The 102,416-nt window shown below is 31.3% G+C and carries 107 protein-coding genes, 3 tRNA genes, 2 pseudogenes and 4 other annotated features; of the genes and pseudogenes, 85 read left to right on the top strand and 27 right to left on the bottom strand.

The genetic code is table 11. The features are described 5' to 3' along the window. Window positions 1–232: 232 nt before the first annotated feature. Genes HNR33_RS16385 through HNR33_RS16370 form a run of 4 tightly spaced genes read left to right on the top strand, consistent with a single transcriptional unit; the run spans window position 233 to window position 3,507 of the window. Window positions 233–946 carry a GntR family transcriptional regulator gene (locus HNR33_RS16385; RefSeq protein ID WP_429085275.1) on the top strand — a complete coding sequence of 238 codons (714 nt, stop codon included), beginning with the start codon at window positions 233–235 and terminating at the stop codon, window positions 944–946. Window positions 947–956: 10 nt separating this feature from the next. Further along, window positions 957–1,736, top strand: a complete 780-nt coding sequence (gene frlD / locus HNR33_RS16380; RefSeq protein ID WP_429085273.1) for a fructoselysine 6-kinase — start codon at window positions 957–959, stop codon at window positions 1,734–1,736. Between the two features lie 12 nt (window positions 1,737–1,748). Beyond that, the gene (locus HNR33_RS16375) at window positions 1,749–2,459 is read left to right on the top strand and encodes a GntR family transcriptional regulator (RefSeq protein WP_429085271.1); all 711 of its coding nucleotides are present in this window, start codon (window positions 1,749–1,751) and stop codon (window positions 2,457–2,459) included. Between the two features lie 25 nt (window positions 2,460–2,484). Further along, window positions 2,485–3,507 (top strand): SIS domain-containing protein, encoded by a 1,023-nt coding sequence (locus HNR33_RS16370; protein WP_429085269.1) that lies wholly within the window; start codon window positions 2,485–2,487, stop codon window positions 3,505–3,507. Between the two features lie 66 nt (window positions 3,508–3,573). On the opposite strand, the gene HNR33_RS16365 is transcribed toward HNR33_RS16370, so the two are convergent. Continuing rightward, a complete protein-coding gene (locus tag HNR33_RS16365; RefSeq protein ID WP_429085267.1) occupies window positions 3,574–4,506 on the bottom strand; it encodes a hypothetical protein in 933 nt (310 codons plus the stop codon). Between the two features lie 467 nt (window positions 4,507–4,973). Between HNR33_RS16365 and HNR33_RS16360 the strand changes: the two genes are divergently transcribed. Further along, the gene (locus tag HNR33_RS16360; RefSeq protein ID WP_429085265.1) at window positions 4,974–6,353 is read left to right on the top strand and encodes a TldD/PmbA family protein; all 1,380 of its coding nucleotides are present in this window, start codon (window positions 4,974–4,976) and stop codon (window positions 6,351–6,353) included. A 1-nt stretch (window position 6,354) separates the two neighbouring features. Then, complete coding sequence (locus HNR33_RS16355; RefSeq protein ID WP_429085263.1) at window positions 6,355–7,650, top strand: TldD/PmbA family protein; 1,296 nt, start codon at window positions 6,355–6,357, stop codon at window positions 7,648–7,650. Between the two features lie 104 nt (window positions 7,651–7,754). Here the strand turns inward: HNR33_RS16355 and HNR33_RS16350 are convergent, their stop codons facing one another. Beyond that, window positions 7,755–8,636, bottom strand: a complete 882-nt coding sequence (locus HNR33_RS16350) for a M23 family metallopeptidase (RefSeq protein WP_429085261.1) — start codon at window positions 8,634–8,636, stop codon at window positions 7,755–7,757. Between the two features lie 324 nt (window positions 8,637–8,960). On the opposite strand from HNR33_RS16350, the gene HNR33_RS16345 reads away from it, so the two are divergent. Further along, on the top strand, window positions 8,961–9,440 hold the full coding sequence (locus HNR33_RS16345) for a hypothetical protein (RefSeq protein ID WP_429085258.1): 480 nt from the start codon (window positions 8,961–8,963) through the stop codon (window positions 9,438–9,440). A gap of 539 nt (window positions 9,441–9,979) precedes the next feature. Here HNR33_RS16345 and HNR33_RS16340 read toward each other — a convergent pair. After that, window positions 9,980–10,471, bottom strand: coding sequence for a GNAT family N-acetyltransferase (locus HNR33_RS16340; protein ID WP_429085256.1), 492 nt, complete (start codon window positions 10,469–10,471; stop codon window positions 9,980–9,982). A 417-nt stretch (window positions 10,472–10,888) separates the two neighbouring features. Further along, complete coding sequence (locus HNR33_RS16335) at window positions 10,889–11,980, bottom strand: hypothetical protein (RefSeq protein ID WP_429085254.1); 1,092 nt, start codon at window positions 11,978–11,980, stop codon at window positions 10,889–10,891. 112 nt (window positions 11,981–12,092) lie between these two features. Here HNR33_RS16335 and HNR33_RS16330 point away from each other — a divergent pair, with 112 nt between their 5' ends. The 10 genes from HNR33_RS16330 to HNR33_RS16285 all read left to right on the top strand — a co-directional run bounded on the left by HNR33_RS16330 (window position 12,093) and on the right by HNR33_RS16285 (window position 17,921). Continuing rightward, window positions 12,093–12,521, top strand: coding sequence for a helix-turn-helix transcriptional regulator (locus HNR33_RS16330; protein ID WP_429085252.1), 429 nt, complete (start codon window positions 12,093–12,095; stop codon window positions 12,519–12,521). A 119-nt stretch (window positions 12,522–12,640) separates the two neighbouring features. Then, on the top strand, window positions 12,641–12,775 hold the full coding sequence (locus HNR33_RS16325) for a DUF255 domain-containing protein (protein WP_429085250.1): 135 nt from the start codon (window positions 12,641–12,643) through the stop codon (window positions 12,773–12,775). A 203-nt stretch (window positions 12,776–12,978) separates the two neighbouring features. After that, window positions 12,979–13,614 carry a TetR/AcrR family transcriptional regulator gene (locus tag HNR33_RS16320; RefSeq protein WP_429085248.1) on the top strand — a complete coding sequence of 212 codons (636 nt, stop codon included), beginning with the start codon at window positions 12,979–12,981 and terminating at the stop codon, window positions 13,612–13,614. Window positions 13,615–13,629: 15 nt separating this feature from the next. Next, window positions 13,630–14,016 (top strand): FMN-binding protein, encoded by a 387-nt coding sequence (locus HNR33_RS16315; RefSeq protein ID WP_429085247.1) that lies wholly within the window; start codon window positions 13,630–13,632, stop codon window positions 14,014–14,016. Between the two features lie 21 nt (window positions 14,017–14,037). Then, window positions 14,038–14,517: a flavodoxin domain-containing protein gene (locus HNR33_RS16310; protein WP_429085245.1), complete on the top strand. Its 480-nt coding sequence runs from the start codon at window positions 14,038–14,040 to the stop codon at window positions 14,515–14,517. A 95-nt stretch (window positions 14,518–14,612) separates the two neighbouring features. Next, on the top strand, window positions 14,613–14,756 hold the full coding sequence (locus tag HNR33_RS16305; RefSeq protein ID WP_429085243.1) for a DUF255 domain-containing protein: 144 nt from the start codon (window positions 14,613–14,615) through the stop codon (window positions 14,754–14,756). Between the two features lie 341 nt (window positions 14,757–15,097). After that, window positions 15,098–15,859, top strand: coding sequence for a hypothetical protein (locus tag HNR33_RS16300; RefSeq protein ID WP_429085242.1), 762 nt, complete (start codon window positions 15,098–15,100; stop codon window positions 15,857–15,859). Window positions 15,860–15,923: 64 nt separating this feature from the next. After that, window positions 15,924–16,523, top strand: coding sequence for a TetR/AcrR family transcriptional regulator (locus tag HNR33_RS16295; protein ID WP_429085241.1), 600 nt, complete (start codon window positions 15,924–15,926; stop codon window positions 16,521–16,523). A gap of 34 nt (window positions 16,524–16,557) precedes the next feature. Continuing rightward, entirely contained in the window at window positions 16,558–17,592 is a 1,035-nt protein-coding gene (locus HNR33_RS16290; RefSeq protein ID WP_429085240.1) for an amidohydrolase family protein, read from the top strand. A 161-nt stretch (window positions 17,593–17,753) separates the two neighbouring features. After that, on the top strand, window positions 17,754–17,921 hold the full coding sequence (locus tag HNR33_RS16285) for a DUF255 domain-containing protein (protein WP_429085237.1): 168 nt from the start codon (window positions 17,754–17,756) through the stop codon (window positions 17,919–17,921). 88 nt (window positions 17,922–18,009) lie between these two features. On the opposite strand, the gene HNR33_RS16280 is transcribed toward HNR33_RS16285, so the two are convergent. The 5 genes from HNR33_RS16280 to HNR33_RS16260 all read right to left on the bottom strand — a co-directional run bounded on the left by HNR33_RS16280 (window position 18,010) and on the right by HNR33_RS16260 (window position 22,857). Continuing rightward, window positions 18,010–18,225 carry a hypothetical protein gene (locus HNR33_RS16280; protein ID WP_429085235.1) on the bottom strand — a complete coding sequence of 72 codons (216 nt, stop codon included), beginning with the start codon at window positions 18,223–18,225 and terminating at the stop codon, window positions 18,010–18,012. A 208-nt stretch (window positions 18,226–18,433) separates the two neighbouring features. Continuing rightward, a complete protein-coding gene (gene murD, locus HNR33_RS16275) occupies window positions 18,434–19,771 on the bottom strand; it encodes a UDP-N-acetylmuramoyl-L-alanine--D-glutamate ligase (RefSeq protein WP_429085233.1) in 1,338 nt (445 codons plus the stop codon). Window positions 19,772–20,066: 295 nt separating this feature from the next. Then, window positions 20,067–21,137, bottom strand: coding sequence for a hypothetical protein (locus tag HNR33_RS16270; RefSeq protein WP_429085232.1), 1,071 nt, complete (start codon window positions 21,135–21,137; stop codon window positions 20,067–20,069). Between the two features lie 606 nt (window positions 21,138–21,743). Next, entirely contained in the window at window positions 21,744–21,866 is a 123-nt protein-coding gene (locus HNR33_RS16265) for a hypothetical protein (protein ID WP_429085230.1), read from the bottom strand. A 79-nt stretch (window positions 21,867–21,945) separates the two neighbouring features. Next, window positions 21,946–22,857 (bottom strand): site-specific integrase, encoded by a 912-nt coding sequence (locus HNR33_RS16260; RefSeq protein ID WP_429085228.1) that lies wholly within the window; start codon window positions 22,855–22,857, stop codon window positions 21,946–21,948. Between the two features lie 481 nt (window positions 22,858–23,338). Between HNR33_RS16260 and HNR33_RS16255 the strand changes: the two genes are divergently transcribed. From HNR33_RS16255 to HNR33_RS16210, 10 genes are all read left to right on the top strand, one after another. Next, window positions 23,339–23,494, top strand: a complete 156-nt coding sequence (locus HNR33_RS16255) for a hypothetical protein (protein ID WP_429085226.1) — start codon at window positions 23,339–23,341, stop codon at window positions 23,492–23,494. A 12-nt stretch (window positions 23,495–23,506) separates the two neighbouring features. Beyond that, on the top strand, window positions 23,507–24,643 hold the full coding sequence (locus HNR33_RS16250) for a recombinase family protein (RefSeq protein WP_429085224.1): 1,137 nt from the start codon (window positions 23,507–23,509) through the stop codon (window positions 24,641–24,643). 5 nt (window positions 24,644–24,648) lie between these two features. Next, window positions 24,649–25,008, top strand: coding sequence for a hypothetical protein (locus HNR33_RS16245; RefSeq protein WP_429085222.1), 360 nt, complete (start codon window positions 24,649–24,651; stop codon window positions 25,006–25,008). Between the two features lie 81 nt (window positions 25,009–25,089). Next, window positions 25,090–25,254, top strand: a complete 165-nt coding sequence (locus tag HNR33_RS16240; RefSeq protein ID WP_429085220.1) for a DUF255 domain-containing protein — start codon at window positions 25,090–25,092, stop codon at window positions 25,252–25,254. Between the two features lie 38 nt (window positions 25,255–25,292). Next, the gene (locus tag HNR33_RS16235; RefSeq protein ID WP_429085218.1) at window positions 25,293–27,158 is read left to right on the top strand and encodes a thioredoxin domain-containing protein; all 1,866 of its coding nucleotides are present in this window, start codon (window positions 25,293–25,295) and stop codon (window positions 27,156–27,158) included. Window positions 27,159–27,279: 121 nt separating this feature from the next. Further along, on the top strand, window positions 27,280–27,834 hold the full coding sequence (locus HNR33_RS16230; protein WP_429085216.1) for a TetR/AcrR family transcriptional regulator: 555 nt from the start codon (window positions 27,280–27,282) through the stop codon (window positions 27,832–27,834). A gap of 65 nt (window positions 27,835–27,899) precedes the next feature. Beyond that, the gene (locus HNR33_RS16225; protein ID WP_429085214.1) at window positions 27,900–28,415 is read left to right on the top strand and encodes an SCP2 sterol-binding domain-containing protein; all 516 of its coding nucleotides are present in this window, start codon (window positions 27,900–27,902) and stop codon (window positions 28,413–28,415) included. 21 nt (window positions 28,416–28,436) lie between these two features. Next, window positions 28,437–29,618, top strand: coding sequence for an iron-containing alcohol dehydrogenase (locus HNR33_RS16220; protein WP_429085212.1), 1,182 nt, complete (start codon window positions 28,437–28,439; stop codon window positions 29,616–29,618). A gap of 40 nt (window positions 29,619–29,658) precedes the next feature. Next, the gene (locus tag HNR33_RS16215) at window positions 29,659–31,569 is read left to right on the top strand and encodes an aldehyde ferredoxin oxidoreductase family protein (RefSeq protein WP_429085210.1); all 1,911 of its coding nucleotides are present in this window, start codon (window positions 29,659–29,661) and stop codon (window positions 31,567–31,569) included. Then, complete coding sequence (locus HNR33_RS16210; RefSeq protein ID WP_429085208.1) at window positions 31,570–31,818, top strand: MoaD/ThiS family protein; 249 nt, start codon at window positions 31,570–31,572, stop codon at window positions 31,816–31,818. 61 nt (window positions 31,819–31,879) lie between these two features. On the opposite strand, the gene HNR33_RS16205 is transcribed toward HNR33_RS16210, so the two are convergent. The 6 genes from HNR33_RS16205 to HNR33_RS16180 all read right to left on the bottom strand — a co-directional run bounded on the left by HNR33_RS16205 (window position 31,880) and on the right by HNR33_RS16180 (window position 39,504). Beyond that, window positions 31,880–33,625 (bottom strand): FAD-binding oxidoreductase, encoded by a 1,746-nt coding sequence (locus tag HNR33_RS16205; RefSeq protein WP_429085206.1) that lies wholly within the window; start codon window positions 33,623–33,625, stop codon window positions 31,880–31,882. Between the two features lie 18 nt (window positions 33,626–33,643). Next, window positions 33,644–35,197: an FGGY-family carbohydrate kinase gene (locus HNR33_RS16200; RefSeq protein ID WP_429085204.1), complete on the bottom strand. Its 1,554-nt coding sequence runs from the start codon at window positions 35,195–35,197 to the stop codon at window positions 33,644–33,646. Then, window positions 35,190–35,567, bottom strand: coding sequence for a DUF1667 domain-containing protein (locus tag HNR33_RS16195; protein WP_429085202.1), 378 nt, complete (start codon window positions 35,565–35,567; stop codon window positions 35,190–35,192). The genes HNR33_RS16200 and HNR33_RS16195 overlap by 8 nt, the downstream gene beginning before the upstream one ends. Then, entirely contained in the window at window positions 35,564–36,832 is a 1,269-nt protein-coding gene (locus HNR33_RS16190; RefSeq protein WP_429085201.1) for an NAD(P)/FAD-dependent oxidoreductase, read from the bottom strand. Before HNR33_RS16190 ends, HNR33_RS16195 begins: the two co-directional genes overlap by 4 nt. Beyond that, the gene (locus HNR33_RS16185; RefSeq protein WP_429085199.1) at window positions 36,819–38,564 is read right to left on the bottom strand and encodes an NAD(P)/FAD-dependent oxidoreductase; all 1,746 of its coding nucleotides are present in this window, start codon (window positions 38,562–38,564) and stop codon (window positions 36,819–36,821) included. The genes HNR33_RS16190 and HNR33_RS16185 overlap by 14 nt, the downstream gene beginning before the upstream one ends. Before the next feature lie 205 nt (window positions 38,565–38,769). Further along, window positions 38,770–39,504 carry a GntR family transcriptional regulator gene (locus tag HNR33_RS16180; RefSeq protein ID WP_429085198.1) on the bottom strand — a complete coding sequence of 245 codons (735 nt, stop codon included), beginning with the start codon at window positions 39,502–39,504 and terminating at the stop codon, window positions 38,770–38,772. 470 nt (window positions 39,505–39,974) lie between these two features. Between HNR33_RS16180 and HNR33_RS16175 the strand changes: the two genes are divergently transcribed. The 7 genes from HNR33_RS16175 (at window position 39,975) to HNR33_RS16145 (ending at window position 45,740) form a co-directional block, all read left to right on the top strand. After that, window positions 39,975–41,099 (top strand): ABC transporter substrate-binding protein, encoded by a 1,125-nt coding sequence (locus HNR33_RS16175; RefSeq protein WP_429085196.1) that lies wholly within the window; start codon window positions 39,975–39,977, stop codon window positions 41,097–41,099. After that, on the top strand, window positions 41,081–41,596 hold the full coding sequence (locus HNR33_RS16170; RefSeq protein ID WP_429085194.1) for an ABC transporter substrate-binding protein: 516 nt from the start codon (window positions 41,081–41,083) through the stop codon (window positions 41,594–41,596). Before HNR33_RS16175 ends, HNR33_RS16170 begins: the two co-directional genes overlap by 19 nt. A gap of 148 nt (window positions 41,597–41,744) precedes the next feature. Continuing rightward, complete coding sequence (locus tag HNR33_RS16165) at window positions 41,745–42,704, top strand: ABC transporter permease (protein ID WP_429085193.1); 960 nt, start codon at window positions 41,745–41,747, stop codon at window positions 42,702–42,704. Window positions 42,705–42,716: 12 nt separating this feature from the next. Beyond that, window positions 42,717–43,616, top strand: coding sequence for an oligopeptide ABC transporter permease (opp4C, locus tag HNR33_RS16160; protein ID WP_429085191.1), 900 nt, complete (start codon window positions 42,717–42,719; stop codon window positions 43,614–43,616). Window positions 43,617–43,631: 15 nt separating this feature from the next. Then, window positions 43,632–44,624 (top strand): ABC transporter ATP-binding protein, encoded by a 993-nt coding sequence (locus HNR33_RS16155; protein ID WP_429085189.1) that lies wholly within the window; start codon window positions 43,632–43,634, stop codon window positions 44,622–44,624. Beyond that, window positions 44,617–45,591, top strand: a complete 975-nt coding sequence (locus tag HNR33_RS16150) for an ABC transporter ATP-binding protein (RefSeq protein WP_429085188.1) — start codon at window positions 44,617–44,619, stop codon at window positions 45,589–45,591. Before HNR33_RS16155 ends, HNR33_RS16150 begins: the two co-directional genes overlap by 8 nt. 14 nt (window positions 45,592–45,605) lie before the next feature. Beyond that, the gene (locus tag HNR33_RS16145; RefSeq protein ID WP_429085186.1) at window positions 45,606–45,740 is read left to right on the top strand and encodes a hypothetical protein; all 135 of its coding nucleotides are present in this window, start codon (window positions 45,606–45,608) and stop codon (window positions 45,738–45,740) included. Window positions 45,741–45,788: 48 nt separating this feature from the next. On the opposite strand, the gene HNR33_RS16140 is transcribed toward HNR33_RS16145, so the two are convergent. Further along, a complete protein-coding gene (locus HNR33_RS16140; protein ID WP_429085185.1) occupies window positions 45,789–45,995 on the bottom strand; it encodes a hypothetical protein in 207 nt (68 codons plus the stop codon). Between the two features lie 233 nt (window positions 45,996–46,228). Between HNR33_RS16140 and HNR33_RS16135 the strand changes: the two genes are divergently transcribed. The 12 genes and pseudogenes from HNR33_RS16135 to HNR33_RS16080 form a co-directional block, all read left to right on the top strand. Then, the gene (locus HNR33_RS16135) at window positions 46,229–46,990 is read left to right on the top strand and encodes a TIGR00266 family protein (RefSeq protein ID WP_429085184.1); all 762 of its coding nucleotides are present in this window, start codon (window positions 46,229–46,231) and stop codon (window positions 46,988–46,990) included. Window positions 46,991–47,074: 84 nt separating this feature from the next. Further along, window positions 47,075–47,282: a binding site (T-box leader), on the top strand. Between the two features lie 58 nt (window positions 47,283–47,340). Continuing rightward, entirely contained in the window at window positions 47,341–48,345 is a 1,005-nt protein-coding gene (gene trpS, locus HNR33_RS16130; protein ID WP_429085183.1) for a tryptophan--tRNA ligase, read from the top strand. Window positions 48,346–48,586: 241 nt separating this feature from the next. After that, complete coding sequence (locus HNR33_RS16125; protein ID WP_429085181.1) at window positions 48,587–49,354, top strand: CAP domain-containing protein; 768 nt, start codon at window positions 48,587–48,589, stop codon at window positions 49,352–49,354. Between the two features lie 484 nt (window positions 49,355–49,838). Continuing rightward, on the top strand, window positions 49,839–50,135 hold the full coding sequence (locus HNR33_RS16120) for a hypothetical protein (protein WP_429085180.1): 297 nt from the start codon (window positions 49,839–49,841) through the stop codon (window positions 50,133–50,135). Between the two features lie 278 nt (window positions 50,136–50,413). Then, the gene (locus tag HNR33_RS16115) at window positions 50,414–50,914 is read left to right on the top strand and encodes a flavin reductase family protein (protein WP_429085178.1); all 501 of its coding nucleotides are present in this window, start codon (window positions 50,414–50,416) and stop codon (window positions 50,912–50,914) included. 283 nt (window positions 50,915–51,197) lie between these two features. Then, window positions 51,198–51,344 (top strand): annotated as a pseudogene (locus HNR33_RS16110) (IS3 family transposase); the annotation flags it as partial. 235 nt (window positions 51,345–51,579) lie between these two features. Further along, window positions 51,580–52,248 (top strand): response regulator transcription factor, encoded by a 669-nt coding sequence (locus tag HNR33_RS16105; RefSeq protein ID WP_429085177.1) that lies wholly within the window; start codon window positions 51,580–51,582, stop codon window positions 52,246–52,248. Beyond that, window positions 52,245–53,258 carry a sensor histidine kinase gene (locus HNR33_RS16100; RefSeq protein WP_429085175.1) on the top strand — a complete coding sequence of 338 codons (1,014 nt, stop codon included), beginning with the start codon at window positions 52,245–52,247 and terminating at the stop codon, window positions 53,256–53,258. Before HNR33_RS16105 ends, HNR33_RS16100 begins: the two co-directional genes overlap by 4 nt. Window positions 53,259–53,486: 228 nt before the next feature. Next, entirely contained in the window at window positions 53,487–54,254 is a 768-nt protein-coding gene (locus HNR33_RS16095; protein ID WP_429085174.1) for an ABC transporter ATP-binding protein, read from the top strand. Further along, complete coding sequence (locus tag HNR33_RS16090; protein WP_429085172.1) at window positions 54,244–56,247, top strand: FtsX-like permease family protein; 2,004 nt, start codon at window positions 54,244–54,246, stop codon at window positions 56,245–56,247. The genes HNR33_RS16095 and HNR33_RS16090 overlap by 11 nt, the downstream gene beginning before the upstream one ends. Window positions 56,248–56,342: 95 nt before the next feature. Then, the gene (locus HNR33_RS16085; protein WP_429085171.1) at window positions 56,343–56,546 is read left to right on the top strand and encodes a DUF3955 domain-containing protein; all 204 of its coding nucleotides are present in this window, start codon (window positions 56,343–56,345) and stop codon (window positions 56,544–56,546) included. A gap of 700 nt (window positions 56,547–57,246) precedes the next feature. After that, window positions 57,247–57,503, top strand: a pseudogene (locus HNR33_RS16080) (transposase); the annotation flags it as partial. Window positions 57,504–57,747: 244 nt separating this feature from the next. Here HNR33_RS16080 and HNR33_RS16075 read toward each other — a convergent pair. Beyond that, on the bottom strand, window positions 57,748–58,752 hold the full coding sequence (locus HNR33_RS16075) for an ABC transporter substrate-binding protein (protein ID WP_429085170.1): 1,005 nt from the start codon (window positions 58,750–58,752) through the stop codon (window positions 57,748–57,750). A 266-nt stretch (window positions 58,753–59,018) separates the two neighbouring features. Here HNR33_RS16075 and pgsA point away from each other — a divergent pair, with 266 nt between their 5' ends. The 9 genes from pgsA (at window position 59,019) to HNR33_RS16030 (ending at window position 71,375) form a co-directional block, all read left to right on the top strand. Then, entirely contained in the window at window positions 59,019–59,570 is a 552-nt protein-coding gene (gene pgsA / locus HNR33_RS16070; protein ID WP_429085169.1) for a CDP-diacylglycerol--glycerol-3-phosphate 3-phosphatidyltransferase, read from the top strand. 37 nt (window positions 59,571–59,607) lie between these two features. Further along, window positions 59,608–59,833 (top strand) — a binding site (T-box leader). A gap of 47 nt (window positions 59,834–59,880) precedes the next feature. Then, window positions 59,881–60,051, top strand: coding sequence for a hypothetical protein (locus HNR33_RS16065; protein WP_429085167.1), 171 nt, complete (start codon window positions 59,881–59,883; stop codon window positions 60,049–60,051). A 46-nt stretch (window positions 60,052–60,097) separates the two neighbouring features. After that, window positions 60,098–62,743 carry a valine--tRNA ligase gene (locus HNR33_RS16060; RefSeq protein ID WP_429085165.1) on the top strand — a complete coding sequence of 882 codons (2,646 nt, stop codon included), beginning with the start codon at window positions 60,098–60,100 and terminating at the stop codon, window positions 62,741–62,743. 127 nt (window positions 62,744–62,870) lie between these two features. Then, complete coding sequence (locus HNR33_RS16055) at window positions 62,871–64,520, top strand: hypothetical protein (protein ID WP_429085163.1); 1,650 nt, start codon at window positions 62,871–62,873, stop codon at window positions 64,518–64,520. 94 nt (window positions 64,521–64,614) lie between these two features. Continuing rightward, a complete protein-coding gene (locus HNR33_RS16050; protein WP_429085162.1) occupies window positions 64,615–65,910 on the top strand; it encodes a bifunctional folylpolyglutamate synthase/dihydrofolate synthase in 1,296 nt (431 codons plus the stop codon). Between the two features lie 55 nt (window positions 65,911–65,965). After that, complete coding sequence (locus HNR33_RS16045; protein ID WP_429085160.1) at window positions 65,966–66,187, top strand: hypothetical protein; 222 nt, start codon at window positions 65,966–65,968, stop codon at window positions 66,185–66,187. A gap of 135 nt (window positions 66,188–66,322) precedes the next feature. Then, window positions 66,323–67,645 carry an alanine/glycine:cation symporter family protein gene (locus HNR33_RS16040; RefSeq protein ID WP_429085158.1) on the top strand — a complete coding sequence of 441 codons (1,323 nt, stop codon included), beginning with the start codon at window positions 66,323–66,325 and terminating at the stop codon, window positions 67,643–67,645. Window positions 67,646–67,797: 152 nt separating this feature from the next. Then, window positions 67,798–68,730, top strand: coding sequence for a YncE family protein (locus HNR33_RS16035; RefSeq protein ID WP_429085156.1), 933 nt, complete (start codon window positions 67,798–67,800; stop codon window positions 68,728–68,730). Window positions 68,731–68,747: 17 nt separating this feature from the next. Continuing rightward, on the top strand, window positions 68,748–71,375 hold the full coding sequence (locus tag HNR33_RS16030) for a calcium-translocating P-type ATPase, PMCA-type (RefSeq protein ID WP_429085154.1): 2,628 nt from the start codon (window positions 68,748–68,750) through the stop codon (window positions 71,373–71,375). A 24-nt stretch (window positions 71,376–71,399) separates the two neighbouring features. On the opposite strand, the gene HNR33_RS16025 is transcribed toward HNR33_RS16030, so the two are convergent. Both HNR33_RS16025 and HNR33_RS16020 read right to left on the bottom strand, forming a co-directional pair. After that, a complete protein-coding gene (locus HNR33_RS16025; RefSeq protein WP_429085152.1) occupies window positions 71,400–71,930 on the bottom strand; it encodes a DUF4364 family protein in 531 nt (176 codons plus the stop codon). Between the two features lie 89 nt (window positions 71,931–72,019). Beyond that, window positions 72,020–72,223, bottom strand: coding sequence for an alpha/beta-type small acid-soluble spore protein (locus HNR33_RS16020; RefSeq protein WP_429085150.1), 204 nt, complete (start codon window positions 72,221–72,223; stop codon window positions 72,020–72,022). A gap of 216 nt (window positions 72,224–72,439) precedes the next feature. On the opposite strand from HNR33_RS16020, the gene HNR33_RS16015 reads away from it, so the two are divergent. Continuing rightward, the gene (locus HNR33_RS16015) at window positions 72,440–73,129 is read left to right on the top strand and encodes a 4Fe-4S double cluster binding domain-containing protein (RefSeq protein WP_429085148.1); all 690 of its coding nucleotides are present in this window, start codon (window positions 72,440–72,442) and stop codon (window positions 73,127–73,129) included. Window positions 73,130–73,152: 23 nt separating this feature from the next. Here HNR33_RS16015 and HNR33_RS16010 read toward each other — a convergent pair whose 3' ends face one another. Next, on the bottom strand, window positions 73,153–73,341 hold the full coding sequence (locus tag HNR33_RS16010; protein WP_429085146.1) for a hypothetical protein: 189 nt from the start codon (window positions 73,339–73,341) through the stop codon (window positions 73,153–73,155). 168 nt (window positions 73,342–73,509) lie between these two features. Here HNR33_RS16010 and HNR33_RS16005 point away from each other — a divergent pair, with 168 nt between their 5' ends. Further along, window positions 73,510–74,646, top strand: a complete 1,137-nt coding sequence (locus tag HNR33_RS16005; RefSeq protein ID WP_429085144.1) for a polysaccharide deacetylase family protein — start codon at window positions 73,510–73,512, stop codon at window positions 74,644–74,646. A 6-nt stretch (window positions 74,647–74,652) separates the two neighbouring features. On the opposite strand, the gene HNR33_RS16000 is transcribed toward HNR33_RS16005, so the two are convergent. Both HNR33_RS16000 and HNR33_RS15995 read right to left on the bottom strand, forming a co-directional pair. Further along, on the bottom strand, window positions 74,653–75,576 hold the full coding sequence (locus HNR33_RS16000) for a Na/Pi cotransporter family protein (RefSeq protein ID WP_429085142.1): 924 nt from the start codon (window positions 75,574–75,576) through the stop codon (window positions 74,653–74,655). A gap of 90 nt (window positions 75,577–75,666) precedes the next feature. Then, window positions 75,667–76,557, bottom strand: a complete 891-nt coding sequence (locus tag HNR33_RS15995; protein WP_429085141.1) for a phosphatidylserine decarboxylase — start codon at window positions 76,555–76,557, stop codon at window positions 75,667–75,669. A 155-nt stretch (window positions 76,558–76,712) separates the two neighbouring features. On the opposite strand from HNR33_RS15995, the gene HNR33_RS15990 reads away from it, so the two are divergent. Next, a complete protein-coding gene (locus HNR33_RS15990) occupies window positions 76,713–77,204 on the top strand; it encodes a pyridoxamine 5'-phosphate oxidase family protein (protein ID WP_429085139.1) in 492 nt (163 codons plus the stop codon). 139 nt (window positions 77,205–77,343) lie between these two features. Next, complete coding sequence (pdaB, locus tag HNR33_RS15985; protein ID WP_429085137.1) at window positions 77,344–78,111, top strand: polysaccharide deacetylase family sporulation protein PdaB; 768 nt, start codon at window positions 77,344–77,346, stop codon at window positions 78,109–78,111. 38 nt (window positions 78,112–78,149) lie between these two features. Here the strand turns inward: pdaB and HNR33_RS15980 are convergent, their stop codons facing one another. Next, a complete protein-coding gene (locus HNR33_RS15980; RefSeq protein WP_429085135.1) occupies window positions 78,150–78,323 on the bottom strand; it encodes a small, acid-soluble spore protein, alpha/beta type in 174 nt (57 codons plus the stop codon). 189 nt (window positions 78,324–78,512) lie between these two features. On the opposite strand from HNR33_RS15980, the gene HNR33_RS15975 reads away from it, so the two are divergent. The 4 genes from HNR33_RS15975 to HNR33_RS15960 all read left to right on the top strand — a co-directional run bounded on the left by HNR33_RS15975 (window position 78,513) and on the right by HNR33_RS15960 (window position 83,135). Further along, on the top strand, window positions 78,513–79,946 hold the full coding sequence (locus tag HNR33_RS15975) for a Mur ligase family protein (protein ID WP_429085133.1): 1,434 nt from the start codon (window positions 78,513–78,515) through the stop codon (window positions 79,944–79,946). A gap of 244 nt (window positions 79,947–80,190) precedes the next feature. Next, window positions 80,191–80,862 carry a single-stranded DNA-binding protein gene (locus HNR33_RS15970; protein ID WP_429085131.1) on the top strand — a complete coding sequence of 224 codons (672 nt, stop codon included), beginning with the start codon at window positions 80,191–80,193 and terminating at the stop codon, window positions 80,860–80,862. A 57-nt stretch (window positions 80,863–80,919) separates the two neighbouring features. Then, complete coding sequence (locus HNR33_RS15965; RefSeq protein WP_429085129.1) at window positions 80,920–81,054, top strand: hypothetical protein; 135 nt, start codon at window positions 80,920–80,922, stop codon at window positions 81,052–81,054. Between the two features lie 17 nt (window positions 81,055–81,071). After that, window positions 81,072–83,135 carry an N-6 DNA methylase family protein gene (locus HNR33_RS15960; protein WP_429085127.1) on the top strand — a complete coding sequence of 688 codons (2,064 nt, stop codon included), beginning with the start codon at window positions 81,072–81,074 and terminating at the stop codon, window positions 83,133–83,135. On the opposite strand, the gene HNR33_RS15955 is transcribed toward HNR33_RS15960, so the two are convergent. Then, entirely contained in the window at window positions 83,129–83,302 is a 174-nt protein-coding gene (locus HNR33_RS15955; RefSeq protein ID WP_429085125.1) for a hypothetical protein, read from the bottom strand. The two genes, HNR33_RS15960 and HNR33_RS15955, sit on opposite strands and share 7 nt — an antisense overlap. Window positions 83,303–83,646: 344 nt before the next feature. Between HNR33_RS15955 and hpt the strand changes: the two genes are divergently transcribed. Continuing rightward, a complete protein-coding gene (hpt, locus tag HNR33_RS15950; RefSeq protein WP_429085124.1) occupies window positions 83,647–84,168 on the top strand; it encodes a hypoxanthine phosphoribosyltransferase in 522 nt (173 codons plus the stop codon). A 30-nt stretch (window positions 84,169–84,198) separates the two neighbouring features. Here the strand turns inward: hpt and dapB are convergent, their stop codons facing one another. Beyond that, a complete protein-coding gene (gene dapB, locus HNR33_RS15945; RefSeq protein ID WP_429085122.1) occupies window positions 84,199–84,969 on the bottom strand; it encodes a 4-hydroxy-tetrahydrodipicolinate reductase in 771 nt (256 codons plus the stop codon). A 222-nt stretch (window positions 84,970–85,191) separates the two neighbouring features. Between dapB and HNR33_RS15940 the strand changes: the two genes are divergently transcribed. Further along, window positions 85,192–86,127: a CPBP family glutamic-type intramembrane protease gene (locus tag HNR33_RS15940; RefSeq protein ID WP_429085120.1), complete on the top strand. Its 936-nt coding sequence runs from the start codon at window positions 85,192–85,194 to the stop codon at window positions 86,125–86,127. 13 nt (window positions 86,128–86,140) lie between these two features. On the opposite strand, the gene HNR33_RS15935 is transcribed toward HNR33_RS15940, so the two are convergent. Next, on the bottom strand, window positions 86,141–86,296 hold the full coding sequence (locus tag HNR33_RS15935) for a hypothetical protein (RefSeq protein WP_429085118.1): 156 nt from the start codon (window positions 86,294–86,296) through the stop codon (window positions 86,141–86,143). Window positions 86,297–86,678: 382 nt separating this feature from the next. Between HNR33_RS15935 and HNR33_RS15930 the strand changes: the two genes are divergently transcribed. The 12 genes from HNR33_RS15930 to HNR33_RS15875 all read left to right on the top strand — a co-directional run bounded on the left by HNR33_RS15930 (window position 86,679) and on the right by HNR33_RS15875 (window position 94,134). Continuing rightward, window positions 86,679–87,167 carry an RNA polymerase sigma factor gene (locus HNR33_RS15930; RefSeq protein WP_429085117.1) on the top strand — a complete coding sequence of 163 codons (489 nt, stop codon included), beginning with the start codon at window positions 86,679–86,681 and terminating at the stop codon, window positions 87,165–87,167. Further along, window positions 87,160–88,221 carry a hypothetical protein gene (locus tag HNR33_RS15925; protein WP_429085116.1) on the top strand — a complete coding sequence of 354 codons (1,062 nt, stop codon included), beginning with the start codon at window positions 87,160–87,162 and terminating at the stop codon, window positions 88,219–88,221. Before HNR33_RS15930 ends, HNR33_RS15925 begins: the two co-directional genes overlap by 8 nt. Window positions 88,222–88,561: 340 nt before the next feature. Next, on the top strand, window positions 88,562–88,768 hold the full coding sequence (locus HNR33_RS15920) for an alpha/beta-type small acid-soluble spore protein (RefSeq protein WP_429085114.1): 207 nt from the start codon (window positions 88,562–88,564) through the stop codon (window positions 88,766–88,768). Window positions 88,769–88,881: 113 nt separating this feature from the next. Further along, window positions 88,882–89,619, top strand: coding sequence for a class I SAM-dependent DNA methyltransferase (locus tag HNR33_RS15915; RefSeq protein ID WP_429085112.1), 738 nt, complete (start codon window positions 88,882–88,884; stop codon window positions 89,617–89,619). Between the two features lie 142 nt (window positions 89,620–89,761). Next, window positions 89,762–89,962, top strand: a complete 201-nt coding sequence (locus HNR33_RS15910) for a cold-shock protein (protein WP_429085110.1) — start codon at window positions 89,762–89,764, stop codon at window positions 89,960–89,962. 134 nt (window positions 89,963–90,096) lie between these two features. Beyond that, window positions 90,097–90,978: an Hsp33 family molecular chaperone HslO gene (gene hslO, locus HNR33_RS15905; protein WP_429085108.1), complete on the top strand. Its 882-nt coding sequence runs from the start codon at window positions 90,097–90,099 to the stop codon at window positions 90,976–90,978. A gap of 131 nt (window positions 90,979–91,109) precedes the next feature. After that, window positions 91,110–91,185 (top strand) — tRNA-Phe (locus tag HNR33_RS15900). Between the two features lie 147 nt (window positions 91,186–91,332). Then, window positions 91,333–91,407 (top strand) — tRNA-Gly (locus HNR33_RS15895). A gap of 112 nt (window positions 91,408–91,519) precedes the next feature. Then, window positions 91,520–91,594 (top strand) — tRNA-Cys (locus HNR33_RS15890). Between the two features lie 76 nt (window positions 91,595–91,670). Next, on the top strand, window positions 91,671–92,420 hold the full coding sequence (locus tag HNR33_RS15885; RefSeq protein WP_429085106.1) for a DUF6873 family GME fold protein: 750 nt from the start codon (window positions 91,671–91,673) through the stop codon (window positions 92,418–92,420). Between the two features lie 72 nt (window positions 92,421–92,492). Continuing rightward, window positions 92,493–93,410, top strand: a complete 918-nt coding sequence (gene ytxC / locus HNR33_RS15880; RefSeq protein WP_429085104.1) for a sporulation protein YtxC — start codon at window positions 92,493–92,495, stop codon at window positions 93,408–93,410. A 121-nt stretch (window positions 93,411–93,531) separates the two neighbouring features. Beyond that, window positions 93,532–94,134 (top strand): DUF445 domain-containing protein, encoded by a 603-nt coding sequence (locus HNR33_RS15875; RefSeq protein ID WP_429085103.1) that lies wholly within the window; start codon window positions 93,532–93,534, stop codon window positions 94,132–94,134. 34 nt (window positions 94,135–94,168) lie between these two features. Here the strand turns inward: HNR33_RS15875 and HNR33_RS15870 are convergent, their stop codons facing one another. Next, complete coding sequence (locus HNR33_RS15870) at window positions 94,169–95,740, bottom strand: ATP-dependent metallopeptidase FtsH/Yme1/Tma family protein (protein ID WP_429085101.1); 1,572 nt, start codon at window positions 95,738–95,740, stop codon at window positions 94,169–94,171. Between the two features lie 210 nt (window positions 95,741–95,950). Here HNR33_RS15870 and pepV point away from each other — a divergent pair, with 210 nt between their 5' ends. The 8 genes from pepV to HNR33_RS15830 all read left to right on the top strand — a co-directional run bounded on the left by pepV (window position 95,951) and on the right by HNR33_RS15830 (window position 101,913). Then, window positions 95,951–97,351, top strand: coding sequence for a dipeptidase PepV (gene pepV / locus HNR33_RS15865; RefSeq protein ID WP_429085099.1), 1,401 nt, complete (start codon window positions 95,951–95,953; stop codon window positions 97,349–97,351). 92 nt (window positions 97,352–97,443) lie between these two features. Continuing rightward, window positions 97,444–97,583 (top strand) — a sequence feature (ribosomal protein L20 leader region). After that, the gene (gene infC / locus HNR33_RS15860) at window positions 97,577–98,116 is read left to right on the top strand and encodes a translation initiation factor IF-3 (protein WP_429085276.1); all 540 of its coding nucleotides are present in this window, start codon (window positions 97,577–97,579) and stop codon (window positions 98,114–98,116) included. Its footprint overlaps the feature before it by 7 nt. Before the next feature lie 22 nt (window positions 98,117–98,138). Next, window positions 98,139–98,333: a 50S ribosomal protein L35 gene (gene rpmI / locus HNR33_RS15855; RefSeq protein WP_429085097.1), complete on the top strand. Its 195-nt coding sequence runs from the start codon at window positions 98,139–98,141 to the stop codon at window positions 98,331–98,333. Window positions 98,334–98,360: 27 nt separating this feature from the next. After that, the gene (gene rplT, locus HNR33_RS15850) at window positions 98,361–98,711 is read left to right on the top strand and encodes a 50S ribosomal protein L20 (RefSeq protein WP_429085095.1); all 351 of its coding nucleotides are present in this window, start codon (window positions 98,361–98,363) and stop codon (window positions 98,709–98,711) included. A gap of 184 nt (window positions 98,712–98,895) precedes the next feature. Continuing rightward, window positions 98,896–100,251, top strand: a complete 1,356-nt coding sequence (locus HNR33_RS15845; protein ID WP_429085093.1) for a TrkH family potassium uptake protein — start codon at window positions 98,896–98,898, stop codon at window positions 100,249–100,251. Between the two features lie 12 nt (window positions 100,252–100,263). Beyond that, window positions 100,264–100,917, top strand: coding sequence for a potassium channel family protein (locus HNR33_RS15840; protein ID WP_429085091.1), 654 nt, complete (start codon window positions 100,264–100,266; stop codon window positions 100,915–100,917). A gap of 9 nt (window positions 100,918–100,926) precedes the next feature. Further along, entirely contained in the window at window positions 100,927–101,733 is an 807-nt protein-coding gene (rlmB, locus tag HNR33_RS15835; RefSeq protein WP_429085089.1) for a 23S rRNA (guanosine(2251)-2'-O)-methyltransferase RlmB, read from the top strand. 87 nt (window positions 101,734–101,820) lie between these two features. Beyond that, complete coding sequence (locus HNR33_RS15830) at window positions 101,821–101,913, top strand: YqzL family protein (RefSeq protein ID WP_429085087.1); 93 nt, start codon at window positions 101,821–101,823, stop codon at window positions 101,911–101,913. Between the two features lie 11 nt (window positions 101,914–101,924). Continuing rightward, window positions 101,925–102,142: a binding site (T-box leader), on the top strand. Window positions 102,143–102,416: the final 274 nt, after the last annotated feature.

Here is a 102,416-nt window from a genome sequence, read left to right as displayed (position 1 = left end):
ATCATTAATTTTGCGGTTAATAATAGGTTACAATATTATGCTGGAGTTTTTCATTCGCAATTTTTACCTGCAACAAAACTAGCACAACGAGTTAAATTATGACATCCTTATGTTTTATTCAAATCAAATATAATTTTTTATAAAAACATGAAATGAATATTGCATTATAGAATGAAAATTGGTATAGTAAAATTGTAAACTGGTATATGTAATAAACCACTAGGAGGTGAATATGAGAAGCATTACTTTAGATATTCAGATTTATTTTGAAATTAAGAAGTATATCAATAAAAATGAGTTAAAAACAGGGGATAGGCTTCCTTCAGAAAGAGAATTATCTGAGATTTTTAATGTTCAAAGATTGACCGTAAGGGAAGCTTTAAAAAGACTAAAAAATGAAGGGATCGTATATTCGATCAGAGGTAGTGGAAATTACATAGCTGAAGAAAAAATACAGAGAAACCTATCAAAATTCGAATCCTTAACAAATACTATAAAAAAAATAGGATTCAATATAAAGACAAAAGTTATTTATATTAAAGAAATAGAAAGTAATAAAAAGCTATCTAATATTATGGATGTAACTCTTGGCACAAAGGTGTATGAAGTTAAGAGATTAAGATTTGTTAAGGATATTCCTCTAGCTCTTGAAACCTCATACATTCCAGTTAGATATGCGCAAGGACTTAATAATTGTGATTTAGAAAACAAATCATTATATGAAACTTTAGAAAATCAATATAATATAAAACTTTCAAGCGCGAATCAAGAAATATTTATGGTTTTTGCTGATAAGGAGGAAAGCAAGCTTTTAGGTATTGGTGAAGGAGATGCATTATTGATGCTTAAAGGTACAGTATTAGATAGTGAAGGAAAGAAAATTGAATACTCTAAATCACTTACTAGAGGAGATAGATGCGTATTTACAAGTGAATTAACGAGGTGATGAGATTAGTATGAGATTTATTGCTATTGGCGATAATTGTATAGATATTTATGAGCATACTGGAAAGGCTTTTCCTGGAGGAAACTCAGTTAATTTTTCTGTTTATGTTAAACAGCTTGGAGAAGATTCTTCTTACTTAGGGATAGTTGGTAATGATTATTACGGAGACATAATGATAAAAGAAATTAATTCTAAAGGAGTAGATGTAAGCTATTTACATAGAGTTTATGGCAGAACTGCAATTACTAAGGTGAAGCTTACTGATGGAGATAGAATACTAGGTGCTTATTATGAAGGTGTTTTCAAAAACTTTAAATTATCAGAGGATGATTTAAAGTATATAAAAAAACATGATTTTCTTCATACAGCTATATGGGGGAAATGTGAAGAATATCTAAATGAATTAAAAGAAAGACTAGTTATTTCCTTTGACTTTGCAGATAAAATAAATTGGACTAAGTTCGAAGATATCTGTCCAAATATTCATTATGCTTTTTTATCTTATAATAAAGATGATGAGTTTATAAGAGACATCTTAAAGAAAATAAAAAGACTTGGTCCGAAATGTGTAGTAGCAACTTTGGGACATAATGGCAGCATCGCATATGATGGGATGGAATTTTATAAGGAAGGGATTAAGCAGGTTGAAGTAGTGGACTCTTTAGGGGCTGGAGATTCATTTATTGCAGGTTTTATGGTAGGCATAGCTAGAGGGCGAGATATAAAAACATGCTTAAGTATGGGAACAAATAAGGCATCAAAAACAATTACTTATTTTGGAGCATGGTAGAGAGGTGATGAGTTGGACTATAGACCGCCAATATATATACAATTGAGAGAAGTAATAAGAGAAAAAATTGAAGATGGAGAATATAAATTTGGTGACTTAATTCCATCTGAGAGAGAGATGGCTAATACATATGGAATTAATAGAATGACTGTTAAAAATGCCGTTGATGGGCTGGTAAAAGAAGGATTACTTAAAAAAGTACAGGGAAAAGGAACCTTTGTATTAAGTAATAAAGTTAAAAGAGACTTAGAAAGTTTAACTGGACTAAGTGCTGCAATGAGAGCAAAAGGACTCAGTCCATCCTCGAAAGTTATATTGAAAGAGGCACTAGATGATATTTCTGCATTGAATGATATTTTAAACATACCTTCAGATCAAAAAGTATTTAGGATTTTAAGACTAAGGTTAGCAAACAGTGAACCTTCAGCTTTAGAAGATACATATGTGCCATATGAGATATTTAAAGATATTGATGAGGTAAATTTTGAGGTTATATCCTTATACGATTACATGGAATTAAAAGGAATAAAAGTGAAACTATCTTATCAGACTCTTACATTAGTTAAAGCAAATAATAGAGAAGCAAAGCTCTTATGTGTTCCAAAAGATACACCAATTTTTTTATTTGAATACTTGAGCAAAGATGAAAAAGGAAGGATTGTGGAATATACCAAATCCTATACTAGAGGAGATAAAATCTCTTATGAAGTTTTATTAAAATAAAGATAACAGAAAAGGGGGCTAAATTATGCTAGATTTAGATAAAAGTACTGTGGAATTTCTAGTTACATCTAGTATGGTAGAGGAAGTTGAAAATGTTTTAACAAACTGCACAAGAAAAGTCCAGAATGTTGTAGATACAATGATTCACAACAATATAAAGAAGCTATTCTTTGTAGGATGTGGAAGTTCAAAAGCTGTAGGAGATGCTGGGAAATATATTACTGAAAAGTATAGCACATTGTGCTCAAGTTCTTACACTGGGTGGGAATTTGTTGATAACACACCTAAAGCAGTTGATGAAAATTCGATGGTTATACTTACTTCTCAGTCAGGAAAGACAGAGGAAGTAGTAGAAGCGCTAAGAAAAGCTAATAGCTTAGGTGCAGTGACAGTTGGAATATGTAACAAAGCTGAGGGAAATCCACTAGGAGAAGAGTCCAAGATTACAGTAGATTACAATGCAGAAGCTATGTGGGAGTGTCAACTTGTAATTGTATATTCTATCATAGGAAGGTATATTCAAAAAATAGAACCTAGTAAGGAAATAGATAAACTTCTTGAAGATATCATAAATCTACCTAAGGTTTTGAAGTATCATGTTGAAAACTTTGAAGATAAGGCTTTTGAGATAGCGAAAAAAATAAGTGAATGGAAAGGGTTTTATACCGTAGCTGCAGGTCCATTAACTTCACTAGCCTATAAGGAAGGAGTTATTACCAACATGGAGTTTATGTGGGGTCATGGAGCTGTGATTCATAGTGGAGAGTTTAGACATGGGCCACTTGAAATAGTCGAAGAAAAGGTACCTTTCGTTTTTCTTTTAGGAACAGATGCTTCAAGACATATTACTGAAAGAGCCTTGAACTTTGTAAAAAAATATAAGGGAGACTATATTGTATTTGATTACAAAGATTTTAACATGGGATTGCATGAGGATTTATCACCGCTAGTTATGTTTGTGCCACTTGAATGGTTTAGCTACTATTTTGCTTTAGTAAGAGATCATAATCCAGATGATAGAAGATACTATGGAATAGTAGAATATTAGTATATTATGGGAATTATTGTAGCAGCAAGTGCTAGATTAGCACTTGCTGCATTTTTATCTAAAGTTTTAGTCCAGTATGCCGGTAATAAATTGTAAATCAATTCCTGTTCCACTTATTAATAAGCGCTCTTTTTTGTTGCTAAGTAAGTTCTGCGTCCAGTCAACAAAACCACCATCTACAATTTCAATACCATTAAGATTAATTTTATAATTGATACCTTGGTAATAATTATTGTCTGTTTCTTCTTTGTTTACTATGAAATCAATGCTTGGATAAAGTTTATAAAGGTGGTTATATATTCTATCAACAAATCCAGTATTATCAGTATAGCCATTCCTTGTATTAAGAGATACTTTAAGTTTATGACCTAATTTATAACCAAAATAGCTTACATAAAATTCTAAATGCTTGGAAATTGCATCTTTTTCGAAACCATAAGAACCTACGTCTTTGCCAGAGCTTACAAGAGTAAATAAACCAAAATGTGGAACAAACGCATTGTCTTTAAACATTTGACCACGAGTAACTCTACATGTAGTGGATAAATGAACAGTACTATTTGTATTATCAATAGTTTTGTTTTTAATTCCATTAGCTATGTGTATAGCAAGCATATTAGTACTATCTGAGATAAGTTCTAATCCTCTTGTTGCAGAGATAACATTGTTTTGGTCAACCTTTGCTATGACAGAACAACTCCCTAATGGACTTGCAGGAGAAAGCAAGACTGATGAAAATCCTAAAGCCTCAGCCATCTCAAGCATTAGTATTTCGACTTTTTTGACTTTAACCAGGTTAAGGTTAGCAGGCTTTACAAATCGGTTAGTATCATATTTACTTAAAATATCACTGGGAGTATTTTTATTTGCTATTTCTTTTGAAAGAAACATGAGAAGTGTAGAAACTTCAGATTGAGATAATTTAGTAGTAAGCTCATTTATTAAGTTTTTACTTCCTAATTTATGAAGTATATTATTAATAATTTTTGACTGCTCCATTATAAACCCACCTTAATCTAATGAAATATTTTTGTGATCTAAAATTAATGTTGGAAAAATAATCTATATCAATCTATTATACATTATTAAAAAATATTTCAAAAGAATACAATGGAGAATTTAGAAAAATTGGATAGCAAATATGCTAGAAATAAGAATTAAAAACCATCTATTTCTACGAAAGAAATAAGTAACTTGAAGCTAATATTTGTTATACCATTCTTCTCACATTAGCTTTATGCACTTTGGTTATTCATCTGTCAACCTCCTTTTTTTCTAATCTTAAATATATGAAATGAAATCATTCTTTTAATAATAGGGAAATATTACGTATATAGTTGATTATTAATAAAAATTATAATATTGTAGAAATAGATATAATAATTTAAATAAAAATATTGATAATATTAATAAAAATATTTAAATTATTAATATACTTAAGTCTATTAAAATGAAGGGGGTTCTATATGATTATAAAAAACTTAAATCATTATGGGGAATTATTAACTGAATATTCAGAGTTAAGAGTTCAGGAAAACAGAGATTTAACGATCGTATACAACAAAGGGAATTTAGTTAGAAATTCTAAGGAAACTAATGGAGGCGTTAGTGCAAGGTTTTGTAAAAAAGGTTCATGGGGCTTTGCTTCTACCCCTATGGTAAATTCACAAATGATAAGGACAGTTATAAAAGAAGCAAATGAAAATGCATTATTTTTAAATAAAAGAAAAAATAAAAACAAATTAGCTTTTTACAAAAGCATCCATTCATTTGAAAAAGATTTTAGTACAAAGAAAGCAAGATTAAGTCAAAAACAAATCATGAAGTTTGTAAAAGAAGTTGATACACATATTAACAAAAAATATCCAAAATTAAGTAATAGACAAGTTATATTGAATTGTCTTGACATGGAAAAGTCATTGTTAACTTCTGATGGAGCTAAACTATATTCTATGCTTCCAAGGACAATATTGATAGTGAGCTTGACTATGGAAAAAGAGGGTAAACCTATAGAAGCATATGATTTTTTCGGAGGGTTAGGACAATTTGAGGATGTTTTTAACGATCCTGAAGATATATTTGAAGATATAGATGAACTATATGAGCATTTAGTGAATAAAAGTGAAGGGATTTATGCAGAAGCAGGAATTAAAGAATGTATTCTTGATGCTAGATTAGCAGGTATACTTGCTCACGAGGCAATAGGTCATACAACAGAAGCAGATGGTGTTTTAGGAGGCTCTGTTGCAGGAGATAATTTAAATAAACAAGTGGCAAGTCCTCTTATAACACTAGTAGATTTTGCTAATACATATAATGGAGAAACATGCCCAGTTCCAATATATATAGATGATGAGGGAACTAAGGCAGATGATGCTGTAATCATTGAAAATGGTATATTAAAAGGATTTATGCATAATAAAGAAAGTGCACAACTCTTTAATGTTCAACCTAAGGGCAATGCAAGGGCATTTAAATATTCAGATGAGCCCCTAATAAGAATGAGAAACACTGCTATTTTACCAGGAAAAAGTAAATTACAGGATATGATATCTACAATAGAAGATGGATATTATCTTATTCAGCCTAATAATGGGCAAGCAGATACCACAAGTGAGTTTATGTTCGGGGTAACACTAGGCTATGAAATAAAAAATGGCAAATTAGGCAGAGCTATAAAAGATACCACTATATCTGGCATTGCCTTTGATGTTCTTAAAAGTGTTACCATGGTTTCAGAGGATATGAAGTGGATTGCAGGTGGCATGTGTGGGAAGAAACAGATGATAACCGTGGGCATGGGTGGTCCTGCGATTAAGTGCAAAATAAATATAGGGGGAAGATAATATGGATTATCATAACATTATAAAATATTGCTTGGATACCCTTTCAGAAAAGGGCGTGGATAAGTCTCAGTGTTTATTAACTACAATTAAAAAGCACGAGTTAAATGTAGGTGCTGGTGAAATATCCTTACTAAGAACGACTTTTGATACTACTCTAGATATAACAGCTATAAAGGATCATAAAAAAGGAAGATTATCTATCAACAAGATGGATGAAAATTCTATAAATGAAGGGATTAGGACAGTTATGGAATTATCTGAAACATCCAATGAAGATGACAGCTTTGACATAGCTTCTAGTCAAGAACCAGAAGTTTTTTATACAGGAGATAGAGAGCCTAATTTAGATAGGATGTATGAAGTTTTAGAAAGATTTGTTAATGATATCAAAACAACCCATTCACAAACAATGATTGAAGAAATGATATTAACCTTTGAAAAAAAAGATGAGTTCCTAATGAATTCAAATGGTGTAGATTTTAAGTCATATAAAGGTATATATGAAATTACTGTGGTATTTTCTTCAAAGGAGGGAGAAAAAAGATCTTCATTTAACTACACAAATTATTCGATGGAAAAAATAGAGAAGGATATAATTGAGTATGGGGCTATCAAAACTTTATTAGACCAATCGGTTGAACATATTCATGCAAAGCCCATAAAAGGTAAGTTTGTAGGTGACATTGTTGTCACCCCTGATTGTTTATCAACTATGATTTCGAGTTATATAAACACATTTTTAGGAGATGACGCATTAATTGGTGGCAGTAGTGTCCTTAAGGATCAGTTAAATGAGAAAGTTGCAAGCTCTGATTTTACACTACATCTTAGACCTGTTTCTGAAGAAGTGAGCAACAAATACTTTATAACGGATGATGGCTTTAAGTCAGAAAATCAAACTATCATTGAAAAGGGTATGCTCAAAGCCTTTGTATTAAGTTTGTATGGAGCAAATAAAACAGGATTTGAGAGGGCAAAGAACATCAGCAATAACTATGTGGTTGAAGCAGGAAATCGATCACTTGAGGATATGATCAAAAACGTTGATAAAGGTATATTACTTTGCAGATACTCAGGAGGGAGACCAAGCTCTAGCGGTGATTTCTCTGGTGTAGCAAAGAACAGCTTTTATATTGAAAATGGAGAGATTAAGCATCCTATATCTGAGACAATGGTTTCAGGCAATTTATTGGATTTATTTACGAACATCAAAGATATTTCTCAAGAGCGTGTTAATTTTGGCGATGCAATATTACCATGGATATGTTCCTTAGGTATTACTATTTCTGGTAAATAGAAACAATGTTAAGGGCTGCACTAGATATTCAATGTGAATGCATTTAACTTAAAGCAAAGCTGACACCGCTTGAAAAACGATGTCAGCTTGCCTAAATTGAATCATTAATTTTTAGTCGTTATAATTGAACCTTTGACTGGCATAGGGTTATCATCAATATCTTTAAAATAAAGTGGTAAACCTTCTGCAAAGATTGGGTAAATAATTTTTGTTGGATTTTGACGTTGATGATGAATATGCAAATGAGGTTCAGATGTTGAGCCTGAATTTCCGACCTTTCCAATAATATCTCCCTCATTTACATGATCTCCAACTTTAACAAGTATGCTATTTTTTTTCAAGTGATTTAATAATAAAAAGGTTTCTGTTTCATCTATTTTTATGTAAATATAATTACCTTCCATAGATAGAAATTCTTCAGTATTAGGCATTATATCATTTTCTTCATCATAAACTGCAACAATTGTTCCTGATACTGGTGCAACAACTTCTTTATCGTAAATTCCATAGTCCTTAAGTTTTTTACTGCCTGTATTTGCTGGCTCAACAACCAAATCATATGCCCACCTTTCAGATGCCCATACAGCATGCGGTGTATTAGCTTCTACGGTATTTCCACCCCATCCGACAACTGTTTTTTCATTTAATGGCCATCTTACTGTAATTGAAGGTGCCATTTTATCAACATTAGCAGGATAGGGAATTTGTAAAACGTTGATAAGCATAAGTACAGGAAATGCAAGAATGATGGATAATAGTAAAGTAATTGTTTTATGAAAAACTTTTTTTTTCTTGACTAAGAAGATAATGAGTAATGTGAGATTAATAAGCACTAATATAACACCAATTGGCGCAAAGACTAATTTTGCTAATGACCATGCTACAGATCCTGCTATACCATGTACAAGAAAAACACTTCCATATAAAGCTAATATAATTATACCGATTATATAATTTTGTATTCTATCAAATTTTTTATTATTCAATTTTATTCCCCCAGTATTTTAGAATTATTGCTTATACTTATATAGACGCATTTAAAGCAAAATTACTTCATTTGAAGCGAGCGACACAAAGGAATTCATTTTTCATACATCACAGTATGCAATGCCCTACGGATTCTATTAAAGCGAATTCTACAACAAAACTTAGGAAATAAATCTAGGAAATTTTTTACAAAAACCTAGTCAAGCTTTTTCAGAATCAATTTACAAGTTAATGAGGGTTATATTTTGCAAGCTAATGACAAGAATATTCTTAAAACTGTGATACAATGAAGGGTATGTAATTAAGGTCTGGAGGGTAGCTAGATGAAAAAATTAATTATAGTATATGGTATAATTATCACACTATTATTTGCTGGATGTGGTATGAATTACATGAGTTCACAATACTCGAACGATAGTAAGATTTCAAGTGATGCAAATTCATTTAACTTGAACAGTGAAGAACAATTAATAGATGGGCAAGAATACATAGGTAAATTAGAGTTTGAAGGAATGGATACTATATGGAGATATAATGCTGAAAGTGATATGGATATTAAGCTATCATGCCTATTATCAGTAAACAAAGGTAAAGCAAAATTAGTTTTTATTAATTCTGCAGGAGAGCTAGAAACACTTGCTGAAAGTAAGGATAATATTGTTCAAAATGATATGGAAACAATTACAGTATCCTTAAAAAAAGGTGAAAACAGGATTAAAATAGTAGCATCAAATAAAGCACAAATTGAGCTTAAGCTGAATGTTGATGTAGGTGAGCTTAATAAAATTGGGTTTGATAAATAAAAAAATCATCTGCACTTTTCAAGACATTATGAGATTGCAGTGATACTCAAAAATTCAAATAATTTCTGTTTTCAGAATAGATCCGACAAGACAAGTAAATAAAATAGAAATAACAGAAGCTATAAGAGCTATCAAGTAATATGCTTGATAGCTTTATTGAATTATACAAAGGAGAGAAATAAATGAAAAATCTTAGGTCAGTATGCCCGTAATTAACTGTAAATCAATTCCTGTTTCACTTATTAATAAGCGCTCTTTTTGTTGTTCAGTAAATTTTGAGTTCAATCAGCAAAACCACTATCTACAATTTCAGCATCATTAACGCTGATTTTAAAGTTAACAACTTGATAAAAAATATTGTGTGTTTCTTCTTTGTTTACTATAAAATCAATATTGTAATAAAGTTCACGTGGATATCTATGTATCCTATTAATAAGTCCTAGCTAAATAATAATTCAAGAGAATAAAACTTGCAGATTTCAAAAAATAAAAAAGAAAAGCCGCCTATTTCTATAAAAGAAATAAGCGACTTGAAGTTACTATTTACTATACCATTCTTCTCTCATTAACTTCATGCACTTTTGTTCTTCATCTGTATTTCGGCAAGGTTCGCATTCATTAAAGCCAAACTTTCTTACACTTGCCATAGATGCTTTATTTTGTGGATGTGTAAGGATATAAATACAATCAACATCAAGATGTTCAAAGCAGATATTGATAAGTACTGGTAATGCTTCAGATATATATCCTTGTTTCCAATAATCTTTCCAAATATCATAACCAATTTCAACTTGTTTAATTTCATTATCTAAATAATGATAACCGCATGTTCCAATAAATGCATCGGTTTCTTTATCAAAAATACCGTAGCGAAGGTAACCTTTCCCCTCTGGGTTTTGGTAATGTTCAATAATACCTTTGGCCTCTTCTAGATCACATGGTGGTTCGTTAAAATATTTACACATATCTGGGTCAGAAAATTGTCTGTAAACTGCTTCAATGTCATTTATATTTAATAAACGGAATTTCATTCGTTTTGTTTCAAAATCTAATGGCAAAGCCATGATTAGTCACCTCATATCTGAGGATAAAAAGTAAGAGATAATTAACCTTAGGCTAATTAGTAAAAATATCCTTTAAGCTTTTTTCACCTCATTAGTTTTTGTGAACATAAATATCATCTCCTTTCTTCAAAATTTAGCCATTTATATTTTATAATAAGAAATTTTGAACGTCAATAATGCAATGATAATAGAATAAATAGATAATTAATGAAAAATTATGTAAGAGATTATACTTATATAATGAAAAAAATTGACATCATTAAGGAGAAGAAACCTTAAAAAAGCATGACATAAAACTAGCAAATAAAGTGGGGAAAATTATGCTTGCCAGATATTTATAGTGTATATAGCTAAATTGCATATTTATTATGCATCATAGTAATTTCACGAAATGTTTATAGATTTTATTTTTTCTATACCTCTTTTGATATAATCCACTGCTTCTATTTCTTTTTCACGAGCTTTCATGATCAGCTTTGCTATTTGTCTTCGTGTTTCAAAGTCAGCAAATTCCCCTTTTACATCAAATAAAGCAATATCATGCTCCTCTTTATAAGCACTAGCTGCACGATTAAATTCTTCACCTGCTTCAGGGAAAATTTCTGCTGCATTTTTCAGAAATAATGCAGCCTGTGCTCGTGAGGAATACAAACAACCATGGCTATCGTCATGAACCATTTTCTTAAAAAACAAATTCTCTTCATCGATGCCTGCAAACTCACTATCATCCAATAGAGCATCTGCCCATGCTTTGTAAGCGGCCAAACCCCCATGTCTTTCTCTTACCTTGAATGTATTTGCCATAGTTACAGCTAACTTAAGTGAAGAAACATATGAGTTTCTAAAGGAAGGAACTTCTGTATCTTCCCCAATTAAAAAATAGAATGGAGTTTGCTCATACCATCCATGTTTTCTAAAATACCCTGTAGTGTCATGTTTTTCTGTGTGTAACGGGGGAGCATCTTGAAAAAAATTCCATCCTAAAAGTACATCTCCACCATCATCATAACCAGTTATCAAGCAACATTCAGGTGGTCCGATTACTCCAAAAGCAAGTACAGGTATTCCCTTGTTAATACTTTCAATTATCTTTGCCTTAAAGGTAGCAGAGTCTTCCTTATTGCTCACAGCCTTATCAAAATACCTGTCTTGATATATTGGGGAAGAATCATATTTGTTTTTTCCTATAACTTTATAATTCTTACCAACTGCATTAAAAGCTCGAATAAAAGGCTGCAATGGGTCTGGGGTAGCGAAATTTAGCGAGCTGTTTCCTGCATCCCATTCGTTAGAGTTCCATACAAGACGGAAAGCTGCACCTGTAACTCCCATAATAAAATTGTAATCTGTCTTTCCACCAATTGCATTTATTGCTGATGTGAAATATGAAGGGAACATGCAATCTAAGAAATCATAACCTCCTCTTGGAACATTTTCTATATATACTTTTTTATTTTCTTTACTTATCTTTGTCATATACTACCTCCCTTTGTATAATTTACAAATGAATCTGTATTGTTTATAATTATAATATATTATGATATTCCATGTGAACAAAAATTGCTAAATTTATGGTGAGGTACCAATTATGAAAAGAAAATACTATTCGAATTCATTATGCAAGGCTATAGATTATATTGAAGAAAACATAAAATCTAAACTAACAATACAAAGTGTTGCAGAGCATTCTGGCTTTTCAAAATTTCATCTTATTAGACTTTTTGAAACTTACATTGGCATGTCTTTAATGGAGTATATTAGAGCACGTAAGCTTTCATTGAGTCTGTATGAGATAAAAAATACAGATATGCGGATTATCGATATTGCTATGGAATATAGTTTTCAACACCCGCAAACATATATCCGTTCTTTTAAAATTCTTTTTGGGACTACCCCTTCATCCATAAGAGAGTCTGGCTTTACTCCAATTAATATTGTAGAAAAAGCTAATGTATCAAAGATTGATTACTTCTGTAAGCAGTTTTATGAATTTGAGAAAAACATTAACAAAAAATAAAGTCCAATTGAATTTAGACATTATAGTGTTACGAATTGTTTAATGATTTCCTCTATATTTGAGTAATAATAAACTGAAATCTTTACCAGAAGTTGAAGATAATGAATGTCTATAAACATATGAATAGATTAATGAATGAAAAATTATCTTATCTTCTGCAACATGCCCATAATCCTGCAGATTGGTATCCATGGAGCAATGAAGCTTTTGAAAAAGCAAAAATAGAAGGCAAACCTATATTCCTCAGCATCTAATATAGTTACTGTCACTGGAGGTATCTTGGTTACTGTAACCAAGGAAAATCTTAATATTTCAGTATATACAATATCTTATATTATGTAAGATATTTTTTTCTGAAAATTTCTTTATATCTTGACAACACTTATGCCAAATGCTACAATTTTATCGAACAGCGTTCTATCATTAAACAATGTTCAATAAGATGAGGAGCGATATAATGACTATAGAGAAAAGAAGAGAACGAGAAATAGAAGAAATGAAGGAACGTATCCTTTTAGCAGCTATTGATATCGCCGCTTCAGAGGGATTTGATAAGCTGTCAATTAGAAAAATTGCTAAAAAAATTGAATACTCTCCGTCTATTATCTATCATTATTTTAAAGATAAGGAAGAAATATTAAACAATGTAATGCAAAGAGGCTATAAAAAAATAGAATTAGCAGTATCTTCTGTAAAGATGGAAAACAATTCTCCTGAAGAAAGATTAATTCAGATGACTAAAAATTATATAAAAGCAGCACTAAATATGCCAGATGAATTTATGGCAGCTCAATTAAATCAATCAAAATCAGCATTAAAACATACTTCCTCATTATTTAAAGGTGCTTCAAAAGAAAAAGTAGCTTTGTCTGTGCTATACGAATGCCTACAAGAAATATATAAGGATAAAGATATAGATATAGATGAAAATACAATAGAAGTAACTGCTCAAATGATTGTAGTATCAACTTTGGGACTTATTTTTAAGCTCATTATTGAAAAAAACATTGATGATGAACAAAGAGAAAGATTGATTAACTTTTATTCAAAGGAAATAGTATTAAGAATAGCTAATAGTAATACATTCAATTAGTAAGGAGGAGAGAAATTGAAATCCATATTAAAAATAATAATACCAATAATATTTATATTTACATTGGTTTGTGCAAGTGGAATATTTTATCTATCCCGCGGACTTAATGAAGGAAGTGAAATTAAAGTAAACGGAATAAGAATATCAGATTTAAATGATGGGATATATAATGGAAAATATAATGCTGGAAGATGGTCAAACCAACTCAGTGTTACAGTAAAGGGCCATAAAATTACAGAAATTAATATAGTAGATGATGTTACTTTTGTAAAGCCTGGTGTAAGTGATGAGCTATTCAGTAAAGTTATTGAAGCACAGAATACTAAAGTAGATGCAATATCACAAGCTACAGTGACATCTAAAGCATATCTTAAGTCAATAGAAAATGCGTTAAGTGATTAAAATAGAATGTGAGGTAACTAAATGAATACTTTAATAGTTTATGCAAGCAAATATGGATGTACAGAAAAATGTGCAGAATTGTTGTCTAAAGAGCTTATAGGTAAAGTAGACATAATTAATTTAAAGAAAGTAGGCTATATTGATATTTCAAAATATGAAAAGATTATCATTGGCGGATCAATATATATTGGTAAAATACAAAAGGAAGTAACAGAATTCTGTACTAGGAATTTAGATAATTTAAAAGAAAAACGAATAGGATTATTTATTTGTGGAATGCAAGAAGGAGAAACAATCGATACTGAATTTAGTCAAAACTTTAATCCTGAGCTTATTAAGATTACAGATGCAAAGGAGCACTTTGGTGGAGAATTTATCTTTGATAAAATGAACTTTATGGAAAAAATCATAGTAAAGAAGGTATCAAAGGTAATGTCAAATAAATCCAATATATTGGAGAATAATATACATAAATTTGCTCAAGTGATGAATACTATTTAGTTGATTTGCAGGGATTTTAAATGAATTATATACAAGAGTAGATAATGAAGTAAAAATTGAAATAATACTCAAGAAAAATAAAGGATACTACTGAAATGAAAAGTAGTATCCTTGAGAAATCTCCATATTTACTCCAACATGCCTATGATCCTGTAGATTGGTACTCATGGAGTAGTGAAGCTTTTGATAAAGCCAAACAGGAAGATAAATCTATCTTCTTATCTACTGATTATTACTGACATTGGTTATATTAATCTACATGTCACTGGTGACAGTTTGGGAAGGTAATCAGTTTTAAAAGGAGTCAATGACGGATTTAAGGTGAAGTTTGATCTGAAGGCACTTTTGAAATAGAAGGGGAAAATGAATAACTAGAATCGAATTAACAACAATGGGTTTCTTAATCAAGTTTATTTATAATATTTTGTACATAAGGTATGTATTATAATTTATACGTATCTTTATTTTTTTGCAATAAAATAGACAGTTGACAATATAAGTTCAGTGTGATAACATGACTACAAGTCATATGACTGATGGTCACATAACGTAATAATTGATTATTGAGGAGGCGGATAAAATGAAAAAAAGTAGAATTTTACATTGGAGAGACCTTTTATTAGCATTAGTTATTTCGGTTGTTGGCTATATGGTTTTATTATCAACAACTAGAACAGGACTAGTTGATATGAGTATTGAAGCAATTTTATTTCTTAGTGGAAGCATTATAGCTTTTAAAGGATTTTCAAAATCTAAGAAAAACATGGACAAAAACTTTAGAAGATTTGAATTATTTTATGGACTAACATATTTGATTGTTGTTATTTCATTTATCATGGGAATCTTCTATTTCATTAAAAATCCAAATGTTATTGAAATTAGAGTTTCAGATGTGATGGACAATAATTTGCTTATTATTATGAGTTCAATTAAGTCATTTACCATGATATTTTTAATTTTTACGTGGATCTATTTTTACAAATATTTAAATATAAAAGAATCACGTAAGAAAAAAATAACTATGTTTTTAATAGGATTCTCGTTTTATTTAGGTGCTTCAATTATTATATGGAAATTAACATATGATATTAATGTATTGAGTTTAGGTGTTATTGTTGGAAGTGTAATTGGTATATTTACACTGATTGCTCTAGATAAAAGAACTAGATATTTGACAATTATCTTTACAGTTTATAGTAGTATTCATTTAATTGAGTTTTATATAATGGGTACTGGAAAACATCTAACAACAGGAATCAATAATCCTGTTTACTGGGGAGTTACAGTTCTATATGTTTTTGAAGTTAAAAGATGGATTGATAGTGAATTAAATAAGGATTAATTTGTTAATATTTTCAGTGTACTATAATTTAATTTTAATATTAAGAAAATGAAAGGGTGATAGTATGCCAAAGGATACATTTTTTAATCTACCAGAAGAAAAAAGAAGTAGAATTGTTAATTCAGCAATTTTAGAATTTTCTAAAGTACATTACAAAAAGGTAACCATAGACAGTATTGTCAATGGTGCAGAAATTCCTAAAGGTAGTTTTTATCAATATTTCAAAAACAAAGATGACTTGTACACATATGTATTTAGTCAAATTGGAAATAAAAAAAAGCATGTCTTGGAAGAAATGAAAAAATATAAAGAACAGCTAGATTTTAGAGGATATGTTCTTAAAATGTTGGAAGAAGCAAAAAAATTTGAAAGTGTAGATACTAATTTAATAGAGTTAAAAAATAAATTTATTAATGAGTGCCCGCAGGAAGTAAGAAAAGCTGTTTTAAAGAATGAGATTCCTAAAAGTTACAGACTATTAGAAGAAGTAATATCGTTATATGTAATAAAAGGTGAATTGAGAAAAGATTTAAATATTAAGATTGCAGCATATATGATCACATCCTGTGTAGTAAGTTTAGAAAATTATGAGTTTGATAAAGAAGAAAACATTAGTGAAGTAATTATTCAAATGATAGATGTTCTAATTAATGGGTTTAAATAGATTGGCATGACTTTGAGAGGATGGAGGGTTTTATATGATGACAAAACAGGAATTTATAAAGAATGAAAAGTATTTAAAGTTAAATGATGACGGTGATTTTGTTATAGATTACAATAGAAAGCTAGATATTATTGATTTTCATACGCACATGTCAAATGTACTACCTCTTAAGATTGTAAACCCCAATATTAAAGGAAATCAATTAAAGTATGAGACACTACCAGATATAAAAAATATGGACCTATCAGTTCCTTATTGGAGGAAAATCAATACTGATGAAAAAAAGAAAGGATTACTATCTGTAATAAAGTTTTCTCTTGAAGGATATAAGATTTTTAGAGACATGGCTAATGGAGGAACCTATGAAAACTGTTTTAAATCTCAAGAAGAAAATATGATTAAGACAAACGTGGTTCTTCCATTAAGTACAAAGAAATGTGATCGCTCAATGGAAGCACTACGTTTGGTTAAAGATTATCCTAATAGATTTATAGCGTTTTGCTCAGTATATCCTCAAGATACTGAAATGAAGGAAAAGATATATAAATACAAAACCCTTGGTTTTAAAGGACTCAAATTAAAAATAACTGATATGGAACTGAAAGATGACTTCAAGCCTCTTATTGAACTTTTTAGGGTTTGCTATGAAGTTGGATTTCCAATACTTCTTCATACAGGTTCTTTAACTCATATAAAACGTGAAAATACATCAAACTTGATGTGGAAACTTTTAAAGTCAACAAGGGTAGAAATCTTCGGAAAACTATTGAAGGAATTACCTAGTGATTTTAAGTTTATCTTTGGACATAGTGGAATTGCAGAATATAAGCTTGTTACAGAATATCTTAAAGAATTTCCAGCAAGTTATGCTGAGTTGTCATGTCAGTCTGAAGATAGCATTAAATATTTAATCAATGAAGTGGGATATGAAAGATTGTTATATGGGTCTGACTGGCCGGCACTACCACAGGCAATTACTCTTTCTAGGGTATTACTTGCAACAGAAAAAAATGAAGATGCAAGAAACCACATTTTATATAAAAATGCTATGAAGCTATTAAAAATTTAAAAAATATATGTGACTTAATGAACAGTAAAATATAATAGATTATGTGCAAAGGAACAATACTGTAATGTGATGATCTTTTTTGTTGTATTTGAATAATCAGAGAATAGTCTAACTTCATCGGTGACAAACTATACTAAAACAACAAGAAAGAAGGTGATAACATGTTTGAAAATATGCAGAGAAAAGCAAATAGATTGGTACATGAAAAATCTCCATACCTATTGCAGCATGCATATAATCCAATAGATTGGTTTCCATGGTCAGAGGAATCATTTTCCAAAGCAAAAGAATTAGACAGACCAGTATTTCTTTCTATTGGATATTCCTGACATTGGTTATATTAATCCACATGTCACTGGTGTCATGTTGGCAAAAGCAACTGCTAAAAATATAAAAATCAGAGAAACTAATCTCTGATTAATCAAATAGTATGTACGGATTACATTCGGCTGGAGTTTTCCAATCAATTCCATACCCTTTTAGCATCTGTTTTTTCCGAGACCAATAAATATGACAGCTACCTAATCCATAACCTTGCTTATCTAGGCTTTCGTTCAGTCTATCAAGTTCTGGTTGTATTTTTTTTATTACTTTCTGGAATACTTCTGTGCTTTCAATCGGGTCTCGCTTCATAAAATTATCTCCTCTCTTCATAATTTTTCGGCAATTCGGCTTTTGATAATTGCGTAAATGCTCATAAAAATACCCCTTTCGACTAAATAATCTTAATAGATTATACAATCAAGAGGAGTATAGTATAACGTATAGAAAACATTTGAGAGTTCTTTATCCAAGTCCCTATAATAAATGCATTTTCGGTTATATCGGATTTAAAATGCAACTACAATTGGTTAATGTACTCTTTGAACATATTTCCGCGAGCCTCAAAATCCTTAAATTGGTCCCAAGACGCACATGCAGGACTTAAAAGGATAATATCTCCGTCTCTTGATGAATCATAAGCTATCGCTGTAGCATTCTCTAATGTGTCAACTACTCTACAAGGAATACCGCTCTCCATTGCGAAGTCATTTATCCTTGTCTTTGCTTCGCCATATGCTACAATCAATTTAACATTTTTTAAATAATCCTTCAATCCTTCAAAACTATGTCCTCTATCAAAACCACCCAGCAATAATATAGTTGGATTTACAAATGAAGATAATGCAATTTGAGTTGACTTTACATTAGTTGACTTAGAATCATTATAAAAATCAATATTATTTATAGTCTTAACATATTCTAAGCGGTGTTCTACACCACCAAAAGTTTTTAATACATCAACGATAATACTATCATCTATACATAGTTCTTTAACAACTGCTATAGCTGCCATAGCATTTTCATAACTATGCTTTCCTTTTATCTTTACTTCATCTAAAGCGATTATTTTATTATTGTTATAACAAATATATCCATCTATTATTGAACAGCCCAAATCGTTAAACAAACTAGATGAAAAATATTTTTTAGTTGATTCTATATTGTTTGTTAAGTCTAGTACTTCCTCGTCATCTAAGTTAAGAATTGCAATGTCACTCTTACTATGATGATTAAAAATTCGCTTTTTGACGTTTTTATAATTCTCGTATGAACCATGAAAATCAAGGTGTGCTTCCGATAAATTGGTTAAAACAGATATATTCGTTTTAAAATCTGCAACGTTACATAACTGATGGTCTGACACTTCCATAACAGCAATATCTTTATCTTTTAGTTGAGGCACAAAAGAACATACTGGGTATCCAATATTGCCCATTAAAAATACACTCTTTGAAGCCTTTTTTAAAATTTCATAGATTATTGTAGTTGTAGTTGTTTTACCGTTTGTTCCTGTAATGCCAACGATTGTTACGCCTGTCGGAAAATAACGAAATGCTAACTCCATTTCATTTATAACAGGTATATTAAATTCATGGGCTTTCTTTATATATGCATGATTATTTGGAATACCTGGATTTTTAACTACTATTTCAAATGTATTATCTAACAAATCTGATGGATGATTTCCAAGTACAATTTTAATTCCTAGTGATTGTAATTCATTTATTTCTTCTACACTTTGCTCGGAATTCAAATCATTAACAATAACATTATAACCTTTGTTAGCCAACAGCTTTGCAGCTTCATAACCACTTCTAGCCATACCTAAAACAAAGGCTTTCTTATTATAACTCATTTTATTAACTCCTTTTATAGTTCATATATAACATATATATCTAATAATTGTGCATTTTACTCATATAAATAAAATTTTTGAAATAGAAACATACAAAAATTAAAGCTATATCAAATTGCACAGTGTTCCCAAGATATAACAAAACAAAATATGAGTATTCATCAAATTGATTATACACCATATATTTACAATAATCAACCAAACCTTATTGAGATTACAGAAGTCAATAAGATTTGGTTGACGCAATTTTACTATAACTTTAAGAACATACTATTAATAGTTAATTTAGTGTTTATTAGAACGGAGGGGCTTCAGTGCCATCAATGTTCCAATAGGTATCGTCTGTTTCATCATAATAGACTTGTCTTTTGTCAATCCAAACCATTTTTGAAATATCTCTAATTTCTTCACCAACTATAGGAGTAAGTATGTATTCAGCAGGTATTTGCTTTTCCATTTCAGGTTCAAGAATATCATTTTCTTTTTTAATATTGTTGAACCTTTGAATTTTTTCCTGATTTTCAAAATTAAATTGAATTTCAACATCTGTATTAAATAATTCTAGCGTGTTGGTGTAAGTTTCTATTAAGTAATTGTCCGTATGCAGACTACAATACAAAGTATTATCCTGGGGGTAATTCTCTTTAAGGTATTGCAGTAGCCTGATAGTGGTATCGAAGAATATTACTCTCTGAATATCTGTTTTAAAATTAATGTGATTTTTTCTTTCAACCCAGTAACTCCAACAAATAGGTCTAATCCCTTCAAGTCTTTGAAGATGCTTGATTCCAATGCCTAGTTTTTCAACACCCAAAATGCCTGTATCCGCTTTGTTAATGAATATCAGATTATGGAACTTACAGTCAAAGGCAAGCAATTCACGGCTGATAAGCTCAGCAATTAAGTTTGTATCAATTTCTTTTGCACGGAAAAAGGGAAACATCTGCTTATTTGCTGAAGTTCTATCATAATTAAGGTAAGATATAAAATCAACTTCAATGTTTACTGTGCTTAGTCTTGCAGCAATAGCAGGATGGTCTGCTATGTATTCCTCACATTTACCATCATTGACTTTTTTGTCAGATTGCATGAACTTATGAAAAAGCATACAAGCTAAGCGGAAATTTTTGATATGTTTCTCTGTGCTAATATGTTTTTTTTCAATTAATTCTAAGATACAAGAGAGAATACCTGTATTCAGATTTGCAACATCTACCAGTTGAAAATCGTACCATATGCAAAATTCAAAGGCAGTACGTTTTTGGGCTAATACTTCCTTTTTAAGTGTTTGATAGTGTTTTGTGTAGGTAGAACGATTTAGGGGTAAGTAATCTTTTGCTTTGTTATAATAGGATTTTGGTATCATAGGTAATGACCTCCTTTAGTATTTTAGGTTTATTTATTTAAAGCTTTTAGTTTCCATCAGCAAAGCTGATGGTTAATATAAACACTTTGCTTTGCAAAGTGAAGCTTCGAAGAAGCTCTTTGAGTACCGTGCAGTAGAGGTTCACTCTACTGCCCATAACTAACGCCCGTAGGGTATCTTTTTTTACCAGAACTTCGTTCTGGAGCATGTGTTTGTTTTATTGTACGCTTGGAATATATCAATTTATAAAATGAAAGTGTTCGAGCAAAAAAATCCCCTCGCAACAATGATGTTACGAGGGTTATCTATTCCGCCCATTTGAATTGCCGACCCTGTAAACGGGTCTTAATTCATTTTATTATTATTGCCATTTTAATATTTTGTACCAGCTTGTTTTCGACCTGATATTATTCCGACCTCTTTTATTTTCGCATAATAGTCGATTTTAAGAGGAGAGCAATTACCATAGTGAGCGTATCAAACTCACTACATTATATTGTATAAGGTGATTTACAAATATATAAATAAAAGCTGCTCGAATATAAAAGACTTGCAAAACTGCAAAGTCTTTTGGAAAGTATGGGAGGAAAGATATATAAAACAGGATTAACGCACCTGTGTTTGCGATAAGTGTCGCTCCATTGACTCAATCCAATTATTAAATTCAATAATAAAGAGTTCTTCTGACACTTGATTTAAGAACAAAATTTGTTTATCTGTAAATTTCATGGTTTAGCCCCCTCAATATACTCGACTATAATTTTGTTAATACTGTATTATACTGATGAAGCAGGGCAGTTATAAGAAATTATTGCAGATAGTGATATAAAACAACATCTATGCGGTTATGTCCCAAGTTTTGGCTCACCTCTGCAAGAACATCACGCTCATATCCTTTAATAGTTTCATTTGAATATCGGCTTATTGCTTTTTCAAAATTGGCTTGGTTTATAAATGTTTCACGCATACCAGAATAGTAATCTCGCTCCTGTTTCATAGCTTGTCTTAGGTCTGTATATAGTTGTTGTGCGTATTCACGTCGAAAATAGTGAGGATTGGCGTTGCTATCAACATCATTAAACATAGGAATGTTTTTACCAGTTTTCTGCTCTCTCTGGTTAACCAGTTCGGTAATCCTTTCCCGCTCCTGTTCAATCACTATGGCATTACGCTCACGACCGCCTTTTTCTGTAACATTAAATCCAATAACCTGACCTTGAGAATTTTTTATTGCCTGTTTAGGTGTTATTGTTGCAATGCTTTCTCTACTGATACCAGTGGCACGGACAAAATCCAGTTGTTCCCTGTTGCGGAGAGCATCACTCGTATCCCTGACTGCAAGCCCTCGATTGTTCCCTACACACATATAACTTCGCTGTGGTAATCCAAATTCTTTGACCGTGTATCTGGTATCAAGGATTTTATTAATTGCAGATAAATCCTTGCTATGAGTGTATGCTGAATTATCTGCTCGGGATAGCATAAAACTTTGTACATGGTCTCTAGTAATATCCTCGATATTTCGTATTCCTTGGGTCTTCAGGTAATCTGCAAATAGATTTACTGTTTGCCTGTATGTATGAGCAGTTTTAATGGAATGTATGCCTTCCGTACGGTTCGCATTTGTCGGGTTATTCTTGACTTTTTTCTGACCAATACGGAGCAAGTCATTTACCCTGTTATTTAGCTGTATCTTAATGTTTTTGTTTTTTCTTCCCATAGTATCACCACCGTTATTTTTGGATATTGTGTTAAGACTGAAAACTACTTTTTCAAGCATTTGCTTCGGGAAAGGGCATAACCTATATTGATACAAAAGTTACTGGGAATGTGAAGAAGCGTCAGCAAAGCTGCCGTTTCTTCACATTCTTTTTTCTGCTTTTCAGCAATTATGATAATGTCACAATTGCTGTCACTTTCTCCTTTCTTAATTCGACTTATTTATATATAGATTATACGGTCAAAGAATAGCAATTATCAGTTTATAAGGCACCAAACTTCTATATTTTCATGGAAACAAAACTATCATACAACATACAAAAAAACGTCGAAAATGAGAGGAGCCATGAAAATGTATCTATTAAAATCAGGGGTCGAACATGTTTCATATAGCAAACCAAAAATTGAAGCGGTATATAAGATTTGTAATTACAAAATCAAATTGCAATTTGAAATCTACAAACAAAAAGAGGTTTCAATATATGAACGAAAAAACAATGCAAGTCGGAAAATACATAGTTACAGTATCAACTAATAAGCCAAGCATGGAAGCGTTACAAAATTTTGATAAGAAAATTAAAAAGATGCCTGATAGTTGCTTTGAAAAGCATTGTCAATCGAAACTTAAGATTGCTTAATGAGGTGAGTATATGGAATATAATATTAAAAATGTAGCAGTCTACCTTAGAAAATCGAGAGCGGAAAGCGAACAACATTTAGAAAAACACAGAATCGTATTACAAGAGTTATGCACTAAACATAACCTGAAATATGTAGAATACTTAGAAGTCGGTACATCTGACAGTATTGACATGCGACCCAAAATGAGTAGGTTGCTTAAAGAAGTTGAACAGGGTATTTTTGATGCGGTTTGTGTTGTTGATTATGACCGTTTAGGCAGAGGTGATTTGGGAGAACAGGACAAAATTAAGAAAGCTTTTCAAAAATCAAATACCCTCATTGTTACCCCAGAGAAAATATATAATCTGAATAATGACCTTGATGACACTTATGCCGATTTTAAAGGCTTATTTGCACGTCAAGAATATAAGATGATAACTAAAAGGCTGCGTCAGGGTAAACAAGTTGGAGCTAGAAATGGAGAATGGACTAACGGTACACCTCCTTTTCCATATGAGTATGAAAGGTATAAGGACAAATACAAACAAAAGGGTCTTGTAGTAAACGATGAAAAACTGGTTGTATACCGAAAAATTATTGATATGGCTTTACAAGGTATGTCTACTGCTCAAATATCAATACAGTTAAATAAAGAAAAGATATTATCTCCCAAGAATGGAACATGGAGCAATGTCACTATTAACAGAATGTTAATTGACGAAACACATCTAGGTGAAATAATAAGCAATAAAACACAAGGTGATGGACATAAAAAGAAAAAACCAAATGCAAAACCGAATGTTCGACTTCCAAAAAGTGAGTGGGTAGTAGTGGAAAATTGCCATGAAGCGGTTAAAACGCCACAAGAGCACGAAGTAATATTAAAATTCTTAAACGAAAGAAGATTAATTCCTGTTCATGCACGAAAAGGCAGCTATTCTTTATCAGGTCTAGTATTTTGCAAAGTATGTGGTCATGGATTAACTTTTTTAACCAATCAGCGTGGTAAGTTTTTAAAGCCTTGTTGGTATAAAGACCATTTAGGAAACAAATGCAAAAACGGTGGCATTAAGTATGAAATGCTTGAAAAACTTATTATTGACGATAAGTTGAAAAATACGAAAGTCAGGAAATCCCTCAATATGATGAGAACACTTTTTTTATAGACGACTTGAAGAAGTTAAAATCTGAAAAAGAAGAACTTATCAAAAAATTAGAATACGGTATTTCAAGAATTAATGATGCCTATGAGGTTGGCGATTATACAAGAGAAGAATGGTTAAAAAGAAAAGAGATAAGAAATGCTGAGTTAATTGTGGCTCGTAACGATTTATTTGATGTTGAGAATAGAATAAAAAATTTCTCCTCTGTTAGTGAAGAGGTAAGGAGAATAAATATCAAGTATTTTCTTGACGATATTGAAAAACTTTCATCTCCAGAAGAGATAAATGCTTTATTTAAAACAATAATTAGTAAAGTAGCATGGTATCGAAAAGATACCCATATCGAACTAAAAATTCAATATAAATAAAAGAAAGCTGCTATTTACATAGTGGCTTTCTTTTTGGTAATAATATTGAGATGAACAAAAAATTGAAAGGTGGTGATGCCCATGACAACTAATAACAGAATACCCAATAGATTAGCAAATGAAAAATCTCCATATCTGCTACAACATGCATATAATCCAGTAAATTGGTTTCCTTGGAGTGAAGAAGCATTTGGGAAGGCAAAGGCTGAAGATAAGCCTGTCTTCCTATCTATTGGGTATAGCTGACGTGGTTGCTTTTGAGAACTTGCCATTGGTGTCATGTAATGGAGAGAGAATCATTTGAGGATGAAGAAGTTGCAGAAGTAATGAATAAAAACTATATTGCAATAAAAGTTGATAAAGAAGAAAGACCAGATGTTGACAGTATTTACATGACTTTTTGTCAGGCTTTAACTGGTCAGGGAGGTTGGCCGCTAACAATATTTATGACTCCGGACAAAAAGCCATTTTATGCAGGTACATACTTTCCTAAGAAGAGTAAGTACGGTAGAGCAGGTTTGATAGAGATACTTCAAAGAATATCTAAGGCATGGAAAAATGATAAAGAAGATTTTATTGAGTCAAGCGAGCAGATACAAGAGGCAGTGAAAAGCAGCTACCTATCATACTCAAATGAAGCATTGGATAAAAGAATAATTGATGCTACTTTTGAAAACTTTAGTACCCTTTTTGACCCTCAATATGGTGGATTTGCAGATTCACCAAAGTTTCCAACTCCACATAATCTGTTGTTTTTATTACGGTATTGGAAATACACCCAAAATAATCACGCTTTAGATATAGTAGAAAAGACATTAGAATCAATGTATAAAGGAGGCATATTTGATCATATAGGATTTGGATTTTCTAGATATTCGGTAGATGAAAAATGGTTAATACCTCATTTTGAGAAAATGCTGTACGATAATGCCTTATTAGCTATTGCATACACAGAAGCTTTTCAGGCTACAGGTAAAGGACTCTATAAAGAAGTATCAAATAAAATCTTTACTTATGTACTAAGAGATATGACATCACAAGATGGAGGATTTTACTCAGCTGAAGATGCAGATTCAGAAGGAGAAGAAGGAAAGTTTTATGTTTGGGATGTTGAAGAAATAGAGAAGGTACTCGACGAAGAAGAATCTGATGTTTTTTATGATTATTACAATATGGTTCCAACAGGAAATTTTGAAGGTAAGAATATTCCTAATTTGATAGGTAAAGATCTAGATGAAATTGAGAAAGATGTGGACTTAAAGGCAAAGTTAAATGAAATGAGAAAACGACTGTTTGAATACAGAAAGAAAAGGATTCATCCTTACAAAGATGACAAAATATTGGCTTCGTGGAATGGCTTGATGATTGCAGCATTGTCTTATGCTGGTAGAGCATTTGAAAATAATACATACATTGATGCTGCTAAAAAAAGCATAGATTTTATATTTAAAAATCTGATAAATCAAAAAGGAAGACTATTAGCTCGCTATCGGGATGGGGAAGCAGCATATCTAGCATATTTAGATGATTATGCTTTCTTAGTATGGGGATTAATAGAACTATATCAAGCAACATTTGAAATTCAATATTTAATGAAAGCATTAGAGTTAAATCGAGATATGATAAGATTGTTTTGGGATGAAAAAGGTGGAGGTCTGTATTTGTATGGAAAAGATAGTGAACAGTTGATAGTCAGGCCGAAAGAGGTATATGATGGAGCTATACCCTCAGGAAATTCAGTAGCAGCATTAAACATGCTAAGACTTTCAAAAATAACAGGAAATGAAGAGCTAGGAGATAAAGCAAATCAAATGTTTAAGACGTTTGGTGGAAATATAAAGGAAAATCCAAGCTCATATTCATATTTCTTGAAGGCATTCTTGTATGCAAATATATCAACAAAAGAAGTAGTAATTGCAGGTCGAAAAGATGATAAAGATGTGAAATTAATGATATCTAGTTTTAATAAACTGTTCTTACCATTTTCTTCTATTGTAATAAACGATGGAAATAAAGATTTGTATGAAATAGCGCCATTTGTTCAAGGTCAACAAATGATAGATAATAAAGCGACAGCATATGTATGCCAAAACTTTACATGTAATATACCTACTACAGACGTAAAAAAATTTGTAGATTTATTATCATGAAGCTATATTATAGAACCACTTATATTTATTGATAAGTGGTTCTATTTAATTTACAACAATAATAATATGATATATAATATTAATAAGCCGAGCGTACGACTGACAGAAATGAGGTGTAAAGTTGGATAGTAAAGTAACAAATAATAAAGGAAGAATAATAGAAGAAGCAAGTAAGATAATCATGAATAAGGGAGTTGAAAATACAAGTTTATCTGATATAGCTAAAAACGTAGGAATAAGTAAAGGAACGCTGTATTATTATTATAATTCTAAAAGTGATTTGATATCAGATATAACAGAAAAACACTTAAATCGTATTTCATCAGAAATGTTAGAATTAGCAGAGAATATGAGTGAAAGTATGTCTGCTAAAGATATGCTAAATCTCTTATTTCATAAAATTATAAATGATGAAACTAGAGACAGACTTCACTTATATTTAATTCAGGATGCGCTTACTAGTAACTCAGAACTAAAAGAAAAATTCAAAAAAGATTATGCTGATTGGAGAGAAAAGATTAATGAAGGTCTTACAAAGGTTTTAAAAGAAAAAATGGAAAGCTATGAGACTTTGTCATTAATAGTATTATCAATCTTAGATGGATTGATAATACAAAATTTATTAGGTGTTGAAAATATTGATGTTAATGAAATTACTAGTTTTCTTATAAAATAAATAAAAAAATTCAATTAATTAAGCCGGATGACCGACAAATGAATAATAATGAAAGGAGGTCTTTTATGGAACAAGGTACATATAAAATAGCTAAGGTTCACAATAAGAGATTAAAAAAATGTATTATCAATGTTATCCTATGGTTTTTAGGAAGAGGAATTCAAAGCAGTACCAGATTTGATGAAAATGTTAAGAAAGAGATAGAAATATATCATGAAGGATTTAGAATAATGTTTAAAGTATGGAACAGTGAACAAGCTATGATTGTTGAAAAAAGACAAGGCAGATTTTATCTTTTGAAAAATATGAAGCAAGAAGAAGCAGATATAATTATTTATTTCAAGAGTATGGAAGCTGCTTTAATGCTTCTTACTGGTAAAATAGGCATAGCTCAAGGGTATGCTCAGCATAGAATACTTTTGAAAGGAGACATAATGCTGGCTATGCCATTTATAAGAATGGTTAATATAGTCGAAGCATATTTATTTCCAAGGTTTTGGGTAAAGAGAATCCTAAAATCATTTCCTGATAGAAGCTCCAATAGCTTAACTATTTATTTAGGGCTAATCTTAGGTATTTAGAGTTAAAAAGGGGGGAATGTTATGATACCAACATACTATGAGTTTCAAAACTCTGTTAAAGTTGTTTCTGGAAAAAATGCTCTGGAGAATGTTCCTTTTGAATTAAATAACCTTAATGCAAATAAGCCAATCATTCTTACTAATGAAGTCTTGATAAAGCATGGACAGGTCAAGATATTAATAGATGCACTTAGTGCTTCTAATATAAGTATTGGACCAATATTTAAAGATATACCACAGGATTCTTCAGTAGAAATTGTTAATACAATAGCAGAATTATACAGACAAGAAAAATGTGATTCTATAATTGCTATAGGTGGGGGTTCAGTAATAGATACTGCAAAAGGTGTAAATATTGTAGTATCAAAAGGTACAGATGATTTAATGAATTATATGGGGTTAGAAATTATAAATGGAAAACTAAAACCATTTATTGTTATACCAAGTACTGCTGGCACAGGATCAGAAGCTACACTAGTAGCTGTTATTGCAAATCCAAATAAAAATGTGAAAATGGAGTTTATATCATATAATATGCTTGCTGATGTTGCAGTGTTGGACCCTAGAATGACCTTATCTCTGCCACCTAGGATAACAGCTTCTACAGGAATGGATGCATTATCTCACAGCATAGAGGCCTATACTTGTTTACAGAAGAATCCTCTTAGTGATGCTTATGCTTTTGCATCAATTGAAATAATCAGAGATAATCTGTTTGAGGCAGTACAGAATGGTAAAAATGAAATGGTAAGACTTGCCATGGTTAATGCATCACTAATGGCTGGTATTGCATTTTCTAATTCTATGGTAGGGATTGTACATGCTATAGGACACGCATGTGGTGCAATAAGTCACGTACCACATGGCGATGCAATGAATATATTGTTGCCTTATAGTATGGAATTTAATAAGAAAATGACATCAGAATACTACTCAAAGCTTCTTCTTCCACTAGCAGGTCCCGAGATATATTCTGATACCCCAGAGAAACAAAGAGCGCAGAAGAGTATAGATACTGTAAAAAGTATGTCCCAAAGACTAGAGCAGATATGTGGACTTCCTACAAGACTTAGGGATGTAGGTGTTAAGAAAGAGGATTTTGATAGAATAGCAAAAACAGCCATTAATGATGGAGCGTCAATAGTCAATCCAGTAGAGGTAACATATGATAATGTGATGATGATTTTAGATAAAGCCTACTAGGCATGCAAATTACTTTGTATAACATAAGGGGAGTGAGTGCATGAGCACTAAATATGGTGGATACATGGGTAAAATTTTGAAGATAGATTTAACTAGCAGGCAGACAAGTGAATACCCATGGCCAGACAATTATAGGGATTTATTTTTAGGTGGTAAAATTATGGCAGCAAAAATTATATATGACAATGTAAAAAAGAGAACAGAGAGCTTTTCTAAAGATAACTATCTAGTCATTTCTACTGGGCCATTGACAGGTACTGGGGCACCTGCTTCTAGTAGGTTTAACGTTTCAACATTATCACCCTTAACTGGACTTTTGACCTCATCTAATTGTGGAGGAAGCTTTGGTCTTTATTTAAAGAAGTCAGGATATGATGCACTTGTAGTCACTGGAAAGTCTGAAGCGCCTATATGGATTGAAATAACAGAAGAAAATATAGTTTTCCATGATGCTTCTGATTTATGGGGAAAAACTACATCGCAAACTCAAGAGCTTTTAGGTCAAAACAGAGGTAAGATAGTTATTGGACCAGCTGGAGAAAATCTTGTTAAGTATGCAGGAATATTCAGTGAAGAGAGAGCAGCAGGCAGGGGTGGGACTGGTGCTGTAATGGGCAGTAAAAATCTAAAAGCAATAGTCGCATATGGAAGAAAAAGACCAGAGATAAATTCTCCTGAAGAGACAAAAGAATTATATAAAGAGTGGGTAAGCATGATACGAAAACACCCATTAACTGGAGAACAGTTACCTAAATTGGGTACAGCAGGATTAGTTAGCTTGATGCAAAATAGAAAGATTTTGGCCACAAGAAATTTCAAATATGGTCAGTACAATGATTTCGAAATGGTGTCTGGAGAAGAATTAGCAGAAAAACATTTAATAAGGAATAAAGGATGCATTACATGCCCTATCCAATGTGGAAGGCAGGTTGAAATAGATGGGAAAAAAGTAAAAGGACCAGAGCTTGAAACCCTAGTATTGTTAGGTTCAAATATCGAGAATAATAATCTAGAAAATATATTAAGATGGAATTATGAGCTAGACGAACTAGGAATGGATACAATCAGTACTGCAGGTACAATAGCTTTTGCAATGGAGCTTAATGAAAAAGGACTATGGGATAATGGATTAGAATTTGGAAATGTAGAAGGGCTCTCTAGTGTATTTGAAGATATAGCATATAAAAGAGGTATAGGTGAGTTACTTGCTGAAGGCTCTAGGTACTTATCAAAGAGATTTGGTGGAGAAGCTTTTGCAATTCATTCAAAAGGTATGGAGCTTGCAGCATATGAACCAAGAGGGGCAGTAGGTCAAGGTCTTGGGTATGCAGTAGCAAACAGAGGAGGATGTCATCTTAATGCTGGGTATATGGTTTTATTTGAAGGGTTAGGATTATCAATAGATCCTTACTCAGAAAAAGGAAAAGCGGAACTAGCTGTAATGTCTCAGAACATCATGGAAGCAGTCTCAGCAGGAGGAAACTGTCTGTTTACGCTATATACCATGTTTCCAGAATTCCTAATTAAACGACCGAACAGCAGCTTTACTAGATTTGCTAATAAAACTATGACTACAGGAATAACTGGTTGTGTAGTTAACTGTATAAATAAAGTGAATGAAAAGTTTCTACCCATAAATTTATCGCTTATTCCTCACACAAAAGCATTATCTAGTGTTACTGGTATGAAGATAAATTTAGGAAGGCTTAAGACAATAGGAGAGAGAGGGTATAATTTAGAAAGAATATTTAACATAAAAATGGGTCTTAATACTAGTGATGATAGCTTGCCGGAACGATTAACAGATGAACCTCAAAATCCAGATGATATTAAAACAGTAGTACCTTTAGAAAAGCTAAAAGCAAATTATTATAAATCTAGAGGTTGGGACAATAATGGTATTCCTAAGAAATCAACTCTAAAAAAACTTCACTTAGAAGGAGAATTCTAATTGATAACAGTAAAATTTTTTGGACTATTAAGATTAAAGGTAGACAAGAAGGCTATAGCTTTGGAAGGAAAAACAATAGATGAGCTTTTGAAAAATATAAATATAGAGTATCCTGATATTAGTATATTTCAACTAAAAAATAGCCAAATTTTTGTTAACGGAGAGAACATAGTAAATAATAAACTTTTTAAAACAAAGCTTCATGACAACGATGAGGTTCATATTTTATCAGCGGCAGCTGGTGGTTAAGAATAGCAGTAATAAAAAGAAAAGCAAATCTCATTATTTGCTTTTCTTTTTATGCAATTTTTTAGCAGGAAGAGCTCTCTTCAAGTTTATTAAATCTTTTTTCATTTTCGTCTAAATCTAATCCAAGAGTTCCACCTGGGTTCATTATATTATTAGGATCAAAGTGTTTTTTCAGAGCTTTATATATATTCATCTGGTTTTTACCAATTTGGCCTTCAAGCCAAGGTGCAATCATTTTTCCAATGCCATGGTGATGACTCATGGAAGCTCCGTATTTTTGAATATTGTCAAGGATTCCTCTATGATACTCTACATACTCCTCAAGGCTATCCATTTTAGCTATAAATATAAAATACAGATTGGCACCTTGTGGGTACACGTGCGACATATGAGTTAGACAAATTGTATTTGGACGACTCTTACAGTATTTCCTTACTCCTTCATGGACCTCTTTCATATTATCCCATGTAACAGAGCATTCAAGAGTGTCAGTCATAATTCCAAAATCCTGCATGATATCTCGCATATAAGGATCTCTAAATCTGCCTTTCTCCCAGCTTTTTACTGGATATCCTGTTAAGTACATTCCTCCATATTGCTTGCAGATTTTATGTGCTTTTTTCTTAATATTTTTTGTAAAATCTTTTTCTCCATCAGTAAAGCCTAGGAAAAGACATCTTTCCATTTCTTTATATCCTTTTAAAGTCATTATTTTATTTAGTATTGTATCCTCTACTCCGTATAGTTTTAACATTACATCAGTTTCTTCTGGGTCAGATAACCTAAATACGGATGGATAGCCAAATTGAGCTTGCATGATCTCTCTAGCTGCATTTCTAGCATCTTCCCAATTCTTAAATATATAACTAAACTTTCTCTGGTTTTCTGGCATATATCTAAACATCTTTAATGTAACATGTGTAAGTATGCCAAATGCTCCTTCACTTCCCATCATTATATGGTCAATAGATGGACCAGTAGCATTTGCTGGATAAGAATCGCTTTTTATGATTCCCACAGGAGTGGCATATTCTTGAGATATTACGATATTTTCAATCTTTCCAAAATATGTTGAGTTCTGACCTGCACCTCTGGTTACTACCCAGCCACCTACAACTGAGTATTCGAATGACTGAGGGAAGTGACCACAAGTATATCTTCTTTTAGCTCCAAATAGTTCAGGAGCACTATTTAATACTTTTTCTAAATCTGGACCAGACATTCCTGATTCTACAGTAATTGTTTGGTCTACTTCATTAAATTCTATCACTTTATTAAAGTGAACTCTGATATCAAGAGAAACACCACCGTTCGTACATTCTACGCCTCTAGTTACAGATGAACCCCCTCCATAGACATAAAGAGGAATGAGCTTTTGATTGCAGTAATTAACTATTTTCTCTATATCCTCTTTATTTCTAGGATATAGAACAACATCTGGGATGTTTTCTATAATACCTTTTCTAAGTCTCATTAAGTCATACATGGTTTTACCATATGCCACTTGAAGTCGTGTGTAATCGTCAGTTTTAACATTTTCTTCACCAACAATATTCTTAAACATCTGAATTTGCTCTTTAGTAAGCTTTATTTCTTTGTCATAGTTCACTCTATCAAGTCCTAAATTTCTCGGAGCCTTAAAATCATCATCAGTTACTTTAAAAATTTTTTTCATCATATTGTATAATCTTTCGTTAGGAATCTTGTACTCTTTAGGATCACCCCACTTAAAGATGGAACGATAAGAGCCTTCAGGTGGAGCTTCTTTATGCCACATTGGTTCGAAACCTTTATACTTTTTTGACATTTGTCATCCTCCTTTTAATTAATGATCCGGATAGTTTGTTATACTTTTGATTTCTTGGTACAATCCTCTTAGCTTTGGATAGATTTTTTTATAAACTTTTCTGTAAAGATTTTCATATACTTCTGAAATCTCTTCATTTGGCTCAAATATACTTTCATAATGGACCATTTGTCCGATAGCTTCCTCGTAGGAATCATATACGCCAGCTCCAACGTATCCAGCAATAGAAGAGCCTAGACCAGATGTTTCATAAGTTTGTGCCCTACACACAGGTTTGTTGAACATATCAGCTGTTATTTGACATATTGCATCACTCTGAGAGCCTCCTCCAGAAACAGTAATTCTCTTGATTCTTTTTCCTGATTTTTTTTCAATAGACTCAACACCATCCATAAGTGCAAAGTTTATTCCTTCTATGATAGCTCTATATATATGAACTCTTGTATGGACATCACCAAATCCAATTATTGAGCCTTTTGCTTCAGGACTTTTTAGTCCTGGCCCCCAATAAGGCTGTAATATGAGACCATGGGAGCCAGGTGGTATATCTTCAAGCCTTTGATTCAAAAGTTCTTCAGGTGAAATTTTTTTCTCTTTTGCCTCTAACATTTCCTTAAGTGAAAACTCTTTTTTAAACCAACTTACCATCCAATATCCCCTAAAGATCTCTACTTCAGGGTTATAGCGTCCTGGTATTAATGATGGATAGGCTGGTAGAAATTGTAGTGGCTCAAAATATTTTGTTGAGGTGGTTTGTATTGTAGATGTTGTACCAAAACTGATGCTACCGCATTCAATATCCACACAACCTGTACCTAAGGTTTCACATCCTTTGTCAGAACCAGTAGCTATAACGGGAAGGCCTTCTTTTATTCCTGTTAGGCTTGAAGCATTTTTTGTTATTCTTCCAACTATTTCTCCAGGCTCAATAAGATCTGGAAGCTTTTCTCTTTCTATTCCGAAAACTGGCCATTTATAGTGGTTTTTTGACAGCCATCTTTTGTTTTTATAATCAAAAGGTATGTGTCCTATCTGAGATGCAATTGAATCAACCATGTTATTAGTCAATTTGTAATTAAGATATCCTGAAAGTAGAAGATACTTATATGTTTTATTCCAAATATCAGGTTCATTTTCAATAATCCAGTTAGATTTTGTTTTTCTTCGGGCTATCCTTACTGATTCTTGCATTTTTACAGCCCTGAAAATAACTTTGTCTTTTAAAGGTAAGGGCTTTTCACATTTCGCCATTCTTTGGTCGAGCCATAGGATTATAGGTCTCAAAACATTACCATCTTTATCAAGATTCACACAACTATCTCTAAGAGTGGTGACAGTAACGGCTATTATATTTGACCATTCTACAGAATTTTTTTGCTTAAGTTTATTACAAACTTCACAAAGCTTATCCCAATACAGTTCAGGATGTTGCTCTGCCCATCCAGGTTTTACAGAAAAATATGGAACGAAATCAAGCTTTTCCTTTATTATTAGATTTCCTCTTTTGTCAAATATAAGTGCTCTTATGCTTTGAGTTCCACAATCAATAGTCAGTACGTATGGTTCACTCATTGAATTCCCCCTCTAATATGTAATACATATCTGAAGTACTAATAATGTTAACACCTGTATCAAAAACATTTTCTAGAATAATATCTCCGCTATGAACAGGTTTTTTTATAATCATTTTATTAATAAGCTTCATAAGAGGGAAGATTAGTTTTTTAGGAATACCTTTGTCGGTCCTTACTGGAAGATAGGGTAATTTTGTGTAGGATGTTTTTATAGTGGTAGATATAGTTCTTTTTGCTGAAGTCATTTCTTCTATGGCAAAATCTTTTCCTTTAGGGCATAGGTTTCCTTCAACTTTCCAATTGTTATCGTGTTTTTCTATCTTTAGAAGACATCCATTAGGGCAGACTATACACACTAATTCCTTCACTTTTTATTCGCCTCCATGACAATTCTTAATTTAGATTCCTTATTCAAAGAAACACTAGAAATATCAAATTCAATTCTTTCCATCTCTGGTGGCTTCAGCGTTTTATACCTTTTTGAGAATATTATTGTGCCGTCACATTTTAGTTTAATTGTCATATCATCTCGTATATTAGATGACCTAAAATAAACAACTATTCTCTTATTATTTGAATTTATATTGATATACTGAGGAACTACATATAAAAAATCTTGTGTATCTTTAACTATTGGTATCAATGTCCTTGCTGGTATTGAATGATTAACTGAAGCTGCATTTGAACCTGCATATTTACCACTTTCAGAGACATAGTCTACTAAGTCGTTTACATGTAACGCATTTCCACATGAAAATACTCTATCCTTAAGTGTCATAAAATCTTGATCAATAAATGGTCCTTTTGTCAAGCTGTCTATATCAATGTTTAAGGATTCTGCAATTTCATTTTCTGGTATTAAGCCCACGGACAGTATTACACCATCACATTCAATTAATTGTTCAGTTCCTTTAATAGGATTCATATGAAGATCAACCTTTGCAATTTCAACAGCTTCAACTCTGTCGTCTCCGATTACCCTAGTAATGGTATGAGATAAGAATAAAGGTATATTATAGTCATCAAGGCATTGTGCAATATTTCTAGTCAAACCGGATGGAATAGATTTGGCCTCGTAGACACCAACTACTTCAGCACCTTCTAAAGTAAGTCTTCTTGCCATAATTAGGCCAATGTCCCCACTACCGAGAATGACACATTTTTTACATGGCAAACAACCAAGAATATTAACAAAATATTGAGCTGTGCCAGCAGAATAAACACCGGAAGGTCTTGTACCGTGGATAAATATTTGTTTAGCAGTTCTTTCTCTACACCCATTAGCAAGTATTATTGATTTGGATTCAATCTTATTCATACCATCTTGGGAGTTAACTATAGTTAGCTGAAAACTATCTTTAAATTCCTCAACATTTGTGACAAAAGTAGAAAGCTTAACTGGTATTTCAGCCTTATTTACCATCCTAATGTATCTTTCTGCATATTCTGGACCTGAAAGCTTTTCATTAAATCTTATTAAGCCGAAACCATCATGAATGCATTGTTTTAATATTCCTCCTAATCTATTTTCACGTTCAATAATTAATGTTGAAGCATTATTCTGTTTAGCTGATAAAGACGCAGCTAAGCCTGCAGGACCTCCACCAAGAATAACTACATCATAATATTCCATATGATTCCTCCTTTTCTTCTGAAGATTCTTCTGCAGAGTTTTTTGTTTGGCTTATAAGAATATGAGAAGAGTTTCCTTTTTTCGTAACTGATAATATATTGCTGTCGGTTGCTTCTGCCATAAGCTGAGATACAAGTGGTGTGCAGAAACCTCCTTGACATCTTCCCATACCTGGTCTAACTCTTCGCTTTATAGCGTCTAAAGAATTTGCAGGTAAAGGTGATTTTATTGCATCAATTATTTCACCTCTACTAATTTCTTCACATCTACAGATGATAACTCCATAGTCGGGTCTTTCTTTAATATAACGATTTCTCTCATCATCATTCATTTTACTTAAATTAGGTATCCCTTTTCTTTTAGGATTCCAATTTTCTTTAGGTAACACATTCATTAGCTTTTTTAATTTATTAATAGTAATTTTCTCTATATCTTCAGCTATTGCAGGGGCTGAGGCTAATCCTGGCGATTGTATACCTGCTGCATGAATAAGATTTTCTATGTATTCTGATTCTTCAATGATGAAATCTTCTTCATATGTGGCTGCTCTGATTCCAGCAAAGTAAGTTATTACATCTTTAGGAGATAGTAAAGCAATAAGAGGCATATGTTTATTTAGAATTTCATCAATATTTTCTTTGCTTGTTGAGTAATTTTCTCTATAAGGCTGTTCTATGGCGTCAGGTCCTATTAGAATATTATTATCAATTGTTTTAACAATACCTCCACCTTTTGTATTATTATTACGATTCTTTATAGGAAACTTTGCAACAACTGAATCTACAAGGTGTCCTTTCTTTTTATCAATTAAAAGTATATGACCTTTTCTAGGGTGTATAGTAAAAAATTCATCATCTGCCATTTCAGCGATTTTATCGCTATAGACTCCTGCAGCGTTTATTATTAATTTTGGATATACAATACCTCTATTGGTTTTTACAGATACTATTTTGCTACTTTGCTTTTCCATGGAATGCACTTGAGTGTTTAATGAGATTCGAGCGCCATTAAGCAATGCATTTTCACCAAAAGCAACCGTCATTTTATATGGAGATAGAACACCTGTGGTTGGAAGAAAGATTCCACCTACAATATCTTTAGAAATATTAGGCTCTCTTTTTCTTAGTTCATTATCAGAGAGATACTCTAGTCCTTCAACACCATTTCTATTTGCTCTTATTTTTATAAATGGAAGCAATAATTTCAAGCCCTTTTTATCAAATAGGATGTATGAACCTACTCTTCTCAATGGTACATCTAGGTCTTGTGATATTTTAGTGTATAACTTATTACCTCTGATATTGTAATATGATTTTTTAGTTCCAGGCTTTGGATTTAATCCAGGATGGATCATGCCATCATTTCTAGATGAAGCATGAACAGCTAAATCATCTTCTTTTTCAACTAGTAATATGTCTATATCCCATTTGGAAAGCTCTCTTGCTATTGCACATCCGATTACTCCACCACCTATTATCAGTACATCAACATGTATATTGTCTATTTCATGATCCTGTAGATTTGGTGATTTAATGCTGGGCACTTTAAGGTCTTTAGCCTCTAGTTTATTTACAACCCCCTTGTAGCCTTTATTTGCTGCCGATTTACCTGCTTTGATTATAGAATCCCAGTTGTCTACTAATCCTTCTAGAACAATGGAATTTCGCAGCTCTCTGCAGAATATATTAGCAGAGATATTTTTGTTAATATTTTTTTGAATGTTTTTTAGCAAATTACTTATAATAATACACCCCCCTCTTATACAGATGTCCGGATATCTATATATAAATATATTACACAATATTACGAAAATTCCTTCTTTTATTTTATTATTATTTTTTTACACGAAAAAAGTTACTTGTTTATCAAAATAAAAACGAAGCTCAATAAATAAGCTTCGTTTTGATAAATATGAAGTAGGTAACTAAAATATTATCTCAATATTGCTCTGTAACATTGATAAAAGGGTAAGTATATATTTCGCTAGGAATAACGAACTTAAGATAGTAGAAAGGGCTTTCTTCTTCTTCAATATAAATCCATCTCTCTAAGTCGAGGAGTATAGTGCCATTATCTATTTTAAGCTCTTTACTTTCAGCTTTTGTTGGCGCACGTAGTACTATTGTCTGATCAATTTTTTTAATCGTTAGAGATAAATCCCTCAGAATCATCTTTGCTAAGGAACTTGTTAAGTCGAAGTTATTACCAATGTACTTAAAGCCATTTAAAAAATATGAGTGCTCTATTGCTATAGGTTTACTGCTAACAGATCTAAGTCTTTTTAAATAATAGTAGTTGCTGCTTTTATTTCCTCTAAGTTTTTCTAGTAATTTTTTATTAGGCTTTATCTCTTCTTTTTTAATTACAGTATTATTTACATCAATTCCGAGAGCTTTCAATGAGTAGGTTAAACTAATTAGAGGCTCAAAGCCTAAAGCTGGCTGTTTCCTTGCAACAAAGGTTCCTACTCCTTTTCTCTTAAAAAGGTATCCTTCATTAACCAAAATCGAAATTGCATCTCTTACTGTAGCTCTTCCAACATCATATTTTTGCATTAGTTCTTTTTCAGTTGGAAGTTGAGTATCCACATCCCATAAGCCTTCTTTTATATTTTTTAACAAATCGTTTTTGATCTGTATGTAAAGAGGAACAGGGTTATTCTTATCAATCATAATACATCCCTCACTTGCTTTTAAGACTATTATACTAAACATTTTATAAAATGGAAAAAATTTTTCAGATGCAGGGTAAAACTTTGTGCATGTACTTTATTGTACTGTATAAATTAGTGAATTAAAATGATGAAAAAATGAATAAAAATCAAAATTACTTATTTGTTTGAATTTGATTAAATATTACTTATATTTTAAATATATACATTGTATATTAATTTTACTTAACATAATTTAACAATAATTCAATAGTAATCCAGCAATGTAAGTACTGTAATACAATAAAAAAGAAAAAAGGAATGCTTATCCATATAATTTACGGATAATTCAGTAAATTATAAAAAACATAAATTCAAACAATGATATTTTAATAACATTACTAAGTTATGCGAAAATATTCAAGTGAGGAGGTGAAAAAAAGACTGTTATAAACTCTAGCAAAATATTTCTATAAAAAAAGGGGGAGAACAATGTTAAAGAAAAGTTTAGCATTATTTATTATTCTAAGTTTGATTTTTTCAATATTTTTAGCAGGATGTACAAATAATACTCCTACAAATACAGATCAACGAACTATTACTGGAACTGATGCAGACGCAGAAACTGATACTAATGCAAACAATAGCATTAATTCAGACAACTCAGCAATAGAAAGAGGAAACATTTTGACGTTTGGGGAAACTAGCCTTGACGGTAAATTCAATCCAATCATAAGTGATAGTACTTATGATGGATATGTTGTTGACCTAATGTTTGATGCACTTGTTGATAATACACCAGAAGGAGAGCCTAAGGCAGATGTTGCTGAAAGATGGGAAATATCAGAAGATGGAAAGATTTATACATTTTATCTAAAGAAAGGGATTAGATTTCATGATGGTCATGAGTTAACAGCAGAAGATGTACAGTTCACATATGAAACTATAGCTCATCCAGACTATAATGGTCCAAGATGGAGTACAATGCAAGATGTTGTAGGAGCACAGGAATTCAGAGATGGAAAAGCTGATCATGTTGATGGAATAAAGATAATAGATGAATATACAATAAGCTTTACTACTAAGGAAATTAATGCTCCAAAGATAATTAATGATTTTATTTACGAAATTTTACCAAAGCATTATTATCAGTTTGAAGATTTTAATGACTTTATTGCTTTAAACCAAAATCCTATGGGCTCGGGTCCATTTAAATTTGTTAGATATGTAGTAGGACAATATTTAGAGATTGAAGCAAATGAAGAATATTTTAAAGGTAGACCTAAGCTTGACGGTGTAATAGTTAAAATAGTACCTGCCGAGACAATACCAACAGAACTTCAGGCTGGAGTCATTGATATTGGTCAGCTTACTCAACTTCCAGAGGATGTTGAAATAGCAACTGAAACAGGTATTGTAGATATACAGCAATTCACTGGAAATGGATACACTTACGTTGGTATTAACTTAAGACGTGATAAATTCAAGGATAAAAGAGTAAGACAGGCGTTGATGTATGGCTTAAACCGTCGAGCATTTATTGACAGTCACTATGAAGGCTACGCTGAACCATGTAACACAGCTGTATCACCTGTTTCATGGGCTTACAAAAGGTAAACAAGTACGAGTATGATCCTGAAAAGGCAAAAGAGTTGCTTAAAGAAGCTGGATGGGAAGACAGAGATAATGACGGCTGGGTAGAGAATGAAAAAGGCGAGAAACTTGAAATTGTATGGACTGCTTACAATGATGTTGCTTGGCCACAAGAGCTAGTAGCTGTTGCGAAGGAAAATTGGAAAGAGATAGGGGTTAGACTTGAAGGAGAACTTATGGAGTTTAACGCTGTTTCTGATAAAGTTTATGATGAGAGAAATTTTGATTTATTTAACATGGGTTGGTCTTTATCAATAGATCCAGATCTAAGAGGAATATTTGATAAGGCTTCAGATTCTCCTGGTGGTTATAATAGTATGGGCTTCTATAACGAGGAAGCTGAACAGATTATGGCACAAGGTATCCTTGAAACAGACTTTGAAAAACGTAAAGCAATGTATCAAAGATGGGCTGAAATAGCTAATGAAGAGCTTCCTTATCTTTTCATTGCGTATAGATAACAAGTATTTGGAGTAAATAATAGAGTTAAAAATCTTAAGCTTGCACCTTATACAGATTGGGTATGGGATATAGAACACGTTGAGGTTAGTAAGTAAATTAATAGCCCGGTTAATTCCGGGCTATTGTACTAAAAAAGGGGGGTACAAGATGAGACAATATTTGATTCCAAGGCTTCTACAAAGTATTCCTATAATTATAGGAATTTCAATTCTATTATTTCTGATCGTTCATGCAGCACCTGGAAGTCCTATGGCAAAAGTTATGGATCCTAAGATGACACCAGAAGAAAAAGCGAGAATAGAGGAAAAAATGGGGTTAGATAAGAATTTACCTGAACAGTATTTTAATTGGATAACTGAGGTATTAAAAGGCAATTTAGGATATTCACATAAATTTGGGGATTCTGTAAAAGATGTTATAAAAAATCATATGTGGAATACTTTCTATTTAAGTCTTCTGGCATTAGTCTTAAGTCTTGTTGTAGGAATACCAGCTGGTATTATTTCTGCCACGAAGCAGTATTCAAAAGTGGATTATGGCTTTACTGTATTTGCATTAATCGGTATATCTATTCCTGCATTTTTCTTTGCGCTAATACTCATAAAAGTGTTTGCAATAGATTTTAAGATTTTCCCTATTTCTGGGATGATTACTCCGGGAAAATTAATTGGATTAAGCAATATGAAGGATATTTTATGGCATAGTGTATTACCTGCAGTTGTTCTTGGACTTGGAAGTGCAGCTTCTTTCATGAGATATACAAGGTCGAGTATGTTAGAGGTTATAAGACAAGATTATATTAGAACTGCTAGAGCAAAAGGTTTGAGAGAAAAGATAGTTATTTATAAGCACGCACTAAGAAATGCTCTAATTCCAGTTATTACACTTCTTGGTTTTCAAATACCACTACTATTTTCAAGTGCATTGCTTACAGAAACAGTTTTTGGCTGGCCTGGTATGGGGAAAATAGCCTATATGGCTGTAATGGATAGAGATTATCCTCTTATGCTGGGTGTGAATATGTTCTTGGCCATTCTTACACTTTTAGGTAATTTAATGGCAGATATCTTCTATGGATTAGCAGATCCAAGAATTAGATATGACTAAGGAGGGAGAAATATGAAAAATGATACTGCTGTAATAAATATATCCAATCCAGCAGACGAAGAGATCATATCCCCATTTAAGTTGGTTTTGAGGAGGTTTAGAAGAAATAAACTAGCTGTTGCTGCTTTATTTATTTTAGTAATATTAATACTTTTAGCTGCATTTGCTCCATTTTTCACACCATATGGGAGAGATGATATTGATTTCACTGCAACAAAGAAGCCTCCTAATTCAGCACATGTTTTTGGTACTGATGAACTCGGTAGAGATGTCTATACAAGATTGTTGTATGGAGGTAGAATTTCATTATCTGTTGGTATTGTCGCTGTAGTAATAGAGGTATTAATTGGAGTATTGTTAGGAGGAATAGCTGGATATTATGGTGGCAAAATTGATTCCATAATTATGAGGTTTACAGATATATTTATGTGCTTTCCTTTCTTGATAATAGCTGTTACTGTTGTTGCGATTTTGGGGCCGAGTATTTATAATGTCATGCTTGTAATCGGATTATTAGGGTGGACTGGTATTGCTAGAATTGTTAGAGGACAGATTCTTTCACTGCGAGAACAGGAATTTATGGAAGCGGCAGAGGCATTAGGGTTAAGTGATAGAAGAAAAATTATTAGGCATCTTTTACCAAATACAATGGCTTCAATTATTGTATATTCAACTATAAGTATTGCAGCAGCCATACTAACTGAAGCAGCATTAAGCTTTTTAGGTCTAGGCGTTATTCCTCCAACTCCTAGTTGGAGGAATATGCTTGAATCAGCCAAAAAACTGTATGTCATAAAAAATCAGTGGTGGTTATGGATACCACCTGGATTAGCTATTTTTATTACTGTTATGAGCCTAAACGTATTAGGGGATGGACTCAGAAATGCTCTTGATCCAAAATTAAAAAGATAACTGGGGGTGAAGGTTGTGTCTGACATTTTACTTGAAGTTAAAAATTTAAAGACTTATTTTTATACCGAAGATGGTGAAATACCAGCTGTTGACGGTGTTGATTTCTATGTAAGAAAAGGAGAGACACTTGGAATTGTTGGTGAATCTGGATGTGGGAAAAGTGTTACTGCTATGTCGGTGTTAAGGCTAATACCTAATCCTCCAGGTGTTATAAAAGACGGAGAGGTAGTTTTTAATGATAAAAAAGTACTTGAATTAAGTGAAAAGGAAATGAGAAATATAAGAGGAAATGATATTTCTATGATTTTTCAAGAACCTATGACGTCGCTTAATCCTGTATTTACTATTGGAGACCAGATAGGTGAAGTATTGAAGCTGCATAGTGGATTAAAAAAGAAGGAATCTAGACAGAGATGTATAGAATTACTTAAGATGGTTGGGATTCCTAGAGCAGAAAAGGTTATTGATGAATATCCACATGCTTTAAGTGGAGGGATGAGGCAGAGAGCAATGATAGCTATGGCGCTTGCATGTAATCCTAAGTTATTAATTGCAGATGAGCCTACTACAGCACTAGATGTTACTATACAGGCTCAGATATTGGAGCTCATGCTGAACCTTCAAAAGGAATTTGATACAGCTATCATTTTTATTACTCACGATTTAGGTGTTATAGCAGAGGTAGCTGATAGAGTTATAGTAATGTATGCTGGAAAGGTAGTAGAGGAGGCAAATGTAAAAGAGTTATTTAATAGTCCAAAGCATCCATATACAGTTGGACTTTTAAAATCGAAACCTGATTTAGATACTAGGGATGAAAGACTATATGTAGTCTCTGGTGTTGTGCCTAATCTTCTTAAGAAACCTAAAGGATGTATGTTTCATCCAAGATGTGAATTCGCTACTGATAAGTGTATAAATCAAGAAACAGAGTTACTAGAGATTTCAGAAGGAAGAAAAGTTAGATGTTGGCTTCATTGTGAAAGTGAGGTGGAGGATAATGACTGAAAATAATGTGTTGCTAAGTGTTAGAAATTTAAAGAAATATTTTTCAATAAAATCTGGAGTGCTTAAGAAAACTACTGGTTATGTGTATGCTGTTGATGGTATATCCTTTGAAATAAATAAGGGAGAAACTTTGGGTCTTGTAGGAGAATCAGGCTGCGGTAAATCAACTACGGGGAGAACACTCCTAAGGCTTCTTAAGCCAACTGATGGTGAAGTTATATATAATGATATGAGTGTTTTTGATTTGCCAAAGTCGGAGATGAGGAACCTAAGAACAAAAATGCAAATAATATTTCAAGATCCTTATAGTTCGTTAAACACTAGAATGAGTGTAGGAGAGATAGTAGGGGAAGCACTTAGAGAGCATAAAATATCAAGCGGTAAAGACTTACTTGAAAGAGTTGTAAGTATTATTGGGAGATGTGGATTAAGTGATTATCATATAAAGAGATATCCTCATGAGTTTAGTGGTGGTCAGAGGCAAAGAATATGTATAGCTAGAGCCTTAGCCCTAAATCCGCAATTCATTGTTGCTGATGAACCAGTTTCTGCACTTGACGTATCTATACAATCACAAATTATTAATCTTATGATGGACTTACAAGAAGAGATGGGACTGACATACTTGTTCATATCACATGACTTAAGTGTCGTAAAATATATTAGTGACAAGGTTGGAGTGATGTATTTAGGACAAATAGTAGAATTAGCTGATAAGTATGAACTATTTGAAAATCCACTTCATCCTTATACAAGAGCTCTTCTTTCGGCTATTCCTGTTGCAGACCCTGGTAAGAAAACTAAGAGAATAATATTAAAAGGGGATATACCAAGTCCTGCTAATCCACCTCCAGGGTGTAGATTCCATACTAGATGCCCTTATGCCATAGAGAAATGTCAAGAAGAAACTCCAGAATATAAAAACATGGGAAACGATCATTTTGTATCATGTCACCTCATAGAATAATGGAGGGAAGCACTATGAATGAAGAAAACAAAGTAAGTTGGAAGGATATAGTTGCATTAACAATTGCATTTACAGAGTTAGTAGCTCCTTATTTTCTTATAGCTATGATAGGCATAGGAGCTTTAATGTACTTGTTCTCTAAAATGTGAAAAAAGTCTAAGCAAATCCTTAAGTAAAGGATCTGTTTAGACTTTTTACTATTCTTCTATTTCATATGTGAACGGATAAACTGTATCTGCTGACTTGCCTAGTCTATTTGCAAAAGATTGAGCATCTATTTCTTCAACTGTTCCACCATCTTTATATACCTTCATATTCCATACTTGACCATCATCTTTAACTAGTAGGTCAGCATTATAAGTCGAACCATCATCAAACCTAACCTTTCCTTTTTTCCAAGGCATAAAAACATCTCTCCTTTCATAGTTTAGTTATATTTTCTACATAGTAGCCTATAAATATGTTTGGCAAGAAATAAATAATAATAATAATAATGGAAAACTTAGAGAGATACATAGAATTAATATTTTTGATGAAAATAAGTATATAATTATAATCTTTTATTAAAATACAAAGGAATTATTTGCAAATACATAGAATATATAAAAACTAAAGATTATTGAAAAGGGTGATTAGTATGTCAGATATAATTGATTATAAAATTCATGGCGATGATATGCAAATAGTTGAAATTGAACTTGACTCGGGTGAAGGAGTAAGAGCAGAGGCTGGGACAATGATGTATATGGAAGATGGAATTGAAATGCAAACTTCTACAGGTGGAGGCATATTCAGTGGTTTTAAGAGAATGGTAACAGGAGAAAGCTTTTTCATTACAACTTTTCTTTATAATGGTAGAGGAAAAGGACATGTTGCTTTTGGAGCTCCTTACCCAGGGAAGATAATACCTATTGAACTTGATTATTTTGGTGGAAGATTTTTATGCCAAAAGGATGCTTTTTTATGTGCAGCCAGAGGGATTGAAATTGAAGTTGCTTTCACAAAAAAGCTTGGTGCTGGATTTTTTGGAGGAGAAGGATTTATTCTACAAAGATTAGAAGGAAGAGGTTTAGCTTTTATTCATGCAGGTGGAACTATAGTAAAGAAAGAGCTTGGTCCTAATGAAACTTTGAGAGTTGATACTGGGTGCTTAGTTGGATTTTCCCAAACCGTAGACTATGACATCCAATTTGTTGGAGGCTTTAAAAATGCTTTATTCGGAGGAGAAGGTTTATTTTTAGCTAAGCTTACTGGACCAGGTACAGTTTATTTGCAAAGCTTGCCACTATCACGTTTATCAGATAGGATTCTTGCATCTGCTAGGTTTCATCAAGTAGGTGAGAAACGAGGGTTTGGAGGTATAGGAGGAAGTATTTTAAATGATATATTAGGCGATTAGAAAGTATTAAGATATAGCAAAATAGTAATTGTTATTTACTTTTTACCAAATTTGTGTATAATATATAATAGCATAAAGAGTATAAATAAAGCGTTGAATGAGAATAGTAAGCATATTTTCTGGTAAAAGCGATTCAGGAATGGTGGGAGCCTGAAACCTAGGAATATATTGAATGGACTCATGAGCTTGAGCCTGAAATTTAGTATGGCTCGACGGCTATCACCGTTATTGGATAGAGAGGGTCTTTAGACCAATTAGAGTGGTACCGCGGAATCTACCTTTCGTCTCTTTCGTGAGATGGAAGGTTTTTTTTATTATTTTTAAATGTTTTTTATGAGGAGGAAAAGGAAATGAGTGATAAAAAGGTAATATTTAGTGGAGTTCAACCATCAGGGGAAGTGACAATTGGAAACTATCTAGGTGCTATAAAAAACTGGGTGGACCTGCAAGATGATTATGACTGTTATTATTGTATAGTTGATCTTCATGCAATTACAGTGCCTCAGGAGCCATCAAGTTTAAGAAAAAAAAGCTTAGAATTACTTGCAAAATATATAGCTTCAGGTATTGACCCTGAAAAAAATACTGTATTTATCCAATCGCACGTTAGTGCTCATGCAGAGCTTTCATGGGTGCTTAATACAATTTCATATATGGGACAGTTAAGTAGGATGACTCAGTTTAAAGAAAAGTCTCAGAAAGGAGAGGCAAATTTAAACGCTGGACTATTTACTTATCCTGTATTAATGGCTGCAGACATTTTGTTATACCAGACTAACTTTGTTCCAGTAGGTGAAGACCAGAAACAGCATCTAGAGCTTGCTAGAGATTTGGCTCAAAGATTTAATAGCAAATATAGTGATACCTTTGTAGTACCTGAGCCACTAATATCAAAAGTCGGGGCTAAGATTATGAGTCTTCAAGATCCAATTAGTAAGATGTCTAAGTCAGATGAAGATTTGAATGGTTTTATATCTTTAGTAGATGATGCAGATACAATAAGCAGGAAAATTAAACGTTCTGTTACAGATTCACTGAATCAAGTAAAATATAGTGATGAACAGCCAGGAATTAAGAATTTAATTACTATTTACTCCAAATTTTCTGGAGAAAGTTATGATGTAATTGAACAAAAATATCAGGGAGAAGGTTATGGAAAATTTAAAGCAGATGTAGCAGATGTAGTAATAGAAGGGTTAAGACCTATAAGAGATAAATTTGATTATTTGATGAAAAACAAGGACTATCTTGAAGAAATATATATGCAGGGAGCAAATAAAGCAGAAAAAGTAGCTAGAAAGACATTAAGAAAAGTATATAAAAAAGTTGGTTTTATACCAAGAAAATTTGAATAAAAAATAAATAAATAATCCACTACAAAAGCGTAGTGGATTATTTATTTTAGCGCGTTAACATAAAATAGTAGCGATACATAGTTTTTACCATATATATGGGTACTACCCATTATTCCCTATTAAATGTAAATATTAAGTCTTCAATGTTCATAGTGTTAATGTTATACTTTCATAAAGGCCAGTCCAATATCACTTTTATTTAACATCATCTTGATTAAAAAAGTTATGAGGAGGTTAACTTATGAAAAAGAATTCTAGAAAGATTAAAGTAGTATCTATTTTAACTGCATTATTTGTTGTATCAAGCATAAACATAGCAAATGGTGCAAGCATGTACAAAACTGTTAATACAGACTGCAAAAATACAACGTGGAAATTTTCCAAGGCATATAAAATTGACATACAAGAACTTTTAAATAAGTATAAGATAACAACTACTACATGTCCTGAAAATAAGGGAGAGGTTATAACTGGTAATACTGATAACAAACCATCAGAAAAGCCAGTAGAGAAACCAGCTGATAAACCTGCAGAGAAGCCAGCAGACAAACCTGTAGAGAAGCCAGCAGACAAACCAGCGGACCAGCCAAGTAACAATAATCAAGGTTCTAATTTAGATGATGTTAATTCAATCGAGAAAGAAGTTGTTAGATTAGTAAATGTTGAAAGAGGAAAGAATGGTCTTAAAGCACTTGAGATTGACGCAGAATTATCAAAGGTTGCACGTACAAAATCAAAAGATATGGCAGATAAAGGATACTTTAGTCATACATCCCCAACTTATGGAAGTCCATTTGATATGATGAAAAAATTCGGCATAAAATATTCTTACGCTGGAGAAAACATAGCTAAAGGACAGCCTACAGCAGAAGCTGTTGTAAAAGCCTGGATGAATTCTGAAGGACATAGAGCAAATATATTATCAAAAAACTTCACAAAAATTGGTGTAGGTTATTATAAAGATAGTAAAGGAACTGCATATTGGACACAGATGTTTATTAGACCTTAATGAAAATACCCAAGTCATTTTATATGACTTGGGTATTTTGTTATAGAAATACTATTTTATATTTTTAACAGCTTTCTTTGCAAACTCAGTTGTCACTATTTTTTCATATGGGGCTCTTTCTTCAAGCTGTCCTGCCATCTCCATGATATCCATCATATTATGATTCAATCCTTCTATTAAATGAATAGTATATCGATGTTATATCAAAAAATGATATTTATATTCACTTTTTTCAATTTTACAGATGATAAAATTATAGATATAATCTTATTTGTAAATGATTTTCTTTACAACTTGGAAAATGAAAGTGCATAAGATTAATAGAAGGAACATAAAATATGAAATGTAAAATTATAGTAATCATTGTAATGTTTATATACGGAAGCTTAGGGTTTTTTGTTAAAGGGATTAATTTGACGCTCATAGAGATAGTTTTTTGAGAGCTTGTATTGGAAAATTATTCTTAGTAATTGCGGACTTTTTTATGAAAAAGAAGTACTGCATTAAGTCCTTAAAACAAAATATTGTGCTTCTTGTGATATCAGGAGTAGCTGGTCATTTTTATTCAAGCGTAATTTTAATGAATACACGAATCAAAAACTTATCAGGTTTTGAAACAACAGTAGTTCAACTGATATCTTCTGTGGTTACGCTATTACCAATGATTATCTTTAACAATAGTACTTATATGTCAAAAACAACACTTATAGGCTTACTTTTTATCCTTATTCTTGGGATATTTTATACAGGTATTGCATATTTACTATATTTTCTTTTATGAAAGAATTAAAAGGACAGCCTATTGCTATTTTTCACTATATAGATACTATTTCTGCAATGCTTTTCTCAAATAATTGGAGATACTTTAATCCTGTGTTCTACTTTTTTAAATTTCAAGCGGGAAGTTTGACTTCACCCACTTACAAGTGGAATAAGTTTTAGATGTGATAGATACTAAAAAGTTTTCCATACTTTTAAAAAAGACTAAAGAGTATATAATTTTATATGGGTTCTGGCGTTTCACAAACGCCTATTTAAATTATCGAGGAGGATGAAATGATGGATATTAAATTCAACGAGTTATCAAAAGAAATGTTGCAACAACTTAAAAAAGGTATATTTTTGACGGTGAAAAATGGGAATGAATTGAATACAATGACTATTGGTTGGGGTTCTATTGGGATTATGTGGAACAAACCTATTTTAATGGTTCCAGTACGATATTCAAGATATACCTATGGTTTGATAGATCAGTCTAAAGATTTTACTGTGAGTGTCCCTTTAAAAGGTGATATGGTATCTGAGTTGGCTTATTGTGGTACAAAATCAGGAAGAAATGTAGATAAGCTTAAACAGTTAGGTCTTACCATTGTAGAAGCTAAAAAGGTGAATACACCTATTATTGGAGAATGCCAATTGCATTTTGAGTGTAAAATAGTTTATAAACAAGCCATGGATCCGAAAATGCTAGACAGCGAAATCAAGGACGTAAACTATGCTAATGACAACTTTCATGTACTATATTATGGTGAAATTGTAAGCTGTTATCTTACTAACTAAAACTTTGTAGCGTTAACTAGCATAATAACATTGACGATTTCACCAAATTTGCTAAATAGTTATTAATAAGACACACCAAGGGTCCGTTAAGAATCTCGGGGGTGTAGAAAATGAAAATTATATTATTAGAAAAGTACCATGTATTTATTCACCATTAGATGATATTACTCTATTTCATACGGATCGTGGTAACGAATTCAAAAACAAAATAATAGATGAAGTCCTAGATGCATTTAAAATCAATCACTCTTTAAGCATGAAGTGATGTCTCTATGACAATGCTGTAGCTGAAGCTACTTTCAGGATATTTAAAACTGAATTTGCTAGTAAATATTATTTTGAGAATCTAGAGCAACTAGAAATTATGCTATCTGATTATATTAATTGGCTTAATGATATCAGGATCCACTCAAAGTTAGATTATTTGTAAACTACATAACCTTAAAAAAACTGTCTAAATAAGTGTTGACAATCCATTGCCTTTTTACCTTTTATATACTTTGTGCACAAAAACCTTTTTCACTCAAAATTGCAAAGGAGTCTCAAATAATTGCAACTTGTGTATTCAGTGAAGCGATACTTAGCTATTATAAAATGATTATTTCTTGGTATAATATTCGATAAGTAATTAAATAGTTTTAAGTAAGTTGTATTGGAGGATAAATATGCAAAAAATTATTGTAATAGAGGATACTGAAACTATAAGAGAAGAACTTAAAATATTTTTATCTAAATATGGTTATGAGGTTGATGATCCAGATGATTTTAAAAATATAGTTGAATATATATATAAATCCAATGCTAATTTAATTTTATTAGATATAAATTTACCTGTTTTTGATGGATATCATATATGTAGGGAAGTGAGAAAAAATTCAGATGTGCCAATAATAGTAGTTACAAGTAGAGATAGTGAAATAGATGAGCTTATGAGTATGAATTTAGGTGCAGATGATTTTATCACAAAACCTTATAATACACAAATACTTTTAGCTCGTATTTCAGCAGTTTTAAAGAGAACTTCCAAAAGTAGCCTTAGTGATATATTAGGGTATAATGATATCAAATTAAATTTATTAAATGGTAGTATTATCTATAAAGGAAATACGGAACAATTAACTAAGAACGAAATAAAAATACTTTCTTATCTCATAAAGAACAAGGGAACTATAGTATCGAGAGAAGCATTAATGGAGCATTTATGGAATTCGGATGTTTTTATCGATGATAATACACTGTCTGTGAATATAACAAGACTAAGAAAAACGCTTGAAGAAATAGGTGTAAAAGATGTAATAGAGACAAGAAGAGGTTTGGGGTATATAATGCCATGAACGTAAAGGAGTATTTAAAAGAAAGATTTTTATTCATGTTTATAAATGTTATAGGATATTTTATTTTAGCTTTTGTGTTAGCCATACTAGAAATAAAAGCTATTGTCATATTTTTAATTTTTATTATATGGTTTTTGCCATTAACAATCTATATTAGCATAGAGTTTTTTAAGCATAAAAAACTTTATACTAATATGGAAGAAACATTACAAAGTCTTGATAAAAAGTATCTACTGCCAGAAATCATGGAAAAACCAGACTTTTTAGAAGGAAAACTTTTTTATGATGTACTAAAAGTATGTAATAAGGAAATGCATGAGCATGTAAATTATTATAAAAATCTTCAGTCTGAATATAGAGAATATATTGAGACCTGGGTTCATGAAATTAAAACACCTATTTCATCAAGTATATTGATTATAGAGAATAATAAAAGTCCTATTATGGATAATATAGGTCAAGAAATAAAGAAGGTAGAAGGATTTGTAGAACAGGTATTATACTACTCAAGAAGCAATGATGTCAGTAAAGATTATATAATAAAGAAGTTTAATTTATCAGCAGCTGTAAATAATGCTATTAGAAGAAACTCTAAGGATTTTATAAGTAGAAAGATAAATTTACAATTAGATGAAATAGATGCTATTGTATATAGTGATATAAAGTGGGTGCAATTTATACTCAATCAAATCATAAGTAATTCAATCAAGTATATTAAGTCTAAAGAAGGAAATATAAGAATATATTCAACTAGCAATAAAAATAATGTGGTGCTTACAATTCAAGATAATGGAATAGGAATTTCAGACAAAGATATTAATAAAGTTTTTGAAAAAGGCTTTACAGGAGAGCATGGAAGAAAATATAGTGCATCTACAGGTATGGGATTATATCTTTGCAGAAAACTTTGTGACAAGCTAGGCTTAGAAATAAATATTGAATCTGAATTAGAAGTGGGAACAAAGGTTAATATAATATTTCCATTAAGTGAGTTTAATTTAGGGATTTGAAAAGTGTGAGTTGAAATACTTACACTTTTTTTATTTAAGTTTTTTGATGAATTTGTAATAGGATTTATATCAATGGGAAATGTATAACAAAAGATTATCTTACAAGAATGCAACTTTAATGAAAGCTAATTCGATATGTAGTCTCTTAATAATTCAATATAATAAAATTATAAGGCAACTTCAAAAAACAATTAGTAATCTAAATAGAGTTGAATGGAGGATATGGACATGAAAAATATATTAAGTGTAGAAAATATTGAAAAGTATTATGGAAAAAAAGAAGTTATAACTAAGGCATTAGATGGTATAAGCTTTAAGATAGATAAAGCTGAGTTTGTTGGAATAATGGGACCATCAGGAAGTGGTAAAACTACTTTGCTTAACTGTATTGCAACAATAGATAATGTAACAACGGGAAATATCACTATAAATAATCATGAGGTTACAAAATTAAAATTTAATAAGCTAGATAAATTCAGAAGGGATGAGTTAGGATTTATATTTCAAGACTTTAATTTGCTTGATACATTAACTGGTTATGAAAATATAGCTTTAGCTTTAACAATACAAGAAAGAAAGCCAAAAGAAATAGATAGTTTAATAAAAAAAGTTGCAGAAACCCTTGGCATTTCAGATGTTTTAAAAAAATATCCATACCAAATGTCAGGAGGGCAACAGCAGAGGGTAGCATGCGCTAGAGCAATAGTTACTAATCCATCACTAATATTGGCAGATGAACCTACAGGTGCTTTAGATTCCAAGTCTGCAAGATTACTATTAGAATCTTTTGAGAAACTAAATAGAAGTTTGGAAGCTACTATATTACTTGTAACCCATGATGCTTTCACTGCAAGCTATACTAATAGGATTCTATTTATAAAAGATGGTAAAATATTTAATGAGATAGTTAGAGGGAGTGACTCTAGAAAAGAATTTTTCAATAGAATTATTGAAGTAATGACACTCATGGGAGGTGATGTTAATAATGTATTTTAATATAGCTACTAGCAATCTAAAAAAGAGCTTTAAAGATTATGCAATATACTTTATAACTCTTACATTAGCAGTGTCTATATTTTATAATTTTAACTCAATGAACTCTCAATCAGTAATGCAGGAAATGGATATAGATATCTTAATTCAATCAATATCTTATATATCTATATTTATTTCAGTTGTTTTTGGTGGATTAGTAATATATGCAAATAATGCTCTAGTAAAGAAAAGGAAAAAAGAGTTTGGAATATATACTACATTAGGTATGTCAAAACGAAAAGTATCTAAAATATTAACTTATGAAACTTTTATAGTAGGTATAATTTCATTAGGGACAGGATTATTGCTAGGTGTAATACTATCTCAAGGAATTTCAGTAATTATAGGTAAATTGTTTGAGTTTAACATGGATGAGTATAAATTTATTCTATCTACCGATGCTATTGCCAAAACTATAATATATTTTAGTACAATGTTTATTTTAGTAATGATATTTAATATAGTAGCTGTATCTAAACATAAGCTAATTGATTTGATAAATGCATCAAAGAAAAGTGAAGAAATAAAAACTAGAAACTCTATAATTTCAGTTATAATATTCATTTTATCTATAGTTACTTTATCAAGAGCTTATTATTTAGGATGGAAGTTTGCTTCTAATCCTAAAAGTATTAACTTTCCTCTATCTATAATATTTGGTGGTGTGGGTACTCTATTATTTTTCTTTGGATTAGCTGGATTCACTTTATTTATACTGAAGAAAAACGAACAAATATATTTAAAAAAGTTAAATATATTTGTTATTAAACAATTTAGTAACAAAATAAATACAAATTTTATATCAATGGGAATAATATGTCTTATGCTATTTACTACTATAGTAATGTCATCATCAAGCTTAAGCATTAAGACTCAATTAGAAGAAGAGTTGGGAAAACTACCACCCTTTGATGCTAATATAGAATTAGGTATTAGAAGTGATGACCAAGAAATAAAAGATATAGAAGAGGCTTTAAAAAAGGTGGATTTTAAGCTAAGACAGCCTTCTGAATATGTTGTAGTAGATATATATAGCACAAATATTAAAGTATCTGATTTTTTAAAAGAATATGCAAATGAAGAGCTAAAAGAGAGACTTAAAAAATACGTTGGGAAATTAAGAACTATAGGAGTATCACAATACAATGCAATGAGAAAGTTAAAGGGAGATTCAACAATAGAATTAAAAGAAAATGAAGTTTTATTATTATCAAGGGATAAGGATGAAAATCAAGCATTAAATAATTTAATAAATAATAAAAAAGAAATAATTATCAATGAAAATAAATACAGTCTAAAGATAGATAAACATCTAAAAGATATTGAATATAATTTAATGGCAATAGTACCAGATTCATCTGTAGAAAATATGACTAAAAGTTATTCAACTATGTATATAAATAGTCTTAATGATGTGAACAAACAAAAATTAGAAGAAGATGTTAAAGAGTTAAGAAAAAAATTTGCCAACATAGATTATAATTATGATGAGATTTTAAATAAATATGGTTTTATAATAAGAGCAGAAACCAAAACCCAAGTATATAATGAAACTAAAAATGCTGTTGGAACAAGTTTATATATAGGAATGTATTTGGGATTTGTATTTTTAATAGCTAGTGCAGCAGTATTAGCAATCCAACAGCTTACAGAAGCAAGTGATAGTTCAAATAGATATAAGATACTTAAGAAAATTGGTGTCTCGGATAATATGATAAATAAAACTATATTTACTCAAATTTTAATACATTTTATGGCACCTCTAATGTTAGCAATATCACATTCTATAATGGCATTGGTAATAGTAGGAAAATTGTCCAGAAATGTAGGTCTAGCATTTCTTTTCAAGCTAGGACCAACTATATTTATAACAGGTATTATAGTTATTGGAGTATATGGTTCCTATTTATATGCTGCTTATACTGGATATAAAAATATAATTAAAAATAGTTAACAGAATAACTAATAGTGATTTGCTAGATTATTTAATCTAAATAATGGTACATGATATTAGAATATGCACTAGATATTATAAAGAGGGTGAATGATATGAAAAAATATTTATTTAGTATTATTTTAACAGTAATTAGTATAGGTTGTTTTATTGTATTTAAATTGATAGGTTCTGAGGTTTTACCAGATGGAGCATTGTCTGAACCATTCTTTCTTATTCCAATAGGATTTTTATTTGCAATTATAGCTATTATTTCAGCAGGAATAATCTATATAAAATCTAAAGCTCTTAAAAGCTAACAATCATATTGGAAATATTTTTACCGAACAATATATTAAAAATCCTATGAATTCACTTGTAATTATAAGATTGCTTCTTTGGTCTTGTCAAGAGTAAAATAAACTCGCTACGCTCGCTCTTGACTTAGACCAAAAGCAATCTTTCTATGTAGTTACAAATTCATAGGAATTTTTACTCTCAGAATCCTCTAATTCCAATTTCCTTATTAGCAGGAAAATATGGAATTATGTGTCAATATGACAGAAAGAAAAGCGCAGATACTGTTTGGTCGATTATTTATGATTTGAAGTGTAAACAGATGTGGAGAGTGGAGGGTAATCCTTCAAGAAAAAAGTTTAAAGAAGATACTCGAATGAGATTAACTTAACTGAAACATGTAACAAATCCTCTATTTGGTAAGATGAGCATAAATTGCCCATCAAAACCTGATAAGGTGATTTCGCTGAATAATTTGTTGGCGAGAAATATAATGAAAAATTGAATAAGAATTATGTGAAGATACACATGGAGTGCTGATCACTGCTAAAACGGATTGAGTAGGTGTGGCAGATGTTAAATAAGTAAATTGATAGGAACTGATAAGAGAGAATCTTATTAGTTCTTTTTTATTTGGCTATGTTTTAATACAATGTTGAAATTTAATATATTTTTTGAGGTATGCTATGATTTAGCCAAATTCATTGATTAGGAGGTCACATTATGGCAAGTGTACCATCTTTAATTCAGATATTCAGAAAGTATCGTTAACTGAGCAAAAGCGATTATTTTCTTACTTAGAAGAAATTCTTGTAGTAGGTTTACAAGTAAATCAAGTAACACAGGAAGTTAAAGAATTTAGATTTGCCAAGGGAAAAGTCTATCCTTATTGTAATGCTGAAACTGTATCAAGAAATGGAAAATATAAAGGTAAGCAAAGATATATTTGTAAGTCTTGCAATAAGATCTTTACCGATTATCGAGTACAGTCGGCAATAGCAGAAGAAAATATTAGGAACTTTCAATAATTCGATTAAATCCACATGAAGTATACGAACTTGATATCTAGACACTTAAATGTAAAAGGTTTATGAGTATTATCTTTGAAAGTTTTTTACATTACCATAAGTGTATTACAGATTGTTTAATCAACTTTTTTTATTTTTTGTCGGTATCAACTAATACCCAAGTCATTTTATATGACTTGGGTATTAGTTATATATACTATTTTATATTTTTAACAGATTTCTCTGCAAATTCAGTTGTCACTATTTTTTCATATGGCGCTCTTTCTTCAAGCTGTCCTGCCATCTCCATGATATCCATCATATGATTCAATCCTTCTTCAGTAAGAACAGGGTCAGGCTTCCATGTATCTTGTTCTCTGTATCTATTTATTAAAGTAACTAAAACATCTTTATCAGCATCTGGAAAATGCGGCTGTAAAGCTTCTGCTATTTCTTCAGCTGAGTGAGATTGAACCCATAACATACCTTTGTATATAGCATTTGTAAAACCTTGAATTATTTTTGGATTTTTTTCTATATAGCTTTTTTCGGCACTATAGCAGGTGTAAGGGATGTATCCGCCTTCTTTACCGATAGAAGCTACGATGTAGCCTTTACCTTCACTTTCTAATAATGTTGCAGTAGGTTCAAATAATGTAACATAATCGCCTTCCCCACCAGTAAATGCTCCTGCCATCATTCCAAATTGTATATCAGTACGAACATTTACATCTTTTCCTGGTTGTAGACTATATTTTTTAAGTACGTATTCAAGAGTCATTTCAGGCATACCACCAATACGGCCACCTATTATGGTTTTTCCTTTTAAATTATCAAAAGAAAATCCTTCTTCTTTTTCTCTAGATACAAGGAAAGAGCCATCTTTTTGCGTTAATTGAGCAAAGTTTACAGCATAATCTTCTTTCCCTTGATTGTATACGTATATTGACGCTTCTGGTCCCATAAAACCAATATCTGCTTCTCCGCTCAGTATGGCTGTCATACATTTATCTGCGCCCTGGCCATTAGATAATTCGATATTAATTCCTTCTTCTTCGAAGAATCCATTTGTTATAGCTACATACTGTGGAGCATAGAAAACTGAATGAGTCACTTCCACTAATCTAACGTTAGTCAATCCATCCTTTTGACATCCAGTTATAACTAAACTTAGCATAAGTAGTATTATTAAAGGTATAGAAATAAACTTAAGTTTGAACATATTAACCCTCCTATAAAATAATTGAACACCTTATTTCATTATATTCATCTTGATTATTATGGTTACAAAAGTAATAGAAGGAGTTTTCGCTTACTGAATAGAATATTAAATAAAATGAAAAGCTAGTGTTATAAATAGAATGAAGTATATTATGGGCACGCTTGGTTGCACAAATTTGGTAACTAAAATATAATGATATATAGTATTGTAGAATAATAATGTTGAGCAACAGCAATGAGTATAAAATATGTTTAATGAGGTGTAATATGAATATACCAAATATATTGACGACTTTAAGATTTTTTTTAATACCAGTATTTATTTATGTTTTTTATTCTTCTTTTGATAACAACATAATTTACGCTACTGGAATATTTTTTCTAGCTGGAGTAACTGATGTACTAGATGGATATATAGCAAGGACATTTAATATGGTTACTAAATGGGGAGCAGCACTTGATCCACTTGCAGATAAGTTGATGCAAATAACAGTACTTATTTGCTTCACCGATAAAAAATATTTACCTTTATGGGTTATATTGGTCATTGGTATTAAAGAAGCTTGTATGATTATAGGTGCATTGTTTTTATACTATTCTGTCGATAAAACTGTTATACCTGCAAACAAATATGGAAAGATTGCAACAATATCATTTTACATTGCAATATTTGCATTAGCTTTCAATATAAATCAAACAATTAGTTTTGTTTTCGTTTTATTAGCTGTTGGGCTGACTATTGTTGCTTTTATCAATTATTTTATCGGGTTTAAAGTAATTAACAAAGAAAATAAGCAAATGAAATATATTGACAAATAGAGATGAGTTATATATTATATTAAATAATTATATATTGATAATTACTATGAAGGAGAGGAGTAGGTAAGTATCCTATTAAGAGAGCATGGTCCACAGGCTGTAAGACTATGTTAGGCAATGTTTACTGAAGGTAGCTCTAGAGTATTCAGGCTGAAATAAGTAGGCTTGAACGGGCATATCCGTTATATATGTTGAGAGTTAGATATATTATCATTATATCTAAAATTAAGGTGGTACCGCGAGATAGACCCTTCGTCCTTAAACATTAAGGATGAAGGGTTTTTTTATTATATCTAAAGGATGTGATAGAATGTTCACTTTAGGGGTTATTCTATTTGCTATAAGTGGAATAATAGTCTTTGGGGCTGACAGGTTATTTAAAAGTGGAAAAATTAAGACGATTAAAGGTCTGTTAATAGTAAAAACAACAGGTTTAGCATTAGCAGTAGCTTCTGCATTGATAATGTTTTATGGACAATAAAATTATTTGAAAACAATTTAGATGTTTATAATAAGGAGGGTTTTTAATGAGTGAAAACTTAGCAAAAACGTATAGTCCGAAGGACTTTGAAGAGAGGATTTATAAGTTTTGGAACGAGAATGGTTATTTTAAGGCAGATGTAAATAAGGATAAGAAGCCATTTACTATAATGATGCCACCACCAAATGTTACAGGTAATCTTCACATGGGTCATGCTCTTAATCATACTATTCAGGATATACTTATCAGATGGAAAAGAATGGAAGAATATGAAGCTTTATGGCTTCCAGGAACTGACCATGCAAGTATATCTACAGAGGCAAGAGTTGTAGCTAAAATTGAATCAGAAGGAAAAAGTAAGCATGAGCTTGGAAGAGAGAAATTTCTTGAGCAAGCTTGGGCATGGACAGAGGAATATGGTGGAAATATTAGAAATCAATTAAGAAAGCTTGGAGTTTCATGTGATTGGTCAAAGGAAAGATTTACTTTAGACGAAGGCTTAAGTAAGGCTGTAGAAGAAGTGTTTATAAGACTATACGAGAAAGATTTAATATATAGAGGAGATAGGATTATAAACTGGTGTCCTAGCTGTGGAACAGCATTATCTGACGCAGAGGTTGAACATGAGGAGTCACAAGGAAAGCTATGGCATATAAGATATTCTGTGAAGGATAGTGATGAATATATTGTAATAGCAACAACTAGACCAGAGACCATGTTAGGGGACCTTGCTGTAGCAGTTCATCCAGAAGATGAAAGATATAGTGCATTAATAGGTAAAACATTAATATTACCTTTAGTTAATAGAGAAATTCCAATAATAACAGATGAATATGTTGAAATGGGATTTGGTACTGGAGCAGTTAAGATTACTCCATCACATGACCCTAATGACTTTGAAGTAGGTGCAAGACATAACCTTGGACAATTGAAGGTTATGAATGATGATGGAAGTATCAATGAACACGGTGGCAAATATCAAGGGCTTGATAGATATGAAGCTAGAAAAGAAATGATTAAAGATTTAGAAGAACAAGGATATCTAGTTGAAATTAAAGATCATACTAATAATGTAGGACATTGTGAAAGATGTAATACAGTAGTTGAGCCCATAATATCTAAACAATGGTTCGTTAAGATGCAGCCTCTAATTGAGCCTACTATTAAATCATATAAAGAAGGAGAACTTAACTTTATACCAGATAGATTTGGAAAAATATATCTCAATTGGTTAGAGAATATTAGAGATTGGTGTATATCAAGACAGCTATGGTGGGGACATAGATTACCAGTATACTATTGTAAGGATTGTAATGAAGTTATTGTTTCTAGAGAACATCCTGAAAGCTGTAGTAAATGTGCAAGCACCAATATAGTTCAAGATCCAGATACCTTAGATACTTGGTTTTCTTCGGCACTATGGCCTTTTTCAACATTAGGATGGCCTGAAGAAACAGAAGAGCTTAAATATTTCTATCCTACAGATGTATTAGTAACTGGATATGATATTATTTTTTTCTGGGTTGTAAGAATGGTTTTCTCTGGTATTGAAAACATGGGAGAGATACCTTTTAAGAATGTATTTTTTACAGGACTAGTTAGAGACTCTCAAGGTAGAAAGATGAGTAAATCGTTAGGAAATGGTATTGATCCACTTGAGTTAATCGAACAATACGGTGCTGATGCACTAAGATTCTCATTAGTTACTGGTAATACGCCTGGAAATGATATGCGATTCTATATTGAAAGAGTTGAATCAAGCAGAAACTTTGCTAATAAATTATGGAATGCTACAAGATTTGTTATTATGAACTTAGCTGATAACATAATGGATGAAAATAAAGCTAGAGAATTCTTAAAAGAAGAAGATAAATGGATTATTTCAAGAGCAAATGATGTTGCAAAAGATGTAACTGAAAACTTGAATAAATTTGAACTAGGTATAGCTGCTCAAAAAATATATGACTTTACATGGAATGAGTACTGTGACTGGTATATAGAAATAGTTAAGCCAAGACTTTATGGAGAAGATGGAGAAGATAAAGATACTGCAAGATTTACGTTAATTACAGTTTTAAAAATAATATTAAAGCTTCTACATCCATTTATTCCTTATATTACTGAAGAAATATGGGATCATCTTCCTGGTAAAGATTCAGCTTTAATTATTGAAAAATGGCCTGTATATGATGAAGCTAATGATTACAAGGAAGCTGAAAGAAGAATAGAGTTTATAATGGAAGCTGTTAAGAATATTAGAAATATCAGAGCAGAAATGAATGTAATCCCATCAAAGAAAGCAAAAGTTATTTTTGTTACTATTAATGAGGAAATAAAAGGTATATTAAATAATGGTGCTGGATACTTTACAACTCTTGCTTCTGCTTCAGAAATAGAAGTTAGAGATAACAAGGATGGTATTGGAGAAGATGCAATGTCAGCTGTAGTTGAAGGCTGTGAGATATTCCTTCCGTTAGAAGAGCTTGTTGATATTGAAATAGAGATTGAAAGGCTTGAAAAGGAAAAAGAAAGATTAGAAGGCGAGCTAAAAAGAGTTCGTGGCAAATTATCTAATCAAGGATTTATAAGTAAGGCTCCACAAAAAGTTGTTGATGAAGAGCGAGAAAAAGAATCAAAATATCAGCAAATGATGGAAAAGGTAGTAGAAAGACTAGACAGTTTGAGAAAATAAGAATATTAAATGATAAAAGATAAGGTTGCATCCTTATCTTTTATTTCATTTTTTTAATATTTATAAAAATGAAACTGATTTTCTAATTGCTGATATAGTGGTAAAATTAGATATAAGGGGGGATATCATGAAGAACACAAAGAAATTGGCAGTAAAGACACTAGTATTTTTTCTCGTCGTTTTCTGTATAATCGCTTTTATCCATATTAATGAAAATGTTAGAGTGGCTACTATGCAGCCTTCACCAAACTGGAGCAGAAGCTTTCAATTGACAAGCAGCTCATACAATAGAGAAAGCATGGTTCAATATTCTGATAAAGGATATATAGTATTTGTGTCTCCTAGTAAAGATGGCGCTGGAGAACTCATAGTATCTAAGCTTGATACTGAATTTAATAGAATTGAAGAATATGAAGTAGAAATGCCAGAGTTTAATTTTAATAATATTTACTCAGATGATATTATATTTAAAAATAATGAAATTTACTGGAGAAACTATAAAGATAATAATTTATATTTAGCAAAATTTGATGAAGACTATAGAAATATAACTAGCACAAAAATAATGGAAGATGTTAATAGTTTTTATGTTGAAGGAGATAAGAACAGATCATATTTAGTAATTGCTAAATTGGATGGTTCAATAGAACTATTTACTAGGGAAACTGATATTTTTACAAAGATAGCTAGCCCTGGAGACTTGAAGAGTGTAAATAAAGTAAAGTTGCTGCAATATAATAACAAGCTTTATTTACAGAGTATAGTACAAGCTGATGATACTTATCAGAAATCAGTTTATATTACAGAATATACTGATAATAAATGGGGTAGCTCTCTGTTTTTAAATTCAGTTAATGAATTTAGAAATAAAATAAAAGATATAGATATCGCTGTGGATAATACTCATGTATACTCTTTAGTAACAACGCAGGGTGATGAAAAATACCAATATACATATATTATAGATGGTTACAATCATGAAAATAATAAACAATTTAATACTTTAGAGCTTGCATGGGCAACTGACATAAAGGTATATAATTTTTCAAGTGAGCCAGTTTTAATAAGCAGCAAAGATGAAGGTATAGAGATCTTTACTACAGCTCCTAGCAACTTAGATACTAGAGCAAGCAACTCTAACGTATTAAAAATGTTACTGACACCTGATGGACTAAAAAATGCAGTTTTAGTGTCAAATACAAATAAATGGTCTAGTCATGTTGGGTTGATAGATATTGATAATAGTAGGTATGTATTTTGGAATGAAGCTGGTGGATTTAATAATACTGCTGTTAAAGGGGCTAGTGATAAGGCATCTATTATAGAAAAATCAACTGCTCCCAAAAAGGATGATATAAAATTAGCATTAGGAGAAGAAGTTCCTGCTCTTTCACATCTAATTATACTTTGCTTTGGAGCTAGATTTTTCAACCTATTGCCAGCTTTAATTTGGCTATTATGCATATTCTTTTTTAATGAAAAAGTAGAAAATAAATATTACGTAGTTTTGTTTATAGGATTAGTAATCTATCTTGGCACTGTACTTTCAACGATGGACTTCTATTATAATTATAAAAGTATTGCTATTATGCCTCAGATACTTAGATTTTCTGGAGCTCAATATATAATACCTGTAATATTGACAATACTAGGAAGCATCTTTGCTTTTATTTATAAAAACGAGAAAGAATATCCTGAGGCTTATAAAGTCTACGCTATGTATATTTTGTTCAATCATATACTAATCAATTACTTATATGCTCCATATCTTTTTTAAGCACTAGGTTCTCCTAGTGTTTTTTCATGTATGCCTTGTATTGAATAAAAATTCGGTATAAAATAAAAGATATTACTAAAACAGGAGTGATAGCATGGATTACAATGAAGCATTAGAATACATTCATGGAACAAAAAAGTTTGGAAGTAAACTAGGATTAGACAATATAAGGGAGTTATTAAATCTATTAGATAATCCACATAAAAGACTAAAATTTATTCATATAGCTGGTACAAATGGAAAAGGCTCTACTTCAGCATATACAACAAGTATGCTTGCTGAAGCAGGATATAGGGTTGGGTTATTTACTTCTCCATATTTAGAAAGATTCAATGAAAGAATCAGAATAAATAATGATGATATTAGTGATGAAAGTTTATCTGATATTACGTTAAATGTAAAAGAAAAGGTAGAAGAAATGCTTAAAAGGGGATTTAATCACCCTACAGAATTTGAAATAGTAACTGCTATTGCCATGCAATACTACATGGAGGAAAATGTAGATTTTGTTGTTCTTGAAGTAGGTTTGGGAGGAAGATATGACTCTACTAATGTTATTGAGGACTCAGTAACATCTATAATAACTACTATTTCTATGGATCATGTTGATATACTTGGTGATACCCTAGGAAAGATTGCCTATGAAAAGGCAGGCATTATAAAAGAAAATGGATATGTAATATGCTATCCACAGCAAGATGAAGCACAAAGTGTAATAGATGAGGTTGTAAATGAAAAGAAAGCAAAATTAGAAATAGTGGCAGTTGATAATATTAATGTAAAGGAAATATCAGAATATGGATGTAAATTTGACTTTAAATATAAGAAGGATATATTAAGAGATCTTGAAATTCAGCTAATAGGCAAACATCAGGCTTTAAATGCATCTACAGCATTAACTGCTATATTAGGATTAAAAGATAAAGGTATAATTAAAATCAATGAAGCTGATATAAGGAGAGGTTTGAAGACTACAAAATGGAGTGGAAGATTAGAGGTTTTAAGAAGAAAACCGGGATTTTTAATAGATGGAGCTCATAATATACAAGGTATTCAAGCATTAAAAAATACTTTAAAAGATTTGTTTAACTATAGAAGACTTATTTTAGGTATAGGTATTCTAGCTGATAAAGATGTTGAAAATATGATTTCAGAGCTGGTACCTATTGCAGATCAAGTTGTTGTTACTGAGGCTAATATTTTTAGAGCATTAAAGGCTGAAGAGCTAGGAGAGCTAATTGAAAAATATAATAAAAATTATGTAGTTGAAAGAGATATAGATAAAGCTATTGATAAAGCATTTGAACTAGCTGACGATGATGACTTAATTGTATTTTCAGGTTCTTTGTATCTAATTGGAGATGTAAGAAGAATCGTTACAAATAAATAGTTATTATTTCCTCCTCTTTGAATAAACTATTAGTATATTTATTGAGGAGGTTTTTATGTCTATTATAGAGTTCAGACCTTATAAAAGACTAGAAGATAAAGAACTAATAATAAGAACATATAGGATAATGGAGATGATGAGGTTAGCATCAGATGAGGAAGATGAAGAAGCATATAATAGAGAAGTACTAGTATTCAATGAGATGATAAAAGAAATTAGATTAAGAAACCTTAGAAATGAAATAGACATATTCGTAAATACATTGTTTCATTTTTAATAATAGATGCTGTTATAGCATCTATTTATTTTACGAAATATATTAAGGTAAAAAATTCCTTAACAGCAATAAATATACAACATTAAATAGTATACTTTGTTTGATACTATCTATAAATGATAGAGAGGTGGATATATGGAACGACTAACAGATTTTTTTAAAAGTATTAGTGATTTCTTATGGGGAACTCCTTTACTAATACTATTATTAGGAACTGGCATTTTTTTGACATATAAGCTTAAATTGATTCAGGTAAGAAAAATATTTTCTTCATTCGCTTTACTTTTCAAGAAAAATGAGGGAGAAGGTGACATTTCCCCATTTCAAGCTCTTACAACTGCATTGGCAGCGTCTATCGGTACAGGTAATATTGTTGGAGTAGCTACAGCAATAGCTGCTGGAGGTCCTGGAGCTTTATTTTGGATGTGGGTAACAGCAGGTTTTGGAATGGCTACTAAATATTCAGAGGCAGTTCTAGCTGTTAGATATAGAGTAAAGAAGGACAGTGGGGAAGTAGCTGGAGGGCCAATGTATTATCTAGAGAAAGGGTTAAATCAAAAATGGCTAGGAATATTATTTGCTTTTTTTGGCGCAATAGCATCATTTGGAATAGGTAATATGGTACAAGTTAATTCTATAGCTGACGCATTAAATGCAGCGTTTAGAGTGCCTCCATTAATTACGGGAATTACAGTAGCTATAGCGACAGCTGCGGTAATAATTGGAGGAATCAAAAATATCGGAAAAGTTACAGGATTTATGGTGCCTATCATGGCAGGAGGGTACATAGTTGGTTGTATAGTAATACTACTTTTTAATATCACATCAATTCCAGAAGCATTTAGGCTAATATTTAAAAATGCATTTACCGGAACAGCAGCTTTAGGAGGTTTTGCAGGATCTACAGTGATGATGGCTATAAAGAGTGGAGTAGCTAGAGGGATTTTTTCAAACGAGGCAGGACTTGGAAGTGCTCCAATCGCTCAGGCGGCTGCTCAAACTAATGCTCCTGCTCAACAGGGACTTGTATCTATGCTTGATACATTTATTGATACTATAATAGTATGCACGTTCACTGGGCTAGTTCTTATCACTACAGGAGCTTGGGAAAGCGGATTAAATGGAGCAGAGCTGACTGCTCAAGCATTTAATAGAGGGTTACCCGGATTTGGAGGATATATAGTTACCTTTGGGATAATATTTTTTTCATATTCTACTATCTTAGGATGGAGCTATTATGGAGAGAAATGCTTAGAGTATTTAACTGGACATAAGGTAGTAACAATATACAGGATAATATATGTAGGTGTAATCATAGTTGGAGCCATTTCAAAACTTAATCTTGTATGGAATCTTGCTGATGTAATGAATGCATTAATGGCTTTTCCAAACCTTATAGGTCTTATAGGATTAAGTGGTATTGTTGTTAATGAGACTAAAAAACTTTCTAGTTCATAATAATAAATATATTAATTATAAGAAGACTATATAAGCACATTATTGCATTGTAGTCTTTTCATTTATTAAAAATAAATATCACTTTATCACCTAAAAATCATAGTATGCATAAACTGTTATATGAGTTGAATGTGCGATAGAGGTGATAAACAATGGAATTGCTAGACAATAAGTTGATAGTTGCTAATACAGGAGGGGATTCATTAAATGTAGTTGATTTAAAAGCTAATTGTATTTCAGATACAATATACCTATGCTCTCGGGTAAACTTTAATAAATGCAATAGAACGATTTCAGATGGGCCATATATAGGACCACATCAGGTAATACTTGGAAAAGATAAAAAGTTATACTCTGTAAACTCATATGATAATAGTGTTTATAGAATAAATATGTGTAGCAAAGAAGTAGAGGAAGCTGTGTTAGTAGGAAGTTTTCCAAGTCATATTCAAATGGCTAATGGAAACATTTTTGTTACGAACAGTGATTCTAACTCAATTTCAATTATTGATGAAAAGGAATTTCATATTATAGAAAACATACCTGTTGGAGAAAAGCCACATGATATAAAAATTGATGAAATTAATAATACTATATATGTTGCTAATAATAATGGATATAGTATAAGTATAATTGATATGAACAAAAGTACTGAGCAACATATTAGCTTGAAATATAATCCTCTGCATATTGCTATTATAAATAAAACTATGGTTATTTTATGTCCTCCTTCAAATGGAATGCTGTGTAGTAAAATATTAATATTGAATTTAACAAATAATGAAATAATTAAAGATATTGAAATAGATGGAGTTATATTTGATATGACTATATCACAAGATGAAAATATAATTTATGTTACAAATGCAGAAGATGGATGTATATATATAATAAACATTAATTATGGGAAAATCATTAGTAAGCACCATATAGGTGGAATGCCTAACAATATTGTTTTTCATGATGGCAAAATATTTGTATCGGATGCTCTTGAAAACAAGCTTACAATTTTTGATTGTAATTATTATGTAATTATTGATAGTATAAATGTAGGATTAGAGCCATCAGGGTTGACAATAATATAGAACGTAGGAGGTAATAAATGAGCGATAAACAATGGTATAAAAAAAGTATTGATAAACTGAAAGATGAACTAAAGGTTGATATAACTAAAGGGCTTAGTGACAATGAAGTTAAAAAAAGAAGAGATGAGTTTGGAGAGAATCAATTGAAATCAAAAGCTAAAGTCTCACTTTTTAAAAAATTTATATCTCAGTTTAAAGATTTCATGGTAATTATATTAATCCTAGCAGCCATAGTTTCTGGGCTGTTAGGCGAGATTAGTGATAGCATTATTATTCTGATTGTTGTATTATTAAATGCAATGCTAGGTGTTATACAAGAAAATAAAGCAGAGCAATCATTAGAAGCATTAAAAAGTATGTCAACTCCAATAGCAAAGGTGGAAAGAAATGGAAGAAAGATGGAAGTGAAATCTTTAGAAGTAGTACCTGGGGACATAGTTATATTAGAAGCAGGTGATTTTGTACCTGCTGATGGAGTTTTATTTGAAAGTGCGAGTCTTATGATCGAAGAATCAGCATTAACTGGCGAATCTTTGCCTGCGGAAAAAAGCATTAATATACCAGAAGGAGACAATATACCTATTGGTGATAGAAAGAACTATGTTTATTCTTCCAGCTTAGTTACTAATGGAAGAGGAAAAATAATAGTAACATCTACTGGAATGAACACTGAAATAGGGAAAATAGCTACAATGCTTCAAAATGAAGAAGAAATGAAGACTCCATTACAAGAAAAATTAGACGAACTTGGTAAGTTATTAGGAGTTGCAGCGTTGATAATATGTGGTATTATTTTTGTATTAGGGTATACACAAAATAGGCCTGTTTTTGAGATGTTTATGACATCTGTTTCTTTAGCTGTTGCAGCTATACCTGAAGGATTACCAGCTATAGTTACTATTGTTTTATCAATAGGTGTTCAAAAGATGATATCAAAAAATGCAATAATTAGAAAGCTACCTGCTGTTGAAACGCTAGGCACTGCATCTGTAATATGCTCAGATAAGACAGGAACTCTTACTCAAAATAAAATGACAGTAACAAAGCTTTATACATATGATAAATTAATTGATATTAATGATGCGAACTTAAACGATGATAAAGAGCTTATGGCGTTAAAGATTGGAGTATTGTGTAATGATGCATCAATAGAAGAAGATGAAGGTGAAAAGAAAACCATAGGCGATCCAACAGAGATAGCGCTTATTGTTGCAGGATATCAGCATGGATTATTTAAAAATGAGCAAGAGAATCGACACAGCAGAGTAAGCGAAATACCTTTTGACTCAGATAGAAAACTTATGACAACTATAAATGAAATAGAAAACGGATATAAAATTTTTACTAAAGGTGCATTAGATACTCTGCTTGATAGATGTGATAGAATACTTATACATGAAGGCATATCACATCTTTCAGATGAGATTAAGGAAAATATTAAGAGTATTAATGAACAGATGTCTGCTGATGCATTAAGGGTTATTGCACTTGCATATAATGATATTTCTGTAGTTCCAGAAAAACTGGAATCAGAAAAAGTAGAAAACAATTTAATTTTTGTTGGAATGTCAGGTATGATAGATCCTCCAAGAGAAGAAGCAAAGCTTGCTGTACAAAAAAGTAAAGCTGCAGGTATTAGGCCTGTTATGATTACAGGTGATCACAAAACTACTGCTATGGCAATAGCGAAAGAACTGGGGATTCTTGCAGAGGGACAAATAGCTATAGAAGGAAAAGATATTGAAAATATAAGTGATGAGGAACTTTATAATGGTGTAGAAAAGTATTCCGTATATGCAAGGGTTTCGCCAGAGCATAAGGTAAGGATTGTTAAAGCATGGCAAAATAAAGGTAGGATAGTTGCAATGACTGGAGATGGAGTTAATGATGCTCCTGCTCTAAAACGTGCAAATATTGGTTGTGCAATGGGGATAACTGGAACTGATGTATCTAAAGAGGCGGCAGATATTGTTTTAACAGATGATAATTTTGCTACTATTGTGTCTGCTGTAGAAGAAGGTAGAACTATATTTGACAATATTAAAAAATCTATACATTTTTTATTATCATCAAATACAGGAGAAATAGTTGCTTTATTTGTTGCTATATTGCTTAAGTACCCTATACCTTTATTGCCAATACATATTCTTTGGATTAACTTGGTAACTGACAGCTTACCTGCATTGGCTTTAGGTGTTGATCCAGCAGAAAAAGATATCATGAAAAGAAAGCCTAGAGATCCTAAAAAGAGCATTTTTAGCGATGGTCTAGGAATTATGATTGGTTTTGAAGGATTAATTATAGGTGTTCTAACAATATTAGCCTTCAAAATTGGATATAGAATAAACTTAGATACAGGAAGAACTATGGCGTTCATTACTCTTAGTCTTGCACAACTTATCCATACATTTAATGTAAGGTCAATTGATAGCTCTGTATTTAAGGTAGGATTGGGTACAAATAAAAAATTAATTGCAGCAAATTTTACTTCGTTAATTTTGATGTTGTCAATTGTTGTTGTACCAGTGTTGAGAAAGCTGTTTAAGCTTACTGTATTAAATTTACAACAATGGAGTGTAGTAATAGCTCTTTCTATATCGTTACTAGTTGTAGTAGAAATTATTAAGTTAATTAAAAACAGATAAATAAATAACTGGAGATAACTCCAGTTATTCTTCTATTAGAAGCTCTAAAACCTTTTTATATATATCTTGGGGAGCTTCTTTCCAATTATTGCATATCAGTTTCGCTTGCTTGTTTGATACAACATTAAGAGATAGATTAAAAAGGGTTATGTCCTTTTCAATTACTCTTAGATTCACTATGTATTCGGAATCATGCTTTTTATAATAATTTCCGATTATTTGTGTATCTTTAATCATTTCTTCTTTTTTCTTTTCGTATTTTTTATCAACTTCATCCTTTAAGCTTTGAGGTATCCTATCGTTAAAATAATTTAAAGTATCTTTACCTGCTTTAGAAAGATGATAAAACTCATGGCCATCTTTCGTAGAAAACTCGATAAATTTTGAGTTAACAAGCTCGCTTATAAATTGCTGAGCCATAAAATAATTCATGTAGTTATTTTCTAATACAAACTGAGTAATTTCTGAATTATTCATTGGAATATCTACTTTATCTAGTATGTATAATATGAGGAGCTTATACTGAGCTAGTTCTTTTGTATTTTCTGTAAACATTTTAACACCTTCTTAATCTCGTTATACTATGAATTATATCATATAAAAAAAGAGAAGTGGTATAAAACCACTTCTCTTTTTTTATTTAATTATTTACCTGACATTGTTCTTTCAGCTTGTTCTATTAACCTTTTTACCATATATCCGCCAACATAGCCGTTTTGTCTTGAGCTTAAGTTTCCTTTATCGATACTTTCATAGTTTGATAGTCCTAATTCAGATGCAATTTCAGTTTTCATTTGATTTAGAGCCATTCTTGCCTCTGGTACAACTATTCTATTTGTTCTTGCCATTATTCTCCCTCCAAATAGATTTTTATTTCAACATCTTATTGATGTTGTATTATTAATATAACCGATAGATAATGTATATATGCTAGGAAATAAAATAAAATAGGTATATTATATAGTAATAATGCATAGAATTAATAATTTAGGAAAAAAATGATTTTTAATTAATCGTGAATATTATATATAATTAATATAAAGCATGAAAAATGGAGGGCGAGAATGGATTTCTTACAACAAACTATTATAAACAAATGCAAAGAAATGGGAGCAGCGAAAATAGGATTTGCAAACCTAGAAGGGTATATTCCAGACCAATTTAAACATTTAAAAACAGGGATATCCGTAGCTGTAAGACTATCTGATCAAATAATGAACGATGTACTAGATACACCAACTCATACGTACTATCATCACTACAGAACTGTTAATTTTCTCATCGACCAAATAACCTTGCAGATAACCACAATACTTCAAAATTCTGGATATTTAGCAATGGCTATACCTGCATCTCAAACTGTTAAAACAGAAAAAGACACTTTTACAGGACTTTTTCAGCATAAAACTGCTGCAACATCAGCAGGGATAGGGTGGATAGGTAAAAATGCTTGTTTAGTTACTGAGGAATTTGGGCCAAGAGTAAGATTAGGAACTGTTTTAACAAATATAGAGCTAGAATATAATGAACCAATAATTAGTTCATTGTGTGGCAACTGTAATATATGCATGAGTATATGTCCTGCAATGGCAATAAAAGGTAATTTGTGGAGGAGAGGTATTGGTAGAGAAGAACTATATGATGCTTTTGCATGCAGTAATCATATGAGTGAAAAATATAAAGATATTGGACGTGGTTCTGTATGTGGGTTATGTATATCAAGGTGTCCGAGGGGAAATAAAGTAATTAGATAAGACGGTCAAACATGACCGTCTTTCTAAGTTAATTTATGCTTTATTGGAACTTTGACGTCTTTTCTTATACCATGCTTATGAACACTGTTTAACTGAGCTTTCTGTGACTTTGCTTCTCTGTGATAATGTCTTTCATCATTTGTAATGTTAAGTGCAGAGTATTCAACAGTATGGCCTTTTACATTAGTGAATGTGCTTTTTCTGATTGACAAAATATCACCTCTTATCTTTAAGACATGAGATTACATAATAATATCCTGTCACATATTTATTTTAACCATATATATTTATAAAATACTGTAAAAATTAGCTATACTATCAACTAGATTATTTTTAAATTCTATCATATAATTATTGTATAACAAGAGAGGAGGATTATATTGAAAAAATGTTCTAAGTTATTTGCAACAATGTTAGTAGCTGTTGTTTTTGCATCTGGATGTACAAATTCAGTTGATGTATCAAAGGCCGATAATAATACAGATATACAAGACAATAGTGGACAAGCTAATGAAAGCTTACAGATTAATAACGACAAAGAAAAAGAAGATGAAAATGATAACCAACAAACTCTAGATCCTAAAGAAGCAATAGACTTATCACTCAAACCCAATGAAGCAGGACAAATAATGGTACTTATGTATCATGGAATAGATGAAACAGAGGCAACTTGGGTGAGAACTCCAGACAACTTTAGAAGAGATTTACAGACATTGTATGAAAAAGGATATAGACCAATAAGCTTAAAAGACTTTGTTTCGAATAATTTCGAGGTTGAAGCAGGATATACACCTTTCGTATTGACTTTTGACGATGGCAATCAAAATAATTTTAATATTATAGAGAAAGATGGACAAAAAATTATTGATCCTAATTCTGCTGTTGGGATAATGGAAGAGTTTAAGAAAGAGCACCCAGATTTTCCTCTAACAGCAACGTTTTTCGTTTTTGGTTCTAATCCTTTTAGGCAAAAAGAGCTTGTAGAGTATAAACTCAATTATTTAGTTGAAAATGGTTATGATGTGGGAAACCATACACTAGGTCATAATAACATGACTGATATTGATGATCCACAGAAAATACAAAAAGTTATTGCTGAACAAGCAGACTACCTAGAGAGTATGTTGTCTGACTATAAGATTGACACTTATGCATTATGTAATGGCGGAAGACCAAAGAATAAAGATTATTACCCTTTACTCCAAAAAGGACAATTTAATGAAAAAGAATATAATAACGTTGCTGTTTTGAATGTTGGCTGGGATCCTTCTGTGCCACCTGTTGACAAGAATTTTGACCCTCATGCGATACATAGAGTCAGAGCTAGCGAAACAAATGTCGATGGTGTGGGATTGTATGATTGGTTATCAGTATTTGAGAAAAATCCTATGAGGCGATATATAAGTGATGGTAATGTAGATATAGTTACGGTACCTAAGACATTAGAAGAAAAAGTTGATAAAGAGAAGCTTAATGGTAAAGAACTATATATCTATGATGAAACTGTAAAGGAATAGGATATCCTATTCCTTTACTATTTTTTTTGACATATTTACTAAAATAGATGAAAAAGGGAGTAATAGGAATGTTGTTAAAGTATTGAAAAGAGTATGCGCATTTGCTATCTGTCTTGAAGGGTTTAAAGGAGATAGCACTAAAACCAGATCATAAAGACCATCAATAAGAAAATAAAAAGCAAAGACACCAATGATGTTAAACAAAATATGAATGAAAGCTGCTTGTTTTCCTATGCGATTTGTGGCTATGCTGCCTATCAGCGTATCTACACATGTACCTATGTTTTGTCCCAGCATAATTGGTATAGCTGTTTTTACTGAGATTATTTCACTTGAAGCCATTATCTGGAGGATAGCTATACCTGTACTACTACTTTGTAGAATGGCTGTAGTAAATATGCCAGCTAAAATAGCAAGTATATTATTGCCACTTAAGTATGTAACTAGATTAAAAAATTCTTTTGAAGATTTGATAGGTGAAATAGAAAACGAAATGATATCCATACCACCATAAATAAGTGATAAGCTAAACAATAACTTTGGCAGCACTTTATAATGACTTTTTCTAAAAATAGGGAATAATATAAGGCCTGCGACAAATAAGTATAAGGGTAAATTTTCAAACTCAAAGGCTATTAATTGAGCAGTTAATGTTGTTCCAATATTAGCTCCCATTATTATTGGAGCAGCATTATATATATTAAGGAGGTTACTGTGAACAAGACTAATGATAATAATCGTTGTTGCACTACTGCTTTGAATTAGCCCTGTCATAGTTGCTCCGATTAAAACTCCGCTTGTTTTTCTGGAGGTGAGTTTATTTATTTTAGTTTTTAATCGTGATGTTACTACACCCTCAAAAGCTTTTGACATAATTCTTATCCCTATTAAAAAAACAGATAAGCCAAGAAGCGAGCCTAACAAAATCATATACTTACCTCCTACTTGCATTGTACATAATTAATATATATGTCTATGTACCTAAACAAATACAAGGTATTGAAAAGTAATGAAGTTTTATTATCTTTTTCCTATGGATTCTCCCATACACACTTTAGTTTCTAGCCCGTCATTTGTATTGTTAATGATATCATCATCTATTGTTATATATCCTTTCTTAATAAACATAATTACTGTAGAGCCTCCAAACTTGAAGTAGCCCTTTTCAGCTCCTTTACTTACTTTTTCATATGGCTTATATGTTTGAATGATGGAGCCGACACATGTAGCTCCTACTTCTATTAAAACAATTGTGTCAAAGTTCTCAGATTCAAAAACAGTTATTTCACGTTTATTTTGACAATATACTCTTTCGACATGTTTTAGTGCTATAGGGTTAACAGAATAATAATGTCCCTTTATTTTTATTGATTCACGAGGTATACCACTATCAGGGAAATGAAATCTATGATAGTCAGAAGGACATAGCCTAACAACTATACAACTGCCGCCATCATATTTTTTTGCAAGAGTAATGTCATTAAAAAGCTCATGCAAGGAATAATGGAATCCTTTTACCTGAATGATTTTATTCATATCAATATCATGATATCCAAAAACTCTTCCATCTGCTGGAGATACAATAGTATTTTTATTAAAGTTTATAGGACGGGCTTCTTTTTTTAATTTCCTTGCAAAAAAATCATTAAAGGTATTAAAATTGGATATATCTTCTATCTCGGCTTCGCTCATATCTATTCCTAGATTGTCAATAAAATTAGGTATTTTTTTTGAACTGAACCTCCAGTCTTGCATACTACCATAAAATCTAGAGAAAACTTTCTTTTTTACTATACTTTCTAATAATCCTTTTCCAATGCTAGTTTCATTAATCCATCTTAAGAACTTTTCACCAGCTATTATTTCTTTTTCCTTTTTGCCTGTTTTTCTATCTATATAATAGACATCCATTAATATCATCCTTTAAATTGTATATTTAGTACTTACAACTATATTAGCATATAAATATATACTAACTCTACAAGCAATTACCGAATATTTTTTATCAAATTTAAAACAATAATTATTATAGATAATAATTATTATGTAAAAGGAGTTGAAAAAATTTGAATAAAAAAATGAATCCTGATCAACTTAGAATGCATGTAAGAGAATTTTTAAGTGAACATAAAGAAGCTACTATTGCTACATCTATGAATAATTTGCCAAGATGTAGTCCAGTTCAATATTTTTTAGGAAATGACTTGGATGTTTATATTATATCTGCAGGCGGTGACAAGTTTGCTAATATACGAGATAATCCAAATGTATGCATGCTAGTAAATACAGAGTATATAAATTATAGGCAGATAAAGGGAGTACAGATATTTGGACATGCAACAACAAGTATAAATAAACCTGACATTAAAGAGGAGGCAAAAAGATATTGTCCTGATGCTCACTTAGTAGAATACGAAGAAGATTCTTTGTATTTTATAAAAATAGTACCAGAAAAGATTATTTATCTAAATTCTTTAGGAGATGGCAATCGTACAAAACAAGTGCTTTATCAAAATGAAATAATTGAAAAGCCAGATAAGGTTATGTCTATACATTAGTAAGAAATGCTGTGATAATCACGGCATTTCTTATTTTAAAATTAAAAATTTGATTGGTAAAGTACTCTCAAAAAATAGTGTAATATTAGTAAAAATAACGAATAGATTATATTAGAATGACTTTACTAGGAGGGATCAAATGAAAATCTATATATTAGACAGGGATTTAGCGTTAAAGATTTTAATTGTTTGTTTGCTTATCTGTGCTTCATTCCTATATACAAATCTATCAGATGATAATGAGATTGCTGGTGTTTTTTCAACTAGAAAAGAGCTGCCTATTTACTGTGTTGACACTCAGGCGAAGAAGATAGCCATAAGTTTTGATGCAGCATGGGGTGATGAATTTACTGAAGAGATACTTAATATTCTAGACCAATACGATGTAAAAACAACATTTTTCTTAGTTGATTTTTGGGTAAATAAACATCCAGATATGGTGAAGAAGATTGATGAAAGAGGCCATGAAATAGGTAATCACTCAACAAATCATCCATATATGTCAAAGCTCAATGAAAATCAAATTATCGAAGAACTAAAAAATACTGAGCAGAATATTCAGAAAATTACTAGCAAAAAGACTGTATTATTTAGACCTCCTTTTGGTGATTATAATGACAGACTTATTAAGACATGCGAAGAAAATGGTTATTATGTTATACAATGGGATGTAGACTCGCTTGATTGGAAGGAGTTGGGTGTTCAACCTGTTGTAGATAGAGTTACAAGAAATGTAAAAAATGGTTCTATTGTACTATTCCATAATAATGCAAAGTATGTAACACAGTATTTACCACTTGTTTTACAAAAACTTAAGGCTCAGGGCTATGAAATTGTACCTATTTCTGAATTAATATATAAGGATAATTATTACATAGATAGTACTGGTAAACAAATTAAAAAATAGGGAAAGTAAGACTTTGTGACGTCTTACTTTCCCTATTTTTATGATCTTCCTAAATGTGTATATTTACTATCGGAATCTTTATTTACCATTTTAGTTATATGATCAGCTTTCTCATGCATATCAAATTTCATCTCTTCTGCTAGCTCTTCTTTAAATCTTTGGAAAGCTTCCCTAGCATTTGGCGAAAGATTTTTATTTTTCAATTTTATCACCTCTTCCATTATTCTTTGTAATGTGTTATTAATTTATAATTGTAAATAATGGTATGAATACAATATGTTTTTTTGCTAATACATAAAAAATACAACTGATGTGAAATATAAATGTATATTAAATTAAGCTATTGTTTTCAGATATCATATGGAAGAACGAATTTTACTATTAAAGGAGAGCAATAGACAATGAAAATAGATGGAATTAATATTAATGGAATTACTTCTGATTCAAGAAAAGTGAAAAAAGGATATGCATTTGTTGCAATAAAGGGTGAAGAGAAGGACGGAAATGATTATATAGATAGTGCAATTAAAAATGGAGCGGTTATTATTTATTCTGAAAAAGAGATATTAGGTAAACCAATACCAATAGTAAAAGTGGAAAATGCAAGAATAACATTAGCTAATATGCTTAATATGTTTTATGGTTATCCTTCACAGAAAATTTCTTTAATAGGTGTAACTGGAACAAATGGAAAAACTACTACTACCCACATTATTGAAGATATTTTTAGGAATGCAGGATTTAAAACAGGTCTTATAGGAACATTAGGAATTAAGATTAATGGTGTTTGTGTATTATCATCGCTTACGACGCCTGAGCCAGAGGTGCTATTTGATATGCTAAATAGGATGGCTCAGCAAGGTGTTCAGGTTGTCATAATGGAGGTTTCTTCTCATGGGTTGAAGTTTCATAGAACTTACGGATTAGACTTCGATATTGCAATACATACTAATATAGAGATAGATCATATGAACATACATAAAGATATTAATGACTATATAAATACAAAAAAAATGTTATTTGATTCTTTAAAGCGAAATAGAATATCAATTCTGAATATTGATGATAACAATGCTATGAAGTTGATCATGGATAATGATAAAACTTTGATTCTTACATATGGTCTTAATAGCAAAGCTAGTATTACTGCTTCTAGCTTAGAATTAAACAAAGAAGTGTGTTTTACAGTATGTTTGCAAAGAGGCCTTACTGCATTAAATGGAACAGAGGTAGAGCCTCTAGAGTTTCCAGTAAAATTAAATCTTATGGGAAAACATAATGTTTATAATTCACTAGCAGCTATTGGTGTAGCCCTATATTTTGGGATAAGCCCAAATACAATATCTAATTCTCTCAGCAATTTTCATGGAGTATATAGAAGACTAAATAAAATATATGATAAGGACTTTTTAGTTATTGATGATTTCAGCCATAATCCTTCAGGGTATGAAGCAGTTTTTGAAACTATTCAAGGACTAGATTATAATAAAATCATACTAGTAAATGCAATAAGAGGTAATAGAGGAATAGAAATTAATGAATATAATGCAAATGTAATATGCTCATGGTCAAAAATAATAGGGCCCATTAAAATAATTTTGTCTAAGAGTGAAGATGCTGTAGAAGAAAACGATAGAGTCAAAGATGAAGAAATAAGTGTTTACCAGAAAGTTTTTGATAAGAATAGTATTTCATATAGTATATGCAATACACTTGAAGAAGCTATTAATGAAGCGTTGAATAATGTTATAAAAAGAGATATTGTTCTTTTGCTTGGGGCACAGGGAATGAACAAAGGGAGGCACATTTTTCTAAGATTAACTAGCTTGAAATAGAGAGCTAGTTTTTTTATGTTCGTTTATATTATATTGTTAAAATTTTCAGATTTTAATAATATTTTTAGAAAAAATGGAAGGATTTTTGATTTTTATGTCAAATACATTGAAAATAAAAAGATATATTTATTTTACTGAAGAAAAATAAAACAAAAAAAATAATCATATTCTTAGATAGCACTGAATAAACATAGTTGTAGATTAGTTCAAAAAACATAAGAATAGGAAGGGGAGTGGGGACTATATGGTAGACAAAGTTATTGATACCAACATGGTAACAATTGTAGGTAAAATTGTTAGTGACAAACAATTTAGCCACGAGATGTATGGGGAAGGTTTTTATTGGTTTAATTTGGAGGTGCCTAGATTAAGCGACTATTCAGATATACTGCCTATTACTATATCTGAAAGATTACTAGTTAATATGGATATAACTCCAGGCATTAACCTAGTAGTGGAAGGACAGCTTAGGTCGTATAACAGGTATGTAAATGGGAGCAATAGACTAGTTTTAACGATATTTGCTAGAGATGCATATTCTCCTAACAATGAAGAAGAGTTAAACGAGCTATTAAAGAAACCAAATGAAATATACTTGGATGGGTATATTTGTAAAAAACCTGTTTACAGGACGACACCATTTGGTAGAGAGATAACTGATTTATTAGTTGCTGTTAATAGGCCTTATAACAAATCTGACTATATACCTTGCATTGCTTGGGGAAGAAATGCTAGGTTCTGTGAAAAGTTAGAGATTGGGGATCATATTAAGTCATGGGGGAGAATTCAGAGTAGAGAGTATCAGAAAAAACTTAATGATGGAGAGGTTTTAAATAAAGTGGCATTTGAGGTATCTGTTTCAAAGCTGGAATTTATAAAAGAAGATAATAACAGGGAAGGGAAAGAAGAACTATAAACGAACAAGACCTATAAAGGGTCTTGTTTTTTGATATAATAATTATGAGGTGATTAAATGGATTACAAGATAGTATTGCTGTTTATTTTCTTTACTGTACTAGTTAGTATTCAATATTCTCTTAACAAAGTAATTTTTGAATTAAGAGAAATAAAGAAGATACTTATGCAGAACAAGATAAAAAACCTATAATGTGTAGGTGAGTGAATATGAGTCTATTAATAACTACAATTGATACTATTTACGAGTCATATTGTGGGGAGGAAAGTATTTCTTATATAGAAGATATTACTATTGATGCAATTATAGTCTTGGCTTTTGAAAATCTGGAGGTAACGCCTTTACGAGTTCTAGATATTGTAGAGGATAGACTTACAGAAGTGCTTAATAGTGATGCTTATCATATATTGAAAGATAATGCTTCAAGCATTGATTTCGTGAATATAGAAGTTATTCAAACTGTTTATGAGTATATGATCCAAAAAGAAGATTCTAAAAAAGAGAAATATGGGATATATTATACTCCTGAGTGGCTAGCAAATTACACTTCTTACAATATTTTTAACAAGACTGATATAAGTCAGCAATCGTTGTGTGATTTCAAAATCCTAGAACCATCATGTGGATGTGGAATTTTTATCTCACATGTTTTTGACATTATGTTTGAGTACTATGTAGCTAATACTGAATTTTCATCTTGTGAAATAGCTAAAAATATTATTCAAAATAATATTTATGGAATGGATATTGATGAAAAGGCTCTAAGAATTTGTAAATATGTATTAATGATTAAAGCATATAAGCAAACTAAAGTTATTAATGATTATAGTTTTAATTTATATAATATGGATTACTTGAAATGTGATGATATATATACTAAGAATTTTGATATTATTCTAGGCAATCCTCCCTTCCTCGAAAATCGAAAAATAAATAAGTATTATAATAAAGTTTATTTAAAGGAAAAGTATATTACTGCTAAGGGAAGATTTGACATTTATAGCCTTTTTATTGAGAAATCATTAGATATACTCAAAGCAAATGGATATTTATCATTTATTTTACCTGGAAATCTTTTATCAAATAACAATTTTGCATCAATAAGAAAATTAATTTTAGATAAGGCATGCATATTGGAAATTATTAATCTAGGTGAAGGCATATTTAATAATGTTGGGATGAATATGCTAATTATAAGTCTTTTAAAGCAGACTGATAATATAAATAATACAATAAGGTGCAAAAATATAACTAAAAGCATGGACAAGATCAACGATATTTCAATTGAAAAATACAGATATATTCCTCAAAAATATTATGTTAGTACACTAATGAATGTTTTTGACATAGACTCATCCGATCTTACTTTTAAGCTAAGAGAAAGGCTATTTGGAGAAAAATATATTAAGATAAATGATGTAAGTGAAACAATAGCTGGAATTGCAACAGGCAATATTCGCAATAAATTAATAACCTGTTCTCCTGACAGTAAAAATGCAAAAAAAATAATCGAAGGCAAAAATGTATTTAATTATTATCATACATGGGGAGGTCTTTATTTTATTGATGATAAATTGATAATAGATAGTAGCAAAGGAGAATATGCTACATTTATGAGAAATGAGTTTATAAATACAGAAAAGATATTAATTAGGCAGACAGCAGATAGATTTATTTGTTCATATGATAATCAAGGGTACTATTTGTTAAATACTTTATATTCGTTAAAAATAAGAGATAAATATAAGAGAGATGTTGATATAAAATATGTATTAGCACTATTAAATTCAAAATTATATAGCTTTCTATATAGAACATTAATAAGAGAAGAAGGAAAATTATTTCCTCAGCTTAAAATTTTTCATATACAATATAGTCCAATTATTATTATATCTAGTGAAATACAAATGATTATAAGAAAAATGGTTGATACTATCATGCTAAACTCAAAAGCTTTATCACAAGTAGATAGTATGCATACACCATCAGCATGTAAAATGCAAATAGAAATTGAACAAACTCGTAATAGTATAGATAAAGTAGTATACAATATTTTTAATTTATCTGTAGATGAAATAAAAGAAGTTGAAAAAGAAATGGGGATATCTCCATTGGAATATGAAATGGGGAAAAAAGTAAGTAAAAAGGTACTCAGAGAAACACTATATAGATATAAAGACATAATAAGGCTCTCGCAAACATTAAAAGTGAATCCTTTGGAAGTATATCAGCAGATATTTGACAAGTACTTATCTATAGAAAGTATCTATTGATTTTTATGATCATTTATAGTATCTAAAAACTTCCTTTTTACAGCTGTATGCTTGTCATATTCTTCTTGACTAATTACACCGACTTCCTTGAGTTTATCAAAGAAATCGATAAAAGAAAGCGATAATTCTTTAAGCTGCTTTTCTATGCTATTAACCATATTATCCATAACACCGACTCCTAAATCAATATTATATATTAAAAGAACAATCAACATTCTAAGAGTATTGACAAATATAACAGAAATATTCACAATTCTATTATACACATATGGTAAGAAAAAATGCAAAAAAAAGTATCGCATCATCTTATACCTTTTGATTATTCAATATTTTCTTAAAAAGTCTTTTTTACATATATACAAACGGATGATAAAACATTGAATAGCTTATGTTGCTGTGAGGTTCTATAATATTGACAAATATTAAGGTTTAGGCTAGAATAAATCTTAAAATACGGGAAGAATTAATATATTATAAATAATATTTAAGGGAGTTGATTAATTAAATGGATATGGATAGAAAACAAAGAGTGGTAATATCAGAAAACGAAATAAAAGACAAAATTAAAGAATTAGGTAAAAAAATATCTGAAGAATATAAAGGTAAAAGTCTTTTAGTTGTATCCTTACTAAAAGGTAGCTTTATTTTTACTGCAGATTTAGTTAGGGAAATTAATATTCCCACTCAGATAGAGTTTATGACAACATCAAGCTATGGACATAATGAAGAATCATCTGGTAGTGTAAATATTATTAGCGATCTAAAAGCTGATATTGAAGGTAGAGATGTATTAATTGTTGATGATATAATGGATACTGGATTAACGATGAAAAGTATTATAGATCATTTAAAAGAGAAAAATCCTAGTTCTATTAAATCTTGTGTAATGTTGGATAAGCCTGAAAGAAGAAAAGCAGAAATATCTCCTGATTATGTAGGATTTACGATACCTGATTTATTTATAGCTGGGTATGGTCTTAACTACGGTGATTATTATAGAAATATACCATATATATTTGTTTTTGAAGATTAATATAAAAAGCTGATAGAATACTATCAGCTTTTATTTTTGCATACTAATATTTATTAAGTCCTCCATACTATATAATCCACATTTTTTATCTGCTATTAGCTTAGCAGCATTTATTGCACCTAAAGCAAATGCTTTTTTTGAAATAGCAGTATGTTTGATTTCTAGTATCTCTTCATACCCTGCAAACAAAATAGTATGTTCTCCTGCTATTGTGCCTCCACGTATAGAGTGTATTCCAATTTCATTTTCCGATCTGAGTTCTTTCTTAGAATATCTGCCAAAAACATACTCTTTACAATTACCTAAAGTTTCATTGATTTCATTAACTATCATATATGCAGTATGGCTTGGAGAATCTAGTTTTTTATTATGATATTTTTCAATGATTTCTATATCAAACAATGGGCTTAGTGCTTTAGTTATATGCTTTATTATGGAAATCATAGTATACAATCCTAATGACATGTTATCAGAGTAGAAAATAGCTGTTTTTTCTGATACCTCTTTTATATATTTCATATCTTGTATTGATAAGCCTGTTGTACCTATAACCATAGCTAAATTTCTTTCTAATACATAATCTAATAGTCCAGGAAGATGATAAGGGTTCGAAAAATCGATAATAATATTGGCATTTTCTTTGAACTCAAATATGTCTCTATATACAGGAAATGTATTACATAATTTATCAGGTGTTCTGTCGATGCCTGCTACTACTTTAATTGCCTTATCACTATCGATCAGTCTAGCCAATATTTGACCCATTTCGCCATTGCATCCATTTATAATGGCCTTAATCATATTTCACCTCCTAGGGTTGAGAATGTATATTCCTAATTTCCTATTTTAATGATTATATACTAATATATATTAGCTTTTAGGTAAAAAAATACAACTATTATTAAGCAGTAACTTTGGAAATTAGTAATATAATAAGTAATTGAATAAATAAGATAAAAAAGATACAATAAAGTAGTAAATAAAAACATATATTTTGATAGTATGATAAATAGGGGGACATTTATGACTAGAACAGAATTACAACCTTCAGTTTTGGAGGCAAACTTTTTTTACCTTTTTATTGGATTAATATTACTCACACTAGGATCTTTAGCGCAAAGCAGAGAAATATACTCTGGGTTAATAATAACAGAGTATTTGATAATACTTTTACCTACAGTGGTTTACTTAAAACTGAGAGGTTATAGCTTGAAGAAAACTCTTAGGCTAAACAAGCTATCACTAAAGCAAATAGCCATGATTCCATTAATTGTTGTGTGTTCTTATCCAACAGGAGTATTTTTAAACTATATTATGATAACGATACTGAGTACTTTTAGCGAAATAAAGCAGAGTCCAGTACCTATACCACAGAATAGTTCAGAGTTACTAATTAGCTTAGTAGTTATTGCGTTATCCGCTGGTATTTGTGAAGAAATCATGTTTAGAGGATTTATTATGAATTCATACGAAAAGTTTGGAAAGAAGAAAGCAATAATTGTATCTGGTGTGCTTTTCGGGCTATTTCACTTGAATCTTCAAAATCTTTTGGGGCCAATGTTTCTAGGGATATTATTTGGCTATATTGTGTATAAAACAGATTCAATTTACTCATCTATAATTGCACACACAACTAATAATGCAATTGCTTTGTTTTTAGGTATTCTTGTTTTAAGGCTAAACATTGATCCTGAAGCTGTTTCACAGTCAGCTCAAACAATTCCACAGACATTCAGTCTAGCTGTTGGAGCTATCTTGGTAGGGATTTTTGCACTAGCCATGGGAGTCTTTGCCTTTTTGCTTTTAAGAGCATTGCCTAAGACTGAGAAAGATTTAGTACATGTTGAGGATACTATAGATAATGAAAATACACTATCGTTTCCAGTGATATCTGCAGTACCAATAGTATTATTCTTTATGTTATTTGCTTATATAGGATATAAAACCTTAACTATGTAAAAATCACCTGTTATTAGGTGGGCATATTAGGGAAGTTTGTACTTCCTTTTGGATTAGCACAGGATATTTCAATATCCTGTGCTTTTTCTGTTATCACAGCATCATGCCGATAAAGTTGTCGTGACTCCCCATTCTGAATGCGGTTGTAATCTGCTGCTATCACTCTCATTGCAAACATCTTGTATTTCTTTAATAAAACGCTGTTTGCACAGGTGCTTGATATGGGAAGTAAGGACGAGTTGTTAGGTCATTGGCCGCAAAAAACCTGTAACCACTACTTTGATTTGACAGGACGTATTAATGAGGAATATTGCGACTGTCCAGTTGACGCAAGCGGTTACACCTGCAAGGACATGGGTGTAATCAACCTGTAGAATGAAAAGGGGAAAAACGATGATGTGTTTAAGGTCTATGGCGTGAATACAATATCGAGTTGCTAAAAAATTAATGCTGTATTCACACCGTTTGCCGCCGAAAGGTGATATTTTTTAACTTTATTGTAGCTTTTTACATAGTTCAAGGGTATTCATATTGAAAGGAGGGCTTAGCTCATGGAACAACAATCATTACGTACGGATGATTGCATAGAAAATGTTGTAAAATTTTATTCAAATATGGTTTATCGCTTAGCATTCTCCCAGACGAGAAACAAAAGTGATGCAGATGATATATTTCAAGAAGTATTTATGCGATACATCAAAAAACAACCGCAGTTTGAAACAGAGGAACACCGAAAAGCATGGCTTATTCGAGTAACTATTAACTGCACGAAAAAGCTATGGGCATCATCTTGGCTAAAGAAAACAAAGCCATTAGATGAAACCATGACTTTCGAAACGCGGGAAGATACCAATTTACACTATGAACTTCAAAAATTACCAATTAAGTACAGAGTTGTTATTCACTTGTTTTACTATGAAGATTTAAGCATAGAAGAAATCAGTTCAGTTTTAAAACGAAAACCATCTACAATCAGAACGCAACTTACTCGTGCAAGGTATAAGTTAAAAGAGATTTTGAAGGAGGATTATAATGTTTAGAGAAAAATATCACCATATGAACGAGCAAATTTCTCCAAGTCCTAAAATTATCAGTGACGTTATATATTCATCAAATACAGAAAGAACAAATAAAAAAAATAATAAATCAATGTTTCGTAGACCTGTCGCAATATTGGCAATGTTGATGGTTTTTGTGTTTACCACAATACCTGTGCTGGCGGCAGCGGTACCTACGGTTTATGAGCTTATGTATTTTGTTTCACCAAGTATAGCACAGTTCTTTATGCCGGTTCAAAAATCTTGTGAAGATAATGGCATTAAAATGGAAGTAGTATCTGCTTATATTCATGATGATACGGCAGAAATTTATATCACAATGCAAGACCTTACAGAAAATCGTATTGATGAAACCACAGATTTGTATGACAGTTATTCTATTCACCGTCCATTTGACAGTTCGGCAACTTGCCAACGTGTTGGATATGACGATGCTACAAAAACTGTAACATTCCTTATTACGATAACTGAATGGGGTAACAATAAGATTGTAGGAGATAAAATAACTTTTTCAGTTAGAGAGTTTTTGAGTAATAAGCACGAGTACAACGATGTTTTCATTGCAGTTGACTTGTCAAGTCTGGAGAATACCCCGTTGGCAAAGAATACTGGTATAATTGGTGGCGGAGGTATCAATTTTGAAAAATATTTTCCCGATAACGCCAATTCTATAAAAGTCCTTGTTCCCTCTGAACCAATGGATTTTCCTATTGAGGGTATAGATTTTACAGGTATCGGCTATGTAAATGGCATGCTCCATATTCAGACATCTGTCACCAATCCCTTAACTAATGACAATCACGGTTTTATTTTTCTAAAAGACAAAAGTGGAAACGAAATTCAATGTGACTATAGTGTTTCATTTACTGAAACCTCGGATAGTGGTGAACGAGTAGATTATAGTGAATATGTGTTTGACATTCCACAAGCTGAAATAAGTGAATATCATTTGCAAGGAGATTTTGTCACAAGCGGTTTGTTTACACAAGGAAACTGGCAAGTAACTTTTCCTTTGTCAATATATGACAACAAATAACTTTTCTTCCATAAAGACGTAGACAAATACCCATAACTCTATCAAAGTGCCTATAATGCTCACCCTTTAAACAGGTGATTTTTAACAACTAAAAAGGACCTACTTGGGGGTCGTAGGTCCTTACTCATTGTTTAATATATATGATTAAATATATATTAAAGGGGGAGTGGGAAAGTAGTATTTTTTCAACATTTACTAGTTTAACACCTTAATTCTTATAAATCAAGTATAATATTTATTTTTTACATATTCTTAATAGATGTTTAAAATTGGTAACAAACATTAGTGAATGCATAATATTTTCCTTTTTTCACATAATAGTGAAGAAGGAGGCTAAGATATGAAAAACAGCAAGAATAAAAAAAAGAAAGTTCTAACACCAGACGATATAATGAAATATGAAATCGCTAAGGAATTAGGACTGATGGAAAAGATAGATGAATTTGGTTGGGGTGGTCTAACTGCAAAAGAATCAGGTAGGATAGGTGGAATTATGACTGTTCGCAAAAAAGCCAAAAAAAGAGAATCAGATAATAAGAGCATCTAACAATTATATATAAATTATGTTGCAACTCTTCATCTGTTGTACTAAAATTGTTTGTAGAAAACCTAGAAATGGATTAACAGAAATATTAGAAATTATTAGAAGTGAGGATTGTGATGAGCGCATATGAAGATTTTGCACAGTTTTATGATACTTTAATGTATGATGTTGATTACGCTAAATGGCATGAATATATTAATCAAGTATTAAATCGATATAATGTGTTTCCGCAAAAAGTGCTTGAAATGGCTTGTGGAACAGGCAACTTTACCAAGTATTTATGCGAAGATGGATATGAAGTAACTTGTTTTGATGCGTCTGATGATATGTTATCAGTTGCATTTGACAAGCTATCTATGTTTAAAAAGTTGAACATTCTAAGTCAGAATATGATTGATTTTGAGTTGAATGAGAAATTTGATTTAGTATTGTCCATTTGTGATAGTATAAATTACATAACTGATTATGAAGACTTAATTAATGTATTTACGAATGTGTATAAGCATCTTCAAGAGAATGGCGTTTTTATATTTGACGTTAACTCAGTATATAAACTTAAAGAGATAATAGGCAATAATACTTTTGTGGAAGATAGTGAAGAAGTTTTTTATGTATGGGAAAATGAGTTTGATGATAATAGCAATATATGTGAATTCTATATTTCTTTTTTTATAAAAGATAATGAAATGTATAGAAGATTTGATGAACAGCATTTTGAAAGGGCCTATACTTCAGAGCAGATTGTCTATGCTCTTAAAAAAGCAGGGTTTAATCAAATAGAAGAATATGAAGGTTTTTCTTTTGAAAAACCAAATACTAAAAGTGAGAGACTAGTTTTTATAGTAAGAAAATAATGCCTTAGTTTGAAAATGTATAATATGTTGATTCAGTGGGAATATTATTTGACAAGAGGAAATACATGTGATACACTTAGGTTGAGAGTGGATGTACATAGTTCATCTGCAAATTTATTTAGTATATGGAGGAATGTTTCAAATGGTTAAAGGAACAGTTAAGTGGTTTAATGCAACAAAAGGTTATGGATTTATCTCTACAGAAAATGGTGAAGATGTATTCGTACACTATTCAGCAATCGTTACTGATGGATTCAAAACATTAGATGAGGGACAAAGCGTTGAATTTGAAATAGTAACAGGAGAAAAAGGACCTCAAGCTACAAACGTTACAAAACTATAATTCTGATAATAACAAACTTTATATATAGTTTTGACAGTAGCAAGCCCCGTTTATCGGGGCTTTAAATATTTTTTGTTTAAAAATGAGTTTTTGTTGTAAAATAGATATACAACGACTATCTATGGAGGGGAACTATGAAAGACTATATAATTAGAGCTACTGACAAGAGTGCAAATATTAGAGTTTTTATTGCAAAGACTACTAGCTTAGTTGAAGAAGCTAGGAAAATTCATAATACAACACCTACGGCTACAGCTGCTTTAGGAAGAACTTTGACAGCTACTGTGATTATGGGGAATATGTTAAAAAATGAAAATGAAAGCGTTTCTGTTCAGTTTAAAAGTGATGGACCACTGAAGACTATACTTGCTGTATCAAATAATAAAGGTGAAGTAAAAGGATACATAGGTGACCCAACGATTGACTTGCCACTTAAGTCAAATGGGAAGCTAGATGTAGGTAATGCAGTAGGAACTAATGGTAAGTTAATCGTGATAAGGGACCTAGGATTAAGAGAGCCGTATATAGGTCAATCAAATTTAGTAACCGGGGAGATTGCAGAAGATTTAACTCACTATTTTGCCTATTCTGAGCAGCAGCCTTCTGCTGTAGCTCTTGGAGTTATTGTAGATAAAGATTTAAGTGTTAAAGCATCAGGTGGCTTTATAATTCAGGTATTACCAGAAGCAGACGAAGAAGTAATTAAAAAATTAGAAAATAAACTTAGTAATGTTGAGCCAATTTCACAATTAATAGATAGAGGATATGCTCCTGAAGAAATATTGCAGCATATTTTTAGTGATTTTGAAATGGACATTAAAGACAAGTCAGATGCTAATTATAGGTGTGACTGTTCTTTAGAAAGGATAGAAAGAGCGTTGATAAGTATTGGTAAAGATGAATTGACAAAAATAATTGAAGAAGACGGCAAGGCTGAGTTGTCATGTCATTTTTGTAATAAAAAATATCAATTTGATAAGCAACAGCTGACTAGTTTATTGGAAGAAATTAATTAATAGTCTTTAAAGGTATTGGACACATAGGCATCCAATACCTTTCATAATAATTTACTAATTTATTATGAAAATGTATTGACTTTGTAATGAAAATAATGTATACTAAGTTTTGTCGTTAAGACAGTTGATTAGCCCAGATAGCTCAGTCGGTAGAGCAGGGGACTGAAAATCCCCGTGTCGGTGGTTCGATTCCGCCTCTGGGCACCACTTATATATAATAAGTAAACTTTGCGGAAGTGGCTCAGTGGTATAAGCAGAGAGCCAAAACGAGCTTTTGGTTTTGTGCGAATCGCTTAGTGGGTAATTTAGTGGTTACTGTAGATTGAAAGTGGTAGTAGAAAGTAAATAAACTTTGCGGAAGTGGCTCAGTGGTAGAGCATCGCCTTGCCAAGGCGAGGGTCGCGAGTTCGAATCTCGTCTTCCGCTCCACATGCATTTTTGATGCAGAGAGCCAAAATCACGCTTTTGATTTTGTGCGAATCGCTTAGTTGGGATGGTTGTTTATAAGTTAATAGCTTTTAAATAGTACTAAAATTTATATGGCGGCATAGCCAAGTGGTAAGGCAGAGGTCTGCAAAACCTTTATTCCCCAGTTCAAATCTGGGTGTCGCCTCCATAATAGTAGAAAGTCTTCTTGATTAAAGAAGGCTTTTTTGTTTTTTTAAAATTGATTATAAAATAGAGGTGGAAAAATGAATAACCTAAATCCTTTTATTCCTTTAAATAGAGCTGGTGTGGCAATTGTAGATGGTAGGGTGTCTCAAGAAATAATTGATAACTTAAAGAAACAAGAAGTAGACGTTATTTTGACGTGTAAATGCGATGATCTTTATGAAGCTATTTCATATCATCCTGATATTGTTATGCATCCTATAAATAGAAATACTATAGTTGTAGCACCTAATGTTTATGATTATTATAGCGATAATCTAAGCCAAAGGGGTATAAAGCTAATTAAAGGTGAGAAGAAACTTGAACGTAACTATCCCGATAATATTGCATATAATGTAGCAAGAGTTTCGAGTTATGCCTTACATAACTTTAAATATACAGATGAAAAACTTAAGTTTTATTTAAGGAAGGAAGGCTTGGAGTTTATTGATGTAAAACAAGGATATACAAAATGTTCAATATCAATTGTTGGTAATAATGCATTGATTACTTCAGATACTTCAATTTATAAAGCGTGCACAAAATTAAATGTTGATGTTCTTTTTATTAGAAATGGTTATATAAAGCTTCCTGGACTAGATTACGGATTTATTGGTGGAGCTACGGGATTGATCTCAGAGAGAAAATTACTATTTTCAGGAAATATTGACAATCATCCTGATAGCAAACATATTAAATTTTTTTTGGAAAAATATGATGTTTTACCAATTATGCTAAGTAGCAAAGAAATAATTGATATTGGCTCAATTATTCCTTTGACATACAATTAATGTATCTATCTACAACGAATATAGCATTATTTAAAACATATACTACTAATACAATAGAAAGGAGTGAAAATTGTGGACTTATTGTCTATAGCAACAAAAAGCAGAAATGACAACATTATTTCAATGTTAGATGGATATTTAGACCTCTTTAAGAAAGAGGATTTATATATAGATAGAAGTTCTTACTTATTAGGTGATACATTTTTTATTGACTATGAGTTAAATGAAAAGACAAGCAAGGGTTACGATAATGTGACTAATATATTTAAGCATTACATCGCTAATGGCATAGCTGATTTGATACTGGGAGTATATCAAAATCAAATAATAGATAGAATACTAGCTACTAAATATTCCTATTTTGATAAGGTTGAAAGAGAAAAAATAAAGGCAAATACGACTGATTACTTAAAGAAAAATGAATATATTACAACTGAAGGTATTATTTATAAGATAAGCAAAAAAGCTAGAATATTAAAAATTGTTTTAGAGTTCTTAGACTTTAATAATGAAATAAACATTGAAGGATTCATTAAATTTAGGCTACGTTTCTATATTGATACTATCGAAGACGCAATTGACAAAAATATAGAAGATTTTTTAGTTGAAAGAGAATTTAAAGAATTCATTAAGATATTACAATACTTTGTTGAGATTCAGGAACCAAAGATTGATGTTGTAAATGTACTGCTTAAAGATAAAAAATATGAGCTTCTAGATGGCAAAAATACAGTAATAAACAATGACTTTCTTGAAGAGATTGCCGATGAGCTTTCTGATATAGATATTAATTATGATGATTTGTTAATTAGTTCACTTATAACAATAGCTCCAAGAAAAATAATTATTCATGTAGATGAATCTAGCTATAGAAATGATATAATAGATATTATTAAGAATGTGTTTTCGAATAAAGTTACTATATGTAATGGATGTAAGCTATGTGGCTTTGACACTAATATTAAGGGGCATTTAAATGAAGAAAAATAGTCAAAAAACTTCCAAATGATAATTACTTTGGAAGTTTTTTTATATCGTATCTTTTAATTGTTTTAGGTTATATAAAAATATGCTATAATTATTTAGCAGTATATATAATAGGAGTGATACTATGATAGCATTAAAGGTTGTAGTACTGGCAATAGTAGGAGCGCTTATTGGGTGGCTTACAAATATTATTGCAATTAAATTGATTTTTAGGCCATTAAATCCAATTACCATTCCTGTGATTAACCTTAGTATACAAGGGTTAATACCTAAACGGAGAGAGGAAATGGCTAAGAGTATTGGAGATGTAATAGAAGATGAGCTATTATCGATGCATGAAATAATAAATAAGCTTATTAAGGAAGAAAACATATCTCAAATTAAATTTATGCTAAAAAGAAAAATTAATGATATAGTGAGTGAAAAACTTCCATCTATTATACCAAGTACATTTAAAAATATGATTTACTCTTATATAGATGACTTGGTTGAAAATGAAGGTGAAAATATAATCAAAGATTTATCTGAAAAGATTGTAGATAAAGCCACAGAGGAAATAAGTCTCTCGGAAATAGTGCAAGAGAAAATTAATTCATTTGAATTAGATAAGATAGAAAAAATTGTTATATCAGTTGCTAAGAAGGAGCTTAAGCATATAGAGGTATTAGGTGGAATATTGGGTTTTATTATAGGATTGTTACAAGGGCTAATAGTAATACTTTTATAAAAATATGTTTTAGACATAATAAATATGCCACTATTTAAGTGGCATAAATTTCAGATAAGCTATATTCTTTTAATATGTTGTCTAATTCATCGCCAGATAATGTTTCTTTCTGTAGTAGATAATCCGCTATTCTAGAGAGCATTATCTGGTTTTCTTCTATGATTTTTAAAGTATCATTGAAACAATCATTTATTATTTTTTTAACTTCACTATCAATTTGGTTAAAGCTATATTTTATATACTGATCCTTTATAGCTATATTTCCAATGGAACTCATGCCAAAGTTACAGACCATTTCTTGCGCTATCTCAGTAGCTTTTATCAAATCATCTTTTGCCCCTGTAGTAACTTCACGAAAAACTATTTGCTCAGCTGCTCTACCGGCGAGTAGTACTTTAATTTTATTTAATAATTCATTTTTAGTTAGAAGATATCTTTCTTCATCAGGCAGTTTTAGTACATATCCAAGAGCTTGCCCCCGAGGAACAATAGAGATTTTTTGGATCATGTCAACATTTAAAAGTTTACCTACAAGAGCGTGACCTGCTTCATGGCTGGCTACTATAGTTTTTTCTTTTACAAGTACTGAAGGATGTTTTATCTCTAAACCTGCAATTACTCTTTCTATAGCGGCATTGAAATCGGTAATATCAATACGCCTTTTATTATGTCTAACTGCAATTATAGCAGCTTCATTAGCTATATTCGCAAGCTGTGCTCCAGAAAATCCATGTGTTTTTTTTGCAAGCTCCTCTATATTTACGTTATTATCTATAGGTTTATCTTTAGTATGGACTCCTAAAATCTCTTTTCTAGCTTTAATATTAGGATTGCCAACATATATATGCCTGTCAAATCTCCCTGGTCTCAATAGAGCTTCGTCTAGCAAATCTAGTCTATTTGTTGCTCCTATTACAATAACAGTATGACTTTTATAAAAGCCATCCATTTCAACAAGCAGTTGATTTAGTGTTTGGTCTTTTTCATTATTGCTATCGGAATTTCTCTTTGAGCCTATTGCATCAATTTCATCAATAAAAATAATACTAGGAGCTTCTTTTTTTGCTTTCTCAAATAATGTTCGTATTCGTTTGGCACCTACACCTACATATTTTTCAACAAACTCGGAGCCACTAGCATACATGAAACCAGATTTTGTTTCGCCTGCCACTGCTTTAGCTAGTAAAGTTTTTCCTGTACCTGGAGGTCCATAAAAGAGAATGCCCCTTGGTATTTTTGCTCCCATTTTTCTGTATTTATCTGAGTTGTTTATAAAGTCAATAATCTCCTGTAGCTCTTCTTTAATTTCATCTAGACCTGCAACATCATTAAATGATATATCAGGTTTATTATTGTCATTTGGGGTCTCATCTATCTTCTTCTTTTCACTACTTATAGATGCTGGAACTAAAGATGGACTTGTATCTAGCTTTATATAATAAATAAGCAGCCCGACAGTTACAATCCAGATTATGAATCTATCCCCAGTAGCAAAATTTCTAAACTTAATAGTTTCAAAATACTTGTCATAAAATAGTAACGTTGAAAAGATAATGCTTAATAACGTAACGTAGAAAACAATTTTCTTTTTTAAGATGCCAATCACCCTCTTTTACTGTAGTGAATAAATTGATATATTATTCATAAGAATATTTAGTCTACTAAAGTAGTATGTTATTATTAGTTTAACCAACGAATTACTTTATATAAGAATCAACTCTATAACATATATAGGAAATTTTTGCATTTTTTTAAATAGAGTTGTAAGTTATTTTAGGAAGCTTTTAAAAGTAAAAATAATAAAGGAGGCCATAAAATGGTACTGGGCAAGCTAATTGAAAGCTATAAAAATGATATTATCAGAAAAACGCAGGATATTGTCAAGATTAGAAGTGTCGAAGACGAAGCAAAGGATGGAATGCCGTATGGAGAAGGTGTAAATGAAGCCTTAGAGTATGCTCTTAGACTATCATCAGAGTTAGGTTTTAATGTAGAAAATTTTGATGGATATGCTGGACATGCAGAGATAGGTAGTGGAGATGAAACAGTAGGTGTACTAGTCCATCTTGATGTTGTACCAGAAGGAGAAGGTTGGTCTTATCCACCCTATGCGGCAGAAATACATGATGATAAAATATTTGGTAGAGGCACTATAGATGATAAAGGCCCAGCTATAGCTATACTTTATGCAATGAAGGCAATAAAAGAGTCGGGATTAAATATTAATAAAAAGATTAGAATAATTTTTGGAACTAACGAAGAAACTGAATGGGGTGGAATTACATATTATTTAAAGAAACAAAATGCACCTGATATTGCTTTTACTCCAGATGCGGATTTTCCAGTAATACATGGAGAAAAAGGAATTATAGTTTTTGATTTGGCAAAAGATGTTGATAAAATGTGTAGTGAAAATGTAAAAATCAAGAGTATAAGTGGTGGTAATAGACCTAACATGGTTCCCGATTCATGCACAGCAATTTTAAGTGTAAATACTAAATATAGAAGTGATTTCATCAAAAAGTTTGAGGACTTTATAAAAGAAGCTAGATATAAAATCCAATTAGTTGATAATGGTGAAGATATAATTTTGAAATCTCAGGGAGTATCAGCTCATGGAAGTACGCCACAATCTGGACAAAATGCGATATCACAGCTTATTGTACTATTAGCAAAAATAATAGATTGTGATTGTGATATATGCAGCTTCATCAAAGCGTACAACAAAAAGATAGGTATGGATTATAATGGACAGTCAATAGGGTGTGGATTTGAAGATGATATATCAGGTAAGTTAGTTTTTAATGTAGGAATGATTAATGTTGACTCAGCTGAGGCGAAGGTTACTGTTAACATAAGATATCCAATTAAATATGCTGGACAGCAAGTGTATGACGGCATAAGAGCAGAATTGAAAGGAACCGGTATTGAAGTTATAGAAGGTGAAGATATGAAACCTTTATATGTTTCAAAAGACCATGAATTGGTTCAAACTTTGATGAAGGTATATAGAGAGGAAACTGGAGATTTAAGTAGTGAACCAATTACTATTGGTGGTGGGACATATGCAAGGTCTATGAAAAATGCAGTAGCATTTGGCCCTTTATTTCCAGGACAAGTGGAACTAGCTCATCAGAAGGATGAATGCATATCTATAAACGACTTAATAAATATTTCCAAAATATACGCTAAGGCGTTATATGAATTGACAAAATAGTTTAAACTAAAACAAAAAATAAAAAAAGTTTTATATTTCTATTGACAAGATTAATTTGTTAACATATACTATATTAGTAATTGACATTATGAAAAATAAAGTAGAAGTATCCGCTTCTCACCTTATAGCTATGCTCATAAGGTTAATAATTTTGTGTTATTGGGTGTTAGTGAACCTTTTATTGTTATGCAAAGGAGCGGATAGTTTATTCTATCTGCTTTTTTTATTTATAATATAATAATCAGGAGGTGTCCTAATATTAAAGAACTTCAAATTAACGAAGAAATTAGGGATAAAGAAGTAAGATTAATTGATGTTGATGGAGAACAGCTTGGTATCGTTTCGTCAAAAAGAGCTCAAGAGATAGCGGACGAAAAGAAATTAGACTTGGTTAAAATAGCTCCAAATGCTAAACCGCCAGTTTGTCGTATTATGGACTTTGGAAAGTATAAATACGAGTTGGCGAAAAAGGAAAAAGAAGCTAGAAAAAACCAAAAAGTAATTAACATTAAAGAAATCAGAATGACACCAAGTATAGAGGATAACGACCTAAACGTTAAGGCAAAAAAAGCGTCTCAATTTTTAAAAGATGGAGACAAGGTAAAAGTTTCAGTAAGATTTAGAGGAAGAGAAATGGGCCATACGGATATAGGTAGAGAGGTACTTGTTAGATTTGCTGAATTGACTTCAGAGTATGGAGTTATAGATAAACAACCTAAGCTTGAAGGTAGAAACATGGTAATGTTTTTAAACCCAAAAAACTAATTATCTGGAAGGAGGAAACATCATGCCAAAAATGAAAACTCATAGAGGAGCAGCAAAAAGATTTAAAAAGACAGGAACAGGAAAACTTAAGAGAAACAAAGCATATAAAAGCCACTTAACTGGAAAGAAGTCAGCTAAGAGAGTAAGAACCCTAAGAAAAGCTACTGTTGTAAGCAGTGGTGACGAGAAGAGAATAAGCACATTATTACCATATTAATATAGATGATCGAGGAGGAACGATGAAATGGCTAGAGTGAAAAAGGCTTTAAATGCGAGAAAAAAACATAAAAAAATATTAAAACTTGCCAAAGGTTACTATGGAGCTAAAAGTAAGTTATATAGACCAGCAAATCAAGCTGTAATGAAGTCATTACAATATGCTTACGTAGGTCGTAAATTAAGAAAAAGAGATTTTAGAAGATTATGGATTACTAGAATAAATGCTGCAGCTAGATTAAATGGAATGTCATACAGTACATTTATTAATGGACTTAAAAATGCGAACATAGAAATTAATAGAAAAATGTTAGCTGAAATGGCAATCCATGATGCTCAAGGATTTGCTAAATTAGTTGAGATTGCAAAAAACGCATAAAAATAAAAGTTCCGATTTCGGAGCTTTTATTTTTACTATTTTTACTTACATAAATTATAATGGAATAAAATAAAGGCTTGTGGAGAGTAATTTTGACCAAAATGCTCTAACTTTCAATCTAGTGAATAAAGTGATATAATGGTAAAATAATATACATTAAAGACATTTTTATTGTTAGGGGATGATGGATATAAATCTTTCAAATAGAATTAACGAGCTGAAGCTAAATCCAGCTCAGGTACTAGTTTTGGGCTTTGCAGGACTAATATTAATTGGTGCTACATTGTTGAATCTACCCTTAGCTTCTATTGACGGTAAGAGCATAGGTTTTATAGATGCACTTTTTACTTCAGCTTCAGCAGTATGTGTTACTGGACTTGTTGTTGTAAATACAGCTGCTCATTGGACTATTTTTGGGAAAATAATCATATTAGTTTTAATTCAAATATGTGGATTAGGATTTATGACTATGGCAACACTTGTTGCGCTGCTTTTGGGTAAAAAGATAACTCTTAAAGAAAGGCTTATAATGCAAGAAGAGCTTAATCAATTTACATTATCAGGGCTTGTTAAGCTTACTAGATATGTTATTATATCTACATTAATCATTGAAGGTGTAGGTGCAGTTTTTCTTGCTACAAGGTTTATTCCTACATATGGCCCTTTGAAAGGTGCTTGGTTTTCTTTGTTTCACTCTATTTCAGCTTTTTGTAATGCTGGTTTTGATTTGACTGGTGAAAGTATTATGCCATTTGTCAGTGATACAATAGTGAACTTTACCATAGGCCTTCTGGTCATTATTGGAGGGCTTGGATATACTGTATACATAGATTTAACAGTAAATAGAAGTATTCGTAAATGTTCATTGCATACAAAGCTTGTATTATTTATTACAATAGCTTTATTACTATTAGGGTTTATTTTCATATTTGCAGTTGAATATAATAATCCTGACACACTTGGGAACCTATCATTTGGTGGTAAAATACTTGCTTCTGTGTTTCAATCTATAGTTCCTAGAACAGCAGGATTTAACAGCATAGACATGGCTTCAGTTACTAATGCAACAGCTTTTCTGATCATAATCTTTATGTTTATTGGCGGGTCACCTGGTTCTACTGCTGGAGGTATAAAAACAACAACTTTTGGAGCCATTATATTGGGAATAATATCAGTATTAAAGGGTAATGATGATGTAGAGATATATAAAAAAAGAATCCCACACTTATTAATATATAGAGCACTTGCAATTACAGGAATAGGATTACTTTTAGTCATCTTTGTAACTATGGTTTTAACGATTACTGAAAGTGGATATAGCTTTATGGATGTCTTGTTTGAAACAACATCTGCTTTTGGAACTGTTGGATTAAGTCGAGGACTAACTCCTAATTTATCTACCATAGGTAGACTTATTATAACACTAACTATGTTTGCAGGAAGAGTTGGACCATTAACAATGGTATTTGCACTCGCTAAGAAGCAGAAAGAGAATAAAGGAAAATATAGATATCCAGAGGAAAGGATTCTAGTAGGATAGGAAGGTGAAACTATGAAACAATTTGTTGTTATTGGCTGTGGACGATTTGGTACTAGTGTTGCCAAGACTCTTTACAGTCAAGGATTTGATGTTTTAGCAATTGATAAAGACCCAGAGATTATACAAGAAATATCAGATTCTGTTACGCATGCTGTTCAAGCGGATGGAATTGATGAAAATACTCTAAAATCTTTAGGATTAAGGAATTTTGACGTAGCGGTAATTAGTATAGGGTCTGACTTACAGGCGTCTATTATGGCTACGCTAATAGCTAAAGAGCTTGGGGTGCAAACAGTTATTGCAAAAGCTCAGAATGATATACATGGCAAAGTACTATATAAGATTGGAGCAGATAGAGTTGTGTTCCCTGAGAGAGATATGGGTGTAAGAGTCGCTCATAATCTAGTTTCATCTAATATACTAGATTACGTTGAATTATCTCCAGACTATAGTATTGTGGAGATTTCAGCTATAGAGGAATGGGAAGGGAAGACTCTTAAAGAACTTAGATTGCCTACTAGATATGGTGTTAATGTTATGGCAATAAAACAGGGAAAAGATATAAATATATCCCCATACGCAGATGATGTTATTAATCATGGCGACATACTTATTGTAATAGGCAATATCGAGCAATTGGCTACACTTGAAAGAAAAGCTGATTGAGGTGTGCATATGGATGAAACAATAACAAGTCCATCTAATCAAATAATTAAAGATGCAAAATCTTTACATAAAAAAAGATTTAGGTGGGATAAGAGACGCTTTTTTATTGAAGGTGTCCGAGCGGTTGAAGAAAGTATTATTTCAAAGGCAGAAATAGACTATGTTTTGCATTCAGATATGCTTTTTAGTGTTAAAGGTGGAGATAAATTATTTGACCAGATTAAACTGCTACAATGCAGGTCATATCATATTTCAGATAAATTGTTTCAAGAAATAACTGACACTGAAAGTCCGCAGGGCGTTTTTGCATCAGTCAAATTTAATATTCATGATATAGAGAGCGTATTAGCAGATAAAGGTAATTTTTTTATATTACTTGATAGAGTACAAGATCCTGGGAATCTAGGGACTATTATAAGAACTGCAGATGCATTTGGTTCAAATGGAATAATTGTAACTAATGGTTGTGTAGATGTATTTAACCCTAAAACTATACGTTCAACCATGGGATCCATTTTTCATACTCCTCTGCTATATTATAATGAAATAAATGATGCTATAAAAGATCTTAAGAATAGAGGAATACAGATAATGTCTACTTCGTTAGATTCAAGCAATTATTGTTATGATATCGATTTCAAGACAAATTTTGCTTTAGTCATAGGTAATGAAGCTTCTGGTGTTTCTGAAAGTATCATCAATGCTTCTGATTGCTTAATAAAGATTCCAATGCAAGGTAAAGCAGAATCTTTAAATGTAGCGATAGCATCAGCCGTTATAATGTACGAAGTGTTAAGACAAAGGCAGAATATTTAGACAAATCCGAATTTAGTTTACATATTCCTTGTATTTTAAAATACCTCATGCTATAATTAAGTAAATAGCCTTAAAGGGGTGTTTTGAATGATGATAAATGCCGAGTTTTTTTGGAAAATGTTTGAATTGACAGGTTCAGTTAACGCGTATCTGATGTATAAGAAACTGATTATAAATTAAAAACTCAATATATAAAAGTTATGATGGAGAAAAGTATGTAAGAGAATACCTGAAGAGAGGGAGTGTCATAGGCTGGGAACACTTCTAGGTTGAAAGTTACTGAAGTTCACTCTTGAACTGCTAAGTTGAAATAGTAGTAGACTTAAGCCGGCATTGTCGTTAACATAATTAAGAGATTTGATTTGATCAAATTATTAGGGTGGTACCGCGGATTGCCTTCGTCCCTTCATGAGACGAAGGTTTTTTTATTGTATAAAAATAGACTTAGTCCAGCTAAGAAATGTCAATAGTTAAATCTAAAAATATTTGATATTTCTTCAAGTTAAAAAAGGGTAACATCAATAAGCCTTTTGAGAGTATCTCAAAAAACGGAAAGCAGGCTATGGATTTACTTTATGCAGCTTTATTGCATTTAGCTTTTAAGTAATTCTTTTGATGTTCTTCTGGTGTGATGATTGTAAATTCTTTTTCATCACGAAGTATTGCAAATACAATGTTACAGA

Origin of the sequence: Brassicibacter mesophilus (genome assembly GCF_050433385.1) — a bacterium.
GTDB lineage: Bacteria > Bacillota > Clostridia > Tissierellales > Proteiniboraceae > Brassicibacter > Brassicibacter mesophilus.
Note: the sequence above shows the minus strand (reverse complement) of the source record. Positions and strands in the feature narration are given on the sequence as shown.

Bases quoted from the DNA above. Each gene is read 5' to 3' on its own strand.
- trpS (WP_429085183.1), top strand. From the start codon at position 47,341: ATGAGTGATAAAAAGGTAATATTTAGTGGAGTTCAACCATCAGGGGAA.
- HNR33_RS15885 (WP_429085106.1), top strand. From the start codon at position 91,671: ATGAATAACCTAAATCCTTTTATTCCTTTAAATAGAGCTGGTGTGGCA.
- HNR33_RS16190 (WP_429085201.1), bottom strand. From the start codon at position 36,832: ATGGAATATTATGATGTAGTTATTCTTGGTGGAGGTCCTGCAGGCTTA.
- HNR33_RS16025 (WP_429085152.1), bottom strand. From the start codon at position 71,930: ATGTTTACAGAAAATACAAAAGAACTAGCTCAGTATAAGCTCCTCATA.
- HNR33_RS15830 (WP_429085087.1), top strand. From the start codon at position 101,821: ATGATGATAAATGCCGAGTTTTTTTGGAAAATGTTTGAATTGACAGGT.
- HNR33_RS15920 (WP_429085114.1), top strand. From the start codon at position 88,562: ATGAAAAACAGCAAGAATAAAAAAAAGAAAGTTCTAACACCAGACGAT.
- HNR33_RS16115 (WP_429085178.1), top strand. From the start codon at position 50,414: ATGGATATTAAATTCAACGAGTTATCAAAAGAAATGTTGCAACAACTT.
- HNR33_RS16365 (WP_429085267.1), bottom strand. From the start codon at position 4,506: ATGGAGCAGTCAAAAATTATTAATAATATACTTCATAAATTAGGAAGT.
- HNR33_RS16145 (WP_429085186.1), top strand. From the start codon at position 45,606: ATGAATGAAGAAAACAAAGTAAGTTGGAAGGATATAGTTGCATTAACA.
- hslO (WP_429085108.1), top strand. From the start codon at position 90,097: ATGAAAGACTATATAATTAGAGCTACTGACAAGAGTGCAAATATTAGA.
- HNR33_RS16295 (WP_429085241.1), top strand. From the start codon at position 15,924: ATGCCAAAGGATACATTTTTTAATCTACCAGAAGAAAAAAGAAGTAGA.
- HNR33_RS16200 (WP_429085204.1), bottom strand. From the start codon at position 35,197: ATGAGTGAACCATACGTACTGACTATTGATTGTGGAACTCAAAGCATA.
- HNR33_RS16040 (WP_429085158.1), top strand. From the start codon at position 66,323: ATGGAACGACTAACAGATTTTTTTAAAAGTATTAGTGATTTCTTATGG.
- HNR33_RS16325 (WP_429085250.1), top strand. From the start codon at position 12,641: ATGAATAGATTAATGAATGAAAAATTATCTTATCTTCTGCAACATGCC.
- HNR33_RS16125 (WP_429085181.1), top strand. From the start codon at position 48,587: ATGAAAAAGAATTCTAGAAAGATTAAAGTAGTATCTATTTTAACTGCA.
- HNR33_RS16340 (WP_429085256.1), bottom strand. From the start codon at position 10,471: ATGAAATTCCGTTTATTAAATATAAATGACATTGAAGCAGTTTACAGA.
- HNR33_RS16345 (WP_429085258.1), top strand. From the start codon at position 8,961: ATGAAAAAATTAATTATAGTATATGGTATAATTATCACACTATTATTT.
- HNR33_RS16100 (WP_429085175.1), top strand. From the start codon at position 52,245: ATGAACGTAAAGGAGTATTTAAAAGAAAGATTTTTATTCATGTTTATA.
- HNR33_RS16050 (WP_429085162.1), top strand. From the start codon at position 64,615: ATGGATTACAATGAAGCATTAGAATACATTCATGGAACAAAAAAGTTT.
- HNR33_RS16055 (WP_429085163.1), top strand. From the start codon at position 62,871: ATGAAGAACACAAAGAAATTGGCAGTAAAGACACTAGTATTTTTTCTC.
- HNR33_RS16205 (WP_429085206.1), bottom strand. From the start codon at position 33,625: ATGTCAAAAAAGTATAAAGGTTTCGAACCAATGTGGCATAAAGAAGCT.
- frlD (WP_429085273.1), top strand. From the start codon at position 957: ATGAGATTTATTGCTATTGGCGATAATTGTATAGATATTTATGAGCAT.
- rlmB (WP_429085089.1), top strand. From the start codon at position 100,927: ATGGATGAAACAATAACAAGTCCATCTAATCAAATAATTAAAGATGCA.
- HNR33_RS16235 (WP_429085218.1), top strand. From the start codon at position 25,293: ATGGAGAGAGAATCATTTGAGGATGAAGAAGTTGCAGAAGTAATGAAT.
- HNR33_RS16300 (WP_429085242.1), top strand. From the start codon at position 15,098: ATGAAAAAAAGTAGAATTTTACATTGGAGAGACCTTTTATTAGCATTA.
- HNR33_RS16290 (WP_429085240.1), top strand. From the start codon at position 16,558: ATGATGACAAAACAGGAATTTATAAAGAATGAAAAGTATTTAAAGTTA.
- HNR33_RS16215 (WP_429085210.1), top strand. From the start codon at position 29,659: ATGAGCACTAAATATGGTGGATACATGGGTAAAATTTTGAAGATAGAT.
- HNR33_RS16330 (WP_429085252.1), top strand. From the start codon at position 12,093: ATGAAAAGAAAATACTATTCGAATTCATTATGCAAGGCTATAGATTAT.
- HNR33_RS16035 (WP_429085156.1), top strand. From the start codon at position 67,798: ATGGAATTGCTAGACAATAAGTTGATAGTTGCTAATACAGGAGGGGAT.
- HNR33_RS16180 (WP_429085198.1), bottom strand. From the start codon at position 39,504: ATGATTGATAAGAATAACCCTGTTCCTCTTTACATACAGATCAAAAAC.
- rplT (WP_429085095.1), top strand. From the start codon at position 98,361: ATGGCTAGAGTGAAAAAGGCTTTAAATGCGAGAAAAAAACATAAAAAA.
- HNR33_RS16150 (WP_429085188.1), top strand. From the start codon at position 44,617: ATGACTGAAAATAATGTGTTGCTAAGTGTTAGAAATTTAAAGAAATAT.
- hpt (WP_429085124.1), top strand. From the start codon at position 83,647: ATGGATAGAAAACAAAGAGTGGTAATATCAGAAAACGAAATAAAAGAC.
- HNR33_RS16030 (WP_429085154.1), top strand. From the start codon at position 68,748: ATGAGCGATAAACAATGGTATAAAAAAAGTATTGATAAACTGAAAGAT.
- HNR33_RS16255 (WP_429085226.1), top strand. From the start codon at position 23,339: ATGAACGAAAAAACAATGCAAGTCGGAAAATACATAGTTACAGTATCA.
- murD (WP_429085233.1), bottom strand. From the start codon at position 19,771: ATGAGTTATAATAAGAAAGCCTTTGTTTTAGGTATGGCTAGAAGTGGT.
- HNR33_RS16270 (WP_429085232.1), bottom strand. From the start codon at position 21,137: ATGATACCAAAATCCTATTATAACAAAGCAAAAGATTACTTACCCCTA.
- opp4C (WP_429085191.1), top strand. From the start codon at position 42,717: ATGAAAAATGATACTGCTGTAATAAATATATCCAATCCAGCAGACGAA.
- HNR33_RS16020 (WP_429085150.1), bottom strand. From the start codon at position 72,223: ATGGCAAGAACAAATAGAATAGTTGTACCAGAGGCAAGAATGGCTCTA.
- HNR33_RS16225 (WP_429085214.1), top strand. From the start codon at position 27,900: ATGGAACAAGGTACATATAAAATAGCTAAGGTTCACAATAAGAGATTA.
- pgsA (WP_429085169.1), top strand. From the start codon at position 59,019: ATGAATATACCAAATATATTGACGACTTTAAGATTTTTTTTAATACCA.
- HNR33_RS15930 (WP_429085117.1), top strand. From the start codon at position 86,679: ATGGAACAACAATCATTACGTACGGATGATTGCATAGAAAATGTTGTA.
- HNR33_RS15960 (WP_429085127.1), top strand. From the start codon at position 81,072: ATGAGTCTATTAATAACTACAATTGATACTATTTACGAGTCATATTGT.
- HNR33_RS16220 (WP_429085212.1), top strand. From the start codon at position 28,437: ATGATACCAACATACTATGAGTTTCAAAACTCTGTTAAAGTTGTTTCT.
- pepV (WP_429085099.1), top strand. From the start codon at position 95,951: ATGGTACTGGGCAAGCTAATTGAAAGCTATAAAAATGATATTATCAGA.
- HNR33_RS16065 (WP_429085167.1), top strand. From the start codon at position 59,881: ATGTTCACTTTAGGGGTTATTCTATTTGCTATAAGTGGAATAATAGTC.
- HNR33_RS16165 (WP_429085193.1), top strand. From the start codon at position 41,745: ATGAGACAATATTTGATTCCAAGGCTTCTACAAAGTATTCCTATAATT.
- HNR33_RS15845 (WP_429085093.1), top strand. From the start codon at position 98,896: ATGGATATAAATCTTTCAAATAGAATTAACGAGCTGAAGCTAAATCCA.
- HNR33_RS16320 (WP_429085248.1), top strand. From the start codon at position 12,979: ATGACTATAGAGAAAAGAAGAGAACGAGAAATAGAAGAAATGAAGGAA.
- HNR33_RS16075 (WP_429085170.1), bottom strand. From the start codon at position 58,752: ATGTTCAAACTTAAGTTTATTTCTATACCTTTAATAATACTACTTATG.
- HNR33_RS15955 (WP_429085125.1), bottom strand. From the start codon at position 83,302: ATGGATAATATGGTTAATAGCATAGAAAAGCAGCTTAAAGAATTATCG.
- HNR33_RS16105 (WP_429085177.1), top strand. From the start codon at position 51,580: ATGCAAAAAATTATTGTAATAGAGGATACTGAAACTATAAGAGAAGAA.
- HNR33_RS16140 (WP_429085185.1), bottom strand. From the start codon at position 45,995: ATGCCTTGGAAAAAAGGAAAGGTTAGGTTTGATGATGGTTCGACTTAT.
- HNR33_RS16175 (WP_429085196.1), top strand. From the start codon at position 39,975: ATGTTAAAGAAAAGTTTAGCATTATTTATTATTCTAAGTTTGATTTTT.
- HNR33_RS16355 (WP_429085263.1), top strand. From the start codon at position 6,355: ATGGATTATCATAACATTATAAAATATTGCTTGGATACCCTTTCAGAA.
- HNR33_RS16265 (WP_429085230.1), bottom strand. From the start codon at position 21,866: ATGAAATTTACAGATAAACAAATTTTGTTCTTAAATCAAGTGTCAGAA.
- HNR33_RS16285 (WP_429085237.1), top strand. From the start codon at position 17,754: ATGTTTGAAAATATGCAGAGAAAAGCAAATAGATTGGTACATGAAAAA.
- HNR33_RS16280 (WP_429085235.1), bottom strand. From the start codon at position 18,225: ATGAAGCGAGACCCGATTGAAAGCACAGAAGTATTCCAGAAAGTAATA.
- HNR33_RS16305 (WP_429085243.1), top strand. From the start codon at position 14,613: ATGAAAAGTAGTATCCTTGAGAAATCTCCATATTTACTCCAACATGCC.
- HNR33_RS16000 (WP_429085142.1), bottom strand. From the start codon at position 75,576: ATGATTTTGTTAGGCTCGCTTCTTGGCTTATCTGTTTTTTTAATAGGG.
- HNR33_RS15840 (WP_429085091.1), top strand. From the start codon at position 100,264: ATGAAACAATTTGTTGTTATTGGCTGTGGACGATTTGGTACTAGTGTT.
- HNR33_RS16260 (WP_429085228.1), bottom strand. From the start codon at position 22,857: ATGGGAAGAAAAAACAAAAACATTAAGATACAGCTAAATAACAGGGTA.
- HNR33_RS16240 (WP_429085220.1), top strand. From the start codon at position 25,090: ATGACAACTAATAACAGAATACCCAATAGATTAGCAAATGAAAAATCT.
- HNR33_RS16045 (WP_429085160.1), top strand. From the start codon at position 65,966: ATGTCTATTATAGAGTTCAGACCTTATAAAAGACTAGAAGATAAAGAA.
- HNR33_RS16120 (WP_429085180.1), top strand. From the start codon at position 49,839: ATGAAAAAGAAGTACTGCATTAAGTCCTTAAAACAAAATATTGTGCTT.
- HNR33_RS16090 (WP_429085172.1), top strand. From the start codon at position 54,244: ATGTATTTTAATATAGCTACTAGCAATCTAAAAAAGAGCTTTAAAGAT.
- HNR33_RS15940 (WP_429085120.1), top strand. From the start codon at position 85,192: ATGACTAGAACAGAATTACAACCTTCAGTTTTGGAGGCAAACTTTTTT.
- HNR33_RS16310 (WP_429085245.1), top strand. From the start codon at position 14,038: ATGAATACTTTAATAGTTTATGCAAGCAAATATGGATGTACAGAAAAA.
- rpmI (WP_429085097.1), top strand. From the start codon at position 98,139: ATGCCAAAAATGAAAACTCATAGAGGAGCAGCAAAAAGATTTAAAAAG.
- HNR33_RS15975 (WP_429085133.1), top strand. From the start codon at position 78,513: ATGAAAATAGATGGAATTAATATTAATGGAATTACTTCTGATTCAAGA.
- HNR33_RS15965 (WP_429085129.1), top strand. From the start codon at position 80,920: ATGGATTACAAGATAGTATTGCTGTTTATTTTCTTTACTGTACTAGTT.
- HNR33_RS15910 (WP_429085110.1), top strand. From the start codon at position 89,762: ATGGTTAAAGGAACAGTTAAGTGGTTTAATGCAACAAAAGGTTATGGA.
- HNR33_RS16095 (WP_429085174.1), top strand. From the start codon at position 53,487: ATGAAAAATATATTAAGTGTAGAAAATATTGAAAAGTATTATGGAAAA.
- HNR33_RS15970 (WP_429085131.1), top strand. From the start codon at position 80,191: ATGGTAGACAAAGTTATTGATACCAACATGGTAACAATTGTAGGTAAA.
- HNR33_RS16385 (WP_429085275.1), top strand. From the start codon at position 233: ATGAGAAGCATTACTTTAGATATTCAGATTTATTTTGAAATTAAGAAG.
- HNR33_RS15875 (WP_429085103.1), top strand. From the start codon at position 93,532: ATGATAGCATTAAAGGTTGTAGTACTGGCAATAGTAGGAGCGCTTATT.
- HNR33_RS16060 (WP_429085165.1), top strand. From the start codon at position 60,098: ATGAGTGAAAACTTAGCAAAAACGTATAGTCCGAAGGACTTTGAAGAG.
- dapB (WP_429085122.1), bottom strand. From the start codon at position 84,969: ATGATTAAGGCCATTATAAATGGATGCAATGGCGAAATGGGTCAAATA.
- HNR33_RS16335 (WP_429085254.1), bottom strand. From the start codon at position 11,980: ATGACAAAGATAAGTAAAGAAAATAAAAAAGTATATATAGAAAATGTT.
- HNR33_RS16250 (WP_429085224.1), top strand. From the start codon at position 23,507: ATGGAATATAATATTAAAAATGTAGCAGTCTACCTTAGAAAATCGAGA.
- HNR33_RS16170 (WP_429085194.1), top strand. From the start codon at position 41,081: ATGGGCTTACAAAAGGTAAACAAGTACGAGTATGATCCTGAAAAGGCA.
- HNR33_RS16015 (WP_429085148.1), top strand. From the start codon at position 72,440: ATGGATTTCTTACAACAAACTATTATAAACAAATGCAAAGAAATGGGA.
- HNR33_RS16135 (WP_429085184.1), top strand. From the start codon at position 46,229: ATGTCAGATATAATTGATTATAAAATTCATGGCGATGATATGCAAATA.
- HNR33_RS15925 (WP_429085116.1), top strand. From the start codon at position 87,160: ATGTTTAGAGAAAAATATCACCATATGAACGAGCAAATTTCTCCAAGT.
- HNR33_RS15995 (WP_429085141.1), bottom strand. From the start codon at position 76,557: ATGGATGTCTATTATATAGATAGAAAAACAGGCAAAAAGGAAAAAGAA.
- HNR33_RS15935 (WP_429085118.1), bottom strand. From the start codon at position 86,296: ATGAGAGTGATAGCAGCAGATTACAACCGCATTCAGAATGGGGAGTCA.
- HNR33_RS16085 (WP_429085171.1), top strand. From the start codon at position 56,343: ATGAAAAAATATTTATTTAGTATTATTTTAACAGTAATTAGTATAGGT.
- HNR33_RS16360 (WP_429085265.1), top strand. From the start codon at position 4,974: ATGATTATAAAAAACTTAAATCATTATGGGGAATTATTAACTGAATAT.
- HNR33_RS16370 (WP_429085269.1), top strand. From the start codon at position 2,485: ATGCTAGATTTAGATAAAAGTACTGTGGAATTTCTAGTTACATCTAGT.
- HNR33_RS15915 (WP_429085112.1), top strand. From the start codon at position 88,882: ATGAGCGCATATGAAGATTTTGCACAGTTTTATGATACTTTAATGTAT.
- pdaB (WP_429085137.1), top strand. From the start codon at position 77,344: ATGAAAATCTATATATTAGACAGGGATTTAGCGTTAAAGATTTTAATT.